Origin of the sequence: Pseudomonas sp. 2995-3, assembly GCF_002742565.1 — a bacterium.
In the GTDB taxonomy this organism is placed as follows: domain Bacteria; phylum Pseudomonadota; class Gammaproteobacteria; order Pseudomonadales; family Pseudomonadaceae; genus Aquipseudomonas; species Aquipseudomonas edaphica.
In genome coordinates, this window is record NZ_LJSB01000223.1 from 56118 (window position 1) to 169058 (window position 112941).

At 60.4% G+C, this 112941-nt stretch carries 104 protein-coding genes and 2 tRNA genes (2 of these 106 running past the window's edge); 43 read left to right on the plus strand and 63 right to left on the minus strand.

Going from position 1 to position 112941, the window contains the following annotated elements; all coding sequences use genetic code 11:
* Positions 1-797, minus strand: partial view of an MFS transporter gene (locus AOA62_RS21220; RefSeq protein WP_099549641.1) — the 5' portion only. Its footprint begins 391 nt before the window's first position; 797 of the gene's 1188 nt are visible here — the first part of the coding sequence; its start codon is at positions 795-797; its stop codon lies off the left edge, out of view.
* On the minus strand, positions 797-1819 hold the full coding sequence (locus AOA62_RS21225) for an alpha/beta hydrolase (protein WP_099549642.1): 1023 nt from the start codon (positions 1817-1819) through the stop codon (positions 797-799). The genes AOA62_RS21220 and AOA62_RS21225 overlap by 1 nt, the downstream gene beginning before the upstream one ends.
* Positions 1820-1985: 166 nt before the next feature.
* Between AOA62_RS21225 and AOA62_RS21230 the strand changes: the two genes are divergently transcribed.
* A complete protein-coding gene (locus AOA62_RS21230) occupies positions 1986-2903 on the plus strand; it encodes an AraC family transcriptional regulator (RefSeq protein WP_099549643.1) in 918 nt (305 codons plus the stop codon).
* Here the strand turns inward: AOA62_RS21230 and AOA62_RS21235 are convergent.
* A complete protein-coding gene (locus AOA62_RS21235) occupies positions 2878-3384 on the minus strand; it encodes a GAF domain-containing protein (RefSeq protein WP_017138954.1) in 507 nt (168 codons plus the stop codon). The two genes, AOA62_RS21230 and AOA62_RS21235, sit on opposite strands and share 26 nt — an antisense overlap.
* Before the next feature lie 52 nt (positions 3385-3436).
* Positions 3437-4939, minus strand: coding sequence for a glycine betaine/L-proline transporter ProP (gene proP / locus AOA62_RS21240; protein ID WP_017138953.1), 1503 nt, complete (start codon positions 4937-4939; stop codon positions 3437-3439).
* A gap of 153 nt (positions 4940-5092) precedes the next feature.
* On the opposite strand from proP, the gene AOA62_RS21245 reads away from it, so the two are divergent.
* Together AOA62_RS21245 and AOA62_RS21250 are read left to right on the plus strand one after the other, a co-directional pair.
* Positions 5093-5623 (plus strand): GNAT family N-acetyltransferase, encoded by a 531-nt coding sequence (locus tag AOA62_RS21245; protein ID WP_017138952.1) that lies wholly within the window; start codon positions 5093-5095, stop codon positions 5621-5623.
* Positions 5624-5766: 143 nt separating this feature from the next.
* Positions 5767-7170: an MFS transporter gene (locus AOA62_RS21250; protein ID WP_099549644.1), complete on the plus strand. Its 1404-nt coding sequence runs from the start codon at positions 5767-5769 to the stop codon at positions 7168-7170.
* Positions 7171-7307: 137 nt separating this feature from the next.
* Here AOA62_RS21250 and AOA62_RS21255 read toward each other — a convergent pair whose 3' ends face one another.
* From AOA62_RS21255 to AOA62_RS21265, 3 genes are all read right to left on the minus strand, one after another.
* The gene (locus AOA62_RS21255; RefSeq protein ID WP_017138951.1) at positions 7308-8600 is read right to left on the minus strand and encodes a sorbosone dehydrogenase family protein; all 1293 of its coding nucleotides are present in this window, start codon (positions 8598-8600) and stop codon (positions 7308-7310) included.
* Entirely contained in the window at positions 8597-9022 is a 426-nt protein-coding gene (locus AOA62_RS21260; protein WP_017138950.1) for a DUF2231 domain-containing protein, read from the minus strand. Before AOA62_RS21260 ends, AOA62_RS21255 begins: the two co-directional genes overlap by 4 nt.
* A 126-nt stretch (positions 9023-9148) precedes the next feature.
* Positions 9149-9661, minus strand: coding sequence for a GNAT family N-acetyltransferase (locus AOA62_RS21265; RefSeq protein ID WP_017138949.1), 513 nt, complete (start codon positions 9659-9661; stop codon positions 9149-9151).
* Positions 9662-9784: 123 nt separating this feature from the next.
* On the opposite strand from AOA62_RS21265, the gene AOA62_RS21270 reads away from it, so the two are divergent.
* Positions 9785-10264 carry an ATP-binding protein gene (locus AOA62_RS21270; protein WP_017138948.1) on the plus strand — a complete coding sequence of 160 codons (480 nt, stop codon included), beginning with the start codon at positions 9785-9787 and terminating at the stop codon, positions 10262-10264.
* Positions 10261-11022, plus strand: a complete 762-nt coding sequence (locus AOA62_RS21275) for a nucleotidyltransferase domain-containing protein (RefSeq protein WP_017138947.1) — start codon at positions 10261-10263, stop codon at positions 11020-11022. Before AOA62_RS21270 ends, AOA62_RS21275 begins: the two co-directional genes overlap by 4 nt.
* Positions 11023-11080: 58 nt before the next feature.
* Here AOA62_RS21275 and AOA62_RS21280 read toward each other — a convergent pair whose 3' ends face one another.
* Positions 11081-12940, minus strand: a complete 1860-nt coding sequence (locus AOA62_RS21280) for a methyl-accepting chemotaxis protein (RefSeq protein ID WP_225932994.1) — start codon at positions 12938-12940, stop codon at positions 11081-11083.
* Here AOA62_RS21280 and AOA62_RS32510 point away from each other — a divergent pair.
* The 3 genes from AOA62_RS32510 (at position 12824) to AOA62_RS21295 (ending at position 14202) form a co-directional block, all read left to right on the plus strand.
* Positions 12824-13093 carry a hypothetical protein gene (locus tag AOA62_RS32510; protein ID WP_236447661.1) on the plus strand — a complete coding sequence of 90 codons (270 nt, stop codon included), beginning with the start codon at positions 12824-12826 and terminating at the stop codon, positions 13091-13093. The two genes, AOA62_RS21280 and AOA62_RS32510, sit on opposite strands and share 117 nt — an antisense overlap.
* Positions 13094-13361: 268 nt before the next feature.
* Positions 13362-13760, plus strand: a complete 399-nt coding sequence (locus AOA62_RS21290) for a VOC family protein (protein ID WP_232626450.1) — start codon at positions 13362-13364, stop codon at positions 13758-13760.
* Positions 13753-14202, plus strand: a complete 450-nt coding sequence (locus AOA62_RS21295; protein WP_099549645.1) for an NUDIX hydrolase — start codon at positions 13753-13755, stop codon at positions 14200-14202. Before AOA62_RS21290 ends, AOA62_RS21295 begins: the two co-directional genes overlap by 8 nt.
* Here AOA62_RS21295 and AOA62_RS21300 read toward each other — a convergent pair.
* Complete coding sequence (locus tag AOA62_RS21300; protein ID WP_017138942.1) at positions 14199-14759, minus strand: cysteine hydrolase family protein; 561 nt, start codon at positions 14757-14759, stop codon at positions 14199-14201. The two genes, AOA62_RS21295 and AOA62_RS21300, sit on opposite strands and share 4 nt — an antisense overlap.
* Before the next feature lie 265 nt (positions 14760-15024).
* Positions 15025-15657 (minus strand): TetR family transcriptional regulator, encoded by a 633-nt coding sequence (locus tag AOA62_RS21305; protein ID WP_099549646.1) that lies wholly within the window; start codon positions 15655-15657, stop codon positions 15025-15027.
* A gap of 111 nt (positions 15658-15768) precedes the next feature.
* On the opposite strand from AOA62_RS21305, the gene AOA62_RS21310 reads away from it, so the two are divergent.
* The gene (locus tag AOA62_RS21310; protein ID WP_099549647.1) at positions 15769-16425 is read left to right on the plus strand and encodes an O-methyltransferase; all 657 of its coding nucleotides are present in this window, start codon (positions 15769-15771) and stop codon (positions 16423-16425) included.
* A 3-nt stretch (positions 16426-16428) separates the two neighbouring features.
* Here AOA62_RS21310 and AOA62_RS21315 read toward each other — a convergent pair whose 3' ends face one another.
* Positions 16429-17049, minus strand: coding sequence for a LysE family translocator (locus AOA62_RS21315; protein WP_017138939.1), 621 nt, complete (start codon positions 17047-17049; stop codon positions 16429-16431).
* 134 nt (positions 17050-17183) lie between these two features.
* Here AOA62_RS21315 and AOA62_RS21320 point away from each other — a divergent pair, with 134 nt between their 5' ends.
* Positions 17184-19382 carry an OsmC domain/YcaO domain-containing protein gene (locus AOA62_RS21320; RefSeq protein ID WP_099549648.1) on the plus strand — a complete coding sequence of 733 codons (2199 nt, stop codon included), beginning with the start codon at positions 17184-17186 and terminating at the stop codon, positions 19380-19382.
* A 120-nt stretch (positions 19383-19502) separates the two neighbouring features.
* Here AOA62_RS21320 and AOA62_RS21325 read toward each other — a convergent pair whose 3' ends face one another.
* The 10 genes from AOA62_RS21325 to AOA62_RS21370 form a co-directional block, all read right to left on the minus strand.
* Complete coding sequence (locus AOA62_RS21325) at positions 19503-20669, minus strand: cystathionine gamma-synthase (protein WP_099549649.1); 1167 nt, start codon at positions 20667-20669, stop codon at positions 19503-19505.
* Entirely contained in the window at positions 20666-22042 is a 1377-nt protein-coding gene (locus tag AOA62_RS21330; RefSeq protein ID WP_017138937.1) for a cystathionine beta-synthase, read from the minus strand. The genes AOA62_RS21325 and AOA62_RS21330 overlap by 4 nt, the downstream gene beginning before the upstream one ends.
* A gap of 139 nt (positions 22043-22181) precedes the next feature.
* A complete protein-coding gene (gene dapA, locus AOA62_RS21335; protein WP_099549650.1) occupies positions 22182-23033 on the minus strand; it encodes a 4-hydroxy-tetrahydrodipicolinate synthase in 852 nt (283 codons plus the stop codon).
* A gap of 284 nt (positions 23034-23317) precedes the next feature.
* The gene (locus AOA62_RS21340) at positions 23318-24292 is read right to left on the minus strand and encodes an alpha/beta hydrolase (RefSeq protein WP_099549651.1); all 975 of its coding nucleotides are present in this window, start codon (positions 24290-24292) and stop codon (positions 23318-23320) included.
* Between the two features lie 162 nt (positions 24293-24454).
* Positions 24455-24934, minus strand: coding sequence for a VOC family protein (locus AOA62_RS21345; protein WP_017138934.1), 480 nt, complete (start codon positions 24932-24934; stop codon positions 24455-24457).
* A gap of 35 nt (positions 24935-24969) precedes the next feature.
* Positions 24970-25383: an ester cyclase gene (locus tag AOA62_RS21350; RefSeq protein WP_099549652.1), complete on the minus strand. Its 414-nt coding sequence runs from the start codon at positions 25381-25383 to the stop codon at positions 24970-24972.
* 16 nt (positions 25384-25399) lie between these two features.
* Positions 25400-26119, minus strand: coding sequence for an SDR family oxidoreductase (locus tag AOA62_RS21355; RefSeq protein WP_099549653.1), 720 nt, complete (start codon positions 26117-26119; stop codon positions 25400-25402).
* A 244-nt stretch (positions 26120-26363) separates the two neighbouring features.
* Positions 26364-27020 (minus strand): hypothetical protein, encoded by a 657-nt coding sequence (locus AOA62_RS21360; RefSeq protein WP_099549654.1) that lies wholly within the window; start codon positions 27018-27020, stop codon positions 26364-26366.
* Between the two features lie 62 nt (positions 27021-27082).
* Complete coding sequence (locus AOA62_RS21365) at positions 27083-27910, minus strand: RES domain-containing protein (RefSeq protein WP_158235134.1); 828 nt, start codon at positions 27908-27910, stop codon at positions 27083-27085.
* Between the two features lie 346 nt (positions 27911-28256).
* Positions 28257-28877: a LysE family translocator gene (locus tag AOA62_RS21370; RefSeq protein ID WP_099549656.1), complete on the minus strand. Its 621-nt coding sequence runs from the start codon at positions 28875-28877 to the stop codon at positions 28257-28259.
* A 250-nt stretch (positions 28878-29127) separates the two neighbouring features.
* On the opposite strand from AOA62_RS21370, the gene AOA62_RS21375 reads away from it, so the two are divergent.
* Together AOA62_RS21375 and AOA62_RS21380 are read left to right on the plus strand one after the other, a co-directional pair.
* Positions 29128-29616 (plus strand): DUF2867 domain-containing protein, encoded by a 489-nt coding sequence (locus AOA62_RS21375; RefSeq protein ID WP_099549657.1) that lies wholly within the window; start codon positions 29128-29130, stop codon positions 29614-29616.
* Positions 29617-29862: 246 nt separating this feature from the next.
* Complete coding sequence (locus tag AOA62_RS21380; protein WP_099549658.1) at positions 29863-30843, plus strand: ketopantoate reductase family protein; 981 nt, start codon at positions 29863-29865, stop codon at positions 30841-30843.
* Positions 30844-30867: 24 nt separating this feature from the next.
* Here AOA62_RS21380 and AOA62_RS32600 read toward each other — a convergent pair whose 3' ends face one another.
* The 22 genes from AOA62_RS32600 to AOA62_RS21490 all read right to left on the minus strand — a co-directional run bounded on the left by AOA62_RS32600 (position 30868) and on the right by AOA62_RS21490 (position 59646).
* Positions 30868-32361 carry a methyl-accepting chemotaxis protein gene (locus tag AOA62_RS32600; RefSeq protein WP_099549659.1) on the minus strand — a complete coding sequence of 498 codons (1494 nt, stop codon included), beginning with the start codon at positions 32359-32361 and terminating at the stop codon, positions 30868-30870.
* 148 nt (positions 32362-32509) lie between these two features.
* Positions 32510-33529, minus strand: a complete 1020-nt coding sequence (locus AOA62_RS21390; RefSeq protein WP_017138924.1) for an alpha/beta fold hydrolase — start codon at positions 33527-33529, stop codon at positions 32510-32512.
* A 139-nt stretch (positions 33530-33668) separates the two neighbouring features.
* Positions 33669-36218 carry an autotransporter outer membrane beta-barrel domain-containing protein gene (locus AOA62_RS21395; protein ID WP_099549660.1) on the minus strand — a complete coding sequence of 850 codons (2550 nt, stop codon included), beginning with the start codon at positions 36216-36218 and terminating at the stop codon, positions 33669-33671.
* 244 nt (positions 36219-36462) lie between these two features.
* Positions 36463-37224: a PIG-L deacetylase family protein gene (locus AOA62_RS21400; protein ID WP_017138922.1), complete on the minus strand. Its 762-nt coding sequence runs from the start codon at positions 37222-37224 to the stop codon at positions 36463-36465.
* Between the two features lie 177 nt (positions 37225-37401).
* Positions 37402-38061, minus strand: coding sequence for a glycosyltransferase family 2 protein (locus AOA62_RS21405; RefSeq protein ID WP_099549661.1), 660 nt, complete (start codon positions 38059-38061; stop codon positions 37402-37404).
* Positions 38058-38657: an SAM-dependent methyltransferase gene (locus AOA62_RS21410; protein ID WP_099549662.1), complete on the minus strand. Its 600-nt coding sequence runs from the start codon at positions 38655-38657 to the stop codon at positions 38058-38060. The genes AOA62_RS21405 and AOA62_RS21410 overlap by 4 nt, the downstream gene beginning before the upstream one ends.
* Positions 38654-39412 carry a PIG-L deacetylase family protein gene (locus AOA62_RS21415; RefSeq protein ID WP_099549663.1) on the minus strand — a complete coding sequence of 253 codons (759 nt, stop codon included), beginning with the start codon at positions 39410-39412 and terminating at the stop codon, positions 38654-38656. Before AOA62_RS21415 ends, AOA62_RS21410 begins: the two co-directional genes overlap by 4 nt.
* Positions 39409-40407, minus strand: a complete 999-nt coding sequence (locus tag AOA62_RS21420; RefSeq protein WP_099549664.1) for an acyl-CoA dehydrogenase family protein — start codon at positions 40405-40407, stop codon at positions 39409-39411. The genes AOA62_RS21415 and AOA62_RS21420 overlap by 4 nt, the downstream gene beginning before the upstream one ends.
* A gap of 1 nt (position 40408) precedes the next feature.
* Positions 40409-42568 (minus strand): glycogen debranching protein GlgX, encoded by a 2160-nt coding sequence (gene glgX / locus AOA62_RS21425; protein WP_099549665.1) that lies wholly within the window; start codon positions 42566-42568, stop codon positions 40409-40411.
* Positions 42569-42691: 123 nt separating this feature from the next.
* Positions 42692-42961 (minus strand): DUF2934 domain-containing protein, encoded by a 270-nt coding sequence (locus AOA62_RS21430; RefSeq protein WP_017138916.1) that lies wholly within the window; start codon positions 42959-42961, stop codon positions 42692-42694.
* A gap of 24 nt (positions 42962-42985) precedes the next feature.
* The gene (locus tag AOA62_RS21435) at positions 42986-45742 is read right to left on the minus strand and encodes a malto-oligosyltrehalose synthase (RefSeq protein WP_099549666.1); all 2757 of its coding nucleotides are present in this window, start codon (positions 45740-45742) and stop codon (positions 42986-42988) included.
* Positions 45739-47823 carry a 4-alpha-glucanotransferase gene (gene malQ / locus AOA62_RS21440; RefSeq protein ID WP_099549667.1) on the minus strand — a complete coding sequence of 695 codons (2085 nt, stop codon included), beginning with the start codon at positions 47821-47823 and terminating at the stop codon, positions 45739-45741. Before malQ ends, AOA62_RS21435 begins: the two co-directional genes overlap by 4 nt.
* Positions 47820-49565, minus strand: a complete 1746-nt coding sequence (gene treZ / locus AOA62_RS21445; protein WP_099549668.1) for a malto-oligosyltrehalose trehalohydrolase — start codon at positions 49563-49565, stop codon at positions 47820-47822. Before treZ ends, malQ begins: the two co-directional genes overlap by 4 nt.
* Before the next feature lie 39 nt (positions 49566-49604).
* On the minus strand, positions 49605-51161 hold the full coding sequence (glgA, locus tag AOA62_RS21450; protein WP_026013833.1) for a glycogen synthase GlgA: 1557 nt from the start codon (positions 51159-51161) through the stop codon (positions 49605-49607).
* A 603-nt stretch (positions 51162-51764) separates the two neighbouring features.
* Complete coding sequence (locus tag AOA62_RS21455) at positions 51765-52715, minus strand: D-2-hydroxyacid dehydrogenase family protein (RefSeq protein WP_099549669.1); 951 nt, start codon at positions 52713-52715, stop codon at positions 51765-51767.
* A gap of 26 nt (positions 52716-52741) precedes the next feature.
* Complete coding sequence (locus tag AOA62_RS21460; RefSeq protein ID WP_099549670.1) at positions 52742-53758, minus strand: alpha/beta fold hydrolase; 1017 nt, start codon at positions 53756-53758, stop codon at positions 52742-52744.
* A 44-nt stretch (positions 53759-53802) separates the two neighbouring features.
* A complete protein-coding gene (locus AOA62_RS21465) occupies positions 53803-54246 on the minus strand; it encodes a YqaA family protein (protein WP_099549671.1) in 444 nt (147 codons plus the stop codon).
* Between the two features lie 3 nt (positions 54247-54249).
* Complete coding sequence (locus tag AOA62_RS21470; protein ID WP_099549672.1) at positions 54250-54696, minus strand: DUF411 domain-containing protein; 447 nt, start codon at positions 54694-54696, stop codon at positions 54250-54252.
* A gap of 112 nt (positions 54697-54808) precedes the next feature.
* A complete protein-coding gene (locus tag AOA62_RS21475) occupies positions 54809-55267 on the minus strand; it encodes an SRPBCC family protein (RefSeq protein WP_017138908.1) in 459 nt (152 codons plus the stop codon).
* Between the two features lie 90 nt (positions 55268-55357).
* Positions 55358-57352: a methyl-accepting chemotaxis protein gene (locus AOA62_RS21480; protein ID WP_099549673.1), complete on the minus strand. Its 1995-nt coding sequence runs from the start codon at positions 57350-57352 to the stop codon at positions 55358-55360.
* Between the two features lie 161 nt (positions 57353-57513).
* Positions 57514-58434 (minus strand): calcium-binding protein, encoded by a 921-nt coding sequence (locus tag AOA62_RS21485; protein ID WP_256592463.1) that lies wholly within the window; start codon positions 58432-58434, stop codon positions 57514-57516.
* A gap of 300 nt (positions 58435-58734) precedes the next feature.
* Positions 58735-59646, minus strand: coding sequence for an AraC family transcriptional regulator (locus AOA62_RS21490; RefSeq protein ID WP_099549675.1), 912 nt, complete (start codon positions 59644-59646; stop codon positions 58735-58737).
* Between the two features lie 102 nt (positions 59647-59748).
* Here AOA62_RS21490 and AOA62_RS21495 point away from each other — a divergent pair, with 102 nt between their 5' ends.
* The 5 genes from AOA62_RS21495 to AOA62_RS21515 are packed head-to-tail and all read left to right on the plus strand — an operon-like array spanning position 59749 to position 64153.
* A complete protein-coding gene (locus tag AOA62_RS21495; RefSeq protein ID WP_099549676.1) occupies positions 59749-60309 on the plus strand; it encodes a carboxymuconolactone decarboxylase family protein in 561 nt (186 codons plus the stop codon).
* Positions 60310-60347: 38 nt separating this feature from the next.
* Positions 60348-61409, plus strand: a complete 1062-nt coding sequence (locus tag AOA62_RS21500) for an acyl-CoA dehydrogenase family protein (RefSeq protein WP_099549677.1) — start codon at positions 60348-60350, stop codon at positions 61407-61409.
* Positions 61406-62209, plus strand: a complete 804-nt coding sequence (locus AOA62_RS21505) for an ABC transporter ATP-binding protein (protein WP_099549678.1) — start codon at positions 61406-61408, stop codon at positions 62207-62209. Before AOA62_RS21500 ends, AOA62_RS21505 begins: the two co-directional genes overlap by 4 nt.
* Positions 62196-63395 carry an ABC transporter substrate-binding protein gene (locus AOA62_RS21510; RefSeq protein ID WP_099549679.1) on the plus strand — a complete coding sequence of 400 codons (1200 nt, stop codon included), beginning with the start codon at positions 62196-62198 and terminating at the stop codon, positions 63393-63395. The genes AOA62_RS21505 and AOA62_RS21510 overlap by 14 nt, the downstream gene beginning before the upstream one ends.
* Positions 63392-64153 (plus strand): ABC transporter permease, encoded by a 762-nt coding sequence (locus AOA62_RS21515; RefSeq protein WP_099549680.1) that lies wholly within the window; start codon positions 63392-63394, stop codon positions 64151-64153. The genes AOA62_RS21510 and AOA62_RS21515 overlap by 4 nt, the downstream gene beginning before the upstream one ends.
* A gap of 47 nt (positions 64154-64200) precedes the next feature.
* On the opposite strand, the gene AOA62_RS32060 is transcribed toward AOA62_RS21515, so the two are convergent.
* Positions 64201-64344 carry a hypothetical protein gene (locus tag AOA62_RS32060; RefSeq protein ID WP_169986206.1) on the minus strand — a complete coding sequence of 48 codons (144 nt, stop codon included), beginning with the start codon at positions 64342-64344 and terminating at the stop codon, positions 64201-64203.
* A 172-nt stretch (positions 64345-64516) separates the two neighbouring features.
* On the opposite strand from AOA62_RS32060, the gene AOA62_RS21520 reads away from it, so the two are divergent.
* Positions 64517-64711: a hypothetical protein gene (locus AOA62_RS21520; RefSeq protein ID WP_017138898.1), complete on the plus strand. Its 195-nt coding sequence runs from the start codon at positions 64517-64519 to the stop codon at positions 64709-64711.
* 27 nt (positions 64712-64738) lie between these two features.
* Here AOA62_RS21520 and AOA62_RS21525 read toward each other — a convergent pair whose 3' ends face one another.
* Entirely contained in the window at positions 64739-65116 is a 378-nt protein-coding gene (locus AOA62_RS21525) for a fe2+ zn2+ uptake regulation protein (protein ID WP_099549681.1), read from the minus strand.
* A 239-nt stretch (positions 65117-65355) separates the two neighbouring features.
* Here AOA62_RS21525 and AOA62_RS21530 point away from each other — a divergent pair, with 239 nt between their 5' ends.
* Both AOA62_RS21530 and AOA62_RS21535 read left to right on the plus strand, forming a co-directional pair.
* Positions 65356-67635: an acylase gene (locus tag AOA62_RS21530; RefSeq protein ID WP_099549682.1), complete on the plus strand. Its 2280-nt coding sequence runs from the start codon at positions 65356-65358 to the stop codon at positions 67633-67635.
* Between the two features lie 212 nt (positions 67636-67847).
* Positions 67848-67921: transfer RNA gene (locus AOA62_RS21535), tRNA-Cys, on the plus strand.
* Positions 67922-68076: 155 nt separating this feature from the next.
* Here the strand turns inward: AOA62_RS21535 and AOA62_RS21540 are convergent.
* The 8 genes from AOA62_RS21540 to AOA62_RS21575 form a co-directional block, all read right to left on the minus strand.
* Complete coding sequence (locus AOA62_RS21540) at positions 68077-68460, minus strand: cytochrome c oxidase subunit 6B family protein (RefSeq protein WP_158235135.1); 384 nt, start codon at positions 68458-68460, stop codon at positions 68077-68079.
* 291 nt (positions 68461-68751) lie between these two features.
* The gene (locus tag AOA62_RS21545) at positions 68752-69006 is read right to left on the minus strand and encodes a DUF3077 domain-containing protein (protein ID WP_099549684.1); all 255 of its coding nucleotides are present in this window, start codon (positions 69004-69006) and stop codon (positions 68752-68754) included.
* A 677-nt stretch (positions 69007-69683) separates the two neighbouring features.
* On the minus strand, positions 69684-69917 hold the full coding sequence (locus AOA62_RS21550; protein ID WP_017138885.1) for a Pathogenicity locus: 234 nt from the start codon (positions 69915-69917) through the stop codon (positions 69684-69686).
* Positions 69918-69943: 26 nt separating this feature from the next.
* Positions 69944-70195 carry a hypothetical protein gene (locus AOA62_RS21555; protein WP_099549685.1) on the minus strand — a complete coding sequence of 84 codons (252 nt, stop codon included), beginning with the start codon at positions 70193-70195 and terminating at the stop codon, positions 69944-69946.
* Positions 70196-70729 carry a GNAT family N-acetyltransferase gene (locus AOA62_RS21560; RefSeq protein WP_099549686.1) on the minus strand — a complete coding sequence of 178 codons (534 nt, stop codon included), beginning with the start codon at positions 70727-70729 and terminating at the stop codon, positions 70196-70198.
* Positions 70730-70760: 31 nt separating this feature from the next.
* Entirely contained in the window at positions 70761-72182 is a 1422-nt protein-coding gene (locus AOA62_RS21565) for an efflux transporter outer membrane subunit (RefSeq protein WP_099549687.1), read from the minus strand.
* Positions 72179-73747, minus strand: a complete 1569-nt coding sequence (locus AOA62_RS21570) for a DHA2 family efflux MFS transporter permease subunit (RefSeq protein WP_099549688.1) — start codon at positions 73745-73747, stop codon at positions 72179-72181. The genes AOA62_RS21565 and AOA62_RS21570 overlap by 4 nt, the downstream gene beginning before the upstream one ends.
* Positions 73740-74849 (minus strand): HlyD family secretion protein, encoded by a 1110-nt coding sequence (locus AOA62_RS21575; protein ID WP_099549689.1) that lies wholly within the window; start codon positions 74847-74849, stop codon positions 73740-73742. Before AOA62_RS21575 ends, AOA62_RS21570 begins: the two co-directional genes overlap by 8 nt.
* Before the next feature lie 112 nt (positions 74850-74961).
* Between AOA62_RS21575 and AOA62_RS21580 the strand changes: the two genes are divergently transcribed.
* From AOA62_RS21580 to AOA62_RS21595, 4 genes are all read left to right on the plus strand, one after another.
* The gene (locus AOA62_RS21580; RefSeq protein WP_099549690.1) at positions 74962-75672 is read left to right on the plus strand and encodes a CerR family C-terminal domain-containing protein; all 711 of its coding nucleotides are present in this window, start codon (positions 74962-74964) and stop codon (positions 75670-75672) included.
* 425 nt (positions 75673-76097) lie between these two features.
* Positions 76098-76562 carry a hypothetical protein gene (locus AOA62_RS21585; protein ID WP_017138878.1) on the plus strand — a complete coding sequence of 155 codons (465 nt, stop codon included), beginning with the start codon at positions 76098-76100 and terminating at the stop codon, positions 76560-76562.
* Between the two features lie 235 nt (positions 76563-76797).
* Positions 76798-77403, plus strand: a complete 606-nt coding sequence (locus AOA62_RS21590; RefSeq protein WP_017138877.1) for a LysE family translocator — start codon at positions 76798-76800, stop codon at positions 77401-77403.
* Positions 77404-77850: 447 nt separating this feature from the next.
* On the plus strand, positions 77851-78834 hold the full coding sequence (locus AOA62_RS21595; protein WP_050547755.1) for a GlxA family transcriptional regulator: 984 nt from the start codon (positions 77851-77853) through the stop codon (positions 78832-78834).
* A 70-nt stretch (positions 78835-78904) separates the two neighbouring features.
* On the opposite strand, the gene AOA62_RS21600 is transcribed toward AOA62_RS21595, so the two are convergent.
* The 5 genes from AOA62_RS21600 to AOA62_RS21620 are packed head-to-tail and all read right to left on the minus strand — an operon-like array spanning position 78905 to position 85346.
* A complete protein-coding gene (locus AOA62_RS21600; protein WP_099549691.1) occupies positions 78905-80161 on the minus strand; it encodes an FAD-binding oxidoreductase in 1257 nt (418 codons plus the stop codon).
* A gap of 3 nt (positions 80162-80164) precedes the next feature.
* Positions 80165-81736 (minus strand): aldehyde dehydrogenase (NADP(+)), encoded by a 1572-nt coding sequence (locus tag AOA62_RS21605; protein ID WP_099549692.1) that lies wholly within the window; start codon positions 81734-81736, stop codon positions 80165-80167.
* Between the two features lie 60 nt (positions 81737-81796).
* Positions 81797-82744, minus strand: a complete 948-nt coding sequence (locus AOA62_RS21610) for a dihydrodipicolinate synthase family protein (RefSeq protein WP_099549693.1) — start codon at positions 82742-82744, stop codon at positions 81797-81799.
* Positions 82745-82782: 38 nt separating this feature from the next.
* Positions 82783-83709: a 4-hydroxyproline epimerase gene (locus AOA62_RS21615; RefSeq protein ID WP_099549694.1), complete on the minus strand. Its 927-nt coding sequence runs from the start codon at positions 83707-83709 to the stop codon at positions 82783-82785.
* A gap of 11 nt (positions 83710-83720) precedes the next feature.
* Complete coding sequence (locus AOA62_RS21620; protein ID WP_017138871.1) at positions 83721-85346, minus strand: APC family permease; 1626 nt, start codon at positions 85344-85346, stop codon at positions 83721-83723.
* 321 nt (positions 85347-85667) lie between these two features.
* On the opposite strand from AOA62_RS21620, the gene AOA62_RS21630 reads away from it, so the two are divergent.
* From AOA62_RS21630 to AOA62_RS21640, 3 genes are all read left to right on the plus strand, one after another.
* A complete protein-coding gene (locus AOA62_RS21630; RefSeq protein ID WP_099549696.1) occupies positions 85668-86426 on the plus strand; it encodes an AraC family transcriptional regulator in 759 nt (252 codons plus the stop codon).
* A gap of 72 nt (positions 86427-86498) precedes the next feature.
* Positions 86499-88565: a maltose alpha-D-glucosyltransferase gene (gene treS / locus AOA62_RS21635; protein WP_099549697.1), complete on the plus strand. Its 2067-nt coding sequence runs from the start codon at positions 86499-86501 to the stop codon at positions 88563-88565.
* Positions 88566-88750: 185 nt separating this feature from the next.
* A complete protein-coding gene (locus AOA62_RS21640; protein ID WP_099549698.1) occupies positions 88751-89143 on the plus strand; it encodes a tautomerase family protein in 393 nt (130 codons plus the stop codon).
* A 48-nt stretch (positions 89144-89191) separates the two neighbouring features.
* Here the strand turns inward: AOA62_RS21640 and AOA62_RS21645 are convergent, their stop codons facing one another.
* Complete coding sequence (locus AOA62_RS21645) at positions 89192-89797, minus strand: cysteine hydrolase family protein (protein WP_017138867.1); 606 nt, start codon at positions 89795-89797, stop codon at positions 89192-89194.
* 228 nt (positions 89798-90025) lie between these two features.
* Between AOA62_RS21645 and AOA62_RS21650 the strand changes: the two genes are divergently transcribed.
* Positions 90026-90895, plus strand: a complete 870-nt coding sequence (locus AOA62_RS21650; protein WP_099549699.1) for a S9 family peptidase — start codon at positions 90026-90028, stop codon at positions 90893-90895.
* Between the two features lie 6 nt (positions 90896-90901).
* On the opposite strand, the gene AOA62_RS21655 is transcribed toward AOA62_RS21650, so the two are convergent.
* The 3 genes from AOA62_RS21655 to AOA62_RS21665 are packed head-to-tail and all read right to left on the minus strand — an operon-like array spanning position 90902 to position 92476.
* The gene (locus tag AOA62_RS21655) at positions 90902-91603 is read right to left on the minus strand and encodes a 2OG-Fe(II) oxygenase (protein WP_099549700.1); all 702 of its coding nucleotides are present in this window, start codon (positions 91601-91603) and stop codon (positions 90902-90904) included.
* Positions 91600-91869 (minus strand): metal-binding protein, encoded by a 270-nt coding sequence (locus AOA62_RS21660; RefSeq protein ID WP_099549701.1) that lies wholly within the window; start codon positions 91867-91869, stop codon positions 91600-91602. Before AOA62_RS21660 ends, AOA62_RS21655 begins: the two co-directional genes overlap by 4 nt.
* Positions 91862-92476: a 2OG-Fe(II) oxygenase gene (locus AOA62_RS21665; protein ID WP_099549702.1), complete on the minus strand. Its 615-nt coding sequence runs from the start codon at positions 92474-92476 to the stop codon at positions 91862-91864. Before AOA62_RS21665 ends, AOA62_RS21660 begins: the two co-directional genes overlap by 8 nt.
* 212 nt (positions 92477-92688) lie before the next feature.
* Between AOA62_RS21665 and AOA62_RS21670 the strand changes: the two genes are divergently transcribed.
* The 13 genes from AOA62_RS21670 to AOA62_RS21730 all read left to right on the plus strand — a co-directional run bounded on the left by AOA62_RS21670 (position 92689) and on the right by AOA62_RS21730 (position 109188).
* Positions 92689-94407 (plus strand): hydrogenase maturation protein, encoded by a 1719-nt coding sequence (locus AOA62_RS21670; protein ID WP_099549703.1) that lies wholly within the window; start codon positions 92689-92691, stop codon positions 94405-94407.
* Between the two features lie 90 nt (positions 94408-94497).
* The gene (locus AOA62_RS21675) at positions 94498-95835 is read left to right on the plus strand and encodes an EAL domain-containing protein (RefSeq protein WP_099549704.1); all 1338 of its coding nucleotides are present in this window, start codon (positions 94498-94500) and stop codon (positions 95833-95835) included.
* A 234-nt stretch (positions 95836-96069) separates the two neighbouring features.
* Positions 96070-96735, plus strand: coding sequence for a response regulator transcription factor (locus AOA62_RS21680; RefSeq protein WP_017138860.1), 666 nt, complete (start codon positions 96070-96072; stop codon positions 96733-96735).
* A 134-nt stretch (positions 96736-96869) separates the two neighbouring features.
* Entirely contained in the window at positions 96870-97535 is a 666-nt protein-coding gene (locus AOA62_RS21685) for a response regulator transcription factor (RefSeq protein ID WP_017138859.1), read from the plus strand.
* Between the two features lie 20 nt (positions 97536-97555).
* Positions 97556-99922 (plus strand): ATP-binding protein, encoded by a 2367-nt coding sequence (locus AOA62_RS21690; RefSeq protein WP_256592464.1) that lies wholly within the window; start codon positions 97556-97558, stop codon positions 99920-99922.
* Positions 99922-102213, plus strand: a complete 2292-nt coding sequence (locus AOA62_RS21695; protein WP_099549706.1) for a transporter substrate-binding domain-containing protein — start codon at positions 99922-99924, stop codon at positions 102211-102213. The genes AOA62_RS21690 and AOA62_RS21695 overlap by 1 nt, the downstream gene beginning before the upstream one ends.
* Positions 102214-102498: 285 nt before the next feature.
* Complete coding sequence (locus AOA62_RS21700; protein ID WP_017138856.1) at positions 102499-103047, plus strand: fimbrial protein; 549 nt, start codon at positions 102499-102501, stop codon at positions 103045-103047.
* A 74-nt stretch (positions 103048-103121) separates the two neighbouring features.
* Positions 103122-103868, plus strand: coding sequence for a molecular chaperone (locus AOA62_RS21705; protein WP_017138855.1), 747 nt, complete (start codon positions 103122-103124; stop codon positions 103866-103868).
* Positions 103869-103901: 33 nt separating this feature from the next.
* The gene (locus tag AOA62_RS21710; RefSeq protein ID WP_236448066.1) at positions 103902-106487 is read left to right on the plus strand and encodes a fimbria/pilus outer membrane usher protein; all 2586 of its coding nucleotides are present in this window, start codon (positions 103902-103904) and stop codon (positions 106485-106487) included.
* Positions 106484-107608, plus strand: a complete 1125-nt coding sequence (locus AOA62_RS21715) for a fimbrial protein (protein ID WP_099549708.1) — start codon at positions 106484-106486, stop codon at positions 107606-107608. The genes AOA62_RS21710 and AOA62_RS21715 overlap by 4 nt, the downstream gene beginning before the upstream one ends.
* A gap of 35 nt (positions 107609-107643) precedes the next feature.
* Complete coding sequence (locus tag AOA62_RS21720) at positions 107644-108063, plus strand: chemotaxis protein CheY (protein ID WP_099549709.1); 420 nt, start codon at positions 107644-107646, stop codon at positions 108061-108063.
* 81 nt (positions 108064-108144) lie between these two features.
* Positions 108145-108696, plus strand: a complete 552-nt coding sequence (locus AOA62_RS21725) for a GNAT family N-acetyltransferase (RefSeq protein WP_099549710.1) — start codon at positions 108145-108147, stop codon at positions 108694-108696.
* Positions 108697-108750: 54 nt separating this feature from the next.
* Positions 108751-109188: an anti-virulence regulator CigR family protein gene (locus tag AOA62_RS21730; RefSeq protein ID WP_099549898.1), complete on the plus strand. Its 438-nt coding sequence runs from the start codon at positions 108751-108753 to the stop codon at positions 109186-109188.
* Positions 109189-109246: 58 nt separating this feature from the next.
* On the opposite strand, the gene AOA62_RS21735 is transcribed toward AOA62_RS21730, so the two are convergent.
* Entirely contained in the window at positions 109247-109657 is a 411-nt protein-coding gene (locus AOA62_RS21735; RefSeq protein ID WP_017138850.1) for a VOC family protein, read from the minus strand.
* A gap of 263 nt (positions 109658-109920) precedes the next feature.
* Between AOA62_RS21735 and AOA62_RS21740 the strand changes: the two genes are divergently transcribed.
* Both AOA62_RS21740 and AOA62_RS21745 read left to right on the plus strand, forming a co-directional pair.
* Positions 109921-110007, plus strand: a tRNA-Leu gene (locus tag AOA62_RS21740).
* A gap of 376 nt (positions 110008-110383) precedes the next feature.
* Positions 110384-112941, plus strand: partial view of a xanthine dehydrogenase family protein molybdopterin-binding subunit gene (locus tag AOA62_RS21745; protein ID WP_099549711.1) — the 5' portion only. It continues 274 nt past the right edge of the window; 2558 of the gene's 2832 nt are visible here — the first part of the coding sequence; the start codon lies at positions 110384-110386; its stop codon lies off the right edge, out of view.

A 112941-nucleotide genomic window follows, 5' to 3' on the forward strand; every position in this document is an offset into this window, starting at 1 on the left:
ACGCGCTCTATCAGCACAGTGCCCGCCAGCCCGGCCAGGCCGAGCACCAACAACAGCAACGAGAGTGTGGAGGTGCTGACCCGCGTGGCGCTTTCCAGAAACGGACGCAGGTAAGTGAACAGCATGAACTGGCCCATGAAAAAGCCGCTGATGGCGAGCATGCCCAGGGCCACAGGCGTCTGTTTGAACAAGCGCAGCACGTTGCCAGTCTTGGCCTGGCCTTGCACCTTGATCGCGGGCAAGCTGAACAGCAGCCATAGGCCAGCCGCTACCGCCACCGGCACGACGCAGAAAAATGCGCCACGCCAACCGATCAGTGCGCCGAGAAAACTGCCCAAGGGCGCCGCGATCACCGTCGCCAGTGCGTTGCCGCCATTCACGATCGCCAACGCGCGCGGTACTTGGGCCGTGGGCACCAGGCGCATGGCGGTCGCCGCCGACAGCGACCAGAAACCGCCGATGGCCACGCCGATCAGCGCGCGACCGAGCATGAACGTCAGGTAGTTCGGCGCCAGCGCCACCACGGTTCCAGACAGGATCATCAGGACGGTCAACGCCAACAGCAGACGCTTGCGCTCAACCCGCGCAGCGACGGCAGCGATGACCAGGCTGGTGAGCAAGGCGAGCAGACCGGACACCGAGATGCCTTGGCCGGCCTGGCCTTCGGAAATCTGCAGGTCGGCGGCCAACGGCGTCAGCAGGCTTACCGGCATGAACTCAGAGGCCACCAGTGCGAACGCCGCCAACGACATCGCAAACACCGCAGCCCAGCTATGCATCTGTGATTTATCGGGCATTATTTCAAGTGGCCTTTGAAGAAAGTGGCGAGTCTGTCGAAAGGGATCAGATCGACCCGGTCGTAAAGATCGACATGGCCTGCGCCCGGGATAATCAGCAGTTCCTTGGGCTCGGCCGCGCGTTGGTAGGCGTCTTCACTGAATTCACGTGAGTGCGCGTCGGCGCCGGCGATCAATAACAGCGGGCGAGGGGATAGCGTCTCGATATCGTTGAAGGGGTAGAAGTTCAGGAACTTCACATTACTGGTCAGGGTCGGCCGCGTGGTGGTTTGCGGTGAGCCGCCGACGGGTGTGAATTCGCCGCGCGCCGTACGGTAGAAATCGTAAAACTCATCACCCACCGCATCGCCGGTGAGGGTGGCTGGCGTGCCGCCGGTGTAGACGGTCTCGCCGCCCTGGAATTCCACATAGCGCTGGTTGGCGGCCTGGCGCAGCAGTTGCTGACGTTGCGCCAGCGTCACGCTATGTTTGAGGCCATTGCGGTTGGCCGCACCCATGTCGTACATGCTCACGGTAGCGATTGCCTTAAAGCGTGGGTCAATCTTCGCGGCGGCAATGGCGAAGCTGCCACTGCCGCAAATACCGATCACACCGATGCGCTCGCGATCAACTTGCGGGCGGGTACCGAGGAAATCCACGGCAGCGCTGAAGTCCTCGACGTAGAGGTCGGGCAGCACCGCATTGCGTGGTGAGCCTGCGCTATCGCCCCAGAATGACAAGTCCAGAGACAAGGTGACGAAGCCTTGTTCGGCCATTTTGGTGGCGTAGAGATCTGCGCTCTGCTCTTTGACGGCGCCCATCGGGTGCCCAACCACAAGGGCTGGGTTTTTTGCGCCGGGGGCGAGGTTTTTCGGCATGAACAAATGGCCCGCCACCGCCATGCCGTACTGGTTGTTGAAGGTGACGTTTTGCACCGTCACTTTGTCGCTTTTGTAGAAGTTGTCAGCACCGTTGGACATATCGGCTCCCAATGAAGAAAAAGACGTCAGCAGCACGCTCAGGGCGAGCAAAAGGCTTTTCATGGCGTGATCCCGGATAAGGTTGGTCCGCGCATTTTCCCGGCATGGACCGGCGTTCTGTAGTGCGTTCCAGTGGATTACTTGCCTGATCCTCTGAGTCTTGTGGGTTGTCGGTGACACTTGCTTGGTGTGCGCGGTACAGTTCGGTCACGCCTTAAAAGAGCCTTTTATGACGATTAATCCATTGCCCCTGGACGCCTTGATCCAGGCGATCAACGCGCAGGTCACGGCGCCCGGCGATTACCCCATGCCAGTCCCGGGCCTGGGCTTTTATCGGCGTGAGCAGCCGGCAGCGCCGGTGGTGTGCATGGTCGAGCCGTGCGTCGTGCTGGTCGCCCAGGGTGAAAAACAACTGTGGGTCGGCGGTGAAGGCTACCCCTATGACCCGACGCGGTTTCTGCTGACGTCTTTGGATATCCCGGCCAACTCCGAAGTGCTGGTTGCCAGCCCGGCCCGGCCCTGCCTGGGCCTGACCTACAAACTGGACCTGCGCATCCTCGCCGAGCTGATCGCCCAGAGTGAGTTGCCGCCCACTCGGGAGCGGGCAGTGATGAAAGGGGTGGGAATCGGCACGGTCACCGAAGGCATGCTGGCAGCGTTCGCACGCTTGGTCGCTTTGCTGGACGAACCCGAGGCGATCCCGGTACTCGCGCCGTTGATTCAGCGTGAAATCCACTACCGGCTGTTAAACACCGACCAGGCCGGGCGCCTGCGCAGGATCTGCGCCGTTGACGGGCAGGGCTATCGGATCGCCAAGGCGATCGATTGGCTGAAGCTCAACTACACCGCACCGTTGCGGGTGGAGGAGTTGGCGGCGCGGGTGCAGATGAGCGCTGCCACCTTTCATCATCACTTTCGTCACCTGACCGCGATGAGCCCTTTGCAGTATCAGAAATGGCTGCGCTTGAATGAAGCGCGGCGCTTGATGCTCAACGAACATCAAGACGTGTCCAGTGCGGCGTTCAAGGTGGGTTATGAAAGCCCGTCACAGTTCAGTCGCGAGTACAGCCGGCTGTTCGGTGTGCCGCCCAAGCGCGACATGGCCGCCTTGCGCGGCAAGCTCACTGATCAACCGAGCTCAAGTTAGCGAAAAAAATACAGCCAATCAGCCGCGCAAACAGGCTCAGGGTTTCCGGCAGGTTGGGGTCTTCAAACAGCATCGCGCGCGAATCCAGCGCGCACAATGCGCCGAACAGGCGCCCATCAGGCAGGAAGATCGGCGCACCGGCGTAGCTTTCGATGGCGAACTGCTTGACCACCGGGCGCGCGGCGAAGCGGCCGTTGTGGCTGATCTGCGGGATGAACAGGGTCTGCGGGTTGATGCAGAACTCACTGCACAGTGTGGTTTCGAGGTCGAGCACGTCGTCGACATGAATGCCCATGTCGGCCGTGTCGTGCACCGAGCAGACGACCCACTCAAGGTCAGTGAATTTGGCGATGCCGGCAAAGCGCATGCCGGTCAGGCGGGTAACCAGTTGCAGGATGCTGGTAGTGGCTTCTATTTCGGCGATGGCAGCGCGTTCGTCGGCGCTGAGTAGCGAGTGTGCTGCGGTGACGCTTGGAACCATGTTCAGGCACTCCAAAGGCATGGCGGCAGGGGCCGCCACACCAGGTCAGTAGTCAGTTGATGCGTGGGTGCTGCTGCACCAGGTTCTGGCGCTTGGCTTCCAGTTCGGCAATCTGAGTGTCGATGTCTTCGATCTTCTGCTCGATATTGTCGTGGTGCTCTTGCAGTATTTCCTTGGCTTCTGCCATGTCCGAGGCCGCAGGCGCGGCGCCGCGCAGTGGCTTGTTGGCGGTTTCCTTCATGGTCAGGCCCGTGATCAAGCCGACCACGGCAAACACCATCAGGTAGTAGGCGGGCATGAACAGGTCGTTGGTGCTTTCCACCAGCCACGCCACGGCGGTGGGGGTGACACCGGCGATCAATACCGAGACGTTGAACGCACTGGCCAGCGCGCTGTAGCGCAGGTGCGTGGGGAACATCGCCGGCAGGGTCGAGGCCATCACGCCGATAAAGAAGTTGAGGACCACCGCCAGGATCAGCAGGCCGGCGAAGATCAGGCCGATCTTGCCGCTGGTGATCAGCATGAACGCCGGAATGGACAGGAACAGCAGGCCCACGCTGCCGGCGATGATGAAGGGTTTTCGGCCGATCTTGTCACTGACAAAGCCGATAAATGGCTGCACGAACAGCATGCCGACCATGATCGCGATGATGATCAGTACGCCGCTGTTTTCTTTGTAATGCAGGTTGTGCGACAGGTAGCTGGGCATATACGTGAGCAGCATGTAGTACGTCACGTTGGTGGCCGCGACGATACCGATGCAGGTCAGCAGGCTGCGCCAATGCTGGGTCGCGACTTCCTTGAACGAGACTTTGGGGCCGTGGGTCAGGCCCTGGCGGTCGCCTTGTTCGAGCTTGTCCATGTGCTGCTGGAAGGCCGGGGTTTCTTCCAGCGCGTGACGCAGGTACAGGCCGATGATGCCCAGGGGCAGGGCGAGGAAGAACGGCAGGCGCCAGCCCCAGGCCTCGAAGTCAGCTTCACCGAGGATCGTCGAGATCAGTACCACGACGCCGGCACCGAGCACAAAACCGGCGATGGAGCCGAAGTCCAGCCAACTGCCAAGGAACCCGCGTTTACGGTCCGGCGCATATTCGGCGACAAAGATCGAGGCGCCGGTGTATTCACCGCCCACCGAGAAGCCCTGGGCCATTTTGCACAACAGCAGCAGGATCGGCGCCCAGATGCCTATCGAGGCGTAGCCGGGGATCAGGCCGATGGCGAAGGTGCTCAGGGACATGATCACGATGGTGGCGGCCAATACTTTCTGCCGCCCGTATTTGTCACCCAGGGCACCGAAGAACAGGCCGCCCAGCGGGCGAATCAGGAAGGGCACGGAGAAGGTACCCAAGGCAGCGATCATTTGTACGCTGGGCGAGGCGTCGGGGAAGAACACCTTGCCGAGCACATAGGCGACGAACCCGTAGACACCAAAGTCGAACCACTCCATGGCGTTACCCAGTGCGGCGGCGGTGATCGCCTTGCGCACCTTGGTATCGTCGACGATGGTGATGTCTTTCAAACCGATGGGTTTGACGCTTTTCTTACGTAATTTCATGCGGGTCACTCTAAAACTGAACAGGGGAGGTGCCATCGTTGCGATGGCACCGCTCTGTCAGTTCAGATACAAGCCGACATGAAATAATTCACCTCTATTTGCGTTTTTTTGCTGATGCGTTGAACTTCATGGCATCAACAAGGAATTATGCGCATGCCTGACACCCTCTCACGGCTGATCTACCGCAAGCCCGAAGCCAACGATGTGCAGCGATTGTTCGCGATCTTCGGTGACCCGCAGACAAATATGTTCAACCCTGCAGGGCCGATGGCCAGCCTGGAGCACGCCCAGCGTGTGCTCAACCATTGGCTCGAACAGTGGGCCGCCCAGGGTTATGGCTGGTGGGCGATCGCCCGTAAGGAGCAGCCTGGGCACCTCATTGGCTTTGGCGGCATAGCGCCGCTTAATTACCTGACCGAGCGGCGCATCAACCTGGGTTATCGCTTCGCCGTGGAGGCGTGGGGGCAGGGCTACGCCACCGAGCTGGGTCGGGATGCGCTGGCGCTGGCCTTCCAAACACTGAATCTGCCGGAGGTTTTCGGTCTGGTGCGACCCGATCATGCGGCTTCGATCCGTGTGTTGGAAAAGCTAGGCATGCAGCCCTACGGCCTGCTCGACGATGTACCGGGCAAGGCGCCTAGCCGGGTGTTTCGCGTTTGTCATCCTACAACCGCTTTGAACTGATTGTTTATACGCCCAAGTAATACCTGAAGAAACGGCAATCTTTCAGATTGACACCGCCAAGGCGCCCGGCTATAAAAGTCGCAGTTGTACGACGACATATGACGTTACATATGTCCTATCTAACAAAAATAAAAAGTGATGCCATGAATTTGAATGAGCCCATCAACGCCCACCGCGTCGGCCAGGCAGTCGGCAACTATCGCTGGACCATCTGCGCGATGTTGTTCTTTGCCACCACCGTCAATTACCTCGACCGCCAGGTGCTCAGCCTCTTGGCGCCGCAACTGTCGACGCAATTTGGCTGGAGCAACACCGATTACGCCAACATCGCTGCGGTGTTCCAGTTCGTTTATGCGATTGCCATGCTGTTTGCCGGGCGGTTTGTCGACAAGATCGGCACCAAGGCGGCCTATGTGGTGGCGATTGCCATCTGGTCCACCGGCGCGATCATGCATGCGTTCTCGGTGCCGATGGGCGCGGGGATTGCCTCGCTCAGCGCCGCCATCGGCCTGGCGGTGATTCCGGTATCGATTGCTGGCTTTATGCTCTCCCGCGCCGTGCTGGCGATTGGCGAGGCGGGCAACTTCCCCATCGCGATCAAGGCTACTGCGGAATATTTCCCGAAAAAAGAACGCTCCCTGGCCACCGGCATCTTCAACTCCGGCGCCAACGTGGGTGCAATCCTCGCGCCGATCTGTGTGCCGCTGATTGCCGGCATGTGGGGCTGGGAAGCCGCGTTTATCGTGATCGGCATGCTCGGGTTTGTGTGGGTGGCGGTGTGGTCGATGCTCTATGAGAAACCGGAGCAGCAAAAGCGCTTGTCCGCCGAAGAACTGGCCTACATCCGCAGTGACCAGACCGTACAGCCTTTCGCGCCTGAGCCTGTGGGGGCGACGCCGAAAAAAGTCTCGTGGTTCAAGCTGCTGACCTACCGCCAGACCTGGGCGTTCGCCTTCGGCAAGTTCATGACCGACGGCGTGTGGTGGTTTTTCCTGTTCTGGCTGCCCACGTACCTGTCGGCGCAATACAACATGAAAGGCGCGGATATCGTGATGCCGTTGGCCGTGCTGTACAGCATGACCATGGTCGGCAGTATCGGCGGCGGCTGGTTCCCCAGCTACTTTATGGCGCGCGGTGATGCCCCGTATGACGGCCGCATGAAAGCCATGCTGGTGATCGCGCTGTTCCCTCTGGTGGTGCTGTTGGCGCAACCGTTCGGTTACCTGAGCTTCTGGGTGCCGGTGTTGTTGATCGGCGTGGGCGCCTCGGCGCACCAGGCGTGGTCGTGCAACATTTTCACTACCGTGTCGGATATGTTCCCGCAAAAAACCGTGGCATCGGTGGTCGGCATCGGCGGTATGGCGGGGGGCCTGGGCGGTGTAGTGATGACCAAGATCGGTGGCTGGGTGTTCGACTACTACAAGTCCATCAACGACATTCACACCGGCTATATGATCATGTTTGCGATCTGTGCCCTGGCCTACCTCGTGGCGTGGAGCGTGATGAAAGCGCTGGTGCCGCGGCATAAGGAAATCACTGACCTGTAAACCCGTCCCCTGTGGCGAGGGCGCTTGCTCCCGTTGGACTGCGTAGCAGTCCCATGCTCTTGAAGCAAAGAGCAGGGGCCGCTTCGCAGCCCAGCGGGAGCAAGCTCCCTCGCCACAGTGGCAAGGTTCAACGGCGGTTACCGATTGCGCGTCACCCGCCAAACGGTGTTGGCCAAGTCGTCAGCAATGATCAGCGCCCCTTTGGGGTCGACCGTCACGCCCACCGGGCGGCCACGGGTCTTGCCGTCGTCGCCACGGAAACCGGTGGCGAAATCAATCGGTTCGCCAGCCGGCTTGCCGTTGCTGAACGGTACGAAGATCACCTTGTAGCCCACCGGGTTGTCGCGGTTCCAGCTGCCGTGTTCGCCGACAAACACGCCGTCGGCGAATTGTTCACCCATGGCCGGTATCGAAAAATCCACGCCCAGTGCCGCAACGTGCGAGCCCAGGCTGTAATCCGGCTTGATCGCGGCCGCCACTTTCAGTGGGTTCTGCGGTTGCGCGCGGGGGTCGACGTTCTGGCCCCAGTAGCTGTAGGGCCAGCCGTAGAAGGCGCCTTCGCGCACTGAGGTGAGGTAGTCCGGCACCAGGTCGGGGCCGAGTTCATCGCGTTCGTTGACCACCGTCCACAATTGCCCCGAGCCCGGCTGAATGGTCAGTGCGGTCGGGTTGCGCAGGCCGGTGGCGTAGGGCTTGTGCGCGCCGCTGGCTGCGTCGATCTGCCAGACCATGGCGCGGTCGATCTCCACTTCCATGCCGCGCTCGGTGATGTTGCTGTTGGAGCCAATGCCCACATAGAGCTGGCGCCCGTCTTCGCTGATGGCCAGGGATTTGGTCCAGTGATGGTTGATCTGCGCCGGCAGGTCGATGATTTTGGTTGGCGCGCCGCTGGCTTTGGTCTGGCCGTCGGTATAGTCGAAGCGCACCAGGGCATCCTGGTTGGCCACGTACAGCTTGCCGTCGGCGAAAGCCAGGCCATAGGGCGCGTTGAGGTTGTCGGCAAACACGGTCTTGAGCTCGTAGTTGCCGTCACCGTCGGCATCGCGCAGCAACGTGAGGCGGTTACCACCCTTGACCTTGGTGTTGCCCTGGGCCTTGATCACGCTGGCGATTACATCCTTGGGCTTGAGCTTGGCCGCACTGCCGCCACGGCCTTCGGCGACGATGATATCGCCATTGGGCAGCACCAGGGTTTGCCGAGGAATGGCCAGGTCGGTGGCGATGGCCGTGACGCTGTAGCCTTGCGGCACCGTGGGTTTTTGCTCGCCCCAGGGTGTCGGCTCGGCAATCTTCATGCTCGGCAGCAGGCTGCTTTGTTGCTCGGGCAGTTTGGGATCGGGACCGCGTGCCTGGGTTTTGTCGCCGGCGTCGCCACACGCGCTCAGCAACAGCGCTGCGCTCAGCAAGGTCAGCGTATTGAGTGGGTTCATTTGGCAGCTCCCGAGCGCAGGTTGGTCAGGCCGACCCATGTGGCAACAATCGCCAGAACCGTCACGATCACCGACAGTACCAGGCCAACAGGCATCATGGCGTAGGCGTCCTTGGCATGTTGGAAGGCGTTGACCAGCCCGAGTCCCCAGGTGATCAGTAACAGCAGGAAGTACGCGGCGGGGCGTCCGCCTTTATGCTCGGCGCGCACCAGGTTGACCAGCGCGAACAACAATGCAAAGCCACAAAACACTAAGGCACCGGCGATCAGCCAGGACGCGAAGTTGGCCCATTGGATCTGATAGGTCTGGCCGTAGGCGATGTCACTGAGCAACGTGCCCAGAAACAACGGCACGGTGCCGGCCAACAGGGTCGAGTGCAGCGGGCCAGGCCTGACGAGTGGGTAGGCGGGAAGGGTGGTCATGGGGTCGCGGCTCCTTGTTTTATCCAACGCCCCGGGGCGGGGCAGCGCATAGGGAAGGAGCGTAGAGCCTGGCGGATAGTTCAGCGCAATTCGTGTCGAAATATTATTTCAGGGTTTGACAGCGCCTCAACGGGTCCACACATAGCGCACCTCTTCCAGCGTCACGCCACCGCGCACCAGCGTGCGACGGCTACCCGGGTCTTCAGTGCCGCCAAAGCGTGTATAGAAACGTACGGCTCTTTGGTTGGCGGCTAAAACCCATAAGGAAATGCGTTTATAACCCTGTTCAACCAAACGTTGGAAACCCGCCTGCCACAATTGCGCGCCGATGCCGTGACCCCAGTAGTCCGCCAACACGTAGATAGCCATGACCTCTCCCGATGCGACCTCAGGCGTGTCCGTATCCCGGCAAAGGCCCAGCGACAGCCAGCCGATAACGTTGCCATCCACTTCGGCGACTAATACGCCAGCGTCTTGGCTTTCAATCAAGCGCGCCCAGTTAGCCTCTTTCTGCGGCAGTGTTGTGCTCAGCGAGGCCAGAAAATCTGCTGGCATCAGGTCTACATAAGCCTGTTGCCAACTGCTCACATGCACCTGAGCGATGTGCTTGGCGTCCTTGGGCAATGCATCGCGAATCATAACCATCCCTTGTCGTTAATTTGTCGAAACCAGGGTGCCCATTCACTGTTACAGAATAGGTTCTCATTATGCAGAACCCTGAAAACTGGCATGCTTCAGGGCCTGACAAAAGGAACCCTGTCCATGCCAACCCTGCACCTGCTGTGCGGCAAGATCGCCTCCGGCAAATCCACCCTGGCCAACACTTTGGCCGCTGAACACGCCGCCATCCTGTTGAGCGAAGACCATTGGCTCGCCACACTTTACCCAGGCGAAGTCCTCTCGATTGCCGATTACGTGAGCTGCGCCCAGCGTATTCGAGGTGTGCTCGGGCCGTTGGTGATCAACGTGCTGCAATCGGGCATCAACGTGGTGTTGGACTTCCCAGCCAATACGCTGGCTAATCGCGAGTGGCTGCTGAGCTTGGCTCAGGCTGCGCAAGCGCCGCACTGCCTGCACTATCTGGAGCTGGATGACGCCACCTGCCGCAGCCGTTTACAGGCGCGCAATGCCCAGGGCGAGCATGATTTCGCCGCCACCGACGCCGAGTTTGACCTGATCACCCGCCATTTCTGTGTGCCGAGTGAGGCGGAAGGCCTGGTGATCGAGGTGCATCACCCATGAGTACGGTGACCGGTGTGGATGCCCAGGGCTGTGTGCTGACGCTGGGCAATGCCGCCTTCCAGCCTGAGTTTGAGCCGCTGCTGGCGGATGTCATCGCCAGCCTCTCCCAGTCCGGGCTGGACGGCATTTATGTGTATGGCAGTGTCGCCAGGGGCGAAGCAAGCCCAGGCGAATCGGACCTGGACCTTAGCCTGATTCTGCTCGAACCGCCGGATGCACAGGTATTGGCACACTTGGAAACGCTGCGCCAGGCGCTGGAGCAACGCCACCCGGTGGTCACCAAGATTGACTTCGATATCGGCCACCGCGCCGAAGTACTGGCGCCCGAAAACGCAAATAAATGGGGTTTCTGGCTCAAGCATCATTGCCGTTGTGTGTGGGGCGAGGATCTTTCGCTGCGCTTTGAACGCTTCCAGCCTTCGCGCGAAATCGCCCTGGCGTTGAATGGTGATTTTGAATCCGTGTTGAGCGGCTATCTCAACCTCATCCATCAGGCCAATACCCCAACCGAGCGCCTGCGGCTGCAACGCGAAGCGGCTCGCAAGCTGATTCGAGCGACCAACATATTGCGCGGCCCCGACGCGCCCTGGCCGTACACCCTCGAAGAGCACGTTGCCTTGTTCGTACAGCATCACCCCGCGATGCGCATCCAGATCGCGTATTTCCTGTTCGAGGCGCGAAACCCGAGTGCCGTGGGCGAGCCCTTCAGCGTGCGACTGCAAACCTTTATCGACTGGATGGTTTCACAGCAGGTATAGACAGCAGGTATAGATAGGTAATTTGGCACTCAGGCTCACTTTACCTACGCTGCGCACATCAGGATTTAAAACGCCCGACCAAGCCATTCAGCTCCTGCGACAGGCTCGATAACCGCCCCGAATCATCCTGCGCAGCATTGGCCAGGCTCTCCACCAACCTTGCCTCGTCATAGATCTGCTGGATATGGCGGTTGATTTCTTCGGCCACGCTGTGTTGTTCCTCGGCGGCGGCGGAAATCTGCAGGTTCTGGTCGCGGATCTCGTTTACCGACAACTGGATGCCCTCGAAACTGTCCCGCGCGTTTTCGATGGACGACACGCTGGCGCGGGACAGGTCCAGGCAACTGCTCATCTTCTGGGTGACTTCTTCGGTCTTGCTGCCGAGGGTGCCGAGCAACTGCTCGATCTCGCCGGTGGAGTCGGAGGTGCGCTTGGCCAGCGCGCGCACTTCATCGGCCACCACGGCAAAACCACGGCCCTGATCACCGGCGCGGGCGGCTTCGATGGCGGCGTTGAGGGCCAGCAGGTTGGTCTGCTCGGCGATGGCGCGAATAGTGCCGAGGATCTGGTTGATGCTGCGGCTGCCGGCTTCCAGCTCGACCATGGCCTGGGATGACTCGGTCAGGCGGCGGCCCAGGCGGTTGACGTTATCGGTGGTGACTTCGATCTGCTGTTTGCCTTCGGCCACACGGCGATGGCCGTTCTCGGCCGACTCCGCCGCGCCGCTGCACGAGCGTGCGACTTCGTTGGCGGTGGCGACCATTTCATTGAACGCGGTAGACACCAATTCCACCGCTTCACGCTGGCGCCCGGCGGCTTCGTTCATGTTATGTGCCACTTCACTGTTGACCCGTGACGCGTCCTGAAGATTGGTGGAGGCCGCGCCAATATGCTGGATCAGTTGACGGATTGCGGCGAGGAATTTATTGAACCAGCCCGCCAGCTCGGCAGTTTCATCCTTGCCCTGTACTTGCAGCTCATGGCGCAAATCGCCTTCACCCTGGGCGATGGACTGCAAGCCGGTGCTGACCTGGCCGATCGGTTTGACGATCACCTTGGAAAACGCCGCGGCGATCAGCCCGAAGATCAGCACCAGCACGGCCACGATTGCCGTGGTCAGGTAGGTCATGCGCGTCGCCGCCGCCATGACTTCGTTGTATTCGATCAGCCCCACATACCGCCAGCCCAGGCCCGGTGAGGTCCACACGTTGGCCATGTAGCGCACGCCGTCGATGACCACCTCGGTTGAGCCCTGGGGCGTCTCGGCCAAGTGCGCATACGGCGCGCCGAGGTCCTTGAGCGGCTTGAAGTTGTGCGCGGCGTTGCGCGGGTCGACCAGCACCACGCCGTCTTCGATCAACATCACGTAGCCGCTTTCACCCAGCTTGATGCTTTTGAGCAATTCGGTGAGGTTCTTCAGCGACACGCTGACCACGAACACCCCCTTGGCCTTGCCGCTGCTGTCGAGCAGAGCACGTGCGGTGCCCACCAGCGCCACATCATCCTTGTCATAGTAGTAAGCGGGTGTGCGCACGGTCTTGTTGGGGCTGGCCATGGCAGCCTTGTACCAGGGACGGGTGCGCGGGTCGTATTTGGCCAGTTGTGGGTCATCGGGCCATTTGGCGTAGGTGCCGTCTTCGAGGCCAATGGACAGAATCGCAGCGGAAGGGTGGGTGGCGCCAAAACGGGCAAACTGGTCGATTACCTGCTGCGCCTGGGCGGGCATTGGCTGACTCGCGGCGTTTGCAGGCTGATAATCTTTTAGAGTGTTCACTGAAGTGTATACAGGATCAGCGGACATTTGATCGACGTTCTGCAAGGTGCCGTCGAAGAATTGCCGGATATTGCCATCGATCTGACGTATTTCGCGGGTGCTGCCATCAATAAACTGATCGACCGCCTGAGTCCGCGTGTTCATGACGGAGATAACTGCAACCAGGCTAACCGGGATAAAGGCGACAGAGACGAACGCGAGAACGAGCTTGTTTTTTATTTTCATCGAGACGACCACTGGGCGAAGAGGCGATTTGATATCACTGACTGTCTCGGCCCGAGGGTTATAAATCTTTAGCTTTATTTTGTGTACAACAAAAAATGTTTTTGTCCTGAAAATTTAACCATGCCGAAGCATGGGGCCCGCCAGGTTGAAAGTGTTGAGCCCCGAGGTGTTTTCACCGTTAAGATGCCATCGATATTTTTTCATTAAGGATGATGCATGCCACTGATCACGGAACGTGTCGCACTGGCCCGCAGCGGTGCCAACGATAAAGTCATCTGCCGCATGGCCTCAGGTTGGGCGGTGATGGGCGATGCATAGAAATAATCTGGTCCCGGAATTGATGGTGACCGACCTGAACCGCAGCCTTGAGTTCTGGGTCGGTTGTCTGGGGTTCACGGTGGCTTATCAGCGCCTGGAAGACGGCTTCGCGTATCTTGACCTGGACGGAGCCCAGGTGATGCTTGAACAAGTCGACCCACTCGCCAGTCAATGGCTCACGGGGGCGTTGGAACGGCCGTTCGGGCGCGGCATGAACCTGCAAATTGATGTCGTGGCGGTACATCCGGTTATTCAACGGCTGGAGAGGGCGGCCTATCCCGTGTTCAAGGCCTGCAAAGACGTGTGGTACCGGGCAGGCGAGGTCGAGGTTGGGCAGCGCGAGTTTCTGGTACAGGACCCGGATGGTTATCTGGTAAGACTGGTAGAGCGGCTTGGTGAAAGGAAGAGAGACAATGCGTGAGCGCAAGGCGGCACGCCTTTTGGTGATCAGCCCGGCTCGAAAAGTGCTGCTGTTCCGGTTCGTCCACAAGGACGGGGCACTGGCCGGCAGGAATTACTGGGCGACGCCCGGCGGCGGTGTTGAAGCCGGGGAAACCTTTCCCACCGCTGCGATCCGTGAGCTGCGTGAAGAGACCGGCATTGTGGTCAGTGACGTACAAGCGCCGGTAGCAGATCGCCGATTTGAGCTGATGCTACCCAGTGGTGAAACGGTGTTGGCCATTGAGCAGTACTTTGTTGTGCAGGCGCAAAACGAGCACCTGTCGCGAGACGAATGGACTGTGCAAGAAGCCCAAGTCATGGCGGATCACCATTGGTGGTCCACCGAGGCGCTGCATTCGACGGCAGACACGGTATGGCCAGAAGGGCTTATCGACATGCTCGCGCAGGCAGGCGTTTTTTAAAGCATGGCCAGGATATCGGCAGTGGCTGTGACCCTGGCGTAATCCATCGCCAGGTTGCTGAGCGACAGTGCATGCACATCCTCGGCAGGCCAGAGGCGGCCCGATAAATCGGCTTGATCAAAGGTGTAGCAGGCGTCCGCCGCCACTGTTACCTCAAAACCCAGGTTGCCGCCGGAGCGCGCCGTAGACTCGACAGAGTTGTTGGTGATCACCCCAACGATCACCAATTGCCGGATCCCACGCACATGCAGCCAACGCTCCAGGCCGGTGGCGGCGAACGCATCCGGGACGTTTTTTTCCACCACATGCTCATGCTTGAGCGGTGCCAGTGCCGGCTGGAACTCACAGCCCGGTTGGCCCGGCCAAAACACCGAGCCTTCGCTGCGGGACATGTGCCGCACATGCACCACGGGGCGATTGGACTGCCGCCATGCACGCTGCAGGTGCTGTATCTGCACCTCGGCGTCGGGGTTATTGCGGCGCCCCAGCGTGGGGTCATTCATGCCTTGCTGCATGTCGATGATCAACAACGCGGCGTTTGTGGCTAGCGGTTCCATGGCACATCCTTTGGCTGGATCAGGCGCGAAACATAGCAGCGATTGGGCGTGCTTAAACAGGTCTATTGTTCGAAGCTCATTTGCACGATGCACATCGATCCAAAGTGGGAGCTGGCTTGCCTGCGATAGCGGTCTATCCGTGCATACATCGGTGACTGACCCATCGCCATCGCAGGCAAGCCAGCTCCCACAGTCGCCGATACTCCCATCGAGCGCTGGTGCCTTCAATCGCCGTGTGAACCTTCCGCTACGGCTTCGTAAGCAATCAGGGCCGATTGAGTGTATTCACATAAGCACTGAACATAGCGGCCATGCCATCGGCATACACCTCGATTTCGGCAGCGGTGCGCGGGCTGAAGGAAAAGTCCTTGCCCACGCAACCCAGCGTGCTGCGGATCAGGTCACACGCCAGTGCGCGGGTTGCGTCGGGCACCTCGGGCAGCAACTCATGCATGAATGTCTCAAAGGCTTGCCGGCCGGCCGCGCGCACTTGCTCCGCTTCCGGCGCATCGCGGTACAGCGGCGCCGCGTCGTGCAGCGCACCGCGCATCAGCGCCTCTTCGCACTCGGAATGGATAAATGCATGCACCAGTGTGCGCAGGCGGGTCAGCGGCGCTACGGCGGTTTTTTCGAGGATGTCGCGCAGCATTTGGGTGGTCTGCTGCCACTCATCGCTCTGCAATCGAAACAGGATCGCGGCCTTGTTGGGGAAGTATTGGTAGACCGAGCCGACACTCACGCCGGCTTTTTCCGCGACCCGCGCGGTGGTGAAACGCGTAGCGCCTTCCTTGGCCAAAACCTGAATAGCGGCTTCGAGAATCGCCGCCACCAACTCGGTCGAGCGTGCCTGTTGTGGCTGTTTGCGCGAGGCAATACGGGGCGTCTGGCGGGTGGTCATTTGGGGTTCCGAGCGCTGGGCGAACGCGAATAGCGAAGGCGATGAATCACTCGCATACTTTTAATGCGACGAATTACTCGCATCTTAGTCCCCATTCGACGGAAATCAATCATGACCACCCTGACCACTGCGCCTCTTGCAGCCCTGATCGAACGCCTCTACGCCCAAGCCAATGCGGCGACCAGCCCGCTCATCGATACTGTGTCGCCGCGAGAGCGCAACCGCCTGATGCACAGCAAAACCGAGTACCTTGAGCTTTACACGATGCTCAAGGATCTGTGGCTGCCCGTCTCGCGTGACACCGGCAACCTGCTCTATATGCTGGCCCGCAGCAGCCATGCAAAAGCTATTGTCGAGTTCGGCACCTCGTTCGGGTTGTCCACCTTGTTCCTGGCTGCCGCACTGCGCGACAACGGCGGCGGCGTGTTGATCGGCAGCGAATTCGAACCGTCAAAGATTGCCCTGGCGCGCGAACATTTCATCGAAGGCGGCGTCAGCGACCTGATCGAGGTACGTGAAGGCGACGCGCTGGTCTCATTGGCTGCAAACCTGCCGCAAACGGTCGACCTGCTGCTGCTCGATGGCGCCAAGTCGCTGTATGGCGATGTGTTGAACCTGTTAGAGAAGCACCTGCGGCCGGGCGCGCTGGTGGTGGCTGACAACACCAACTACTGCCCTGAATACCTGGCGCACGTGCGCGAACCTGGGAACGGCTATCTGTCGGTGCCGTTTGCCGATGATATCGAACTGTCGATCCGCCTCGGCTAAGGTTCAGCGCTTGCTCAATGCCAAGCGCGCGGCGAACAACACGAAGATCATGCCGGTGGTGCGGTCCATCCACCGGATCACCTTTTCCCTGCGCAGGAAACCGGACAGCGGCCGGGTGGCGCCAATCAGCAGCAGTGACCACAGCAGGCCCAGCAGCACATGAATGCTGACCAGGCCAAAGGTCCAGGCAATCAGCGGCTGGCCTTGGGGGATGAATTGCGGCAGGAAGGACACGTAGAAGATGCCCACTTTGGGGTTCAGCACATTGCCCAGCATGCCCTTGAGGAACCAGTTGCCGCCCGGTTTGCCCTCGGCTTTGGCGGGTGACAGTGAGCGGCGTGGGCGCACCAACATGTTCAGGCCCAGCCACGCGAGATAAGCCGCGCCGCAATATTTGAGCAGGTTGTACGCCAGCTCCGACACTGCAATCAAAGCGCCCAGGCCAAACGCCACGGCCGCGCCCCACAGCAAGCAACCGGCGTTGATGCCGAAGGTGGCGTGCAGCGCCTGGCGTTTGCCTTCGACTGTGGCGGTGCGTAGCACCAGCGCGGTATCCAGCCCCGGCGTGAGCGTGAGCAGGGTGGCGGCGAAGGTAAAGGCGAGGAGGTTATCGGTAATGGACATGGGCCGATGGCTCAAAGTGTGGTGGGTGGACGTTAGCACCGATCGGCAGCCGATTCGCAAAACCCTGAGACTTCCCGGCGAAAATCTTCATAATGGCGGCCAATTTGTTTAGCTCGTTATTCTGGTGTGCCCGCATGGAAATTAAGGTCAACTTTCTCGACAACCTTCGGCTTGAAGCCAAGTTCGATGACTTCACGGTGATTGCCGACCAGCCGATTCGCTACAAAGGCGACGGTTCGGCCCCGGGTCCGTTCGATTACTTCCTGGCTTCGTCGGCGTTGTGCGCGGCGTACTTTGTGAAGCTGTACTGCGCAACACGCAATATTCCCACCGAGAATATTCGCCTGTCACAGAACAACATCGTTGATCCGGAAAACCGCTACAACCAGATCTTCAAGATCCAGGTCGAGTTGCCAGCGGACATCTCCGACAAGGACCGCCAGGGCATCCTGCGTTCCATCGACCGCTGCACCGTGAAGAAAGTCGTGCAGGCCGGGCCGGAATTTGTGATCGAGGAAGTGGAAAACCTCGACGCGGATGCGCAGGCATTGTTGATGCCCAATTCCACCTCCGAGGCGGGCACCTACATCGCCGGCAAGGACCTGCCGCTGGAGCAGACCATCGCCAACATGTCCGGCATTCTCGCCGGCCTGGGCATGAAGATTGAAATCGCCTCGTGGCGCAATATCGTGCCCAACGTGTGGTCGTTGCATATCCGCGACGCACACTCGCCGATGTGTTTCACCAACGGCAAGGGCGCAACCAAGGAAGGCGCATTGGCGTCTGCCCTGGGCGAGTTTATCGAGCGGCTGAACTGCAACTTCTTCTACAACGACCAGTTCTGGGGTGAGGAGCTGGCCAATGCGCCGTTCGTGCATTACCCGGACGAACGCTGGTTCCAGCCTGGGCCCAAGGACGAGCTGCCGAGTGAAATTCTCGATGCCTACTGCCTGAAGGTCTACAACCGTGAGGGCGAGCTGCGTGGCTCGCACCTGTTCGACACCAACTCGGGCAATGAAGAACGCGGGATTGTTGCGCTGCCGTTCGTGCGCCAGTCCGACGGCGAAGTGGTGTATTTCCCGTCCAACCTGATCGAAAACCTCTACCTCAGCAACGGCATGAGCGCGGGCAATACCTTGGCTGAAGCCCAGGTGCAGTGCCTGTCGGAGATCTTCGAGCGCGCCGTGAAGCGCGAAATCATCGAAGGCGAGTTCGCCTTGCCGGACGTGCCCGCAGAAGTGCTGGCCAAATACCCTGGCATTGTCGCGGGTATCGAAGGCCTGGAAGCCCAGGGCTTCCCGGTGCTGGTCAAGGACGCATCCCTGGGCGGCGAGTTCCCAGTGATGTGCGTCACCCTGATGAACCCGCGCACCGGCGGCGTATTCGCCTCGTTCGGCGCACACCCAAGCATGGAAGTGGCGCTGGAACGCAGCCTCACCGAACTGCTCCAGGGCCGCAGTTTTGAAGGTTTGAATGACCTGCCGCAGCCGACCTTTGAAGGCCAGGCGGTGACCGAGCCGAACAACTTTGTCGAGCACTTTATTGACTCAAGCGGCGTGGTGTCGTGGCGCTTCTTCAGTGCGCAGTCGGACTATGAGTTCGTCGAGTGGGACTTCTCGGGCGAAGGTGAAAATTCCAACGCCGAAGAAGCCGCCACCCTGTTCGGCATTCTCGAAGGCATGGGCAAAGAGTCCTATATGGCGGTGTACGAACACCTCGGCGCCACGGCTTGCCGGATCCTGGTGCCGGACTACTCGGAAATCTACCCGGTGGACGACCTGATCTGGGACAACACCAACAAGGCGCTGTTTTTCCGCGCCGATATCCTCAACCTGCACAGCCTTGACGAGGAGGCGCTGCAGGCGTTGGTCGAGCGACTGATCGAAAGCGAGCTGGACGATTACACCGACATCACCACCTTGATCGGCATTGAGTTCGACGACAACACGGCGTGGGGTCAGTTGACCATCCTGGAGTTGAAACTGCTGATCTTCCTGGCCTTGCAGCAATATGAGGAGGCCAAGGAGTGCGTGGAGATGTTCCTGCAATACAACGACAACACCGCTGAACGCGGCCTGTTCTACCAGGCCGTGAACGCAGTGTTGGAGATGCAGTTGGACGACGACCTGGACCTCGCCGATTACGAGGCCAACTTCCGCCGAATGTTCGGTAACGAGCGGATGGATGCGGTGATTGGTTCGGTGGACGGCTGTGTGCGGTTTTATGGCTTGACCCCGACCAGCATGAAGCTGGAAGGCCTGGATCGGCATTTGCGCTTGATCGAGAGCTATAAAAAACTGCACTCGGCGCGGGCCAACGTCACTTCAGCCTGACACAATCCCCCTTGTGAAAGCTGGCTTGTGTGGGAGCTGGCTTGCCTGCGATAGCATCACCGCGGTGCAACTGATACACCGAGGTGTCTGTATCGCAGGCAAGCCAGCTCCCACAGGCGTCTAGATCAGGGCCAGCGCCTGAGCCAGATCGGCTCTCAAATCTTCCACATCCTCAACCCCCACCGACAACCGCACCAACCCATCGCCGATCCCCAACTGCGCCCGCGTCGCCGCAGGAATGCTTGCATGGGTCATGATCGCCGGGTGTTCGATCAGGCTTTCCACGCCGCCGAGGCTTTCGGCCAACGCGAAAATTTTCACGTTTTCCAGAAAACGTGTGGCACCCGCCAGGTCACTGTTCAAATCCACCGAAATCATCCCGCCAAACCCGCGCATCTGCTTGCGCGCCAGTGCGTGCTGCGGGTGCGAGGCCAGGCCTGGGTAGTACACCCGCGACACTTGCGGCTGCTGTTCCAGCCAGGTGGCCAGGTCCAGTGCGTTGCTGCAATGGCGCTCCATGCGCAGTGCCAGGGTTTTTACCCCGCGCAGGGTCAGGAACGCATCGAACGGGCCGGCAATCGCGCCGACCGAGTTTTGCAAAAAGCCCAGGCGCTCGGCGAGTTCCGGGTTGTGGCCGACGATGGCGATACCGCCGATCACGTCGGAGTGGCCGTTGAGGTATTTGGTGGTGGAGTGCACCACGATGTCGAAGCCCAGCTCCAGTGGGCGCTGGATCCATGGGCTGGCGAAGGTGTTATCGGCCACGCAGATGATGCCGCGATCGCGACAGATACGCGCAATGGCGCTGAGGTCGGTGAGGCTCAGCAGCGGGTTGCTCGGGGTCTCGACCCAGACCATGCGTGTGTCGCTCTGCAGTGAGGCTTCAAAGGCCGACAGGTCGCTTAAATCGACAAAGCTGAAACGGTGCCCGGCACTGCGTTGACGCACCTTGTCGAACAGCCGGAACGTGCCGCCATACAGGTCGTTGCCGGAGACAATATGCGCACCGGCATCCAGCAGTTCCAGCACAGTGGAAATCGCCGCCAACCCCGAAGCAAACGCAAACGCCGCACTGCCGCCCTCCAGGTCGGCCACGCAACGCTCCAGGGCAAACCGCGTGGGGTTGTGGGAGCGCCCGTAATCAAACCCCTTGTGCACGCCGGGGCTGTCCTGCAAATAGGTGGAGTTGGCGTAGATCGGCGGCATCAGCGCGCCCGTGGTTGGGTCGGGGGATTGCCCGGCGTGGATCACACGGGTGGCAAACGCGCTTTTATCGGGCAGGCTCATGCAAGGGATCTCCGTAGGTGGTTAAGCAGGTCGACGCGGGTGATCAGGCCATGGAAGCCGGATGTGTCGGCAATAATCGCGACCAGGCCGCGATCCAGTTCCGCCTGCAATTGGGCCAGGCTGGCGCTGGGGGCCAGGGTTTGCAAGGTTTTGCTCATGGCGTCTGCCACCACCATGGAAAAGTGTGTGGCGTCCTGATGCAGGCCCAGCAGGATGTCGGATTCGTCGATGACGCCGACCAATTCACGGCCGTCCACCAGCACCGGTAGCTGCGAGACATCCGCCAGGCGCATGCGCTGGAAGGCGGTGAGCAAGCTGTCGTCGGGGCTCACGCTGATCACCCGGCCGTCTTCGAAGCGCCGCGCGATCAGGTCGCGCAGGTCGCCGTAGTGTTTGTATTGCAACAGGCCCGCGTCGTTCATCCATTGGTCGTTGTAGACCTTGGACAAGTAGCGCGTACCGGTGTCGCAGACGAAGGTGACCACACGTTTTGGCTCGGTTTGTTCGCGGCAGTAACGCAGTGCGGCGGCAAGCAGGGTGCCGGTGGATGAGCCGCCGAGGATGCCTTCGGCCTTGAGTAACTGACGGGCGTGGTCGAAGCTTTCTTCATCGCTGATGGAGTAGGCATGGCGCACACTGGAGAGGTCGGCAATCGAGGGGATAAAGTCTTCGCCGATGCCTTCCACGGCCCAGGAGCCGGGCGTTTCCATTTTCCCGCTGCGGCTGTATTCGGCCATCACCGAGCCCACGGGGTCGGCCAGCACCATTTCCAGTTCGGGCTGCACGCGTTTGAAGAAGCGCGTAAGCCCGGTGAGGGTGCCGGCCGAGCCGACACCGACCACAATCGCGTCCAGATCATGCTGGGTTTGCGCCCAGATTTCCGGGGCGGTGCTGGTTTCGTGGGCCAGCGGGTTGGCGGGGTTGTTGAACTGGTCGGCGAAGAATGAACCGGGAATGTCTTTGGCCAGGCGAGCGGCCACATCCTGGTAGTACTCGGGATGGCCCTTGCCGACATCGGAACGGGTGATGTGTACTTCGGCGCCCATGGCCTTGAGGTGCAAGACCTTTTCAGTCGACATCTTGTCGGGCACCACCAGCACCACACGGTAGCCTTTGGCCCGGCCGACCAGCGCCAGGCCCAGGCCGGTGTTGCCGGCGGTGGCTTCGATAATGGTGCCGCCCGGTTGCAGGCGGCCGTCACGTTCGGCGGCGTCGATCATGGCCAGGCCGATACGGTCCTTGATCGAGCCACCGGGGTTTTGCGATTCCAACTTGAGAAACAGCGTGCAAGGGCCAGTATCGAAACGGCTGACCTTGACCAGCGGCGTGTTGCCGATCAGTTCGAGCACGGCGGGACGTGGGAGGCTGGGCATGAATTCACCTTGGTTGCGAGCAGACAGAGGTGGAGCAGCAAAGTAAAGGCGTGCCTTGGAACATAGGCCGGGATCGCGCCGGTCGCAACCGGGCGGTCCGTTGGATGTCTTTTTTTGGCGCATGAACCCGACAGGGCGTTTACAGCAGCTCGCCCAACGCCTGCTGTACGCGCGCACTGGCAGCTTGCATTGGCGCGCGCAGTTCGCTGCCGATCAAGCCCTGCAACGCCAACCCAGCCTTCACCGGCGCCGGGTTGGGCTCTATGAACATCGTGTTGATCAGCGGCAATAACGTGAAAAACGTCGCCCTGGCCTCGGCCAATTGGTTATCGCGCACTTGCTGGCACAGCGCCACAAAGGCCTCGGTGTGCAGATGCGCCGAGGCCGCAATCGCGCCACTGGCGCCCAGGCACAGCGCGTTAAAAATCTGGACGTCTTCGCCGCACAACACATTCACGTCACCACTGGCCAGCAACGCCAGGGTATTGGCCAGGTTGCCGCCACAATCTTTAATCGCGCTGATTCGCGGGTGTTTGACGATGCTCAACAACGTGGCCTGCTCAAAGGTCACGCCGGTGCGGTAGGGAATGTCGTAGAGCACAATCGGCACGCTGGAGGCATCCGCCACCGTGCGGAAAAACGCCTGGAGGCCAGCCTGGGAAGGGCGGATATAGCTGGGCGCGGGCACCAGCAGACCGGCTACCGGGCGCTGGAGAATTTCGCTTTGAAAGTGCAGCAGTTCTATCTGGTTGTTGCCCGCCAGGCCCATCACCACCTGCTGCGCGGGCACCCATTGCAGCACGGCATCGAGCACGGCGAGCTGCTCCTGACGGCTCAACGACGCGGCTTCGCCCGTGGTGGTGCAGACCATGATCCCGGCGACGTGTTTTTCCAGCAGGTGACCGACCAGCCGGTGCAGGCCGATAAAGTCGATGGCGCCATCCTGAAACGGCGTGACTATGGGAACCCAGATACCTTGAAACGATGACATGCACTTTCTCCTGATGGTTGACCGCTAAAGTCACCGTCAGAAGGGCAGAGGGATTGTGCAGAAGGAGGAGGGGGCCGCCGCGCTCAATGTCCTGTCAGCTCATCTGACGGGACAGCGCGCCCCGGTCACATGAGCGACTGTTTCTTCGATTTAAGGGCGTGCGCCACGCAACCTTGCGCCTTGGCAATCAAGCCACTGGCACAAAGGTTAACGAAAGACGTTGCTGACATGCGCTGGCACACCCTGAATAAGATCTGCATCTTCAGGGGATGTGACTGAATATGTCAACTCCGCCGAAGGTGCTCGCGCACAAATGCGGCGACCTCGGCTGCCAGTTCCGCATCTTCCGGTGCGCCCATGAAGCCGCCATGGGGCATGGCCTCGAACACATGCAGCAGCGCCGGCACCTGCGCCTGGCGCAAGGCGCGGTGCATGCGCACGGTGTTGGACAGGAACAGATCCCGTGTACCGCTTTGCAGGAAGGTCGGCGGGAAGCCGGCCAAATCACCAAACAGGGGCGACAGGTACGGGTGGGACAAATCCGCGCCATTGGCATACAGCAGGTTGGTGCTCATCAGCGGCATGGGCAGAACCACGTCGACGCCTCGGTTGACGTGGAAACTGTCGCCGGATTCGGTCAGGTCGACCTCCGGCGAGAGCAGCACCAGCGCCGCTGGCATTGGCAACCCTTCGTCACGGGCGCGCAAGACCATTGCCGCCGCCAGGTTACCGCCTGCCGAACGGCCGCCAATCACGATGTGCTCAGGCGCATGGTGCTTGAGTACATGGCGGTAGGTGGCCACGCAGTCATCCAGCGCCGCCGGGTACGGGTGATCAGGCGGCATGCGGTAATCAATGCCGTAGCACATCAGGTTGTGCAGGTCGGCCTGCTTGCCGGCAGCAATACGGCAGTTTTCGCCGCCACCGAACACCAGTGCGCCGCCGTGCAGATCAATGTAGGCAAAGGGCGTGTAGCCCGGCGGTGTGGCCACGTGCACGGTGGCGCTTTCTACTGTGATGGTGTGCAGGCTGGCGCGCAGGGCGTCCGCCTGTCCGGCATTGGCGCTGGTGTAGTTCTGGTCGACGACGGCTTGCAGCTGGCGCCAGCCATCGTGGTCGTGCGGCTCGGGCATGCTGTGCAGTGCGTTCAACGGCACGCCATCAGCCCCGACCAGGCGCTGGAGTGTCGCCTGGGCTGGGGCGCTGATCGAGCTTGGGACCGGGATGGTGCGCGGTTCAAGTTTTACGCCATGGTTCATGGGCCTGAGACTCGTGTTCGACGACTGAGGCCGCAAGAATGCCAGACTGCGGGCGGGTGTGGGAGCGGGCTTGCTCGCGAAAGCGGTGGGTCAGTCAATATCTGCCTGTCTGAAAGATTGCATTCGCGAGCAAGCCCGCTCCCACACGGGTCTGTGTTGCGTTCAACGCCCAGCTATCGCAGCTTCGATGGCGGCCACGTCGATCTTGGTCATGGTCATCATCGCATCGAACGCACGCTTGGCGATGGCCGGGTCGGCATGCGTCACCGCCGCAGACAAGACGCGCGGGGTGATCTGCCAGGACACGCCCCATTTGTCCTTGCACCAGCCGCAAGCGCTGGCCTGGCCGCCGTTGTCGATAATGGCATTCCAATAGCGGTCGGTTTCGGCCTGGTCGTCCGTCGCCACCTGAAACGAAAACGCCTCGCTGTGCGGGAACGCCGGGCCACCATTCAGGCCCAGGCAGGGAATGCCCAGCACGCTGAAGTCGACGGTTAACACATCGCCTTGCTTGCCCGCCGGAAAGTCGCCAGGGGCGTGATGCACGGCCGTCACAGCGCTGTTCGGAAACGTCCGGGCGTAGAAAGTGGCCGCCTCCAGGGCGGTGCCGTTGTACCAGAGGCAGAGGGTGTTTTTGTTCATCTTGGGTCTCCACGGGGTGGTTGGGTGTAGAGAGTCTAGACGGTCGAGCAAGGTTTATCGGGTGTCAGCTGTTGGGCTATCGCGGCTTTGTCGATGACCGACCAGACCTGCGCAATTTTCCCGTCGCAGCACTCGTAGAATACGTTTTCATCGAAGGCCACGGTCCTGCCGTTGATCGGCAGCCCGAAGAACTCGCCTCTGGGGCTGACGTTGAAATTCAACCGGCTGGCGATGGTAGGCGGGTCGGCTACCAGCAGCTGGATGCGAAACACCAGGTCCGGGATCTCACGAAAGTCGCGTTCCAGCATCGCGCGGTAGCCTGCCAGGCCGACGGTGGTGGCGTTGTAGGTCACCTGCGGGTGGACGAAGTGGCCCAGGTGCTCCCAGTCCTGGCGGTTGAGGCAGTCGATGTAGCCTTGGTAAAAGTCGGCGAGTTCGGCTCGGGTCATGCTGCGTTCTCCTGGTTCAAAAGCGCTCGTCAAGGATGGCTGGCAAGGTGATGTCCTTGACGAAACTGGCGGAAGACAAACTCAAGGTCATACGCACCACCTGCACTACATCGTGCACGGGAATCGAGTGGCCTTCATCGCGTTGCGCGGCCTCGGCACGTGGTGTGCTCAGCGGGTCTTCGGTGTTCAGGTAGCCCAGGTTCAGGCAGGTCACCGCCAGGTGCTGTTGTCGGTAGCCTTCGCGCAATGCATCGGCGATTCCGCGCAGGGCGAATTTGGAGGCACCAAAGGCGACTTCCGGGCGGCCACTTTGCGGCAGGCCGGAGGTGGAGCCGGTGAGGATAATCCTCGGGTTAGTGCTTTTGAGTAACACCGGTAGCAGCCGTTTGATCAGCAGGATCGTTGAGGTGATGTTGCAACTGACGATGGCCTCCAATTGGTCGTCGCTGTCTGCCGTGAAGCGGTAGGCCGGGTCGAAGGCCAATTCTTCCCAAATGCCGAGGTTGTAGATCAGCGTGTCCAACCCGTGTTCTGCGACTGCGTCGACGATGACCTGCGCAGACTTGGCGGGCTCGGCCAGGTTGGCCTCGACCCAATGCAGGTGTACACCGGCAAGCGGCGCGAGGTTTTCAGGACGGCTGCGGGACACACCGATCAGCGTGTCCCCAGGCTCGCCAAGGCCTTCCATCAAGGCTTTACCAAGGCCTTTGCTTGCACCGACTACCAGGGTTTTCATCGACTTTTTCCTTGTCTTGGGAGGTGGTAAAGCACTACAGAATACAGTTTACTTGAGCCTGTTGTGCCGGTTCGAACTGATGAGAATGGCCACAGAAGGGTGAAATCCAACCTGTGTTGACGAACGCCAAGGACATCTTGAATTACAGGTTGCTCGATTAAAATCGGGAGTTTGGTGTCGGTTAATTCACCGTTGTTTGGGATGGTGGGGTTCTGTGTGTTGAAGCCTCAGGAGGATTGATTTCTTAGGGCTTATTGCAATCCTGCGCGCATTCAATTGTAGACGCTTGCAGTTTCCCGGCTTCGGTAGGTGTGCGCATTTGCAGATTCGCCAAGGCCACTTTTTTAAAGCTTGAAGATAGCCGGCTTAGTCGTCTGTGCATCATATAGGAGTATACGCAGGCGATGCTGCAGATAATCGTCACCAGAAACTTGTGCTCAGGAGGCGCGTAACATAAAGCAGTGACTGCCCCAGCAAAAGAATTTAAGGTCGCGCCGCGGGCAATTCGATCTCTGCTGATATAAGCCTCCATCGTCCTAATTGCATCGGAAGGGGAAAATGCGAGGATCGCGGCGCCTTTTTTGTAAGGGTCTTCTTTTGGTTTTCCTGCGACAGTACGATACATTGCTAACGTTGTGTCACGGATTGAAGGCGGAAGTATTATTGCTTTGCTTGCCAACTTGGTTATTTCTCCCGATCGTCGTATGAAAAACGACGACGTGGTGTCCACATAGATTCCCAGGATATAGGCAATGGGTAGATAGATGATGATAATGAATTCTTTATAGTCATGAATAGTGTGCAGCAGAAGTGGGTAGTAGTTGGCAAATACCGCAGTTAGCCAAGCCGACGCCACGACGCCAGAAATCAAATACTCTATAAGTGCTACTGCAAATTGCATCATTCCTCCAGTTATAAGTATTCAAAGCTGTGCTAGTTGGTTTGGTTTGTTGTTTTGCGCGGTCATAAACTCCACTCTTGAGTGAGCAGTTTCAGCGGGGCGGCATTGACGCCTTCATGGTCTTTTCGTTTGATGAGTGTTTTTGTCCTTTTGCTGAGTTGATAGATCTGCCTCATTGCCTTGCGATGTTCAGTCATGAATCTTGATTTATTTTTATGATAATCCTGCGATGTGAATATTCTTTTTTCGTTTTTTACGTCGTGTGACAGAATTTTTATATAGTAAGGGCGATAATGCTCGTCGCATCGGGCAAGCCAGCCGACTTGTAGCTCGGCGGCGGAAAGTTTTTCCTCGGTCATGGCGAGATTTGTAATAGAGTCTATTTCTCCCCACGTTGTGTGGCAGTATTTTTCTGGGATCTTTACGGAGTTGTAAGCAATTCCATGATGGGTTTGATAGTTCAGGAGGTTGTTATAGGTGCGTGTGATGACTTCGTAGAAGTTTTTATCTTTAGTTGTGAGTAGTGAGTTTAAAAGCTTGGTGTATTTGGATTTGCTAGCACTGGCGCTTACAAATTGTGTATCAGTTTTGAATACAAAGTAACTGAGTAGGAAATGATCGCCTGGCTCAACTTCACATTCTTTTAAAGCAACGAAAGGATGGTCGGCCAGATAAAGTGTGCGTTCTCCTTGTGCATTGAAACGACCCGCACGGGTTTTTTCAATTTCTGGAGCGCAGAAGTCGCTATTCTTTAAGGGCGAGCTTAGGAACTCATCAAGTTTTTCATTTCTTATTCTCCGGACCCTTGAGAAAATCGATCCTTTGCAGTATAGGCGAGACTCAAAGGGTAGCTGCGCGACACTGAACGTTTCGGGCGTTGAGTCGGGCATCAAGTACTTTCGTATCGCTGCGCAGTATCCCGCGACGCCTATATTGGCATCGAATTTTTCGAAGTTGGGTGGTGGAGGGTACCCAAATTTAAGTTGGAAATATAGGGAGGGGGCTTTTCTTAAATCCATTTAGTAATTGACCTGCTGTCCTGGGTTTACGTTGGTAGGTGGGATAGATGATGCTCATGATAATTTTAATAAATATTATGTCTTGGTGTACCCGTCTGCAATATATTAAATCAAATATTCTTTCATTTTAGTGCTGCCATGAAGAACAGCACTCGGTGCTGACTTTGTTGGCTCAAATTTTTTGATTTGCATGGTGGTTGAGTGCGCGGGGCCGCCCTCAGGCCCTGCGCGCCATCAACAACACCGTCGCCGCCGCCGATAACAGCCCGGCGCAGCAGCGATTGAATAAGCGCTTGCCGCTGGGTTCGGCAAACCAGCGGCGCATGTGCGTGCCCATGTAGGCGTAGGCGCTGATCGCTATCCATTCTAAACCCAGGAACATCCCACCCAGCAGCGCGAATTGGGGGGTGATCGGTTGGCCGGGTACCACGAATTGCGGGAGGAACGCGGTGAAGATCAGGATGGCTTTCGGGTTGCCGGCTGCCACCAGGAACTCCTGACGTGCCAAGGCCCACAATCCCACCTTGTCTGTCGCTGATTCAGCTTCTTTCTGCGGGTTAGCCCGCCAAATCTGAAATGCCAGATAAAACAGATACGCCGCACCGAGAATCTTGATCCCGTAGAACAGCAGCTCCGAAGTCTGCAGCACCACCGCCAAGCCGGCAGAGGCGAGGGCGATCATGCCGGCAAAGGCCAGCAAACGGCCAATACCCGCAAGGCAAGAAGTGCGATAGCCATAGCGCGTGGAGTTGCTTACGGACAGCAGGTTATTGGGGCCCGGCGCCATGTTCAGGGCGAAGCAGGCGGGCAAGAATAGGGCGAGGGTGGCGAGGTCCATGGCGGCTCTGGGTGGGGGCGGATGGAAGCGTTGAGGATAAATGCAGTTGAGGCGCTTGAGCAATTAGCACGTGAACCCCAACGCGCGTGGGGCACAATCAAGAAGGCAGCCCGTGAGGTCAGGTTTATTTTGGCTTACCACGATACCCAGCCTGTCCCGCGCTTTACTTGAGTTGCGGTGCAAAATAACCTGCGCCCTGCAGGCATCGCCCTGTTTCATCACAAACCGCGTTTTTCAGGGAGAAAATCAGTTGGTTACCACGAACATTGTTCACACGCTGGGTGCACCGACAGCGCTTGATTACTACGACCGCAGGTCGGTTGTGTTGCCCGTTGATATCACTGCACTGGCGGCGTGGAACATCATGACCGCCGAACCTGGCATGTTCATGCGGTTGGCCTTTCGAATCCGCGACCGGATTTCTTCGTTGTTCGGTGTGAAACGCATCGGTGGGTTCTCGGGCTCACCGCGAATCAGCGTGCAGGTGGGCGAGCGGCTGGATTTTTTCCTGGTAGAACACAGCGCCCCGGACGTGTTGGTGCTGACCGAGCGCGATCGGCACCTGGATGTGATGATTTGTCTGTCGATCACTGATCGGGTGTTTACGATTACCTCATCGGTGCTTACCCATAACACCTTTGGGCGTCTGTACATGTTGCCGGTGGGGCCGGCGCACAAGCTGATCGTCAACAGCAACCTGAGGCGACTGAAACGCACGCTGGATGCGCTGCAAAAGTAACCTGTGGCGAGCAGGCTTGCCCTGCGTTGGGCTGCGTAGCAGCCCTCAGCCTTGCTAACTGACTAACCGCGTTGGCTGAAGTGGGGCGGCTTCGCCACCCAGTGCGGGGCAAGCCCGCTTGCCACAGTGGTAGTGTTTGCCTTGGCTGATGGGTGTGAGCCAAGTGCGGCTGCTTTTTCAATGAGACGGGCTTGTTCCGGCCTGTTTAGCCAGTATTCTGTTCCACTCCCTCAGTGAGGTTTACCCATGCGCGTCACGGTCGTAGGTGCTGGAGCAATCGGTGGTTTCCTGGCGTGCAAATTGTTCGCCGCCGGCCACGACGTCAGCGTGATCGCGCGTGGCGAAACACTCGCCGCCATTGGCGAGCATGGGCTGAAGCTGCACACGGGCGATGAGGTGTTGGTTGCCCCACTGAAAGCGACCTGCGCACCTGAAGAGCTTGGCATTCAGGAGATGGTCATATTTGCCGTCAAGGCGCCGGCATTGCCCAGTGTGGTGGAACAGGCCAAGGCATTGATTGGCCCGCAAACCCTGGTTATTCCTGCACTCAACGGCTTACCCTGGTGGTATTTCCTGCAGTCGGCAGGCGCTTTGGCGGGTATGCGTCTTGAGGCTGTCGACCCCGGTGGCGTGATAGAAAAGGCTGTGCCCGTTGCAGCCGTTGTCGGTTGCGTTGTATTTGCCTCATGTACCGTGCTGAGTCCCGGTGTGATCAAGCACATGTCCGGAAGCCGAATGGTGTTCGGTGAGCCGGCCGGTGGTAATAGCGCGCGCGTAGATGCAACCACCGAGGCTTTTCGTGAGGCAGGTTTTGATGCCCACGCCCACGCCAATGTGCGCGAAGAAATATGGTTGAAGCTGCTGGGCAATGCCTGCTTCAACCCGGTCAGCCTGTTGGTGGGCTGCGCAACCGATGAGTTGATCGACGACCCATTCCTGCACGCACTGTTCATCGGCATGATGGATGAGTTGCTGGATTTGGGACGCACACTGGGCATCGCGCCCCAGATTGATTCCGCGCAACGCATTGCGATCACCCGCAAGCTCGGCAAGGTGAAAACCTCGATGCTGCAAGACGTTGAGGGGCACAAACCGGTGGAGATCGAGGCCATCCTTGGCACGCTTGTTTCAGTGGCTGATCGCATCGGGGCACCGATACCTCGCACGCGCACCGTGTATGCCTTGGCGCGCATGCGGGCTAAAAACCTGGGGATTTTGCCAGGCTGAGCCATCCTCACGTTGAGGCGTTTTTCAGGGGTGAAACCTGCGCCCCAACGCATCCAGCCGCACTGCTATCGGCGGCAACTGCTCACTGCTGCGCGCGAGGGTTTCCACATCATCCGCGGTGTTTTGTGCAATGTTCTGCACGGACTGCAGGCGCCCGACGATCTCCAGGTTGGCCGAGGTTTGTTCGCGGGTGGTCATCACGATTCGCCCGTTCAGCTCGTCGATATGCGCGATGTCGGCGCCCACGGCCTGCAACATGTCCACCGCCAGTTGGCTGTCCTCCACACAACGCGCTACACCTGCCTGGCTGTCGTGCATGGCCTCGACGGCCTGGCGGCTGCCGTGTTGCAGGCCTTCGATGATCTGTTTGATTTCCTGGGTGGAGACGGCGGTGCGTTGCGCCAGGCTGCGGACCTCATCGGCGACCACCGCAAAACCCCGGCCTTGCTCGCCGGCGCGGGCGGCTTCGATGGCGGCGTTGAGCGCCAGCAGGTTGGTCTGGTTGGCGATGCTGCTGATCACTTCGAGTACCGAGCCGATCTGCTCGGCCTGGGTGGCCAGGCCTTGTACGGTGTGGTTGGTGCCGTCGATGCGTGAGGCCAGTTGGGTGATTTCATGTTGGGCACGGCCGACGCTTTGCTGGCCGCGCACAATCTGTTCGCGGGCCTGGCCTGCATGCTCCACCGCGTGTTCGACGTGTTGCGTGATGTGGGCGGTGGCGTCTTCCATACGCTGCATGGAGCCGGTCATCTGGTTGATTTCCGCCAACTGATGGCGTGCGCCGGTTTCCAGGGTACCGCTGGCGCTGGCCAATGCCTGGCCGAGTTGGCCGAGACCGTGGGAGTCACGGGTCACGCCATCGATCAGGTGGGTGATCTGCTGCAGGAAGTGGTCGAAACGCTTGGCCAGGGACACATGCACCTTGCCTTCACCCTGGGCGGTTTCTACCGTGAGCTGGGAGGTCACGGCGAGCATTTTTTCCAGCATCTCCTGGCTTTCGACCGCCTCGGCCTGGCTATGAATGGCGAGGTAGAGCAGGGCGACCGTCTCCATCACAACGTAGAAGGCGTGCACGAACACCATGTTCCAGCCGCCATGATGGTCCATCACAAATACCGGGAAACCCTGATGTTGCAACGCGTGAAACACCACGTGGTGGACGGCGATGGTCAGCGCCGCGACGAGGATCGGCAGCCAGTCGCGGTAAAACGTCAGCACCGCCAGCAGCGCGAAGATACCGAAGTGCGCTTCGATCAAGCCCTGCGCCTGGTTAATCTGCAGCGCCGCCATGACCATCAGGCCGGCGCCCAGCAAACAACGCATCAAACGGGTGCCACCGAGGGCGCGATAGAGCAAGGTGAGCACCACGCTGGCGCCGCCGCCGACGATCACCGCTTGCAACCAGGTGTCGTGCCAGAAGGCCAGGCCCAGGGAGAATAAAAACATCAGCCAGATCAACGCCAGCATGATGCGGTCGGCTTTGCGGTAGTGCTCCAGGAAGCGGGCGCGTGCGGGCATTCACTCATACTCCATGTGGTCGAGCCAGGAACAAAGCATGCGGCGTGCCATGACGGCTCGCAAAAGGAACGCCAAAGGGCGGCGCCAGAAGCGTATCGGCATTCCTTTGGGCGACTTTAGGCACGGCTGCTACGCAGTTCATGTCGCTTCACAGGCGATCGGCGTCCACTATGGCCTTGGCAAACGCCGCCGGCGCTTCTTGCGGCAGGTTATGGCCGATGCCGCCGCTCACCAGACGAAACTGGTACTTGCCGGTAAAGCGTTTGGCGTAGTCCTCAGGTAACGGGTGCGGCGCACCGTTGGCGTCGCCTTCAAGCGTGATAGTCGGCACGCCAATGCTCGGTGACTGCGCGAGTGTTTGCTCCAGGGCAGCGTATTGCGGTTCGCCCTGTACCAGGCCCAGGCGCCAGCGGTAGTTGAAGACGGTGATTGCCACGTGATCGGGGTTGTCCAGGCCTTTGGCGCTGCGTTCGAAGGTGGCCTCGTCAAAGGCCCACTTCGGCGAGGCGGTCTGCCAGATCAGCTTGGCGAAATCGTGGGTGTTTTTCTGGTAGCCGGCGGCGCCGCGTTCGGTGGCGAAGTAGAACTGGTACCACCACTGCAACTCAGCTTTGGGTGGCAGCGGGTTCTTACCGGCGGCCTGGTTGCCGATCAGGTAGCCACTGACTGACACCAATGCCTTGACCCGTTCCGGCCACAGCGCCGAGACGATATCTGCTGAGCGCGCGCCCCAGTCGTAACCGCCCAGTACCGCTTGCTGGACCTTCAGCGCGTCCATGAAATCGATCACGTCCTGGGCCAGCGCCGCCGGTTCACCATTGCGTAAGGTTTTATCCGACAGAAAACGCGTATCGCCATACCCACGCGCATACGGGATCAACACGCGGTAGCCCTTGGCGGCCAACAGCGGTGCGACGTTAGCGTAGCTGTCGATATCGTAGGGCCAGCCATGCAACAGGATCACCACTTGGCCATTGGCCGGGCCGATCTCGGCGTAGGCCACATCCAGCAGGCCGGCCTTGATGTGCTTGAGCGTCCCGAACGCCGATTGATGCTGCGGTGCCGGGGTTTGCGGTTCGGGCATCTCGGCATGGGCCATGCCCATGGCCGCGAATGGCAACAGGGCAAAAGCCAGGAAAAGTGGGTGGCGTTTCAACTGAGCGTGCATGGCGAGCCTCCTGGGGCTTGATGTGTGCCGGGTGCTCAGTTGAACGTCGTGCTGTATCGGCTGTGTTTCAGCAAGTGCCATGGGTTAAACGTTGTGTATCGCAACGGGCCCTGGATACAGTGCGATACACATACGCGGATCAGAAATCCATTCGAAGCCCCAGCGTGCCTTGGCGGCCGTTGAGGGCATTGCTGTCCAGGTTGCGGTTGTAGCCCAGTTGGCCGTACAGGCTGATGCCTTGGGCAACGGTCAAGGTGGCGCCGACGTTGAGGTCCAGCGTGGTCGACTTTTGCTCAGTGTTTATGTCGGTAGCATCATCGAACCTTACGGTGTTGGTGCCGGCGCGGGCATGCCAGACGTTGGCACGCACGTATGGCTGCAGGGGCATACCACTCACCTCATAGCTGCCACGCAAGCGGGCACCCAGGCGGGTGGTGACATGCGTGTCAGCGTCGTAGGAGACGGCGGAGATTCGGTCGTTCTGGCTGTCCAGCCGCGTGCGGTCGACGATGAGCTGGGCTTGTGGCTCCAGTTTCCATTGGGCACTCACAGTAAAAGGCCAGCCCGCTTCGGCGGACGCCAATGCATTGCTGCCTTTGGTTTTCATCTTGATGCCCCGGTCGGACTCGTTGTTGCCGGTGAAGCGGGTGCCCATTACCACCAGGTCCAGATAGGCGCGGTTGGCGCCGATCAGTGTCCAGTAGGCGCCCAGGCTGTCGCCGCGCAAGGTCAGGCGGCCTGCGTCCTTGTCTTGGAAGCCACCGTTGAAACCCTTGACGTCGCCTTGCAGGCGGCTGTGGCCCACAAAGAAGCCAAGCCGGTGAGTCTGGCCGCTGTCCGTGCTGGTGGCGTACAGGTCGCTGCCCACCTGGAAGGCCGACAGCGAACTGTCCAGTGTCGGGCTGACCGTTCCCGCGAAACTCTGGCGACTGTTGCCGCCGTACACCCTGGCCCAACCCGTGGGGAATACCCCGGTTTGTTGCTGCTGGCGCTGATCGCCCACGCGTTCGTGGTAAGTCCCCAGCATGCCTTGCACGATTTGCTCGGCAGCTTGAAACAGCACGGCGTACACCGGCACTTCGGCGCGGTAAAGGGGGATTGCGGTGTTGCCTGGATTGGGCGGCAATGCCGGGGTGCCAGGCGCTGGGGTGGGCGGGGTAATCACCGCATCCGGCGTGGGTTGCGCCGGCACGGTGGAGCGCAGGTAGTAATTCTGTTCCGTACCCGCGGTCACGCCCCCTCTGAACAAGTGATAGTCAAACGCACCAGCAGACACGGGGCCAGCCAGCGAGAACGCACCGACGCTGCTGGTGGCGCCCTGGGTTGCCTGTACCACCTCTATGCCATCCTTCACGGTCAGCGCACCTGCACCGCCCAGGTTGGTGATGCTGATCGCCGTGGCGCCCTGCAGGGTGCCTTGGCTGACCACCAGTTTGTCGCTGGGTGAGTTATCCGCGCCCAACACCGTTTGCAGCGCCAACCGACCGCCCGTGCCGATGTAATTGCCGTTGACCGTCAAGCTGTCGGTCGTGCTGGAACTGTAGGTACTCATATCGATCAGACCGGCGTTGTTCAAGGTTGCCAATTGCCCGGACGTGAAGGGCGCGAGAGTGCCCGTTGTGACGATCAATCTGCTCGTTGCATCGATGCTCATTGCGCCGGTACCGGTATCGCTGCCTCCCAATACGAATGTGCCACCCAGTGTCAGGGCTGACCCATTGATCATAGACACCTGCTCCCAGCCGGTGTAGCGGCTCGGGACGCTGGTTTGCGTTGCGTCAAAGGTGAGGGTGTCGTTACCCACGCCGCCGTCCAGTTGGGGGGTGGCGGCCAGCAAGGTTTCGCGGAGGTTTTTCAGCAGGGCAGAATCATCATCGGCACCCATGAGAATTGCCCCGTTGATTGTTCCCCCGTCGGTCCAAATGAACTGATCGGCGCCGAAGCTCGTGAGGATTTGGCCGTTGACCCTGCCACCGCTGACCTGGATCAAATCCACGCCGGCGCTGGTGCTGATGTTGCCGCCGATGGTGCTGGTGCCCGAGACGAGAATGGTGTCCCTGCCCAGCCCTGTGACAAGGTTGCCGACGATGGTGCCGCCGCGCATATCGAAGACGTTGTTATCGAGTTTCATGTCGACCCGGCCGATGGTGCCGCCGGTCATCAATGCTTGATCGCCGTCTTCAAAGGCGCCCTTGATGGTGCCACCACTCATAACGAATGTGTCATGGCCGTCGCCTTGGGCCAGTGACTCGACAGTGCCATCGCGCATGACAAAACTGTCAATGCCCCCGCCCTGGATGATCGCCCCCGCGTGCCCACCGTTGATCTGCACCAGATCCACACCATCGCCCTGGGTAATGGACCCCGTGACCGCGCCCAGCGTCAGACGAAACGTATTCGCACCGTCGCCCTGGTGCAGCATCCCATTGATTGCCGCTGTCGCACCGTTGATGTCAACCAGATCGTTGCCGGCCCCCAAGGTGACATCACCGTTGAGGGAGCCGCTGCCGCTGAGGTTCAGCGTGTTGTTGCCGGCGGTGTCGGTAAAGCCCGGCGCGGCGCCGCTGTCGCAGGTCGAGGTGTCATTGCCGGCGGTAATGTTGATCGTGCAGGCGCCAAGCGACGGCAGCGGCCACACCGCCATCAACGTGATACCCAGGTAAGTCAGAAAAACTGGCAGTGTGCGCATGACGGCTCCTTGTCCGAAGGACGTTCCCGCACCTGAGCAATCAGGTGCGGTTCAAGCCATGGCAAGGTAGAGCGCGATACGGAGCAGGGACGACGGGTTGCCTGTTCTACGAAAACACCGGCGAATGCAAGGGGTTGGCATGGCTTTCTCGACTGCACATCAAGCTGTGCAGGCTTTTTGCACCTTAGTCGCAGAGTGAGCCGGGTGCTACTGTGAGAACTGACAGGTACAGGCGAGTGCTGGCCTAGGCAAACACGATCTCATAGGGCTCACGCATCCGCTCCAGCAACTCCTGGGCAAGCATTGGCGCCAGGCCGATCTCCGGGTCGCCGACCAATTGGCTGGCATACGCATGGGCGGCGTGAAGCTTGCGCGCAACGCTCCAGCTGTCCAGGCGCACCTTGCGCGCGCGATGCCAGGGGATCACCGAGCCTTCACGCAGCGGCCAATGCCAGGCCCATATCGGCAGTTCATACAGGCGCGCGCCGGTGAGCTGGCAGGCTTTGGCGCTGGCTCGGCCGACGGCGTCATGGTCGTCCTTGCCGTCGTGGCGCCAAGTGGTAAACACCACGTCGCCCGGTTGCAGATAGCGCGCAATGAACTGGCTCATGGGCTGTTCGCGGGCGGCCAGGGCGTCGTCGCAAAAGCCGCCGCGAATCCACTTAAGGCTGTGCAGCGGCATCCCCAGGCGCCGCAGCGCTTCAGCGCTTTCCTGCGGGCGGATCACACTCAGGCGGCTTGCCGGCCAGGCATTCGAGCCTGGGTGGCTGGCGCTGCCATCGGTGATCGAGATCAGTTGCAGTGGGTGGTCGAGGGTGCTGAGCAGTTGCAATAATCCGCCACACGCCAACACCTCATCGCCGGGGTGAGGCGCGATGACCACCACGCGCGCGCCGCGTGGCACCAGGGAGGAGGGCTTGATAAAGGGGATTTGCGCCAACTGTGGCGCACTGTTCCAGATTTGCGCAGGGCCGCGACGGCCCTCACTTAATGAGGCAGATTTCATCGGTGTCACGTCCTTGTCGAATGATGCCGGGTCGTACCCCGTTGACGGGACGACGCTCTTGTACTCAGCACAGGCTCCGCTGCGATGAACTGCGGCCATCCAACCCTGGATGACCAGTAAGGCGATTTCAGCATAGTCAAGGATTCGGCGTTTTTACATCGTGCAGGGTCGAAATATTCAGGTGGCCTGCATCAAACTCTTCAAGTAATCACCAAAACCGCCTTGGGCACGGCAGTCCAGGCGTGCGCTGGTAATTACCTGTGGCGTATGACTCCAGGCGATTGAAGCGCCGCAGCGCTCCAGGTTGCGCACCAATTGCACATCTTCGTGGCAGGCCAACGGTTCGAATCCGCCGGACTGTACATAAGCCCCGGCACTCACGCCCAGGTTGGCACCGTGAATATGGCGATGGCCGTCGCGAGCCTCATAGGCTTGGGTGTAGCGGATTTGGGCTGCCACGCCGAAGCCTTCGCTCCAGTCGTCCACCGTCACTGTGCCGCACACAGCATCGGCGCCCAAGGCCAGTTGCGCCACCAACCAGTCGGGGGCGACACGGCTGTCGGCGTCGGTGCACGAAATCCAGCGTGCGCCCTGGTTTAACAAGTGCCGCGCACCCACTCCGCGCACCTGCCCGACGTTACGTGCCTGCACGTGTAAACACTGCACCGGATACGCCTGGGCAATCGCCGCACTGCCATCGCTGCAGCTGTCGAGCACGGCCAGGATCTGCACAGGCTCACCCAGCAAATCAGGGTGGCTGGCGGCAATCATCGCGGCTTTGAGGCACTCGCCCAACAGCGCTTCTTCGTTATGCACCGGGATTAGAATGCCGATCATCGCAAGCCCTCATGGGTGGCGACCGAGGTGCCGTCACGGCTCCACAGGTCGAGTAGAAAGTCACTGTCGTGATGCTGGACGAGGTGGGCCATGCCCAGGCGTTGCGCGAGCATTTCGTGCACCTGTTCAGCCGTTTGCGGGCAGCCATCGATGCGCGGGCGCCAGTGGCAGGCGAGCAGTTGGCCGTTGTCGGTCAGTGCGTTGAGGGCACAGTCGATCAAGCGCTGTAGATCCTCGGCATCGAGGTAGTAGCAGAGTTCGCTCAACACAATCAGTTCGAACTGGCCGGGCGGCCATTCCTCAGGCAAACGGCTTTGATGAACCTGGGCGTGGCTGAACCCCCGCAATCGGGTTTGCGCCAGCGCCACGGCAGCGGCGGCCGTGTCGCAACACACCAGGCGCTCGCAGCGCGGCGCCAATTCGGCACTCAGCTCGCCGTTGGCGCAGCCGGGTTCAAAAATCGAGCGATAGCGGGGCCGCGTCAGCACCGCCAGGGTGAGTGCGCGTTTACGCTGTTCGTACCAGCGCTGGCGAAAGGCCCAAGGGTCGTCATTACCGGCGAACAGTTGATCAAAATAGGGTGTGGCCACACTCATACAAACACCACTTCAAAAGGTTGCAGCAAACGCTCCACCACATAGGGTGCCAGCACCGGTGCCAGACCCACTTGCGGGTCGCCTTCAAGTTGGCTGGCAAAGGCGTGAATGGCATGCCGTTTGCGCGCCACCGCTTCAGGTGTCAGCACGATTTTGCGCGCACGTTGCCATGGCACCTGGCTGTCTTCGGGCGTTGCCCAATGCCAGGTCCAAACGGGCAGTTCGTACAGGGTCGCACCTACCGCCTGCGCCGCTTTGGCGCTGGCGCGGCCAACGGCTTCATGGTCGCAATGCCCGTCTTCGCGCCAGGTGGTGAACACCACATCGGTGGGCTTGAGATACCGCTCTATGAACGCGCTCAACTCATCTTCACGGGCCGCCACCTGGCTGTCGGCAAAGCCTGCGCGCAGCCACTGCAAACTGTGCAATGGCAGGCCGAGACGGTGCAGGGCCTGGGCCGACTCCTGCGGGCGCACGATGCTCAAGCGCTCGACCGGCCAGCGCCTGGAGCCTGGGTGGCTGGCGCTGCCGTCGGTGACGGAAATCAGTTGGATCTGCCGGTCCAGCAAGGCCAGGCCTTGCAGCAGGCCGCCGCAGCCCAGCACTTCGTCGTCCGGGTGCGGAGCAATAATAACGGCGCGATGTCCCGCGGGCACCAACTGCTCGACACTTATTTGCGGCAATTGGGCCATATGGGCTGAACCCTGCCATTGATGCAACGGCGTGCCCTGGCCAACGATCGGGTTGAGTTTCATAACAGCCACCTACCTGTGGGGTCGTCCGCAACCAGCTTTCCCAGCGCCGCCAGGTCACGCTCGGCGTGGCTTTGACGTACATATACGGGTAAGTCCGCCATCAATTGGGCGAAATGCGGATCTTTGCAGTAAGGCCCGGCACCCACCGCGCGCCCGACGTGATGAATGACCTGCTCGACGGTATCCTCGACGCACGCCCGTGCCTGTTGGGCCAGTTGCCGCGCATTGGCGCGAGGGTGGCGGTCAATCTGCTCAGCACCGTCGCGCAGTACACAGGCGGCGCTGTTGAGCACGCTGTCGACCGCGCCCAAGTGCGCCAGCGCATGCTGTTCGGGACGCTGGCTGCAGTGCACACGCAGCACCTCAGCCAGACGTTGCGCACCGCCATACCAGCACGCGGCGATACCGACGCCGCCGTGCCAGAAGCCAGGCCGTGACAAGTAGTCGCCCGGCTCGCCAACCGCGATGCCGCGGGCCTCATCAAAGATGATTTCGACACTGCCGGTGGCCGCCATGCCCACGGCTTTCCAGCCTTCGTGGGTGACGGTGACGCCGGGCTGGTCCATCTCGACCGCCACCAACTGTTGGCGGTCGTCTTCGTCCCAGGCGGTCAGCAAGCCATGGCTGACCACCGCTGCACCGGAACACCAGGCTTTACGCCCATCGACGATCAAGCGCTGGCCGTCGCGGCGTACGCGTACCTTGGCCGTCGGCGGTTCGGCGGCCCACATGCCCCAAACACTGCCCACGGGCGGCAAGGGGCTGTCGAGCTCGGCGATGATCGCCAGGGCGTCGGTGTGACCTTCGAACAGCTTGCACAGGCGCAGGTCATGACCTGCCACCTGCGCCAACCGGCTGAAGCGTTCCAACGTCTGGCCGCTGCCAGGTAATGGCAGTTGGTCCAGGCCTTCTTCCTGAAGCGCCTTCAGTGCAACGCCCAGCGCCTGCGTGTCGGCGTAGCTGCGGTTGCCTTGAAGGAATCCATGCAGAGCCATCTCACACCTCGTCGTCGCGTTGCAATTCGAACAGCAGCAGTGAGCGTCCGGTCACCGCGTACTCGTGCTCGAAGTCAAAACGCTCCTGACCGCGCACTGCGGGGGCGTTGGTATCGAGCATGCAGGTCCAGAATTCACCCTGGGGCACCGGCGGCAGGCGGAAATTCACCATGTCGTGGTGGGCATTGACCACCAGCAACAGGGTCGCATCACCCCCAGCGCGACGAATCCCGGTTTCCTGGGCGCGGCCATCCATCAGCATGCCCAGGCAGCGGCCATGGCTGTCTTGCCACTGTTCGGTGCTCATCTCGTTGCCATCCGGCGCCAGCCAGGTGACGTCTTTTACGCCGAGGTCTTCGTTGTAGTCGCCCACCAGGAAACGCCCACGGCGCAGAATCGGGTAGGCCAGGCGCAATTTGATCAGGCGTTTGACGAACTTGAGCAGTGCCTTGCCGTCGTCGTCCAGGTCCCAGTTGACCCAGCCGATCTCGCTGTCCTGGCAATAGGCATTGTTGTTGCCGTGCTGGGTGCGCGCGAACTCGTCACCGGCCACGATCATCGGTGTGCCTTGGGCCAGCAGCAGCGTGGCGAAGAAATTGCGCATCTGGCGCAGGCGCAGGGCGTTGATTTCCGGGTCTTCGGTGGGGCCTTCGACGCCGTGGTTCCAGGACAGGTTGTTGTTGCTGCCGTCCTGGTTGTTTTCGTCGTTGGCCTCGTTGTGCTTGTCGTTGTACGACACCAGGTCGTGCAGGGTGAAACCATCGTGGGCAGTGATGAAGTTCACCGAACTGTAAGGCCTGCGCCCACGGTGGTTGAACATCTCGCCCGAGGCAGTCATGCGCCCGGCAAAGTCCGCCAACTGGCCGTCATCGCCTTTCCAGAAGGCGCGCACGGTGTCGCGGAAGCGGTCGTTCCATTCCACCCAGCCGGGTGGAAAGTTGCCCACTTGGTAGCCGCCCGGGCCACAGTCCCAGGGTTCGGCAATCATTTTCAGCTGGCGCAGCACCGGGTCCTGGCGGCAGGCCACAAGGAAGCTGTGGCGCTCGTCGAAACCGTCGCGGTAGCGCCCCAGAATGGTCGCCAGGTCAAAGCGGAAGCCGTCCACGTGCATTTCGGTGGCCCAGTAGCGCAGGGAGTCGGTGACCATTTGCAGCACGCAGGGGTGGCTCAAGTCCAGGGTATTGCCGGTGCCGGAGTCGTTGATGTAGAAACGCTTGTCGTCGGGCATCAGCCGATAGTAGGAGGCGTTATCGATGCCGCGCATCGACAGGGTAGGGCCGCGCTCGTTGCCCTCGGCAGTGTGGTTGTAAACCACATCGAGGATCACCTCGAGCTTCTGCTCATGCAGGTGCGCGACCATCTCCTTGAACTCGGCGATCTTGCCGCTGGCCAGGTAACGCGGGTCAGGCGCAAAGAACGCGATGCTGTTGTAGCCCCAATAGTTGGTCATGCCTTTTTGCAGCAGGTGCTGGTCGTTAACGAAGGCATGCACCGGCAGCAGCTCGACGGATGACACGCCGAGCTGGCGAATATGCTTGAGCACGTCATCTTCCATCAGCCCGGCACAGGTGCCGCGCACTGACTCGCCCACCGAAGGGTGGCGCATGCTGATGCCGCGCAGGTGGGTTTCGTAGATGATCGTGCGGTCCCATGGCACCCGTACCGGCTGGTCGTTGCCCCAGGTGTGCGCAGGGTCGATGACCTTGCACTTGGGCACAAAGGGCGCGCTGTCGCGTTCGTCAAAACTGAGGTCGTCATCCGGGTGGCCGATGGTGTAGCCGAACAGTGCCTCGGACCATTTGAGTTCACCCACCAGCTGTTTGGCATACGGGTCGATCAGCAATTTGTTGTGGTTGAAGCGGTGACCATTGGCCGGGTCATACGCACCGTACACGCGGTAGCCGTAAATCAGCCCGGGGTGGGCGTCGGGCAGGTAGCCGTGGAAGGTTTCGTCGGTGTATTCGGGCAGTTCGATACGTTCAAGCTCGACCTCGCCGGTATCATCGAACAGGCACAGCTCGACCTTGGTGGCATTGGCTGAGAACAGCGCAAAGTTGACACCCAGGCCATCCCAGGTGGCGCCTAGAGGGAAGGGCAAACCTTCACGAATCCGCGACGGCTCGTTTTCCGGCGTGGCTGGGTTGTTATCGGGTTTGCTCATTAAATTGCTCCTGCAAGGGTCTTTTTCGGGCCGAGCGCTACCGTGCCGACGGTTGCTCAGCTGGCGCACTGAAAAGTAAAAAAGGCCTCCTGGCGACAGTGTCGGCAGGAGGCGCGTGGGCTGTTAAGGCTTGGGCTTTTTCGGCGCCGCAGGCTTTTTGGCCGCTGGCGGTGCGGGCTTGCTGGCCGCCGGGGCCGGCGGCTTGGCTTTTGGCGCAGGCTTGGGAGCGGTCTTGGGTTTGGCCGCAGCTTTGGGTTTGCTTGGGGTCAGCGCTTCGGCTTCGGCTAATTTGCGCGCCATCTCCCAGTGGCGTGCATCTTCACCGTGGGGCTTGCCTTCGGATTCCCAGATCTGATGCGCCAACTCGCGTATGCGTTTGTCTTCAGTACTCATCGCAATACTCCTCACAGAAAATTTTCAGCTTTCTTGATCATCGGGATTGATAAAGACATTGACCGGGAAATCCCCCAGGGCAGCGCTGATCAACAGCTCCTTGTTTGGTGTGACTGCGCCTGTATGAAAAAGTCCCTTCCAGTTTTGTGTTGTGGTGGCGAACGGTAATTTCACCCGCGTATCGCCCCAAACCTGCGCATTGATATGGGGTTGTTCACCGTTTTCCAGCAGGCGATGGGGCCAGCGTGGCACCACCACCAGCAGGTGTTTGCCTTGATACGTGCGGCAAAATGCGACGACGTGATCGGCGTGCTTGCCTACCACTTCCAGCGGCGTGTAGCTGCCGCGTTGGAAGCGTTCGGTGTTGGCCTTGCGCACGGCCAGCACCTGGGCAATCAGCGCCTGTTTGATACGCCCGTCGCGCCAATGGGACAACAGCTCGCCGACGTCCGGCGGTGTGTTCAACGCCTGTTGCCGTGCGTTGAAATCCACCGGGCGGCGGTTGTCCGGGTCTACCAGGCTGAAGTCCCAGAACTCATCGCCCTGGTACAAATCCGGTACACCCGGCACGGTGATACGAAGCAAGGATTGCGCCAGGCCGTTCAGTGCGCCCGCCGGGGCGATGGCCTGGGCGGCGCTGCCGATGGCGTTGCGTAACGGGGTGCCGGCATCGCTGAGCAACAGGCGTGACAGGAAGGCATCGACCGCCTGTTCATAGGCTTCGTTGGGCGCGCTCCAACTGCTTTGCAACTTGGCTTCGCGCAGGGCTTTTTGCTGCCATTGCCACAGGCGTTGCTGGTAACCCTGCATGTCCGGGTTGCTATCCAGCGGCCAACTGCCGAGCAGCACTTGGTAAAGGATCAGTTCATCGCCCGCCGACGGGCTGTGTGCATCGTCGCGCAACGGTGCGGCGAGGCGGCGCCAATGCTCGACTTGTTCGACGTACCAAGGTGCGCATTCACTCAGTACCGCCAGGCGCGCTCGCGTGTCTTCGCCGCGCTTGTGGTCGTGAGTGGCGGTGGCCAGCAGGTTGTCGGGGAAGGTCTGCAGGCGCTGTTGATTGGCCGCATGAAAGTCCGCCAGCGGTGCACTGAACTGTTCGGTGCTGAAGCCCACATCGTTACGCGACAGCAGCACCGCCGAGCGGTAGAAGGCGGTGTCTTCCACGGCCTTGGCCGCCGCCGGCGACGTGAGCTGCTGGAAGCGCACGCAGGCATGCTTGAGCATCTTGCGTTCACGCCCGACCGGGCGGTTGCGCCACGGCTGGCCGCCCAGCCATTTTTCCAGGTGGTCGAGCACCGGCCAGTCGCCTTCGCCCAAGGTGCTGCGAGCACCGGCCAAGGCTTGCAGGAAAAACACATCATCATGGGCGCTGCGCCCACGGGCACTGATGTAGGTGCGGTACACCGGGAAGTGCACGATCAGCTCCTGCAAGGCACGGCGGATTGCGCCCAGGGTCAGGTCGCGGGTCATCACGTCGTCGCGGGCCACTTGCAGCAGGGCCTGGGCCACACTCTCGAAGTCACCGGCCAGGGAACCGTTGAGAATCTGCTGGCGGGCCAGCCGGGCTTCTTCGATAAAGGCAGCAGGCCGTTCGCTGTAGCGCGTCCACAGCTCCGCCAACGGCGCAAAGCCTGTTGGGTCGTGCTGCAACAGCGACAGCTGGTTCATGAATTCATAGCCGGTGGTGCCGTCTACCTGCCAGTCTTCGCGCAGGGTTTCGCCTTCACCGAGGATTTTTTCTACGAAGATCGGCAAATGCCGGTTGGGCGAAAGGGAATCCACGCGCCTGCGCAACTTGCGGCAATACCCGCGTGGGTCAGCCAACCCGTCGATATGGTCGATGCGCAAGCCGTCCACCAGCCCTTGGCTGATCAGCTCGAAAATCTTGCCGTGGGTGGCTTCGAACACGGCGCTGCGTTCTACGCGCAGGCCGCCGAGTTCGTTGACGTCGAAGAAGCGCCGCCAGTTGATATCGTCCGCTGCGGTGCGCCAACTGGCCAGCCGATAAACCTGTTGTTCCAGCAAGGCGTGCAAGTGATTGAAGCCGTCCGGCTGGCGCCCATCAAATTCGGCCAGCTGGCGTTCGATGGCGTGCAGCACCGAGGCTTCGGTGGCCCGTTCGGCCAGCACGTGTTTGAGCCAGCCGGCTTCGGTGTAGGCGTCATCCTGGTAGGCAAGGGCGCTGAAACGCTCGGCCAGGGGCTTCAACAATTCATCGCCGCCCAGAATCATGGCGTAGTCACGCGGGCAAATCGGGAAGCGGTGCTCGTAATGCTCGACGTAAAAACCGCCCTGCACGGCATCGAACTTGAGCGCCAGGTTGCCGCTTTGCAGCGCTTCACCGTAGTCGCTGCCCAGAAACGGCATCAGCAATTGGCCCTTGAGCAGCGGGTCCGGCGAGTGCCACTGGATATCGAAAAACTCACTGTAGGGACTCAGGCGGCCCCATTCCAAGAGGTCCAGCCACCACGGGTTGTCTGCACCGCCGACGGCCATATGGTTGGAGACGATATCGAGGATCAGCCCCATCCGGTGCTCACGCAGCGCCGCAACCAACCTGTGCAAGGCGGGCTCGCCTCCAAGCTCGGGGTTGACGCGGGTCGGGTCAACCACATCGTAGCCGTGCATGGAACCGGCGCGGGCGGCCAGCAGCGGCGAGGCATACAGGTGGCTGATGCCCAGTTGGGCGAAGTAGGGCACCAGGGGCACGGCATCATCCAGGGTGAAGCCTTTGTGAAATTGCAGGCGCTGGGTCGCGCGCAGGGGTAATGCGTTCATCGGTCACGCTCATGGGCCTGGTTGCGCGCCACGGCCAGCAGCTCCAGGCGGCGGGCGGCGCTGTCGTTGTCGAGCAGGCTGGCGGCTTCACCCGGCAGGCGGCGGCGCCAATTGGGGTGGGTGTCGGTGGTGCCGGGCAGGTTGGCTTGTTCCTCGATGCCCAGCGCGTCTTCCAGCGGCAACAGCACCAACGGCGCGCGGGTGTGGCCCAGGTAGCGCACGCTGGCGTCGAGCATATGGTCGGTGTCATTGCGGATTTCATCGACGAAGTTCTGCGGGTCCTGGCTCAAGGCCTGGCGCAGCGCCTGGCGTTCGCGCAGGCGGTGTTCGCTCCATTGCTCCACGGTCGGCGCATCGATCAGGCCCAGCTGGATATTCCATTCGATATCGCGGCTGTGCCACCAGCCGTTGAGGGTTGGCAAGTCGTGGGTGCTGGTGGTAGCCAGGGCGTTGTCCGGCCAGTCGAGGATCGGCTTGAAGTGGCCGTCGTGGTTTTGTTCAAAGAGTAAGACGCGCATGCCCAGGATCGAGCGGCCGCTGAGTTTTTCGCGCAGGCCATCGGGCACGGTGCCCAGGTCTTCACCGAGCACGATGGCCTGGTGGCGGTGGGATTCCAGCGCCAGCAGGCGCAGCAGGTCATCCACCGGGTAGTACAAATACGCGCCTTCGCGCGGCGTAGCGTCCATGGGGATGACCCACAGGCGTTGCAGGCCCATCACATGGTCAATGCGCAGGCCGCCGGCGTGGGCGAAGTTGGCCCGCAGCATCTCGATAAAGGCGCGAAAGCCGTTGCGCTTGAGACCTTCAGGGGAAAACGCCGAGATGCCCCAGCCTTGACCCGCGCGGTTGAGAATGTCCGGTGGCGCGCCGACGGTAAGGTTGGCGAGTAGCTCGTCCTGCCGGCTCCACGCCTGGCTGCCGCCGCCATCGGCACCGACCGCCAGGTCTGCGATCAGGCCGATGCCCATGCCGCTGCCACGCGCGGCTTGTTGCGCGCGCTCCAGGCTGCGTGCGATCAGCCATTGGCAGAAGGCAAAATAGCCGATCTCATTCGTATGGTCGGCGGCAAATTGCGTCAGCGCCGGGCTCTGAGGCGAGCGCCATGCTTCGGGCCAGTGGCGCCAGTCGAGGTCTTCACCGGCGGCGGCACGCAAGGCTTGCACGGCTTCAAAGCGACAGTGGTTCTCCAGGGCTTCGCCGCCGGCCTGGCGAAAGCTCAGGAAGTCGGCGTGTTGCGGGTGCTGGCCGTGGCGGAAATCTTCATACAAGGCACGCAACAGGCGCTGCTTGGCGCGGGCGGCGGTGGGCCAGTCGATCAAGGTGAGCTGTTCCAGGGCGTGCAGCTCATCCGTAAGGTCCAGTGCCTCGATGGCGTTGCGCACTTCGCGCTCGCCAAGGATGCAGGCGGGCGAGGCATACAGGCTGTTGAGGAACAGGCGGCTGGAAGGTGAGTAGGGGCTGTAGCGCTCGGTGTCGGCGCTGAACATCGCATGCATCGGGCTGATGGCCAAGGCATCGGCGCCGCGTTCGGCGGCGCTGCGGGCCAGGTGCTCCAATGCCAGGGTGTCACCGAAGCCGCCGTCACCCAGGCGGCGCAGTGCATACAGCTGCGCACTCAGGCCCCAGGCGCGGGCCGGTTGGCTGTCGACCGCTTCAGCGACGCTGTAGCAATGGGTAGGGGCCACGGCCAGGGTGAAGGTTTGGTCGTCGATATGCACCTGGTGATAACCCAGCGCGATTACGCCGGGCAGTTCGGCATTGCCGTCCAGGCGCAATTCCAGGGTTTCGCCCTGTTCCAGGCTGACGCGGCACGGTGTGTCCGGGGCGAAGTAATGCGCGAGGTCCAGACCCACGCCGGTGTCCACGGTCATCAGCGGTGGCAGGTGCTTGTCTTGTTGCACCCGTTCCATTTCGAGCAGGCTGGCATTGATCTCGGCGTCAGTATCGGCCGGGTGGCCCAGGCCTTTGAGGACGGCACGCAAGGCGGCGGGTTCGACATGTTGCGGGCGGCCGTTTGCGTCGATCCAATCGACGGCCAGGCCCGCGCGGCTGGCGAGTATTTCCAGGTTCGCTTCGCTCAAGGGTGATCTCCAACAGGGGATAAGGCGACGCGTGCGCTGAACGGCGCCAGTTGCGCGCCTTCATGGGCAGACGTCTCGAATAGCAGGTGCGGCGGCGCCGGGTGATCCAGCGGCGTGGCACCCAGGTTCAGGTCAATCTGCAACAGGCTGCCGTTGCCCAGGCGCCAGCGCGCGGTGACGGCGCCGTCGGCCAGTACCTGCGCGCCCAGGGCCACGCTGCCGGGCAAGTGCGGCACGATATGTCGATGGCGCAGGCTCAGCAGCTGACGGTAAAGCTGCGCGTGTTCGTTCTCAGTGAAGAGGGGCGCCGACTGTAGGAAAGTCGGCAGCGCATTCGGGTCGGGGATATGTTCGCGCCGCTCAGGGTCTTTAAACGCGGCGAAATCGGCAAATTCGTTACGTCGGCCTTCGCGCACGGCTTCGGCCAGCTCACCGTGATGATCGGTGAAAAACAGGAACGGCTGCTCGGCGTTGACTTCATCGCCCATAAACATCAGCGGAATCATCGGCGACATCAGCAGTAAGGTGGTGGCCGCCTTCAGCGCCTGGGGCGAGCACAGTTGGTGCAGGCGCTCGCCCAGGGCGCGGTTGCCGACCTGGTCGTGGTTTTGCAAAAACGCCACGAAGGCGCTGGGTGGCAGATCACCACTGGGTTCGCCGCGCGCATGGCCGTGACGGGTGGTGTGGCCTTGGTAGATAAAACCTTCGCCCAGGCAGCGCGCGAGTTTCTCGGTGGGGTCTTGTGCGAAGTCGCTGTAATACGCATCCGTTTCGCCCGTGAGCAGTACGTGCAGTACGTTATGGAAGTCGTCATTCCACTGCGCATCAAAGTCGTGCTTGAGCAGGCGAGCCTGGTTGAGTTCGTTTTCCAGCACCAGCCACACGTGCCGGCCGGTGTCCACCTGCTGACGTACCCGTTGCGCAAGTTCCTTGAGGAAACCGGGGTTGTCGATGGCGTGTACCGCGTCCAGGCGCAGGCCGTCGAAGCGGTACTCGAGCAACCACATCAGTGCGTTGTCGAGGAAAAAGTCGCGCACCTCACGGCGATCAAAATCAATCCCGGCGCCCCACGGCGTGTGCACGTCTTCTTCAAAGAAGCCTTGGGCGTACTGGCCCAGGTAATTGCCATCGGGGCCGAAGTGGTTGTAGACCACATCCAGGATCACCGCCAAACCGTGTTCGTGGGCACTGTCGATCAGGGCCTTGAGTTGTTCGGGGGAGCCATAGGAGGCTTGCGGGGCGTAGGGCAGCACCCCGTCGTAGCCCCAATTGCGCTCGCCGGGAAATTGCGCCAGCGGCATCAGTTCAATGGCGGTCACGCCCAGTTCGGCCAGGCGTGGCAGGTGCTTTTGCACGCCGGCATAGCCACCCAGTGCGCCCACATGCAGTTCGTAGATCACCGCCTCATGCCAAGGGCGACCTTGCCACTGGCTGTGTCGCCATTCGTAGGCGAGGGGGTCGACGACCACGCTCCAGCCGTGCACGTCGAGTGCCTGGGCCCGGGATGCCGGGTCTGGCACGTTCTGTTCGCCATCAATGTTGTAGCGGTAACAAGTGCCCGCCGGGCACTCGGTTTCTACCTCGAACCAGCCATCTGCCTGGGGCAGCATGGCGATGGACTTGCCGTCTTGCAATTCAACGCTGACATAAAACGCGTCTGGCGCCCACAAGGCAAAACGCGTGTGTTGCGCGTCCAGCATGATTGCGCCGTGGGGCCAGGTTTCCAGAGTCCGTGACGGCATCTATGAAGACCTCCCTTTTTTGAAACAACAACCAAAAAATTACTTCGTGGGTTTCCCCAGGGCCTTGGCCACCAGTTGCTCGTAAAGCTCGGCGTAGGGTTCCACCGCCTGGCACCAGTTGAACGGTTGGGTCATGGAGCGGCTGCGCATGGCGTTAAGCAGGCCTTTATTGGCAAACACCCTGAACGCGCGGCTCAGTGCTTCTTTATAGCTCTCGACAGTGGACTCATTGAACAGGAAGCCGGTGACGCCATTTTCGATGGTGTCCGCCAAGCCGCCGGTATTGCGCGCCACCGGCAGCGAGCCGAAACGCTGAGCGTACATCTGGCTCAAGCCACACGGCTCATAGCGCGAGGGCATCAGCAGGAAATCGCTGCCGGCAAACATGCGCCGTGCATCGGTTTCGTTGAAGCCGATGCGCACCCCGACCTGGCCAGGAAAGCGCAGGGCCAGTTCGCGCATGGCGTGTTCTTCTTCCGGCTCGCCACGGCCGATGATGGCGATCTGGCCACCGTTCTCGACAATAAAGCTGCTGACCGCTTCGGTCAGGTCCAGGCCTTTTTGGTACACCAGCCGTGATACCACCGCGAACAGCGGGCCTGTGGACTCGTGCAGGCCGAACAGTTCGCGCACATGGGCGGCATTCACGGCTTTGCCTTCCCAGTCGCCAATATTGAAGTTATGGGTCAGATGCGTGTCGGTGGAGGTTTCCCAGCTTTCGTCGATGCCATTGGGAATCCCGCTGAGCAGGCCTTGCTGGGTCTTGCTGGCGAGGAAGCCGTCGAGGCCACAGCCGAATTCCGGGGTGGTGATTTCCTGGGCGTAGGTCGCGCTCACGGTGGTGATATGGCTGGAATACGCCATGCCCGCTTTGAGGAACGACATCTTGCCGTAGAACTCCATGCCTTCCTGTTGCAGGGCATGGGGTGGAATGCCCAATTCCGGGGTCGACGCCAGGCTGACCACCCCCTGGTAGGCGAGGTTATGAATGGTGAACAGCGTGGGGGTGCGCGACCCACGCCAGTGCATATAAGCCGGCGCCAGGCCAGCCGGCCAATCATGGGCGTGCACCAGGTCCGGGCACCAGTGGATCTGCGCCAGGTTGGCGGCCATGTCGGCGGCGGCCAGGCCCAGACGAGCGAAGCGGATATGGTTGTCCGGCCAGTCGCGGCCGTTGTTGGCGCCGTAGGGCGTGCCTTCACGCTCGTAGAGCTCGGGGCAGATCAGCACATAGATGACCAGGCCATCCTTGAGGTCCATGCGCCCGATCTTGCACGGCGGCAGCGCTGCGTGCCCGCCCAGCTCGCCAATGATATGGATCGGGTTGTCACTTTCCATTACCTGCGGGTAGCCCGGGATCAACACGCGCACATCATGCAGGTGCGCCATGGCGCGGGGCAGGGCAGCGGAGACGTCGCCCAGGCCGCCGGTTTTCACTAGGTCGGCGAATTCGGACGTCACAAACAGGACTTTCTTACGATTAGGGTTCTGACTCACGATCGGCCGCACAGTGTTGGGCAGGTCGGCCAACGAAGTCGGTCCCCCTGCCGGCTGACTAAAACGCTCTCCCTGAGTATCGACTGCAGCACTGATCATAGTTCTCTCCTACATGTTTGGTCGGCTGATGGCCCGCTGCCATCGGCTCCGATTGGCCACATCCTGCGGCCAGGCGCACAAGCACAGTACAAGCTGGCAAGGCGTATGCCAGTTGCACCCATTGCGAAAAAAGAGTGGATGGACGGGCGTTCGGCTGAAGCGCCTGCGCTCGTCTCCCTTAAAAACTTGACCTGCGGCAGAGTTGTAAAGTTTCGATTTTTTGCGGGGTTTTTGTTTTGAAACGGACCCATCGGTCATCAGTCTAGGACAGATCCCAGAGACTGTACGGTTTCTAGGGGTTTTTTGTAGGACAAAAAACTTGTAACGATATGCACCGTTCGGAACTTGCGGTGATTCTGGGAGAACGGCGGGTAATTGAAGTGAAAAGAGCTGGTGTGGCGAGCAGGCTTGTTGTGGCGAGCAGGCTTGCCCTGCGTTGGAGCGCGCAGCGCTCCCAAATCGCTCAATCGGTGCATCAGATAGACCGGGTGTGCTCATTATGGGGCTGCTGCGCAGCCCAACGCAGGGCAAGCCTGCTCGCCACAACAAGCTTGCATGCCACAACAAGCCTGCATGCCAAGACAAGCTCGCTTGCGATACCGCTTATAGGCTGCGAATCGGCGTGCCGCTGGCCCAGGCCTGAATGTCCTCGATCATCTGCTGATAAAACTGCCGATAATTCTGTTCACTCACATACCCGACATGGGGCGTGGCCAACACATTCGGCAAGCGCCGGAAGGGATGATCAACCGGTAGTGGCTCTTCGCTATACACATCCAATGCGGCCCCCGCCAGTCGCCCGGCCGATAACGCCTCGATCAGCGCCTGTTCATCCACAATCGGCCCACGTGAGGTATTGACCAGGCGCGCACTCGGTTTCATCCAGCTCAGCGCCTGCGCATCTACCAGACTGCGACTGCGCTCGCTGAGCACCAGATGCACGCTCAGAATATCCGCCTGTTCGAACAACTCACGCTTGCTGACCCAGCTCACACCCGCCTCTGCGGCCCGCTCCGGCGTAAGGTTCTCGCTCCAGGCAATCACGCGCATGCCAAATGCCTGGCCAAACTGCGCAACCTTCTGGCCGATGCTGCCCAGTCCGAGAACCCCCAGGGTTTTGCCATACAGATCGCCACCCAGCCCGACCTGCCAGCCGCCGGCGCGCAGTGAGTTGGCTTCGGCCAGCAGGTTGCGGGTCGAGGCCATGATCAGCGCCCAGGTTAACTCCGGCGCCGCCTGCTTGTAGCTGTCGGTGCCGCACACCTGGATGCCCAGGGCTTTAGCCGCGGCAATGTCGATGGCCGCGTTGCGCATGCCGCCGGTCACCAGCAGTTTCAGCTTGGGCAGGCCTTGCAACAGGGCCTGATCGAAGGTCGAGCGCTCGCGCATCAGGCAAATCACGTCGAACCCCTGCAAACGTTCAACCATCGTGGCGGTATCGGCGGGGTAATCGTGCAGAAAATGCACCTGGCCCACCGCCGCCAATGCCGACCAATCCACCACACCACTGGCCACATTCTGCCAATCATCAATGACTGCGATCTGTACCGACATTCAGAAGTGCCTCGAAAAAGGTTGGATTAAAGGGCGTTTAACCCCTGTAACAGTGCCTTATGAAACTGCGCCGGTTCTTCCATCTGCGGTGCGTGGCCCAGGCCCGGGAACTCCACCAGGGTCGCATGGGGGATCAGCTTGGCCACCTGCTTGCCCAGCACGTCGTAGTGACCGAGCCTGGCCTTGACCGCCGGCGGCGCGATATCACTGCCAATGGCGGTGGTGTCGGACGTGCCGATCAACAGCAGCGTGGGCATCTGCAAATCCTTGAACTCGTAGTACACCGGCTGGGTGAAGATCATGTCGTAAATCAGCGCCGAGTTCCATGCGACCTGGGTATGGCCCGGTCCATTATTGAGGCCGGCAAGCATGTCGACCCAACGTTCGTATTCCGGCTTCCAGCGCCCGACGTAGTAAGTGTTGAGTTCATACTGGCGAATGCCTTCGGCGCTGAGTTTCAACTCGCGCTCATACCACTGGTCGACGCTGCGATACGGTACGCCCAAGGCTTTCCAGTCTTCCAGGCCGATGGGATTGACCAGTGCCAACTGCTCGGTTTGTTGCGGATACAGCAGTGCATAACGGGTGGCGAGCATGCCGCCGGTGGAATGGCCGATGAGGGTGGCCTTCTGAATGCCGAGTTTCTCCAGCAGTTGGTGGGTGTTGATCGCCAGTTGCTGGAAGCTGTACTGGTAGTGGTCCGGTTTGCTGGAGGTGCAAAACCCGATCTGGTCCGGCGCGATCACACGGTAACCCGCTTCGCTCAAGGCCTTGATCGAATCTTCCCAAGTGGCGCCGCAAAAGTTCTTGCCGTGCATCAACACCACGCTGCGGCCATTGGCACGGCCCTTGGCGGGCACGTCCATATAACCCATGTGCAGGGTTTTGCCTTGGGACTGGAAACTGAAATGTTCGACCGGGTGAGGGTATTGAAAGCCTTGCAGCTCGGGGCCATAGGTAGTGGCAAGGGGAGCAGCGGCGAGGGCGGGAGCGGCGCTCGCCGTGAGCAGGCCGGTGATGCAAAAGGCGCGGATTAGCGACATGAACAGGGCTCCGGAAGGAATGCCCGGATGCTGTTGCGAGGGGATTAAGTGGGGATTAACACCCAGTGCAGGGTCAGCGCCGCCAGCACGCCATAACGCAGGCTCTTGGCCAGCGTGACCAACAGAAAAAACCGCCACAGCGGTTCGCGCATTACCCCAGCGACCAAGGTCAGCGGGTCACCGATGATCGGCACCCAACTGAGCAATAACGTCCAGTGCCCCCAGCGTTCGTAATGGCGACTGGCCTTGTCGAGTTGCTTTGCGCTGACCGGAAACCAGCGGCGATCCTTGAAGTGTTCAACCCAGCGGCCCAGCCACCAATTGACCACCGACCCCAGGACATTGCCCACCGTCGCAATACCCAGCAGCAGCCACAGGCTGTAGTGGCCGCTGAGCAATAAGCCAACCAGCACGGCTTCCGATTGCAGTGGTAACAAGGTTGCTGCGCCAAAGGCGGCAAAAAACAGCCCCAGGTAACCGGCGAGCATTAATCAGTGGGCCGGGTAGTCAGCCACCACCACATCCTGACCGTCGCGCGTCAGGCCGATGACCTGGTAGGCCTCGCGGCGGTCACCCATTTCCATACCGGGCGAGCCCATGGGCATGCCGGGCGCGGCAATGCCTAGCAGATCATCACGTTTGCGCAGTGCCAGCACCTGCTCGGCGGGCACATGGCCTTCGACGAACTTGCCGTCGATCACGGCGGTATGGCACGAGCCCAGGCGCGGCGCTACGCCCAGACGCTGCTTGACGGCGCTCATATCGGCTTCGACATGGTCATTAACCTTGAAACCGTTGGTTTCAAGGTGACTGATCCATTTTTTGCAGCAACCGCAGTTGGCATCGCGGTGCACGTCGATTGGGATCAGGTCGGCCGCCTGGGCCAGTGTGGTGGTGAACAGGGCGCAAAGTAGGGCCAGTCGCAGGGGGTTTTTCATGTGGGGCTCGTGGGCAAGAGGACGGCGTCGGGATTTTGCGGCGATCATGACGACGTCATCGCAGGCAAGCCAGCTCCCACAGGGTGAGCGGGGTGCCAGTAATGTTTCTAAATTATACGAAAGCCGCGTTTTCAAGGCGGTGCTTGAGTTGGTCCAGCGCAATGGTCGACAGGTCGATCATGCGCGCGTGCAAGGTGGCCAGTTGCAATTCGGTCTCGTAGGTGAGCACCCGTTTGAACAGCGTGCCGCCACGGTGGGGTTGCAGGAAGTAGTGAATCGAACCGTCTACCGCGAGGGAGGTGAACACGGTCTTGAATTCACTGGGGCGGCGGGCGATTTGTACGCGATAGCTCATGGGGACGCGCACGCCCAGCAGGTCGATGATTTCGGTAAAGCGCGTGCCGGCCGGCAGTGAGCCGGTGGTGCCGGTGTCGGCACTCAGGGAGGTGGGGTGCCACTCGTGCCAGCGATCCGGCTGGGTCACATAGTCGTAGATGACCTCGATTGGCGCCTGGATAAAGCGTTCCTGACTGATCCGCTCCAAGCGGGCCGAATGCTCAGCTGCATGCATGACACACCTCCTGTGTGGCGAGAGTTTGTCCTGAGAGCTGTCAGAATAGTCCCACTCCCGCGCATTGCACGGGAGTGTCTCAGTCTTTTATCAGCGCACCTTGAAGCGGCCCATCAATGCAATGACCCGGCCATTGGCATCCAACAGGCTCTGAGTGTTGGTTTGGGTGGCGTGGCCACTTTCTACCAACTCATCGACCATCTGTCGGATCTGCACCATGCTGCGGTTGATCTCCTCGGTCACTGCGCTTTGCTGCTCGGCCGCCGTGGCGATCTGGGTGCTGAGGTTATTGATATGGCTGACGGAACCGGCCATCTCATCCAGCCCGGTGTTCACCCGCGCCGTGGCATCCGCCGCCGACTGGCAACTGGCCTGGGTGTTTTCCATGGCCGCCACCGACGAACTCACGCCGGTGGTCAGGCGCGCGAGCATCTCGTTGATCTGCGAGGTGCTGGCCTGGGTGCGTGCCGCCAGCGCCCGGACTTCATCGGCCACCACCGCAAAACCACGGCCTTGCTCGCCAGCCCGCGCTGCTTCAATGGCTGCGTTAAGTGCCAGCAGGTTGGTCTGGCCGGCAATCGCGCCGATCACACCGAGGGTTTCGGTGATGCGTGCCGCGTCCTGGCGCATGGCCTCCACGGTGTGGGTGGCGCTGGCGACTTCGCCGATCAAGGCGCTGACACTGGTGGACGCTTCGCCCACCACCACGCGGGAGCGGTCGGCATGCTCGTTGGCGCGCTGGGTGAACGAGGCGGTTTCCGCCGCGTTTTGCGCGACGGTGTCGGCAGTCGAACTCATTTGCGTGATGGCGGTGACGGTCTGGTCGGTCTCCGAGGCGTGGCGCACCAGGATCTGGTTGGTGTGGGCCGATGTCTGCTGCAGTTGCGCCAGGCTCGACGACATGGCGCCCGTGGCCTGGGTCACTTCACCAATCATGTTCTGCAGGTAGACGATAAAGTGGTTGACCGAATGGCCGATCGCGCCCAGTTCGTCTTCGGCGCGAATGGTGATGCGCCGCGTCAGATCGGCGTCGCCGGCTGACAAGGCATCGATATTGGTCTTCAACGACTTCATGCGCTGCACCAGTTGGCGGATCGCAAAAGCGGCCAGCAGCACCAGCAGCAACACCATGGGGATTTGTATCAGGGCCAGGCTGCCGAGCACGTCATCGCGTTGGGCGGTGATCAACGAGGTGGGCAGGGCGGTGGCGAGGAACCACGGCGTGCCCTCGATCGGGCGCAGGTAGAAGGTGCTGGCCACGCCCTGGTTGTCGAACTCGTTACGCACAAGCCCTTGGTCACGATGGGCCAGGGCTTGACTCACCTGGGCGGCAAACGCCGAGGTGCCAGCCAGTTCGCTGATGTTCTTCAACACCACCGGGCCGCTGATGCGCGAACTGTTGCTGATGATCTTGCCGTCGCCTTCAACGATCAGCATCTGGCCGCCGATGTCTTTTTCCTTGCTGGCCACCAGCTCATTGAAGAACCCCAGGGTTACGTCAATGGTGGCCACGCCATAGGCTGCGCCATCGCGCTGAATGGCCATGGCACAGTTGGTGCGTGGCTCCTGGCTGGCGTCGTCCTTGTAGGCGGCGGCCCAGGCGCACTGGCCGCGCGGCGAGGCGAGGCCGCCTTTGTACCAGCTCTGGTCGTAGTAGTTGGGCGCAGCGTCGCTGTTCCAGAACGTGTTGACCGCCAGTTTGCCCGACGCATCACGGTGCCAGAAGGTGCTGAACTTGTTGCGCCCTGGGGCGCGCTGGTTGGGCAGTGGCCAGATACCGCCGCCGAAGACTTTCAGCTCGCCATACTGGTCCACCAGGCCGGGCAGCACCTTGTCGATGGCATCGCTGTCGAGCAGGGGAATGGTTTGGGTGATGCTGCGTTGTTGGGCTTGAACCTTGTTCAGTTCGCCCTGGATGCGCTCAGCCACTTCGGCGACGCGGTTGAGCACCACCTGTTCTTCGGTATGGCGCAGCGTGGGGGCCACCAACTGGCCGATACCGACGACGGTCAACACCAATATCAGCAGGACGAACAGCACCAGAAACAAGGTGTAGCGGGTTTGGATGGAGCGCAGAGGGGGCATGGGATCGTCCTTACGAAGCGTTATTATCGACGCGGCTTTGTTAGAGCTTCGTAGGGCTATCGGCTTGGAGAGAAGGAGCTTTAGGTACGATGGTGCAAAGTGAGTGGGCAACGGTGACCTTGCAGGTGTTCGCCATTGCAAGGTCACCCCTTGAGCTGACCTTATTGGCCAGTGGTGCTCGGTTTCACCTCAGTGAAAGCCGAGCCTTGCGTGGTGTCGAAGTGATCATTGGCGCCAGCGAAAATACGGTCCTTGCTCCGATTATTCCGAATGCGGTCATTACCTTCGCCGGTGAAGAACGACGTACGGTCATGCCCCACCAATTGGTCGTCGCCGCCTTCTCCGTGCAGGTAGTTGTCCCCACTCCCACCCAAGAGCGTGTCGTCGCCGGGGCCACCATTGAGAAGGTTCCATTTATGCGCGCTGCTGAACCCGGCCTGGAGGTGGTCGTCGCCAGCCTCGCCGAACAGAATGGTAGGGCCGCTGCCGCCGTACAGCTTGTCGTTGCCGTCGCCACCTTGTGCAACGCCAAAGCCACTGCCCAAGCGCAGCGTATCGTTGCCGTCTTGCCCAAGGAGTCCGGTCGGGCCTGCGCCGGCCTGGAGTCTGTCGTCGCCATCACCCCCCTCGATTAACACGTAATGCTTGACGTCATCCTCGACGATAACTGTGTCATTACCGCCATTGGTCTTGATCAACAGGTTGTTGTTCAAGCTTTGTTGGGGTGGGATATCGACCACATACGACTGTCCGTTGACGATGAACTGCAACTTGTCACCTGGCCAGCTGCGCACGCGAATGATGTCGTCGTCGTTACCGGTTTCCACCTTAAGTTGATTGGCAACAATCTTAGGTTTACCGGGGTACGCCGTGCTCCAGGTGATTTCGCGGCTAAAGGTCACATCGCCTTTTTGGAGCAGTATGTGTGTCCTGACGTCGCGCGCGCCCGGTGACAGGTCGGCGGGTGGATCATAGGGTGAAGGTTTGGGCTTGACCGGCTCGACGCTTGGCACAAGGTGACGCGCGGTTGCTGGGGCGTGAGCGTAGGGAGAGAGCATGGTGATGTCCTTCTCGATAACCAAGGTATAAACCTGACAGCAGGTCAGGGCTCCTCTTACGTGGGCGATCGATGCAAGAGCGTTCCTGGCAACCGCGCAGAGCTTGCGACTGGATATGTCGTTCGTCCGGTGATGATCGGCCGTAGAGGGTCAGACCAGGTAGCGCTTGCGCAAAGGCCGGTCCATTTCACGACTGGAGGTATAAACAGGAAGCCTCTCTCATCGCCTAAAACGGTCGGATCGCAATACACCACTGCCGCGTCGGCACGTGAGCCGGGCCTGTTGTGTGGTGCGTTTTCACGCAATTTCCGGCTTTCCTGGTTGCTAATTCCGCCATTGACCTTTGCGATAAGCCCCAGGCTGCTGGCCGGTGGTCTTGTAGAACGCCCGAGTAAACGCTGCCACCGACTGATAACCCACCGCCAGTGACACATCGGCCACGGTCATGTCTTCTTTGAACAGGCGGCAGGCATGGCGCATGCGCATCATCAACAGCACCTGCCCCGGCGATTGCCCGCACAGCTCGCTGAAACGCTTGAAAAATGCCGAGCGCGACAAACCGGTGCAGGCTGCCATGCTTTCCAGGGTCCATGGGTCTGCCGGTCGGGCGATCAATTGCTCGAGCAACTCGGCGAACGCCGGTTGTCGGCCCAGTGCCGCCAGACCGCCCAGTTCGCTGTTATCGATGACTTGCTGACGCAGCACATACAGAAACAATAAATGGCACAAACGCTCGAGCAATGCCGAGGAGGGCGCCGGGACGCGCTCGCACTCTTGCAGGATCAATTCGAACAAATTACGCGCAGCAGTAAGCGATGGGTCGCCGGCGCGCAGGATGATCCAGGCGGGCAAGCCGTCGACGATCATCGCCGACAAACCGGAATGGAAATGAAAAAAACCGCAGACCAGGCCGACGCCATCGTCGGCGTTGCTGTCCAGCGCCAGCATCGGTCGGCGCGGGCATTCCTGCGCTGCCGCGGCCGTGGCCTCGCCAGACAGCCGATACTCGAGGTCACGCAGCAGAAACACCGCATCACCATTATTCAGGTGATGGGGAAGGGGTTCGCCGTCAATATGCAACCAGCATTGGCCCTGCACAATCAGGTGGAAACTCGCGCTGGCCAGCCCATGGGTGCTGGCATGCCACGCGCCGCAATAGCGGCCGACATGGAACAGGCTGGTGTTGAGTTCGAGGCTGTCTAATAACCAATCAACGAGCGCACTGGACGAATTCATCTAACGGAAAGACTCTAGAGCAAGTAATCGCTACTTTAGCCTATTGAGGCGTTTTTTTATAACCAACAGACTTAGGCGATGAACCCATCAGGAGACCACTCCATGTCCCGTGTACCGTTGCTCACCCCCGAAACCGCTCCGGAAGCGGCCAAGCCCTTCCTGGAAAATGCCCTCAAAGGCTCGGGTTTCATTCCCAACCTGCTCGCCGTGTTGGCCAATGCACCGGCGGCGTTGGAAACCTACATCACCGTGTCCGGGCTCAACGCCAAGTCTGAGCTGAGCCTGGCCGACCGCGAAGTGGTGCAGCTGATTGCCGCCACCACCCACGGCTGCGATTTCTGCGTGGCCGGCCATACCGCCGTGGCGCGCAATAAAGCCAAGCTGCCCGAAGACGTGATTGACGCCCTGCGCCAGCGCGGTGAATTGCCCAACGCCCGTTATGAGACACTCGCCGCGTTCACCCGCGAAGTGATCGCCACCCGTGGCGATGTCAGCGACGCGGGTTTTGAAGCGTTCCGCGCCGCCGGTTATACCGAGGGCCAGGCGCTGGAAGTTATTTTGGGCGTCAGCCTGGCAACCCTGTGCAACTTCGCTAACGTGTTTGCCCGTACCCCGCTGAACCCGGAGCTGGCGCAATACCGTTGGGAAAAACCGGCAAGCTGAATCGGCGATGGTCCACCTGCTGTAAAAAGGAGAAACGAATGCTTGACCCTATCTTGAGCCGTTGGCTCGATGTTCAAGCGCAGGCCCTGGATGTGGGCAGTTGCGATCCACAGGAAGTGCTGCCAAGGCTGGCAGAGTCGAATGTATTAAGTATCGGCGTGCCCAAGGCGCTGGGCGGCCTGGGCGGTGATGTGACCGGCGCGGTGGAAGCCATTGCCAACGTGGCCAGCCATTCCCTGGCGGCGGCGTTTGTGTGCTGGGGCCAGCGCTCTTTTATCGAATATTTGTTGCAGAGCCCGAATGAGCGGCTGCGCGAACACCTGTTGCCGGACCTGCTCAGCGGCAAGCTGGCCGGGGCGACCGGGCTGTCGAACGCGATGAAATTTTTGTCCGGCATCGAGACCCTGCAAATCAGCGCGGAGCCGACCGAAGACGGTTGGACCCTTAACGGCCGCCTGCACTGGGTGACCAACCTGCGCAAGAACGGTTTTGTTGCGGCGGCGGCGATTGAGCATGCCGGCGGCGGCGCGCCGTTTATTCTGGCCATCCCGGATTCGGTCGCAGGGCTGCAGCGTTCGCGTGACCTGGAACTGATGGGCCTGCAATCGAGCAATACCGCGGCCCTGGGCCTGGAAGGCGTGGAGCTGAGCCGCGACTGGTTGCTGCATGAAGATGCACGCAAGTTTCTGCCGGCGGTGCGCCCGGCGTTCCTGGGTTTGCAGTGCGGCATGTCCATTGGCCTGGCGAGGCGCTCACTGGCGGAAGTGGCCAACCATTTGGGCTCCTCACGCACGGTGTTGCGTGACGAGCTGGAAGCCTTGCGAGCGACCCTCGATCACCTGGTCACAGAACTTAAAGGCGGCCTGTTGGCCGGTCGTTTTGCCGTCGAGCCGGTGCCCTTGTTCAAACTGCGCATCGCCCTGGCCGAAACCGCCGCCAGCGCGGTGCAGCTGGAACTGCAAGCCAGTGGTGGCAAGGCCTACCTCACAGCCCATGGCAGTGGCTTTGCACGGCGCTGGCGCGAGTCGGCCTTTGTGCCGATCGTGACGCCAAGCCTGGTGCAACTGCGCACCGAGCTGCACCGTCAGGCCAACCTATGAGTCAGGCGGTACTGAGCGCCGAGGGTATTTGCCTGGGCTATGCCAGTGGGCCGGTGTTGCAAGGGTTTGATTTGCAGCTGCAGCCGGGCGAAGTGGTGTCGATTCTCGGCCCCAGCGGCGTGGGTAAATCCAGCCTGTTGCGCGTGCTGGCCGGTTTGCAGGCGCCCCAGGGCGGTAGCGTGCAGGTGCTGGGCGAGCCGCTGGCCGGGCCGCATCCACGGGTGGCAGTGGCGTTTCAAGACCCTAGCCTGTTGCCCTGGCTGAACCTGGAAAAGAACGTCGCCTTTGGCCTGGATTTCGCCCGTCAGCCGCACTTGAGCCCTGAGCAGCGCCGCCAGCGCGTCGACCACGCCATTGCGGCGGTCGGCCTGGAACATGCGCGCCAGCAGTTTCCAGCGCAGTTGTCCGGCGGCATGGCCCAGCGCACCGCGTTGGCCCGTTGCCTGGCCCGCCAGCCGCAGGTGTTGCTGCTGGATGAGCCGTTCGGCGCGCTGGATGAAGTTACCCGCGCCGACATGCAGCACCTGCTGCTCAAGGTCAACCGCGAGCAGGGTTCGGCCGCGGTATTGATCACCCACGACATCGACGAAGCGCTGCTGTTGTCCGACCGCATCCTGCTACTGGGCAACCGCCCGGCGCGGACCTTGGGCGAATGGCACATCGATTTGCCGCAACCGCGCGAAGAGCAGGTTGAAGCCATCGGCGCGTTGCGTATCGAGATTCTGAAAACCTTACGGCAGGCGAGCCGCCCTCAACCCAACCCCATTGATCAACAGGAGTTTTCACATGTGTCTGGATGACCTTACGCACTCGCGCCGTGACTTTCTCAAACTCTCGGCGGTGCTCAGTGCCGCCGGTGCCTTGCCGCTGCTCAGCAGCCTGCAAGCCCGCGCCGCCAGCGAGCCGGACGCGCCGGTACGCATCGGCTATTTGCCGATCACCGACGCCACGCCCTTGCTGGTGGCGCATAACAACGGTTTGTTCGAGGCCGAAGGCATCAAGGCCGAGCGCCCGGTGCTGTTGCGCAGTTGGGCGCAGGTGATCGAGGCGTTTATTTCCGGGCAGGTCAACGTGATTCACTTGCTGTCGCCGATGACGGTATGGGCGCGCTACGGTAGCAAGGTGCCGGCCAAAGTCGTGGCCTGGAACCATGTCGGCGGTTCGGGCCTGACGGTTTCGCCGGGCATTACCGAGGTGAAGCAATTGGGCGGCAAGTCGGTGGCGATTCCGTTCTGGTACTCGATCCACAACGTAGTGGTGCAGCAACTGTTCCGCGACAACGGCCTCACGCCAGTAGCGCGTGCCGCCGGCGCTGCGATTGCGGCCAATGAGGTCAACCTGATCGTGTTGCCGCCTTCGGATATGCCGCCGGCATTGGCGAGTAAACGCATTGACGGCTACATCGTCGCCGAGCCGTTCAACGCCCTGGCGGAAAACCTCAAGGTCGGCCGCGTGCAGCGCTTTACCGGCGATGTGTGGCGCAACCACGCCTGCTGCGTGGTGTTCATGCACGAGCATGACCTGACCAACCGCCCGGAGTGGTCGCAGAAGGTGGTCAATGCCATCGTCAAGGCGCAGGTGTGGACTCGCGAGAACCGCGAAGAGGCGGTGAAGCTGCTGTCCAAGGACGGCCCGAACCGCTATACACCGCACGCCGAGCCGGTGTTGAGCAAGGTGCTGGCCCCGGCCGCCGCCGACCGTGCCGCGTACCTGGCTGACGGCGCGATCCAGCATGCCAACTGGGACGAGCATCGCATCGACTTCCAGCCGTACCCATTTCCCAGCTACACCGAGGAATTGGTACGGCGCTTGAAGGAGACTTTGATCGAAGGCGACAAGAAATTCCTCGCTGACCTGGACCCAACGTTCGTGGCCAAGGACCTGGTGGACGACCGCTTCGTGCGCAATGCCATCGAGTCCGTGGGCGGCATGAAAACCTTCGGCTTGCCCGACGGTTACGAACGGCACGAGGAGATCGGCGTTTGAACAACGGCAGAATCCCTGGCTGGTGGCTGGGGCTGAGTGGTTTGGCCGGCTTGCTGTTGCTGTGGTGGTTGGGTGTGAAAGTGTTTGGCGATACCGGTGGCTTGTCGGCGCGCTTTTCGCTGGCGGCAACGGCAAGCAGCTTGTGGGAATTGCTCGGGCGCAGCGAGCTGTACCTGCACATCGCGGTGAGCCTGAAGCGCATATTCGTTGGGCTGTTTCTGGCGTTGTTGGTCGGTGTGCCGTTGGGGCTGCTGGTGGGCAGTTCGCGCAACCTGGAGGCCGCCACCACACCGGCGTTCCAGTTTCTGCGGATGATCTCGCCACTGTCCTGGATGCCCATTGTGGTGATGTTGATGGGGGTGGGTGACCAGCCGATTTACTTCCTGCTGGCGTTTGCGGCAGTGTGGCCGATCATGCTCAATACCGCCGCTGGCGTACGCCAGTTGGACCCGCGCTGGTTGCAACTGAGTAAAAGCCTCAGCGCCACGCGCTGGGAAACCCTGCGACGGGTGATCATTCCCGGCGTAGTCGGGCATGTGTTGACCGGCGTGCGCCTGGCCATTGGCATTTTGTGGATCGTGCTGGTGCCGTGCGAAATGCTTGGGGTGAGCGCGGGGCTGGGGTATTACATCCTCGACACGCGTGACCGCCTGGCGTATTCGGAGTTGATGGCGATGGTGGTGGTGATCGGCTTGCTGGGGTTTGCGCTGGATGCCTTTGCGCGCTGGCTATATCAACGTTGGGTGCACGCAGGCTGACTGCAGGCGTCTCGCTTTGCTCACTGCAAAGCGAGACGCGCGTGGTGTCAGCGGTGCTCGTAGCCACGGCCGCCATCGTAGCGATGGTCGTGGTCGTGCCAGCCGCCACCGCCGCCACGTGGGAAAAAGAAGCAGCCGCTCATGGTCAACATGATCAGCAATGGAATCAACAGTGTGATTCGACGGAGCATTTTCAAATCCTCTAAAGTACCGACAGGTTCAATCAGGTGCGGAACAAGCCAAAATTTCTCAGCGCCTGTAACATATGACCCTGCCGAACCGGTGCCATCCCCGTAACCGGGTATGTGCTTGGCATGCTCGGCGATACAAAGTGGATACATTCTTAAGCTTCAGGAACCCGTCATGACCCAAAAGCAACGTTTGAAATATTCGATTCTGATCGCCCTGACAGTACTGGCGTCGATGTTTGGCCTGTCTTATCTGCAAAACACCGGCGTGATCAGCGAAAAAACGTTCCAGTACCTGGCGATTGCGATTGCCGTCGTGGTAGTGGTGATCAACGGCATCATGCGTCGCAAGGTCAAGCCTCACTTCTGATGCCTGCTGGAGCGCCGGGCGAAAGCGTCAGGCGCGACTGTCGAGCACTTTGGCAGCCTCTGCATGGAGGCTGTAGCTTTTATCGGCATTGAGGGTGATCACGCCCTCGCTGCACAGGCGCTTGAGCACCTCGCGCACACTGAGAAACGACAACGGAATGCCCAGTTCCAGCAAATGGCTGTGCACGCCGCGCACGCCCAATGTGCGCTGGTTGTCGGCAGCAGTGAGGAGGGCGTCAATGACCTTCAGCCGGATCAGGCTGGTGCGCAAACCGAAGCACTTGAGCAAATGGCGGATACGCTGGTTGCCGTGCTCCGGCGCTTTGCCGAACGCTTGTGCGCCGCCGCCGTAATTGGCGTCGGCAGCCGGTGAATGTCCATCCATGGGCGGTTGCGGGTTGTACATGCAAAAAACTCCTTATCAGAGCCTGATCAGGAAAATGATGGCGCTCTTATTTGAATAAGACGAACGAGCGAGCGAAATCATGAAGTCCTGGATGTAGAAATTTTGTCGGTATCCGCTTTGTCACACGTCGACCGCCCTTAAAAAACACCCGCTGCGGCTAAATTATTCCCGGTTGCCTGCGTTCTTACGGTGGGGTCGTTGCCCCCTGTAAGGGTGTCCAAATTGACTGTGGAGCTTGCGTGATTATTTCCAACCGGTTGTCCAAGGCGTGCGTGGCAGGGCTGTTGCTGGGGCTGAGCCTGAATGCTTCAGCGCGTGAACAGGTGACACAGGCTTCAGCCGATATTCGCCGCACCACCTTCGGCGTGCCGCACATCCGCGCCAACGATGAGCGTGGCTTGGGTTACGGTATTGGTTACGCGTATGCGCAAGACAACCTGTGCCTGCTGGCCAATGAAGTGGTCACGGTGAACGGCGAGCGTGCGCGGTTTTTCGGCCCGGACCAGGCGACACTCGAAGAGCGCAACAACCTGGCCAGTGATGTGTTTTTCAACTGGCTGAATACGCCCCAGGCGGTTGCCGCATTCTGGAAGGCGCAAACCCCACAGATGCAGCAGCGCATCGAAGGCTATGTCGCCGGCTACAACCGTTATCTGAAAGAGCAGGGCGCACCGACCCAGTGCCACGCCACGTGGGTGCGCCCGTTGGTCGTGGACGACCTGGTCAAGCTGACCCGCAGGCTGCTGGTGGAAGGCGGTGTCGGCCAATTCGCCGAAGCCCTGGTCGGCGCCACGCCGCCTAACGCGACTGCCGCTGTGCCGTCGAGCATGAAGGCCTTTGAACTGGCAGCAGCCAATCAACAACGTTTCAGCCTCGACCGTGGCAGCAACGCCGTGGCCGTGGGCCGTGATCGTTCATTTAATGGCCGTGGCATGCTGCTGGCCAACCCGCATTTTCCGTGGGTCGGTGGCATGCGTTTTTATGAGATGCACCTGACCATCCCGGGCCAACTGGACGTGATGGGCGCAGCACTGCCGGGTTTGCCGGTGATCAATATCGGCTTTAACCAGCACGTGGCCTGGACCCACACGGTGGACACGTCCAAGCATTTCACGCTGTATCGACTGACCCTCGATCCCAAGGATTCCACGCGTTATCTGCTGGATGGGAAATCCATCGCTATGGAGCATCGTGTGGTGAAGGTCCAAGTCAAACAACCCGATGGCAGCCTCAAAGAGGTCACTCATACGGTCTACAGTTCGCAATTCGGCCCCGTGGTGCAATGGCCCGGCAAGCTCGACTGGGACAGCCACTACGCCTTCAGCCTGCGCGACGCCAACCTGGGTAACGACCGCGTGCTGCAACAGTGGTACGCGATGAACCGCGCCACCAGCCTTAAAGACCTGCAAACCTCGGTGCACACCCTGCAAGGCATACCGTGGGTCAATACCGTGGCCGCCGACGACCAGGGCCAGAGCCTCTACATGAACCTGTCGGTGGTGCCCAACGTCAGCGCCGCCAAACTGGCGCAATGCAGCGACCCTCGCGCGGGCCTGCAAATGATCATGCTCGACGGCGCCCACAGCGCCTGCGCCTGGGACGTTGACCCGCGTGCAGCGCAACCTGGCATCTTCGCTGCCGACCAGTTGCCGCAACTGCAACGCACCGACTACGTGCAACACTCCAACGACTCGGCGTGGCTGGCCAACCCCAAGGCGCCACTCACCGGCTTCTCCCCGGTGATCAGCCAGGACCACATCGGCCTCGGCCCGCGCGCACGCTTCGCCGTGCAACGCCTGCAATCCCTGGAGAAGCAACCGATCAGCGTGGCCGACCTGCAAAACATGGTCATGGACAACGAGGTGTACCTCGCCGGACAAGTCATGCCAGACCTGCTCGAATATTGCGCCAAACATCTGGGCACTGACGCCGCCGCGCTGCAACCGTTGTGTACCAGCCTGAAAGCCTGGGACCAGCACGCCAACCTCGACAGCGGCATCGGCCTGGTGCATTTCATTAACCTGGTCGAACACCTGCAACAAATCCCCGACGCCTGGCGCGTGCCTTTCGATTCGTCACAACCGTTGACCACCCCCCGTGGCCTGGCCATCGACCACATCGAGGTGGCCAAAGCCCTGCGCGAAGCCATGCTGGCCTCCAGTGAAGAGGTCAGTAAACTCAAGGCCACCCGCTGGGGCGACATCCAGGTCAGCGGCCAAACCCCCATGCACGGCGGCCCGCAACAGCTGGGCATCTACAACGCCATGCAAACCGTGCCCCGCGCCGACGGCAAACGCGAAGTCGTCAGCGGCACCAGCTACCTGCAAATCGTCACCTTCGACGACAAAGGCCCCCAGGCACTGGGCGTGCTGGCCTTCTCCGAATCCAGCAACCCCGCATCCAAACACGCCAAGGACCAGACCCAAGCCTTCTCCGAGAAAAAGCTGCGCGCGCTGCCCTTCACCGAAGCCCAGATCAAGGCCGACCCGCACTATCAGCAGCAGCGCATCCAGGAGTAGGGCAGGCCCGCAACCCCTTGATGGCTATACGAAATATTTTTGAAATCAAGGGGTTGCAGGTAAAAGCAAATACGTACATAATGGCGCCCATCGAACGCAACGAAGCATTTAAAACTTCAATGCATTCAATGAGTTAGAGTAGAGGCAGGGTTTTACAGCCCACTCAAGTTTTTATGCGGTGAATGTCAGCAGTCAGGGCATTCATCGTTTGAGGCCGAGTAGCAAAATGGTTATGCAGCGGATTGCAAATCCGCCTACGCCGGTTCGATTCCGACCTCGGCCTCCACTCTTAAAGCCCCGTAGATTAACGTCTACGGGGTTTTTTATTGGGCGCGGGAAAGTAAAGGCTAGTGGGAGTGAGTGGGCCTCAGCTTACTCGGCCTCGAATTTCACGGCGTATCCAATCTCTGTGTTTGTATCCGGTTTCACTTCAGAGAGAATTCAGGGCTGCTCTTGGTTATGATAGGTGCCGTTTTCGCGTTCTTCGTCCCACTTTTTTACCCATCCAGCTGGGCACAATGATGCAAAGTTTTTTTTAAACTGTGTGCAAGGAGGATAATCTTCACCTTTAGCTTTAATGCACCTGTAGTAGTCCTCATAATTTTGCCGGCAGTGTTTGGATGGGTTTGAATTAGGAAAACGCGCATCAACCCCTGGGGTTATAAGCTGGTTCTCCGTGAGCTCGGAACTTTCATCTGAATACACTGCTGTCATGATGAGGAGCCCTCCTACAACATACAGCCCTTTTAACGCTGTAAATATCAATGATCTTATAATCCGAATGTTGCTGAATGATTTGTCATGGCTCGTATTAGGACTGTTCATACTTATCTCCTGATCAGAGAACAGGGCAGGGCTGAATTGAGAGCGCGTCTCAGCCATAGAAGTCGATAAACCTTATTCCAATCGACCGTTGTTGCGGCCTCGCCATTTTGCTGGATGTCTCGGCCTTGCCAATGAACCTACACCTTCGTGTGCGTGCTCCGCTACTGTCAAACCTGACAGGTAACGAACGAAAGAATGAAGGCTGGCAGTAATTGCCGAGTTCACATGGGGAAGACCACCATTTTTGAATGTTAAAAATGGTGATCTTCTCCATGTTCAATTGCTAGGCGGTCAATGGTCAGCGGCTGTTGGACTCAATTTATCCAGCGCATCATCCACGAGCAGTTGCGCGTTCTCAATCAATTGCGCCAACCCAAAGATTTGAAGTCGCCGCGATCCGGTTAAACTGAATGCTTGCTCATTAGCCATAATTGATGCCGAAGCCAAAATCTCACTTGCATTGACCAAAACATCTTCTGAAGTCACATCAGTCCTTACTTTGAAAACACTGGTGGAGAGTTCTTTATCCTGTTTGCTGGCGTTCATGAATGATCCCCCACCGTGCAATGCATTGAGTGAACATTCAGGTTTATCACTTCGACTTCAATAACTGGGCAGCTGCGACTTGTAGAAAACATCCTCTTGACCCTCAGAAAATTAAGAGGCCACCACCGTCGTTGCGACACGAGTGGGTGGTGGACCGTGCAAGGGTCGCAAACCAGTTTCTGAGGAAACCAGCCGGGCAAGAGCCCGCCTCACACGGTCCACCATAGATGCGGTAAGCAGGCATAAAAAAAGCGCCTGCTACAGAGCTATGGCGCTACCGCGCCTCAGATTACTTCAGGTTGCGACACCCGGCCACAGGATTTACTGCGACGGTGGATCCTAGCTAAGTTGCTTCCTATGGCTCAACCTCGTTAGGTTGTGGGAAATGTCCGAGGCTAGATTGCGCAGGGGGAGAACAGCAAATAAATTCTCTTTTATTAAAACCACGGCTGAAGTTTGCCGTTAGCGTGTAGCCGCATAGAGGGACGGTTCTATTTAAGCCTATTCAGGCGGCGTGACACGTCAGTTAGAGTGAACTGGGGCTGCTTCGCAGCCCAACGCAGGCGGTGCGACGATTCGACAAGCCTGCTCGCCACAGTAACGGTGTTCGCCTTTAAGTGATGGGTAACGGCCATTAACCAACGTGCAGGATTCCGGCAGTGGTTTAGACCTTCTTGTCAGGCTTTTTGCGCCAGCGCCACAGCTGCAGTAATGGCCGCCCGCGCTTGAGGGCTGTTTTTCCAGCAGGTCGACCCGACTGCTGCCGATGCTTGCGCCAGAATGTCGCTCACGTTCGACTTTCCAAGCACTTCCAATGAGTCAATGCCCAACTGCTCCAGCCGTGTAATCACGGTGGGGCCTACGCCCTTGAGAGCGAGCAAGGCGGTTCTTTCTTCCAATGAAAACGGCATGTATATATTCCTTTTTTTATTACTCGCTAGGCCTCAGCGCGGACAATACGCTGTGCCTTCACCTCTTCGGCGTACACGCCAAGCTTTTCCTGCTGCGCAGCCAGCAATGCACACATTTTCATTAGCGCCACCGCTTCGTCGGGTGTTCGGCCGTTCGCGGCCATCGCCGTCAGCTCCACCACCGACCAGCCGATAACTGCGCGTGCATCGTCAAGGTCGTAAAACAGTTCTTGTTGTGCGGTTCTGGGCCCGTCGAGCCCCTCTATCAGTTCGGCCATTTAGCACTGCGCCTGCTGTTTCAATTGAAGTCCCATGACGACCATCCCGATGTCGGCAAGGTCCGTGCTGAAGGGGATTTCGCCCATGCGCCGAAACCCGAATGCCTCATAAAAGCCCTGTGCACTGACGTTGGTTTTGAGCACGTCCAGCCACAGTAAATGCTCACCACGTTGCGCCACTTCATCGCGAACACACTGCAACAGTTGTTTGCCGTAACCCCTGCCGGCGGCGGATTTGAGCAGGTAGATTTTCTGCAGCTCCGCGCCCACTTCAGCGGTTAACGGCGCCGGCACCGACCAATTCACTTTGGCAAACCCGACGGCGTTGCCTTGTTCATCGAAAGCAGTGAACCACGCATGCTTGCCTGGCAACTCGAGTGACTGGCGCAGCGCACTGGATGAAAAATCCTGCTCAAGAAAACCGTGCATACCGGCAGGCGACCATAATGTCGAAAAATGCTCGCGATAGGTCTGGCAACCAACCTCGCGCAGCGTATCGATATCGGCCGTTGTCGCTTTACGAAGGGTGATCATGTTGTTCCTTGGTTTATGTGCGTAGAACCCTTTACAGCGTCCAGCCTAACCCAAGCGCCTTGTGCAGCGAGGCAAAATCCTTCAGCAGTTCAGCGTCGCCGGATATCCGGCTCTCTTGCGCCTGGTAGCGCGTGCGCTCGGCATCCAGCCAATCGAGGGTGCTGGCCGTGCCCGCGCGATAACGCTGGCGGGTCAGGTCGGCGGCGCGTATTGCCGAAGATTCCACGTTACGCAGCAGCACCACATTCTGACGCTGATGCCCATAGCGTGCCAAGGCCACATCCGCATCGCGCAATGCACTCAATACCACGCTCTTGTACTGCGCCAAGGCTTCATCGCGTCCGGCCTCGGCGCCTTTGACGCTGGCGGCGACGCGGCCGAAGTCGAGGGCGTTCCAGGTGATGCGCGGCAGGACCAGCCAGGTGCCGCTGTCTTTACGCGCAAGGTGGCCGGGGTCGCTGGCCGAGAAGGACAGGTCGCCGGTGAGGCTGAGCTTGGGGAACCAGTCGGCGGTTTTTTCGCCGATCTGTGCGTTGCTGGAGGCCAGTTTACGCTCGGCCATGCGGATATCCGGGCGCGCCCTCAGCAGCGCCGCCGGGTCGGCCAACGGCACGGCGCTGGGTAAGGCGGGCAGGGCGCGGGCAGTGGCGAGTTGGCCATCCAGTTCGCCGGGTTCCAGGCCGCAAAGCAGGCCGAGTTGGTCGAGGGATTCGACGATGGCGGCTTGCAGTGGCAGGCGCTGGGCCTGGGTGTTTTCGGCTTGGGTGATGACTTGTTCAAGTTGCAGTTGCGAGGCCACGCCGCGCTCGCGGCGCTGCTGGGTGAGGTCCAGGGCCTGGTTTTCGATGTCGACGCTGGAGTCCACCAGTGCCAGGCGTGTTTGCTGGTCGCGCAGGTCGGTGTAGGCCTGGACGATTTCGGCGGCCAGTTGCACCTGGGCATCGGCCAATTGCGCCTGGGACGCGTCGGCTTCGGCCTGCGCAGCCTCGACGGCGCGACGGGTGCCGCCGAACAGGTCGGCTTCCCAGCTGGCATCGAAGCCGGCGAGGTAGAGGTTCAGCGGGCCGCGGCCGCCGCCACTGTTGCCACCCAGCGCGGAGGTGTCGGGCGAGCGCAGTTTGAGCATCGCAGCATCACCGCTGACCTTGGGCATCGCGTTGGCCTGTGCGCCGCTAAGGCTGGCGCGCGATTGCTGCAAACGGGCCTGGGCGGTGGCGATGTCGGGGCTGTTGCGCAGGGCTTTGTCCACCAGTTCGTTGAGCTGCGCGTCGCCCAGCGTGCGCCACCACTGCGCGACAGCGGGTGCGCCAGCGGAGGTGTTATCGGCATGCGGCAGGCGCCCGGCCGCCAGGGTTTTTGGCGCAACGTTGGGGGCACCCTGGTAGTCGGGGCCGACCGTGCAGGCGGACAGCAGCGCAACGCTGAACAGAAGAGCAAGCTTGCGAGGGATCATCGGGTTACCGTGCGCTTTTTCAGAATAAAGATCAGGGGCAGGCACGCCAGCATCGCCAGTCCCAGTAGATAAAACGAGTCGTTGTAGGCCATGACCGAAGCTTGCCGCGCGATATCATTGGCCAGTTGCGCAAAGGCTTGCAGCTGTGAGGTGGACGCATCACCGGTTTGTGCCAGGTAGCTGGCGGTGCTGCTTGCCATGTGGTCCTGGGCCAATTGGCTGTTGGCCTGGACGCCTTCGCGCAGCATGTCGTCGTGAAAGTGGCTGCGCCGGTCCATCAACACGCCGAGCAGGGCCAGGCCGATGGTGCCGCCCAGGTTGCGCGACATGTTGTACAGCCCGGCAGCGTCCCCGGCTTCGTGGGTTTGCACCGAGCGCATGGATAATTGGCTTAGAGGCATCATCACCAGGATCTGCCCGAACCCGCGCAGCAGTTGCGACCAGATAAAGTCATGGCCAACGCTGTCAGTGGTGAGCGTGGTGTCGACGTAGCAACTGGCCCAGTACAGCAACAGCCCGGCGCCGACCATCCAGCGCAGGTCGTAGCGGCCCAGCATTCTTGGCAGAATCGGCATCAACACAAACGCCGGAATCCCCGATAACAGCATGATCGCGCCCGACTGCTGCGCGTTGTAGCCCGACAAAATGCCCAGGAATTGCGGCACCAGGTACGCCGTGCCATAGATGCCGGCGCCGACCGCTGTGCCGATCAACAGCACGCTGCCAAAGCTTTTGTTGAGCACCAGTTGCAGGCGCAGGATCGGGGTTGTTGAGCGCAGTTGCCCCACGGCAATCAGGAAGAACCCGGTGACGGTGGCGATGCTCAGCCAGATGATCAGCAGCGAATCAAACCAGTGTTCGCGCTGGCCTTCTTCGAGCACCACGGTCAGCGAACTCAAACCCATGGCCAGGCCGAGGATGCCCAACCAGTCAGCGCTGATAAAGCGTTGCAGGTTCATGCGCTCGGTCGGCAGGCCGGTGATCAGCAAGGTGATCAGCGCAATGCTGATGGGCAGGTTGAGAAAGAAACACCAGCGCCAGTTGATGTTTTCCGTGAGCCAGCCGCCGATCACCGGGCCCAGCAACGGGCCGAGAATCACGGTCATGCCGAACATGGTGGTGCCGATCGCCAGTTGGTGCGGGGGCAGGCGCGTGCGCACGATGGTCTGCGCGGTGGGGATCATCGCACCGCCGGCGAAGCCCTGGCCGATGCGCCCGGCGATCATCGCACCGAGGCTGGAGGACAAGCCGCAGAACATCGAAAACGCGGTGAACATCAGCGCGGTGCCGATCAGAAAGCGGCGCAGGCCGAATACCCGCGTCAGCCATGCGGCGAGCGGGATCATGACGATTTCCGACATCAGGTAGCCGGTGGCGATCCACGTACCTTCGGTGCCGGTCGCGCCGATCTGGCCCTGGATCTGCGGCAGCGCCGAGTTGGTGATCGACACGTCCAGCGTCGCCAGCAAGGCGCCCAATGCCCCGGCAGCCACGGCGATCCAGTCGGTCAACGAGGCGTTGCGCGGTTTTTCGGCGACGGCCTCGGCCATCAGCGCCTCAGCCATGGTTGGCATCCGCCGCGTGGCTACGCGTGTCGACTTCGACGGTGGCCGACAGGCCGGGCATCAACGACGCGCGAATATCATCGGGTACATCAAGGGCAATCCTCACCGGCACACGCTGCACGATTTTGGTGAAGTTGCCGGTGGCATTCGAGGGCGGCAGCAAGGCGAACTGCGCGCCAGTACCGGGCGACAGGCTGTCGATATGCCCCTGCAGGTTGCGGCCGGGCAGTGCATCCACGTGTACCGTCACAGCCTGGCCGGGGCGCATGGCGCCGATCTGGGTTTCCTTGTAGTTGGCGGTCAGGTAAATCGCGCTGATCGGCACCACCGTCAGTAAACGCGTGCCGGGCTGCACATACTGGCCGACGCGCACGCCACGGTCGGCGACCCGACCATCGAGCGGGCTGCGGATCACCGCATCATCCACATCCAGCTGGCTCTGCGCTTCGCTGGCCTTGGCCACGCCGAGTTGCGCCTGGGCCTGCTTGAGTTGGGCTTGCAGGGTGCCGTAGCGGGTTTCGCTGGAGCGCAGTGCAGCCTGTTTGGCCGCCACGGTGCTGCGTGCCTGCGCCAGTTGGTTGTTGAGTTGCGCCAGGCGTTCTTCTGGCTCGGCGCCGGAGCGGGCCAGCGGTGCATAACGGGCCACTTCGGTTTGTGCGTGTTGTGCGTCGGCCTGGGCGCCTTGCAATTGGGCGCGGGCTTCGGCAATGGTGGAATCTTGCTGTACCAGGTCGGCCTGGGCTTTGGCGTAGTCGGCATTGCGCGCAGCTATCGTCGCCGAGGCTTCGTCGCTCACCGCCTGGTATTTGCGCGCATCCAGGCGCACCAGCACGTCGCCACGCTTGACGTTCTGGTTGTCGCTGACCAGCACCTCGGCCACATAGCCGTTGATCTTGGGCGCTACGCTGATGCTGTCGGCCTGCAGGTAGGCATCGTCGGTGGTTTCGACAAAGCGCCCGTTCAGCCACCACCACCCGGCCCAGCCAAGGCCGCCCAGCAGCGCGAGGGTGGCGATGCTCAGGAGAATGCGGCGCGCTTTGCTGCGCTGGCCATTAACGGTGTCTTCAGGAATGACCTGAGGGGAGGGGGTTGCAGCGGACATCGAGTCATTCCTGTTTGTGAGAGCCGGTTTTATATCGGATGGAATAAATTCTATTTTTCGCGAATTTTTGTCAACTGGTATATTTTGGTCCGGTATTCGAGAGGAGCTGCACATGGCACGACATAAACCTGCTGCCGAAGGTGGTTACCAGCGCGGTGAAGAAACCCGCGCACGTATCGTCGAAGCGGCGGTCGAGGTGTTTGGCGAACGCGGCTATGACCGCGCGTCCACCCGTGACATCGCCACGGCTGCCGGGGTTAATGCGCCCGCGATCCAGTACTACTTCGATGGCAAGGAAGGCGTGTACCTGGAGTGTGTCGAGCATTTGATCACGCTGCTGTGGCGCAAGATGTCGCCGTGCGTGGAAGCGGCCGAGGCCGCGTTGGCGGATGCCAAGGCGAGCGATAAAACCTTGATCGACGTCTCGCTGGGCATTCTGGGTACGGTGGTGTCCACCATCCAGGACAGCCCCCAGACCACGATCTGGCGCGCATTTATGGATCGTCATCAGGCGGGCCTGTGCCCGCAAAGCGCAACTACCGCCTTTGAAGACCGCTTCAAGGCACGCATTGGTCGGGTCATACGCCAACTGATCGCGCGCCTTTCCGGCTTTGCCGTGGAAGACGAGCGCACGGTGATTCACTCCATGGCGCTGTTCACCCAGGGCTTGGCGTTTCGGGTGCAGAAGCCCAAGTTGCTGGAAGCGCTGAAGTGGACCGAGGTGAATCAGAAGGAGATGGAGGCGGTGCGCGATGTGGTGCTGATGCAGGCACGGTTTACGCTGGAAGGGTTGGCCAGGCAGCGGGATGTGCGCACGGCCTGATGATTTTTTCGAATTGCTTGTATGTGGGAGCTGGCTTGCCTGCGATGGCCCTAGGTACCTACACAACTTTTCAAGGCAGCCAATTTCTCCTGTGGCGAGCAGGCTTGTCGAATCGTCGCACCGCCTGCGTTGGGCTGCGAAGCAGCGCCAAACCCAGTCGCTGAGTTCTTTCAGGAACATTGCAGTGCCTTTATTGGGGCTGCTTCGCACCCCAGCGCAAGCAAGCTTGCTCGCCACAACAGCCCACTCATACTAGAGGTTGTCAGCTAGCACAGGGTAACGGCGCTTCGAAAACACCGGCAAAACCCGCCTGGCGTTGTGAAATGTTGTGAAGCGTGCGGAATGGCCCTTTGCCCATGCTAACGTCCGCGTCGGGGTATCGTCAGCTTGACGATTTCATTCGTTCCATTGAAGGAGCAGCGCCGATGTCTACTACCGTAACGCCCGCGTCTGGCGGGTCGAATACGCCAAAGTCTTCGCCTTCCACGTTCGACGACAAGTTGAACATTGCCAAGTCCAGCAAGGTCATTGCCGACTACATGCGCCAAACGGGCAAGTCAGCGATCACCAAGCAGGAGCTCACGCAACTGGCCAACAACGCTTCGGGCAAAGTGCCCACGGATGTGTCCGACGCTGCCAAGTACATGGAGCGCCACCCGGACGTGTTCACCGCGATTGAAACCCACGACGTGGCGGGGGCCGACAACCTCTCCGGCGTGTGGAACTTTGATTGGGCGGCCAAGGGTGGGCTCGATGGCACCTCGACCGACGCCATCGCCAAAATGCAGGACACCTTCGACTTTGCCATCGCCAAGTCCGCGCAGATCACCGAGATCTCCACGGGCAAAAAGGCTGAGCTGGACTCGACCAAGCAACGGCCCCAAAACTGAGACGCGTGGGTTGTCTGCCAACACCAACGGTTCCCGGCGGGCTCAGCGGGAACCGTAGTCGGCGCGGTAAGCCGTTGTGATGTGTTCAGCGCAGACTCAAGCAAGGCGCGCAACTCTACCGATCAGCTCGATAACGCCAAAGTGTATGCCTCGATCCGCCCCTAGCTGTACGGGGCGGCAAGGGCTGTAACCCACTACTGTCGCAGGCATACCACTACCGCCTGGATGCCGCGCCATGTTCATGTCCACCAGCCTCTTGTCCGCCTTTGTCCTGTTTGCCTTCGTGTCCTCGATCACGCCCGGCCCGAACAACACCATGTTGCTCGCCTCGGGGGTGAATTTTGGCTTTCGCCGCTCGATGCCCCACGCGCTGGGGATCAGCATCGGCTTCATGCTGTTGGTGATGTCGGTAGGCCTGGGCCTGGGCGAAGTGTTCAAGGTATTCCCGTGGGCCTACACGGTGTTGCGCTATGTGGGAGCGGCCTATTTGCTCTACCTGGCGTGGAAGATTGCCACCGCTGGCGGCATGTCCGAGAACCCTGACGAGCGTGGCAAACCCATGACCTTTCTTGGCGCGGCCGCGTTTCAGTGGGTCAACCCCAAGGCATGGATCATGGCGCTGGGAGCAATCACCACCTATACGCCGGCCGAAGGTTATGTGACCAATGTACTGGTGATTGCGCTGGTATTTGCGGTGGTCAACCTGCCCAGTGTGTGCGTGTGGGTGGGCTGCGGCAGTGGATTGCGCAACGTGCTGCGCGAGCCGCGTTGGTTGCGGGTATTCAACGGGTCGATGGCGGCGCTGTTGGTGCTGTCGTTGTACCCGATGCTTTTTGCGTGAAGCAGTGCCTCACACCGGCGAGATGGTTGCCAGCAAGCCGATACCGATGGTCAGCACCAGAAAACCGAACAGGAAAATTGCCATCTTGGTCATAAGGCCTCCGAAGGGAAGGGAGTCGACAGGAGTGTCGGAATGGCGCCCATTGTCCGCTTCACTGGCGTTTCGATACAGACGCAGATAGCAAAGAAAAAACCGTATCAGATGGTCCCGCAGCTGCCAGGCTGCGGGCCTGGGATGCGGTTGCTTTTGTAAAGATCAGGCTTAAAGGTCGTGTTGACTATCAACAGGCAAGCGTCCTCCATCGTGGCGGCGGCCACGCAGCATAGTCATTATTCTTCGTGGGAATGCGGCACGACAGCCGGCGCATTTGCCCCTAAGATAGCGCCCATTGCATAAACAAAAAGAGTGGGCCAACCCTCGATGGAAAGACGCCAGTTCAGCGGTGGCATGAAAGGCAAGAACCTGCGCTACCTGAATGAAAACTTCCAGCAGCCGTCGCCGGTCACCCGCGTTGGTTTTTTGCTGCTCGAACACTTTTCCCTGCCGGCATTCACCCAGACCCTCGACACCCTGATCACCGCCAACCTGTTGCGCCCCGAGCTGTTTGCCACGCGTACCTTCGGGTGTGACGAGGGCGAAGTTATCAGCGACCTGGGCCTAGTGATCCGCCCGGATGCCCGCCTGCAAGCGTCGGCATTGCCCGACCTGGATTTGCTGGTGATCTGCGGCGGTTTTCGCACCGAACTCAAAGCCGGCGAGGATTTCATCCAGCTGTTGCGCAGCGCCGCCGAACAGGGTGTGAGCCTCGCCGGCCTATGGAACGGCGCCTGGTTCCTTGGTCGCGCCGGGCTGTTGCAGGGTTACCGCTGCGCGATCCACCCGGAACATCGCCCGGCGCTGTCGGAAGTGTCCAAAGCTGCGCAGGTCACCAGCGAACCCTACGTGATTGACCGCGATCGCCTCACCGCCTCCAGCCCATCGGGCGCGTTCCATATGGCCCTGGACTGGATCAAAAGCCTGCATGGCAAGGCCTTGGTCGAAGGTATCGAAGACATCCTGGCGTTTGAAGAGTCACGCTACCGGCGTATCAAACCCACAGAGAACATCAGCGTCAGCGCGCCACTGCGTGAAGTGGTGAAACTGATGGACGCCAACCTCGAAGAACCCTTGGAACTGGATCAATTGGCAGTCTACGCCGGCCGCTCGCGGCGCCAGCTCGAACGCCTGTTCAAGGAGCAACTGGGCACTACGCCGCAACGCTATTACATGGAGTTACGTGTCACCGAGGCGCGGCGTTTGTTGCAGCACACCGAACTGTCACAGGTGGATGTGCTGGTGGCGTGCGGGTTTGTGTCGCCGAGCCATTTCAGTAAGTGCTACAGCGCGTATTTCGGCTATCGGCCGTCCAAAGAGAAGCGCTTGGTCAAGTAGCGTTGAGGGCGAGCACTGCCACTGTGATTGTCACTGTGGCAAGCCTGCTCGCCACAAAAACGCCAAAGACTTAAAAGCGCGCCAATCGGTAAGGGGCCAGGTCCGGCAGCGCCATGCGCTTACCTGGCGTGGCCAGTTGCACGACCATCTCCGCCGTCACCGCCGCCTGCGTCAACCCCAAATGCTGATGCCCAAACGCGAGCAGTACCTTGCCTTCCGCCACCCGATCAATGATCGGCAGCGAGTCCGGCAGCGACGGGCGAAAGCCCATCCATGGGGTTGCGTCCCGGGTACTCAAGTCCTGGCGAAACAAGCCCTGGCTCAACCGGTGTAACTGCCAGGCGCGTTGCATATTGGCGGGGCGCTCCAGGCCTGCGAATTCGACCGTGCCGGCCAGGCGCAAGCCATCGTTCATGGGGGTCATGATAAATTTGCGCTCGAACGAGGTCACGGCAAAGGGCAAGCGCTGGTGTTCGTGGGGCAGCATCAGGTGATAGCCGCGCTCGGTGTCCAGCGGGACCTGCTTGCCGGTGAGTGCAGCGGTGAGTTTGGCCGAATGGGCGCCGCAGGCGATCAGCACCTGGCGGGCAGTCAGGCTGCCTTGATCGGTCAGCAGCGATACGCCGTCCGATGCCAGGCGCCCATCGAGCACGCGTTGCTGCACAAACTGCACACCGCAAGCCTTGGCCGCGCTCACCAGTGCGCACACCACGCTGTACGGATCAATAAAATGCCCGGTGCCTGGGAAGAACAGGCCGCCCTGGATCGCTTCGTTCAGTTGCGGCGCGGCCTTGCGTATTGTCTCGCCCGACCAGAAATCCACCGGCACATTCTGCTGCTGCATGCGTTGGCGCAATGCGTCGATGGCTTCCCCGGACGCGGCACGCTCAAATACCAGCAACGAACCCTCGGCGCGCAACAGCTGCGGCTGCTCAATGGCCTGCAGCAGACGCTGCCAAGCGCCCAGGCTGGCCTCATTGAGCGCACGAATGCCCGCCACCGTGCGCCGGTAGTTCGCCGGGCGCAGGTTGAGCAACAGGCGCACGAACCAGGGCAGGGCACGTGGCAGGTACTTCCAGTCCAGGCGTAACGGACCCATAGGGTCCATCAGCATGGCGGGCAGGCGCTTGAGGATCGATGCGTCGGCAATCGGGAACACTTGCTCGGTGGCTAAATGCCCGGCGTTGCCATAGGACGCGCCCATGCCCGGCGCCTGTGGGTCGATGACCACCACGCGTTGGCCTTGACGGGCCAATTGCAGGGCGCAGGCGACGCCAATGATGCCGGCGCCAATCACAGCGATATCAGCACGGTTGCTGTCGCTCATCGTTCAGGCCTCTCTCTGGCCGTCGAGCAAGCGTCGCAACAGCAGCGGGTTGGCGTGTTGCAGCGCAGCGGGCAGCAAGCTGTCCGGGAAGTCCTGGTAACACACCGGGCGCAGAAAACGCAGGATCGCTGCGGTACCGACCGAGGTGCTGCGCGAGTCGCTGGTGGCCGGGAACGGGCCGCCGTGGACCATGGCGTCGCACACTTCCACGCCGGTCGGCCAGCCGTTGACCAGCAGGCGCCCGGCCTTGCGCTCCAATACCGGCAGCAGGGCTTGGGCGCGTACCAAGTCGGCGTCGTCCAGGTGCAGTGTGGTGGTCAACTGGCCTTCCAACTGCTCGGAAACCTGGCGCACTTGCTCGTCGTCGGCACACACCACCACCAGGGAGGCCGCGCCGAAGACTTCCGCCTGTAGATGCTCATTGCTTAAAAACGCGCTGGCCTGGGTCACAAACAGCTGTGCCTGCCCTTGGTTCGGGCCTTGCGCCGCCATGCCTTTGGCGGCGATTTGTGCGTGTTCGGTCAAGCTGCCGACGCCCGCTTCATAGGCCTGGAAAATACCTGGCGTCAGCATGGTCTGGGCGGCGCACGCCGGGAGCAACTCACTCGCCGTGGCGACAAAGCGCTCGAGTGCCGGGCCTGCGACCGCAATCACCAAGCCAGGGTTGGTGCAAAACTGCCCGGCGCCTTGGGTCAACGAGGCGACAAAACCTTGGGCCAACGCCTCTGCACGCGTGTGCAACGCCGCAGGAAACAGATACACCGGGTTGATCGAGCTCATTTCCGCATACACCGGAATCGGCTCCGGCCGCGCTTGCGCCGCCTGGGTCAGGGCGATACCGCCGCTGCGTGAGCCGGTAAACCCCACGGCCTTGATACGCGGGTCGGTGACCAATGCGATGCCGACTTCGCGACCCGATCCATACAGCAGCGAAAACACACCGTCGGGCAAACCGCAGTCTTTAACGGCCTTGGCCAGCGCACGGCCGACCAGTTCGCTGGTGCCGGGATGCGCGCCATGGGCCTTGACGATCACCGGGCAACCGGCGGCGAGTGCAGAGGCGGTATCGCCGCCCGCTACTGAGAACGCCAAGGGGAAATTGCTCGCACCAAACACCGCCACCGGCCCCAGTGCGATGTGCCGCTGGCGCAGGTCTGCACGTGGCAATGGCTGACGCGCCGGTTGCGCGGTGTCGACGCGCACGTCCAGCCATTCACCGGCGCGCACCGTGCGGGCGAATGTGCGCAATTGCCCGCAGGTGCGGCCGCGTTCGCCCTGGATACGCGGGCGTGGCAGGCCGGTTTCGGCCATGGCGCGTTCGATCAACTCATCGCCGAGAGCTTCAATGTTGTCGGCGATGGTTTCAAGAAAGGCCGCACGTGCTGCCAGCGAGGTGTCGCGATAGCTGTCAAACGCCGCCCAAGCCAAGGCACAGGCCTGTTCGACATGCTCGCCAGCGCCGCCTGGGTAGGCAGGCGCCAGGGGCAGGTCGGTGGCGGGATTAATCGCCTGGATTGCTTCTCGATGGCCGAGGATTGCGTGCTGACCGATCAGCATCTTGCCCGTCAGAGTCATGGGGTGTCCTTGAAAAATGAGGGTTGGCCGCTGTGAGAACCACAGCGGCGCGCGAGGGTGTCAGGCGACGTTCTGTTCAGCCGACCAATTGGCGTACCACTGGCGGAACAGTGCGTACTGGTTTTCGGCGTAACGCTGTTGGGCGGTGCTGAGTGCGTCGGTTTCGTTGAAGTGCAGGGCGTAGCCCTGGTCGCCGTTGAGCACCATCAAATGCTTGTAATACAGCACCAGGTCGCAACCCTCGTCGAAGGACGACAGCACGGCCAGCGCGGCTTCCAGCTCACGTGCCAGGCGCCGGGCCTTGGCGTCGCCTTTGGCGGCTTTTTTGCTCAGGGCGACCAGTTGCAGCACTTCGCGCGGCAGTGCGTTGCCAATACCGGTGATGGCGCCGGTGGCGTTGCAGTTGACGAAGCCGTGTACCACTTGGGTGTCGACGCCGACCATCAGGGTCACGGCATCGTCCTGGGAGGTGATGTTTTCTGCCGCGTAGCGCAGGTCGGCGCCGCCGCCGAATTCCTTGAAGCCGATCAGGTTGGGGTGTTCACGGCGCAGTTCAAAGAACAGGTCTGCGCGGGTGGCGAAGCCGTAATACGGGCTGTTGTAGATCACTGCCGGCAGGTTCGGCGCGGCCTTGAGGATCGCCGAGAAGTGCGCCTTTTGCGCGGTGGCCGAAGCGCCACGGGACAGCACGCGCGGGATTACCATCAAGCCATGGGCGCCGACCTTGGCCGCGTGGGCGGCGTGGGCCACCGCTTCACGGCTGTTGACCGCGCCGGTGCCGACGATGGTCGGCACGCCAGCGGCAACCAAACGGGCCACGCCTTCCTGGCGTTCGGCTTCGGTCAGCAGCGGCCAGTCACCCATGGAACCGCAATACACCACGGCGCTCATGCCGATATCGATCAGTTCACGGCCCTTGGCGACCAGGGCGTCGAAGTCCGGTTTGCGTTCAGGCGTGCACGGGGTCATCAGTGCGGGGATGCAACCGGTGAAGATGTTGTCGCTCATTGTTCTAACTCCAGCGTTCAGTTAAATAAGGCCCGGGCTCAGATGCCCCAGGCAAAAGGGTCCTGTTCGTCGATCAGCAAGGTGCTGTCGGCGGTCATGAAGGCGCGGCCGGTGATGAACGGGCGAATGCGTTCGCCATCCCATTCATAACAGCCTTCGAATTGGCTGCCGGTGATGCTGGCTTGCACCCAGGTGGCGCCGGGAGCGAGTTTGTCGTCAGCCGCCAGGCACGCGAGTTTGGCGCTGGTGCCGGTGCCACACGGTGAGCGGTCGTAGGCTTTGCCGGGGCACATCACGAAGTTGCGGCTGTCGGCGTGGGCGTCGTCGGCGAACAGTTCGATATGGTCGATCACTGCATCGTCCGCACCGTGGATGCCTTGGGTTTCGAGGGCCTTGAGCATCGCCCAGGTGTAGTCGGTGAGGGTGTCGACGTTGTCCATCGCCAGCCTGTGGCCGTGCTGCGACACCAGGAAAAACCAGTTGCCGCCCCAGGCAACATCGCCATGCACCACGCCATAGCCCGGCACGTCCACCGGCACCTGCCGCTGATGACGGTAGGCGGGTACGTTGCGCAAGGTCACCGCGCCGTCGTCGTGCAAGGTGGCGGCTACCGGGCCGACCGGCGTGTCGATGGTGTGCACGCCGGGCGTTATGCGGCCCAAGTGGTGCAAGGAGGCGACCAGGCCGATGGTGCCGTGGCCACACATGCCCAGATACCCGGCATTGTTGAAAAAGATCACCCCGCAGGTGGCGCCTGGCGTGACCGGCGCGCAGTACAGCGCGCCGACCAGCACGTCATTGCCACGTGGCTCCAGCAGGCAGGCGCGGCGCCATTGATCGTGTTCGCTGCGCAAGGTGTGCAACTGGTCGGCGATGGTAGCGCCGGCGAGCGCAGGGAAGCCGTCCATGACCAGGCGCGTCGGTTCGCCGCCGGTGTGGGAGTCGATAACATGCAGGCGCTTCATAACAGGCTCCATCAGTGAGTGGCTGGCGACAGTGGCGCGCTGTAATGCGCGTCGCTGACCGCTTCGCTTTCGTCGTCTTCGTGTTCCAGGCGCACCAGGTGCGCGGGCACGCCGGTGGCGGCGCCCCAGTAGTAGATGCCCAGGGCGCAGAGGGCGACGACCAGCGTGTCAAACGGGTGGCTGATCGCGCCGATACCGCCGAAACTGCCGAGCTTGGACAGCAGGATAGTCACCGCGTAGAAGCCGATCAGCCAGGCCGACGAGCGCACTTGTTGCTTGAGATTCAGGTGCGCGGTCGGCACCCAGCGTGCGCACAGCAGGTACACCACAAACATCAGGATTTGCAGGCCAAGCAGCCACGACACGGTGCTCCAGCCGGACCAGTACACAATCAGCGCGGCGATGATGAACGACAGCGGGCCGAGCACCGCCATGCCCTTGACCCGGAACGGCCGGGCCATGCCGGGCGCATTGCGGCGCAGCGCGGCGACGGTCACCGGGGCCACGGCGTAGCTTAAGATCAGCGCCGCCGACACCACATTGATCAGTGCTTCCCAGGACGGAAACGGCAGGGTCCAGAACACCGACAAACCAAAGGTCAACCAAAGCGCCGGGCGCGGGATGCCGGACTTCTCATCAATGCGCGTAAAGATCTTGAAAAACGTGCCGGTCTGCGCCCAGCCGTACACCACACGCGGCGTGGCATTCATGTAGATATTGCCGCAGCCGCTGGGTGAGATCACCGCATCGGCCACCACCAGGTAGGCCAGCCAACCCACGCCCAACGCCAGGGCAATATCACGATAAGGCAGCGCCAGTTGCTTGCTGATACCCGCCCAGCCATCGGCCAGCATCTCGGTCGGCACGCCACCGAGGAAGGCGGTTTGCAGCAGCACATAGATGGCAGTCGACAGCAGCACGGAGAGGATCAAGGCAATCGGAATCGTGCGTTGCGGGTTCTTTACTTCACTGGCCACCGAGATGATCGGCGTGAGGCCCAGGTAGGCAAAAATCACTCCGCCGGCCGACACCGCCATCTCGATGCCCGACAGGCCAAACGGGGCAAAACCCTGGGTCTGGAAATTCGCCGGTTTGAAGAAGGTGAACAGCACACCAATCACAAGCAGCGGCACGATGAACTTGAATACGCTCACCAGGTTATTGGCGATGGCGAAGGTCTTCACACTGCGGTAATTGAGCACAAAGAACAGGCACAGCAGTGCAAATTGCACCAACCAGCCCAGGGTGGTCGGATCGCTGGAACCGACCTTGGTCAGCTCGGGAAACCAGGCCGCGGCGTATTGGCGCGAGGCGACCACTTCGATCGCCACCAGGCTGGAGAACGCGATCAGCGTGATAAAGCCCATCAGGTAGCCCAGCAGCGGGCCATGGGAATACACCGGGTAACGCACCACGCCACCGGCGCGGGGCAGGGCGGCGCCGAGTTCGCAGTACACGATGCCCAGCAGCAGCACGGCGAAACCGCCGATCAGCCAGGAAATAATTCCCGCCGGGCCGGCGATGGCGGACACGTGGCTGGCCGCAAACAACCAGCCCGAACCGAAGATGGCGCCTAACCCGATAAAGGTCAGGTCCATCAGTGAAAGTTGTTTCTTGAACTTGCCTTGAGCAGACATGGCGGCGCCTTCTTGTGAGTTATTGGATAGGCATGCAGTGGCGATATCCTGAACCGATCAAGGGCGCTGCGATTGATGTTTTGCGTTGATGTGAATGACGAATTCGGCACAGTTTGAATGCGTAGATCCAGGCTTTTTTGTGGGAGCTGGCTTGCCTGCGATTGCATCACCTCGGTTTGCCTGAATGACCGAGGCGTCTGCATCGCAGGCAAGCCAGCTCCCACATTTTTGATCGAGTGTGGCCTCCAAGGCTGCCACAACCTTGTGTGGATACTCAGGCTGGCATAGGGCAATCTGCTTAAAAAAAATGGAGTGCAGGCCATGCTGCCCAGTGCATTTGCGAGCTTTCTACAGGCCAACCGCCCCAACAGCATCGAGCAACTATTGGCCGGGGTCGCGCAGTTGTTGCCCTTGCTCGATGTGATCCCCAATGCCGCGATTTTCATCAAGGATATCGACGCCCGCTACGTCCTCGCCAACCACACCCTGGTGCAACGCTGCGGCCTCAAACAGTTGCAGCCGCTGCTGGGTAAGACCAGCGCCGAAGTGTTCCCCGCACAATTGGGGCCGGGCTATACCGAGCAGGACCGGCGCGTGCTGGAGCAGGGTTTTGTGCTCGAAGACCAGCTAGAGCTGCACCTGTATGGCAGCCGCGAACCGGGCTGGTGCCTGACGCACAAATGGCCGCTGTACAACGACAAGGGCGCGATCATCGGCCTGGCGGGTATTTCGGTGGACCTGCAATCGGCCAGCGAAAAGCATCCGGCCTACCAGCGCCTGGCCGCTGTTGATGAGCACATACGCCAACATTTCAACCGCCGTGTCACCCTCGGCGAGCTGACCCGCATTGCCGGGATTTCCGTGGCGCAACTGGAGCGCTACTGCAAACGTGTATTCCACCTCACACCCCGGCAGATGATCCAGAAGGTGCGCCTGGAGCATGCGCACCGGCTGTTGCACACCGACCTGCCGATCACCGAGGTGGCGTTGCAATGCGGCTACACCGACCACAGCGCATTTACCCGCCAGTTCAAGGCATTGACCGGCTTTACGCCCAGGCAGTACCGGCAATTGGAGTAAATGCAACGAATCAAGGCCTCCGCCGCTCCTATGCTTACCAATAACCTTTTCACGGCAATAGGAAACAGGCTTATGACGGCGGCGGATAACGATCATGTGAACTGGCTGGTGCAACAATCCATGCTCAATGCGGCGCGTCAGCGGGCAAGGCTGTACAGCGGGCAAGGGCGTTTGTGGCAGCAGCCGTATGCGCAGACCCGGCCGCGTGATGCCTCAGCGTTGTCGTCGGTATGGTTCACCGCTTATCCGGCCTCGATTGTGACCCGTGAGAACGGCACGGTGCTCGAAGCCCTGGGCGATGAAAGCCTGTGGCAGGCGTTGTCGAAGATCGGCATCCAGGGCATTCACAACGGCCCGTTGAAAAAGTCCGGCGGGCTCGACGGCACACGGCATACGCCGACCATCGATGGCAATTTCGACCGCATCAGCTTCGAGATTGACCCACAGCTGGGCACCGAAGCGCAGTTGCAGGCCCTGACGCGCATGGCCGCCGCGCACAACGCGGTGATCATCGACGATGTGATCCCCTCCCACACGGGCAAGGGCGCGGACTTCCGCCTGGCAGAGATGGCGTACGAGGATTATCCGGGGCTCTACCACATGGTCGAGATCCGCGAGGAAGACTGGCCGCTGTTACCTGACGTCGCCGAAGGGCGTGATGCGCAGAACCTCAGCCCCGCGCAGGTGGATGCGCTGCGCGACAAGCATTACATCGTTGGCCAGTTGCAGCGGGTGATCTTCTTCGAACCCGGCGTCAAGGAAACTGACTGGAGTGCAACCCCGGTAGTCATCGGTGTGGATGACAAGCCGCGCCGCTGGGTGTACCTGCATTACTTCAAGGAAGGCCAGCCGTCGCTGAACTGGCTGGACCCTTCGTTTGCCGCGCAGCAGATGATTATCGGCGACGCCCTGCATGCCATTGATGTGATGGGCGCCAAGATCCTGCGCCTGGACGCCAACGGCTTCCTCGGCGTGGAACGCAAGCTGGACGGCACTGCCTGGTCGGAAAGCCATCCGTTGTCGATCACCGGCAACCAGTTGCTGGGCGGGGCGATTCGCAAGGCGGGCGGGTTCAGCTTTCAGGAGTTGAACCTCACTGTCGACGATATTGCCGCCATGTCCCACGGCGGCGCCGACCTGTCCTATGACTTCATCACGCGCCCGGCGTATCAGCATGCCTTGCTGCTGGGCGACACCGAATTTCTGCGCCTGATGCTGCGTGAGATGCACAGCCAGGGCATTGACCCAGGCTCCTTGATCCATGCGCTGCAAAACCACGATGAGCTGACCCTGGAGCTGGTGCATTTCTGGACCCTGCACGCCCACGACAGTTACCTCTACCAAGGCCAGACGTTCCCCGGCAACAGCCTGCGCGAGCATATTCGCGAGCAGATGTACGAGCGCCTGGCCGGCGAGCATGCGCCGTATAACCTCAAGTTCGTCACCAATGGGGTTTCCTGCACCACCGCCAGCATTATCACGGCGGCCCTGGGCATCCGTGACCTGGAGGCGATCACGCCGGCCGATATCGAGCAGATCCGCCGGATCCATGTGCTGCTGGTGATGTACAACGCCATGCAGCCTGGGGTGTTTGCCCTGTCTGGCTGGGACCTGGTCGGCGCGTTGCCGTTGGCGGCCGATGCGGTAGCCCATTTGATGGGCGATGGCGACACGCGCTGGATTCATCGCGGCGCCTATGACCTGGTGGATTTGAACCCGGATGCTGAGCTGTCCGCCGGCCAGATGCCAAGGGCGAAAACCCTCTACGGCAGCCTCAACAGCCAGTTGCAGGACCCGGATTCGTTCGCGTCACAGCTGCAGAAAATTCTCGCGGTGCGCAACGCCTATGGAATCGCCGCCAGCCGCCAGATCCTGGTGCCGGATGTGGAGCACCCGGGGCTGCTGATCATGGTTCACGAGTTGCCGGCCGGGAAGGGCACGCAAATCACTGCGCTTAACTTCGGCAGTACGGCGCTGACCGAAACCCTGCACCTGCCTGACATTGCGCCGGGGCCGGTGGTGGACATCATCAATGAGCGGGTCGAGGGCGATCTCACCGCTGAAGGTGAGTTCACCATCACGTTGGACGCATATGAGGGGCTGGCGCTGCGGGTGGTCAGTCTGTCGCCGATGCTTTAGGGGCCGAAGGCGCTGATCGACTCGTCGATCAGCGCTGATTATGCATTTGCCGGGAGAATGAATAACATGCAATTAACGCATTATTAAATAAATGAATATGCGCTTGATGAATTTTGTTGTTCGGGCTAGCGTAGTGCCAATGGCCACTTTCGAGCACCGGCCACTGACCTGCCGAGGAATTTCCCATGCCTTTAGTTCGAATCGACCTGGCCGCCGACCCCCCCACTAAACCCGCCGCTGCAATTGGTGACGTGATCTACGCCGCCATGACCAGCGTGGCCAATGTGCCTGAGCACGACAAATTCCAGATCATCAATCGTCACGCCAAGGATGAGTTGGTGTATCCGGCGGCGGGTTATCTGGGGATTACCTACACGCCGAACATCGTGTTTATCCAGGTGACCTGGAGCGCCGGGCGTAGCATCGCAGTGAAAAAGGCTTTTTATAAATGTATCGCTGAGGGCATCCACGCCAAAACCGGGCTGCGCAAAGAAGATGTGTGGATCAACCTGGTGGATGTGAAACGCGAGGATTGGTCGTTTGGCAACGGAGAGATGCAGTACGTGCCCGACGAGTGAGGCAGGCCCGCAAGCAGGCGGCGACTCAGTGATGAGTCGCCGCCGTTTTTATTGGGCGTTCAACGCTTGTAGAAACTGGGTGTGTTTCAGCGTTTGCGAGAACATGGGCAAGGTGAAGTTCTCGGCGGCGTGTTGTTGCTCATCACTGAATGTCGCGGTGCAGTCGGTCAACGTCACCACGTCGTAGCCTTTCTCATAGCCCGAACGAACCGTGCCTTCAACGCAGCAATTGGTCAAAAAGCCTGCGACGACCAGGTTCTGGATGCCGTTGTTGCGCAGCACCAGGTCCAGGCCGGTGGTGGCAAACGCATCCAGGCCGCGTTTGCCTTCTATGAGGATGTCTGCCGGCTCACGGCTCAGTGCCTCGCTGATGTCCGCGCCCCAGCTGCCGGCCCGGAAGGCGCTGCCGTCTGCCACACCCTTGAGAATGCCGTAGGAGCGGTGCGTCAGCTCGGGGTAGCCGTCGGCAAATTGAATCGGCATATGGATGATCTTCACACCGAGTTTTCGGGCTTGCTCAACGGTGGTTGCAGTGTTCGCCAGCATGTCGGTGCTGTGCATGACGCCTTTGACCGCGTCGTGAAACACCCCACCCGCAGTGGTGAAGTCATTTTGGAATTCAATCAGGACCAATGCGGTTTTCGTCGGGTTCATAGTGATGCTCCGTCAGGTGGTTTTTTCACTACAGCAGTTATAGGCGCCAAATCCAAGGGCCGCACTCTTCGTGTGGGAGCGGGCTTGCCCGCGAATGCGGTGGGTCAGTCAAAACCCAGGTGTCTGACACAGCGTATCCCCCATAAAAGCCGCCAGTCATAAGACAGTAACGCTGCCCAGGCACAGTGGCGCACCGGTACTCGGACGTCCCTTTGTGCGGATTGAATCATGCTGCGAAACATCGGCTTTTGGCTGGGCCTTTTCATGTTGACGCCTGGGTTGGCCCTGGCTGCCCCCGCCACTTTTGTGACGCGGGACATTACATTTGCCAACGCTGATGTTGCACTGGCCGGCACGGTTTACCTGCCCGAGCATCCAGTAGCCGGCGTGGTGCTGGTACACGGTTCCGGCCAGGTGCCGCGTATGAGCAGTTTTGCCACAACCCTGGCCCAACGTGGCATCGCGGTGTTGACCTACGACAAACGCGGCGTCGGGCAATCTGGCGGTGTGTACGCTGGCCCGGAAGTCGGCGGCAATAACCTCGACGCTTCCAATCTGGCGGCGCTGGCGGGTGATGCGAATGCGGCGCTCGTGGTGTTATCCACCACGCTTGCGGCCAACCCAGTGCCCGTTGGGCTGGTGGGTTTCAGCCAGGCGGGCTGGATCATTCCCCTTGCCGCCGAGCGTAATCGGAGCATCAACTTCATGGTGCTATTCAGCGGCCCACTGCTGACGACACTTGAGCAGCTACGGTTCCAGTTTCTGACCCAGGGCAAGGCAGATTTCTGGCATACCCACAGCGAGGCCGATGCCCGCCAACATATCGCGCAAGACCCGGACCGCTATGATTTTGCCGCTACCGACCCACGCGCCGCACTCGCCAGCATCTCGGTGCCGGGGCTATGGTTGCTGGGCGGCCAGGACCTGCAAACCCCGGCGTTCATGGCCATCGAACGGCTGGGTGCGCTTAAAGCCCAGGGCAAACCCTTTGAATACCGGCTGTATCCCGAGTTGGGGCACAACGTCTCGCCCGGCGGTGCAGGCCAGTCGGTTGATGATGCGGTTAAGTGGATCAAGGGCGTGAAGCTAACCCGTTGACAGCATTCATTTGGCATCGTGAAAGATGATGCCCAGCGTGTGGCGCTCTCCGCGATGCAGGCGGCTCACCCCATGACGCACGCTGACTGTGCAAAAACCACGCGCGGAACGTGCCGGGCGGCTGTTGACGGCAAAGATCAGTGCCTGGCCTTGTTCAAGGGGCACTACCTCAGCCCGTGCGGGTTTGCTGGAGCCGGTGTGAGTGAGCACGAACTCACCCCCTTCGAAGTCCAGGCCTGGCTGGTCCAGCAGGAACACCGCCTGAAACGGAAACACCTGCTCGCCATACAAGTCCTGATGCAGGCAGGTGTAGTCATTTTGCCGATAGCGCAGCATCAGCGGCGTGGGCCTGCATTGGCCGGCCTGGTGACATAGCGCTTTGAATTCCACATGGGTGTCGGGGAATCGTTGATTCATCTTCAGCGCCGCGTGCCAGCGGTTGGCGACTGGTGCGAGGCGCGCGTAAAGATGCGAGCGCAGGCTGTCGACGAGTGCCGGCAGCGGGTAGCGAAAGTACTGGTATTCACCTCGCCCGAAGGCGTAGCGCTCCATGACGATGCGGCTGCGAAAGTGACTTTCATCAGCATAGAGTGCCGCGAGTTGCCGGCAAGTTTGCCGAGTCAACAGTCGTGGCAGCAGGGCGAAGCCGTCGTTCATCAAGGCCGCTTCGATCATTGGCCAATCGAGATTTTCCAGGTGAGTGTTCATAAAGGCTGCTGAAGTTTCCATTGGCGATACTCGGCCGGCATGCACACGGCGCAAGGGCGATAGCCCGCTGCGATGGCGCTGGATTGATTGAGGAAAAACACCCGGTGCTGCACATAGCAGCCACGGGCGATGGCGTGCAGTGCCGCACGGCAATCCAGCGTGCCGTAGCGTTTACCGCGTCGATGACCAGCCAATGTGCCCGGTTCGGCGCTTGAGTAGGCTTGGCCATCGCTGCCCAATAGCCGCCACATGCGCTCGTCAGTCATGCGGCGCCCCAGGGCATAAGTGAAAACTGAGCAAAAAACCGCGCCGTTCGCCGCTTCGGACGCTGCTGATCGCGTGTTTCATATTCACCCGGTAGTAACCCTTGCTGCCCTTGAACGGGCGGTGTGCCGTGGTGATCACGGCCAGATCGCCGCGCTGCAACGGCACCACCATCGGCCGTGATTGCATTCTGGGGCGTTGCTCGGTAAGGACACATTCGCCGCCGGTGAAATCCTCGCCGGGCGCAGACAGCACGCCGGCCAACTGAAATGGGAATACGTGCTCGCCCTCGGCGTCCTGCCCCAGCGCCTGGTGCTCGTCTTTGCGCAGGCATGTCAGTTGGGGCAGTGCTTGCTGCTGGCCGACGGCGCGGCACTGGGCATGAAAGTCGGTGAGTTGGGGAGGGTAGCGGTAGGGCAGTTGCAGGATGTCGTTCCACCGGTTGGAAAGCTGTGCCAATGGCGGATAAAGGTCGTTTAGAAGGTTGGCGAACAAGCCTGGGACCTCAAGCCCGAACATGCCGGGCAGCACGACGAAACCTTCGCGGTCGAGTTCCAGGCCGATGGTTTGCCAATCCAGGCGTTCCAGGGTGGCGGCAAGGGGAGTCATGAAAGCCTCGGTCACTGTGCATTTGCGCCAGTGTAGGCAGGCGCCAAACTACTGAAACTCCGGTTCTTGCGACGCAATTCCCCAAAGGCTGACCGAAGATTGATCTCGGTCAGGTGCCCCGCCTGACAGGCCTTTTAACCTTGTGCTTCCATCAAAGGCCAGGGACGGCTCAATGCGAGCCTGTGGCCGTGCACCTCAAGGAAGAGTCTGCCATGCGATCACTGAAGATCATCTTGTTGTCCTCTGCATTCAACGGTTTGACCCAACGGGCCTGGCTGGATTTGCGCCAGTCTGGGTTTGACCCCAGCGTGGTGCTGTTCACCGATGAAGCCACGGTGTGCCGGCAAATCGAGGCGGCGGACGCCGACCTGGTGATCTGCCCGTTTCTCAAGGACCGCGTGCCGCAGCAGTTGTGGAGCAACCTCGACCGCCCGGTGGTGATCATTCATCCGGGTATTGTCGGTGACCGTGGCGCCAGCGCGCTGGACTGGGCCATCACCCAGCAGGCCCGTCGCTGGGGCGTCACCGCATTGCAGGCGGTGGAGGAGATGGACGCAGGGCCGGTCTGGTCGACCTGTGAGTTCGACATGCCCGCCGAGGTGCGAAAGTCCGAGTTGTACAACGGCCTGGTGAGTGATGCTGCGATCACCTGTATTCGCGACGTGGTGGAAAAATTCACCCGTGGTGTGCTCCCCGCGCCACTGGATTACACGCAGCCCAACGTTATCGGGCGCTTGCAGCCGAACATGAAGCAGGTAGACCGTGCTTTCAGCTGGCACGACTGCGCGCGCTTCATAAAACGCAGCATCGACGCCGCCGACGGCCAGCCGGGTGTGTTGGCCAGTATCCACGGCGAGCAGTATTACCTGTACGACGCGCACCTGGATGCACGCCGGGGCCTGCCGGGTGAAATGCTCGCGGTACAGGATGATGCGGTATTGGTCGCAGCCGGCGATCAGAGCGTGTGGGTCGGCTCACTTAAACGCAAGGCCCAGCCAGGCGAGGAAACCTTCAAGTTGCCGGCCCGTCACGTGTTGGCCGGGCGCCTGGCGCGTGTGCCCGTGCTGGACAGCTCAATTGCCCACCAAGCCTTCAATGAACAGGCCTATCAACCGATTCGCTACCGTGAATGCGGCGATGTCGGCGAATTGACCTTCGAGTTCTACAACGGCGCCATGAGCACTGAACAATGCCAGCGGCTGGTCGCTGCACTGCGCTGGGCCAAGGCACGGAACACCCAGGTGCTGCTGATCAAAGGCGGGCGCGGCAGCTTTTCCAACGGCGTACACCTCAACGTCATCCAGGCCGCACCCGTGCCGGGGCTGGAGGCTTGGGCAAATATCCAGGCGATCGATGATGTGTGCCAGGAACTGCTGACCGCCCGGCAACTGGTGGTCAGCGGCCTGACCGGCAGTGCCGGTGCCGGCGGTGTAATGCTGGCCCTGGCGGCCGATATCGTCTTCGCCCGTGCCGGCGTAGTGCTCAACCCGCATTACAAGAGCATGGGCCTGTATGGCTCCGAATACTGGACCTACAGCCTGCCGCGTGCGGTGGGCAGTGAAATTGCCCATAAGCTCACTGAAGAGTGCCTGCCGATCAGCGCCATTCAGGCACAGCAGTGGGGCATGGTGCAGGACATTGGGCCACGTTGCCCGAGTGCGTTCAGTGCATGGTTGCTGCAAGCGGCCCAAGGCGCGCTGAGCGATGAGAAATACGCCGCGCAACGCATGCGCAAAGCCACTATCGACCTTGAGCCAATGGATCGCTGCCGCCAAAACGAGTTGGCCCAGATGGAACTGGACATGGTGCACAACCGCCAGCAGTTTGCCGAGAAGTGCCGCAACTTTGTGTTCAAGCGTAAAGCCTGCCAGACGCCGCAACGGTTGATTGCGCCGTGGGCGTTGGCGCGTAAGGGCGAACTGGTCGACTGAGCGGTACTGCGGTTTTAGTCCCAGTCCTATTTGTTTCTGTTTTGGCGCTGATAAGCTTTTTTCCTGAAACAATCTCGGGAAATTTTTGTCATGATCCAAAATGCCGTCGTGCCCAACGAGTTCAGCGCGCTACGTGTCGTCACGTTGGCATCCGATGCTGCCTGTGCGCATCGGCTCGCCTTCGCCTTGAGCAGCATGGGGGTAACTCCGATTGCCAATATTGGCACCTTGAGCGCCGTTGAGGCTTGGCTGCGCGAGTCCCCGATCGACGTCATTGTCTGCGAAATTCGCCCAGAGTGCGGTGATGGGCTGATGTTGCCGAGCCTGCTCAGGGGGCTGCACGAAGCAGGCACACTGGCCCGGTTGCCCTGCATCTTCTGGACCGGAGAGACGGCCTTGGACGCGCCCGCGGGCGAGGTCGACGTGACCCGTAAAACGCCTGCAAGCCCGCTCTGGATCAAGTACATGGGCGGGGTTGCGGTCAGTGCGCTGGAGTCCCATGCGCGGTTGGCGCGAACGGCGGGGGTCTCCGTGCAAATCCTGCGCGAAGGCGCAACCCTGGCGCTGGGCGACGCCTTGCGCGCGGTCGTGCTGACGCGCGCGCAGCCGGATGCAAGGCTGAATATGAACACTTTTGATGACTTGGCCGAAGATGAGGTGATCAACGCGCTGACCACAGGCGAGGGCTTGCGTTTTGTGTTCCAACCGCAATTTGAGCTGCTGAGCCGGCGTATCGTGGGGGCCGAAGCGCTGGTGCGTTGGAAGCATCCACGATTTGGGGAAATCCCCCCTTCGGTATTGATGCCCTTGGTCAACCGCTTGGGCCTGGACCTGCTGCTGTTCAGCCTGGTGGAGATGTGGACGATCAAGGCCATGCTCGCGCTCAAACGCGAACATATCGGGATTCCCATTGCTGTAAACGCGTCGGCTAAAACCATTTGCACCCCCGATTTCTCCGAGCGCCTGGCCGCGCGGATGCGCCAGGCCGGCCTGCCGAACCGGCTGCTGAAAATCGAGCTTACTGAAGATGTACCCGAACCGGATGAGCTCTACCTATCCGCCTCGTTGACGGCGATTCGGGCCAAGGGGTTCCAGGTATCGATGGACGACTTCGGCACGGGCGCTGCTACGTTGAACCTGTTGGCGAACCTGTCGTTTGATGAGATGAAAATCGACGGATCGTTTGTGCGTGGGGTTGAACAGCACTCGTCTTCACGCAAAGTCATTGCCGGTATTGTCAATTGGGCGCGACTGCTCAGTTTGAATTTGGTGGCTGAGGGCATCGAAGACGAGTCGACGATTGCGTTGCTCTATCGTTTGGGTTGCCGAGTGGGGCAGGGTTACGCGTTGGCTCGCCCAATGGAAATGGACGATTTCTTGAACTTTGTTATTCAGCGGGAAAATAGTGCTGGTGCTGAGCGCTTTTAGGAGTGATCTGATACCCGAATGAGTGCCCGTGCATTAACTTTCGCATCCGCTCACTGTTTAAGAACTATCGGTTGCTGAGTTGGTTTGGCTGTTGTTATGTGTGTTATGTGCGATTGTTCAATATCACGGATGCCGTTGATTTTATAGGTTCGTCTGCGATGACGAGAACTTACTAAAGATGAGAATGTTGCAGGCCTCATCCTTTTGCTCGTTATAAAGAGTGCCTTCCACGTTATGAAATGCTTAAGAATTGCTTTGCTCGATGATCATGCAATCGTGCGGCACGGGTTAATCAATCGATTGCAGCAGGAACCTGATTTTGAAGTGGTGGGTGTCTACGCCCGCAGCCGTGAAGCGATGGCTGGGCTCGCGTTGCTGCCCGCCGATGTGCTGTTGCTGGATTTCGTGCTCGGGCCCAGTGAACTGGACGGCATCTTGTTGATTCGTGCGTTGCGAGTGAAGTACCCGCAATGCCGCATTCTGATGTTCTCCACGCACCACGATGCCGCCACCGTGATCCTGGCCCTGCGTGTCGGCGCGCGCGGGTTTCTTGGCAAGGGTGAAGATATCAACCAGTTGATCAGTGCGGTTCGGTTGGTGGCATCCGGGGAGGTCTACCTGAGCCCGGACATGGCCTACCGGGTAGCCGAAGCGACGGCGGTGAACCATATCGGTGACGATCAGAACCGCGATGAAGCCTTGCGTTTTGTCAGCCTTTCCGCGCGTGAACAGGACGTGATTCGGTGTTACTTGACGGGTATGACCATTACCGATATCGCCGAAAAATTCAATCGCAGCATCAAGACCATCAGCTCACAAAAAGCCTCGGCGTTTCGCAAGTTGGGCGTGGTATCGAACAATGAGTTGTTCAGGATCAAACACATTATTGATGGTATTTGATCCTGGTTTCCGACACCCAGCAACGAGCGGGGTGTGATTTACCGATCCTTGCTTATACTCAAAGACGGGTTGAACGTTGTAGCGGTGGGGTATCCCCGTATTCCGACAGCGTTGTGCCGAGTGGGTCGATCACGATGAAACCAATACGTATTGCTTTGCTGGATGATCACGCAGTTGTTCGACACGGGCTAGCCGCCACGTTGGCGGCCGAGGCGAACTTTGAAGTGGTTGGCATTTATGCGCGCAGCCGCGACCTGATCGCCGGCCTCGCCTCGGCGCCAGCAGACCTGCTGCTGCTGGACTTCTCCCTGAACCCTGACGAGCTGGACGGGGTCTCACTGATCCGCGCCTTGCGGGTCAAATTTCCCAGCTGTCATATCCTTGTTTTGTCCACGCATCACGACCCGGCGACGGTCAGCCTGGCCATGCGTGTCGGTGCCCGTGGCTTTGTCGGCAAGGGTGAAGAAATGGCGCAGTTGGTCAAGGCCATCCGCAAGGTGGCGGCGGGTGCGGTGTACCTGAGTACCGACATGACCTACCGCCTGGCGGAGACGGTGACCAGCGATACTGGCCAAGGCCGTGGCGATGCGCCTGACGCGTTGGTCCAGGCAGAGTTGACCAGCCGTGAGCAGGAAGTCATTCGCTGTTACCTGGCGGGCATGACGGTGAGTGAGATTGCCGAGAAATTCAACCGCAGCATCAAAACCATCAGCACCCAGAAAACCGCGGCGTTTCGCAAGCTTGGGGTCACCTCGAACAATGAGCTGTTCAAGTTGAATAAACTTATCGGCACGCCATGACAATCGGGTTGTGGAGGGCAGTGCTATTGGCGCTGATTGTGCTGGGCTCGCCGCTCGTCTGTGCGGCTGCCGTCGCGCTGAGCGACGAGCAACTGCAGTGGATAGCACTGCAGCCGGTGTTGCGCGTCGGGGTGGTGGAGGGCTTGATTCCGTTCGAGTACATGAACGGTGGAGAACTGCGCGGGCGGTCCATGCAGTATTTGCAGTTCGTGACGGCCGCTACGGGCCTTCGTTTCAGCTACGTGCCCGGAAATACAATGGCCGCACGCGAAAACATGCTGCTGGCAGGGCAGGTGGACCTGCTGTCCTCATACTTGCGCTTTCGCTCTGAGCCTGCAACCAAGGGCATTGTTGCGCTGGTTTACCACACCACCTCGCCCATCATCGTCACGCGTGTCGACAGCCCGGGTGTCTTCGACCTTGAACAACTACAGGGCAAAAACGTGATGATTCCCGATGTGGAATATTACGAGACGATATTCCGGGACAAGGCGACCAAGTCCCATCTGATCAGAAGCACCTCGGCCCTGCAGATGCTGACCATGGTGAAGGAGGGCAAGGCCGATGCGGTAGTGGCCTCGGAAACCTTTTTAATGCCTTACCTGTATCGACAATTCCAGGGCGTGCTGGAAGTTTCCGGCGTGGTCGGCAGCCAGATGCTGGATGTGAGCATGGCCGTGCGCGCTGATGACCTCATGTTGCGCTCCATACTTGAAAAGGTACTGGGCTCCATAACGGCGGAGCAGCGCAATGATATCTATGAGAATTGGTATCACGACCTGGAAGTGGACGTGCCGTCCCTGTCAAACATCGTCAATCATTATGCGCATGTGTTCATCCTCGGCGTGTTGGCGTTGGCCAGCCTTTGCGCGCTGGTCTATCGCGGTCATCGGTTGCGCCGGCGGGCGTTGCGCAATGAACAAGAAAAATCCATGTTCCTGGCGGTCATGAACCATCAAATACGTTCGCCCATGAACGCAGTGCTGGCGGCGATGGAGTTACTGGGGCACACACGCCTCAATCAGCAACAACGCCACTTTGCCCAGCTGGCAAATAGTGGCGCCGACGCGATGCTGCATTTGCTGGACGATGTGCTTGAAACCTCCGGGTCGCAGGTCAAGCCGAAACGCCTGAAGGTCGAGTCGACCGATGTGACAGCGTTGGTGCAGGCAGTCGTCGGGCTGCATCGCCTGCGGGCCAGGGAAAAACGCCTGGAGCTCAATGCGCATATCCAAGAGGCGTTGCCCCTGTTGATGCTCGACAGTGCGCGCCTGACGCAAATCCTGCATAACCTGCTCTCGAATGCGATCAAGTTTACCGATGCGGGCAGTATTGATATCGACGTGCGCCAGGTTGGCCTGGACGCGAGCAACGGCCGCTTGCAGATCGAGGTCCGCGACACCGGCATCGGCATTTCGGCGGCGGTTCAGGCGTCGTTGTTTCGACCCTACGCGCAGCATAGCCAGTCATACAAACGCGCGGGCGGCTCAGGCTTGGGGCTGGTGATCTGCCAGCAGTTGGTCAACTTGATGCACGGGACGTTGACGCTCAAGAGCGCGCCGGGCGCGGGCACCACGGTGACGATCTGCTTGCCCGTGATAAACGCCCCGCAACCTCTTGCATCGCAACCGGCAGAGGCGCTATTAACGGCAAACGCTGGCAAAGCATTGCAGATCCTTGTGGTGGAGGACACCCGGGCGAACCAGCAGGTGTTGGGCGCGCAAATCAAAAGCTTCGGCAGCCTGCCGGTGATAGCCGGCGATGCCGCCCAAGCCCGCGCCTTGTTTGTGCACACCCGTTACGACCTGGTCCTGATGGACTGTGACCTGCCGGACCAGGATGGCTACAGCCTGACCCGCGAACTGCGCGGATTCGAACAGCAGGTGGGCCGACTGCGTTGCCCGATCATTGCCATCTCTGCCTTGACCGGTGAGCAACATCTTCAGCGCTGCCTGGCGGCGGGAATGGACGCGGTGTTGAGCAAGCCTATTCGCCTGGAGCCATTGCGCGGGGTGATTGAGCGTTGGTGCGACGTCACACTGGCAGACCCTCGGTTAAACCTGATGGCCCCTGTGCTGGACCAGGCCGGGATCAATCGCGAAGTGGCCGCTGACCTGGGCAGCCTGACCAAAGCGCTTGCGCTGTGTGATCGATCATCCGCTCTGCACGTGACCCACCGTTTGCACGGCGCAGCGCTGATCATGGAATGGTCGGCGATGGGTCAGGCTGCCGAAAACCTGCAGAACCTGCTGCGCGCGCAGTCGGGATGGGATGACCCGGCATATGCACAGGCTTTGCGGTTGCTGCTCCAGCAATGGCGTGACCTGGGCGGCGATCGGCAGGTTGATGCACTGCCTGCCACTCGTTCGCACCGGATGCTGCCTTGATGTGGCGCTTGTTGGCGGTGTTGGCGCTGATGGGCCAGATTGGTCTGTGTGTTGCCCAAGCCAACGCGCCGGCGTTGGCGTTGACACCACAGGAACTCGATTGGATTGCAGCCCACCCGGTATTGCGTGTGGGGGTGTTCGATAACCTGTTGCCCTTTGAGTACATCAGCGGTGGCGAACTGCGAGGGCTGTCGGCCAAGTACCTGGACTTGATCGCACGGCGTACGGGGCTGCGTTTCAAGTCTGTGCCGACTACCTCACGCAGTGCGCGCAAAGACATGCTGCTCAGTGGCGAGGTGGATATCTTGTCCACCCGGCGCCGGTCGGACGACCCTGCTGAAGATCGCGGCGTCCTCTATACCGCGCCTTACAACACCAGCTCGACCATCCTTATCAGCCGTTTTGACGATCAGCCGTTTGCCGAACTGGGCCAGCTCGCCGGCAAACGCCTGGTGATGCTGGGGCGTGAAGGCTATTCGGCGTTTTTGCGTGAGCGGGCGCCGGGCATCACGATCATTTCGGCCCAGAACGCGATCGACATGATGGCAATGGTCAAGGACGGCGATGCGGACGCCGCCATTGCTTCGGAGTGGTTGCTGATCCCGTATCTGTCTCGCCAGTACCAGGGCGTGCTGCAGGTTTCCGGTGTGGTGCCCGAGCAGCGTACTGGGGTAAGCATGGCGGTGCGCGACAACGACGTGATTTTGCTATCGATTCTGCAGAAGGTACTGGGGTCCATTTCGGGCGATGAGCGCCAGGCGATCTACGATGCCTGGTTCGCGGACATGAACCTCGATATCCCGCCCATCAAGGCCATCCTTGATCACTACAAAAGTGAGTTGTGGTTGCTGCTCAGCAGCGTGCTGATACTCATCACGCTGGTGTGGCAAAGCCGCGTGCAACGCCGGCGCGCCATCCATAACGAACGGGAGAAGGCGATGTTCCTGGCGGTTATGAGCCACGAAGTCCGTTCGCCCATGAACGCGATACTGGCCGCTGTTGAGTTGCTGGAGCACACCGCACTTGACGAACAGCAACATCACTTTGCGGCCCTTGCGAACAACGGCGCCAATACCCTGTTGCGGTTGGTGGACGATGTGCTGGATATCTCCAGGATGGAGGCCGGGCAATTGACGCTGAATGTGGAAGCCGTGGACCTGGGTGTGCTGGTCCAGCGTGTGGTGGACAGCCAGCGCGCGTCTGCCGAGGCAAAAGGCCTTGAACTGACGGTAACGGGTGAGCACCTGCACGCCCCGTTATTGCTGGATGAACTGCGCGTGGCGCAGGTCTTGCGCAATCTGATCGTCAATGCCATCAAGTTCTCCGGCAGGGGCCATGTAGAGATTCGGCTTCAGGTGCTTGAGGGCGATCACCACCTGATGATTGAGGTCATCGACAATGGGATCGGGTTGTCCGACCAGGCACACGCCTCATTGCTGAGTTCATCCGCGCGTGCCAGTGGCAGTAACGGGCTGGGGTTGGTGATCTGCCAGCGGTTAGTGCAGTTGATGGGGGGCGAGTTGACGCTCAGCAGCCTCCAGGGCAAAGGCACCCGCGTGGGTGTGAGGTTGCCGGTTGAATGGGCTGCGCCGCTTGATTCACCCGTGCAGGTGATGCCTTCGCCCGACGAACCTGTGGGCTTGACGGTGTTGGTGGTGGGGGGCACCAATGTCGACCAGCAAGGGCTGGTGACGCAGCTGCGCGCGTTAGGTTGCCATCCCTTACCAATGGACGATGCCAACCAGGGTTTAAGGTTTTTCAATGCACACCAGGTTGATTTGATACTTATTGACTGCGACCTGCCAGCAGGCGCTGGCTATAAACTGGCCGGTGAATTCAGGCAGGTGCAGAGCCAGCGACAGCGTACACACTGCCCGATCATCGCGGTCTCACAGCTCACCGGCAATGACATGCTGGAATGCTGCTTTGAAGCGGGTATGGATGGCGCGCTGAGCAAACCCATTGGCGAGGGCCTTCTACGCGAAACCATTGAACTGTGGTGCGAGGTCAACCTGCTGCAACCCCCATCGGCGCCGAGTACCTCCGGGCCTGAAATACTGCGCAAACAGCTTGGCGGCTTGCTTGAGGCGGCAGCCCTGCGTGATCGCAGCCTGGCGTTGCTCGCCGCGCATAACCTGCAGGCTGCCGCGCTAGTGGCGGGGTGGATAGACATCGCGACCACGGCTGACCTGATCGATGCGGCCTTGCAGGATAAAACAGCCTGGCCAACTGTCGTTATTGCCGGTCATCTCAGCCGTATGGTTGAACAGTGGGCAGCATTAAGCGCTTGAGTGTTGCCCTTGAATTATTGGGGTGACGGCGTTGTTTTTAGGAGCACTCCTATTGACCATAAAGTTGTCTGCAGAATAAAAACCCTCCTCGGTAGATTGAATTTTTTTTGCGCGGCCATCGCCAAGTTAATTAATTAAAATCTGCGGGGCTTAGTTGCTTTTTCGGAGCAGTCCTATTTGGACAGTTCGGTGACTTCCTTACACTTAACTCCGCAACAACACAGCAGTTCTCCTGCAACAGGGAACTCACTCTCTACTCAGCATCTTGCGCTCTTGGAGTTACTCATGGATTACAAAGCCCGCGTCCTCGCTGTACTGGTCGCCGCCACTGCCACCTCCGCCGCCATGGCGTCGGACGGTACTATCAACTTCAACGGTGAACTGAAAGCCGAAACTTGCCAAGTCGCAGTCAATGGCGCGGCAGGCTCAGCAGGCAGCACCGTCACGCTGCCGACGATTTCGACCGCTTCGCTGGCTGCACAGGGCCAAGTGGCGGGCCAGACCGGGTTCAGCATTCAACTGAGCAAGTGCTCTGCGGCGCTTAAAACCGCCTCTGCGTTCTTTGAAGCAGGTGGCTCGGTGGACCCGGCCAGCGGCAACTTGAAGAACTTGAGCGGCACCGCCACCAAGGCGCAACTGCAATTGGTTGACGCCTCAAATGGTAAAGCCATCAAAGCCGGTGACACCGGGCAAGTGGCGTCTACCAGCCGTATCAGCATCGATACAACAACACTGAGTGCCGACCTGCCTTACGCCGTCCAGTACTACGCCCAGGCCGCAACTACGCCGGGCACCGTTATCAGTAACGTGACGTACTCCATTAATTATCAGTAAGTCGCTCGCCAATGAACACACGCCCTGTGTGGTCGATAAAAGGGCGTGTTTTCTGGCGGCGATGGGACACTGTCATGCCTTGCAAACTTCCACTCAAACAGTTGCTGCTGGCAAGCCTTCTGGCCCTGGCAAGCGCCCAAGCCATTGCGGGCGTGGTGATTACCGGCACGCGGGTGATCTACCCGGCTGGCCAGAAGGAAGTCACCGTCAAACTCAATAACAACGGCACGCAGCCTGCACTGATGCAAGCCTGGATCGATACTGGCAGTGTCGAGTCCACGCCCACTAGTTCCAAGGCACCGTTTCTGCTTTCGCCGCCGGTGGCACGTATCGACCCGGCCAAAGGCCAAAGCCTGCGGGTATTGTTCACGGGGGCGGCGTTGGCCTCGGACAAGGAGTCGGTGTTCTGGCTGAACGTACTGGAAATTCCGCCCAAGCCCGAGGCGGGTGAGGACCTTAACACCCTTCAAATGGCATTTCGCTCGCGGATCAAGCTGTTCTATCGCCCCACCGAGTTGCCCGGAACCGCCACTGAAGCGATTGAACAGGTGCAATGGCAAGTGGTTTCCAGCCGTGATGGCTTGGGCCTGGCTTTGCAGGCGTTCAACCCGTCGGCCTTTTACGTATCGCTGGTTGAACTGGAACTGGTGTCGGGCTCAGTACGTGCTCGCAGTGAGGACGGCATGGTCGCTCCGGGTGAAACCCGACAGTTCCCGCTGCCGACTCTCAAGACTCGGCCTGCCGCCGATGCCCAAGTGGAGTTCAACGCCATCAACGATTACGGCGCGCTGATCCCGACTCGGAAAGCACTCAAGCCTTGATCAACTCCTGACGTCTTTACACGCGAGTTAATTATGCAAACCTCTTCCAGCTCCAGGCTTGCCCTGCGGGCGCAGCCTCGCTTTGCCTTGAATCCGCTTACAGCCTTGGTGCTCAAGGTGCTGGCCATCGCGCCTGGTGCATGGGGAATACAGGGCGCATTGGCGCAAGAGGTGCAGTTCAACGACGCATTCCTGCCTGAGGACTCGCGTAACCTCGACCTGGGTAAATACCAGACCGGCAACCCGGTGACGCCGGGGCAATACCGCGCCGATGTGTTGCTCAACGGCCAGTTGAACAGCCGCCAGGACATTCGCATTGAGGCCCAGCCCGACGGCAGCAAACCGGTGGTGTGCATGGACCATGGCTTGCTTGAACGTCAGGGCGTGGACATGTCCAAGCTGTCCGAACCGCTGGACACCACAGGCTGCGTGTCTTTGGGCAGTTTGATCCAAGGTGCCAGTGCGAGTTTTTCACCGGAGAACCAGGCGCTCGACCTCAGCATTCCTCAGGCCGCCTTGAAGCGTAATTCCCGGGGTTACGTCAGCCCTGAGCTATGGGACCGCGGTGTGACCGCCAGCATGCTCAGTTACACCTTCAACGCCAACCGTAATCGCACCCGCACGGGCGACTATGACTCGGCGTTCATGGGCCTTAATGCGGGCCTTAATCTGGGTGACTGGCGCCTGCGCCACAACGCGTCGATGAGCTGGCAGTCGCGCCAGGGCAACAAGTACCAGGCTCTGGACACCTACGCCCAACGTGATGTGACGGCGCTGAAAAGCCAGTTGACGGTGGGGGAGTCCAACACCAGTGGCGAGATCTTCGACACCTTGTCCTTTCGCGGCGTGCAGTTGGCCAGCGATGACCGCATGCTGCCTGATTCCATGCGCGGTTATGCCCCGGTCATCCGTGGCATTGCCCGCACCAACGCCCGCGTGACCATTCGCCAGGCCGGCAACGTCCTGCTGGAAACTACCGTAGCGCCGGGTGCTTTCGTGATCGATGACCTGTACTCCACCGGCTACGGCGGAGACCTTAACGTGAGCGTTGCCGAGGCAGACGGCACCGAGCAAAACTTTATCGTGCCCTATGCCTCGGTCAGCCAGTTGTTGCGCCCCGGTACCTCGCGGTTCAGCTTCACCGCCGGTGAAACCCGCAACAACTTTGTCGACCAACAGGCACGCGTGCTGCAAGGCACGCTGCAATATGGCCTGAACAACACGTTCACAGGCTTCGGTGGCCTGCAGTCGAGCGACCACTACACGGCGCTGCTCACGGGCCTGGCGTTTGGCACGCCCATCGGCGCCATGGCGGTGGACGTGACTCACGCACAGACCGAGCTGGCTGCCGGGACGGCCAAAGGGCAGAGCATGCGTGTGTCCTATAGCAAGAATGTACTCAGTACCGGCAGCAACTTCTCGGTGGCGGCTTACCGTTTTTCTACCGGTGACTACCTGGATTTCAGCAATGCCGTGCAACTGGTGGATGCCGAGAAAAATGGTTGGGACACCCGTATGTTCGGACGTCCGCGCAGCCGCCTGTCCATCACCGCAGACCAGACGTTGGGGCCTTGGGGCCAAGTGACTCTTAGCGGCTATGCGCAGAATTACTGGAACCAGCCGGGCAGTGATGTGCAGTACCAGTTCAGCTACAGCAAGCAATTCAATCGCGTGAGTTTCAGCGTGAACGCCAATCGCAGCCGCATGGGCCTGGGCGATATGGAGAACAGCTTCCTGCTGACCATGAGCATGCCCCTGGAGTTTGGTGGATCTGGTTATGGCCCACAGATGACGGCGCAGGTTGGCCGTGACACGCGCGGCAACTACAGCGAGCAGGCCGGCATCAGCGGCACCGCGGGCGACGATCGCCAGTACGGCTACGGCGCAACCTTCGGGCATGACGGTGGCAGCAATAGCAAAAGTGTAGCGCTCAACGGGCAGTACACCGGTGCCAGGGCGATGCTCAGTGCCGCACTGGGGCGTGGCGACGGCTACACCAGTGCTTCCGTGGGTGCCAGCGGCACGCTGGTGGCCCATGCCGACGGTATGACCATGACGCCTTATCGTGGCGAGACCATGGCGGTGATCAGCGCGCCGGGTGCGCAGGGTGCCAAGGTGTCGGGCTATCCAGGTCTGAGGCTTGATGCAAGCGGTAACGCCGTGGTGCCGTATTTGCGCCCCTATGAATTGAACGAGGTCGCCATCGACCCGATCGGCAGTTCCCTGGACGTTGAATTCAACGAAACCAGCCAGCAGGTCGCGCCGCGTGCCGGCGCCGTAGTGCACCTCAAATACACCACCAACCAGGGGCGGGCAGTACTGCTCAATGTGCGCCTGGACGATGGCAACAGTTTGCCGTTCGGTGCCGGCGTAACGGACGGCGAAGGCGCCACGGTGGGCGTGGTCGGGCAGGGCGGTCAGCTCTACGCACGCATCAAGCCGGACACCCGCCAGTTGCTGATCAATTGGGGCAGCAAAGCGCACCAGCAGTGTGCGTTGGTCATTCCACCGGGCCCGGGCGAGGGCCAGCAGTTGCAGCAGCTGGACGCCGTGTGTGCGGCAGGCAAACAGGTCGCTGACCGCGTGCGGCCCAACACTATGCAAAAGGTACCGTTATGAACATCAGGGCTTTGATCAACTCGGGATTGGCAGTTATGGCGTTGTGGGCTGCAGCCAACACGGCCATGGCGGTAACCTGCACCTACATGAATGGCATCCAGCCAGCGAATGGCTCCATGCCGTTGCAAATATCGGCGATCACCGTCGGGCGCGATGTGCCGGTAGGCGCCGAAGTTTATCGACAGAAGTTCAGCATGGCCGCGGGCCAGGCGGTAAAGCTGGAGTGCCTGTATGCCCCATATGAACAGTCGACCGAGTTTACGGTTGATTCGGGCTATGGCCTGGCCAACGTCACCAGCGGGGTGTATGCCAACAAAGTCTACAGAACCAGCATTCAAGGACTAGGGGTCGCCTTCACTAGCACGGGCGGCCCTCTGCCAAGGGCAACGAGCAAAATTTGGACCTCGTGTACGCCGGGCTGGCGGTGCCTGGTCCCGTTTGACGGACCTTCCAATTTTGAATTGATATTAATCAAACTGGGCGATGTGGCACCGGGTGTATTGGTGGGTAATACGTTGCCGACCGTGAGCCTATTTGGCAGTTTTGGCGACGCCAGAATGCTGGGCTTCAAAATGGGTATCTCCGGCACTATCCAGATTGTCTCGCGCACCTGCAGCACGCCGGATGTGAACGTCCCTATGGGTACACATCAGACCAAGACATTTACGGGAGTCAACACTGCCAGCGCCTGGGTCGATTTTGCCATTCGATTAAATGATTGCCCGGCGTTTACGGGTACCTTCAGGACCACAGGTCCCGGTTGGATTTCCCAGAGCGGCAATTCACCCTCCGGCAGCAGCACGCCTGGCACCGTGGTCAATAACACCCTGCAATATCGCGTCGACCCGTCGCGGACTGCGATCAACGGCGGCAATGGCGTGCTGAGCCTCGACTCTACAACGGGCGGCAGTGCACCTGCCGCCACAGGCGTAGGTGTGCAGGTCGCAACCCCTAACGGAATCGGCTTGCCTTTAGCGACGAATCAAAACAGTGGCCTGGCCCTGCGAGCGACCGAGGGCAGCTATTCAATCCCGTTGCGCGCACGTTATCTGCAAACCCAGTCCAAGGTCACGCCGGGGCCGGCCAACGCGTCGGCAACGTTTACGATTATTTATCAGTGATGGAGTACGTAAGACTAATCGCGAGGATGCGAAAGATGCCAAATAAAGCACTCAGGATTCTGATCGCAGATGACCAGCATTTCTCCCGGTTGAGGATCGAGCGTGCCCTGAACCATCTGGGTTACTACCGGATTGCGCCGATGCACCGGCTGGAGGAGGTATTAAGCGCGCTGGAGTATGACTGCGAACCCTTGGACCTGCTGATCATCACCGCTTCACTGGTGAAAGGCGTGAAATTTGATCTGTTTTCGTTCTGCATGGACAACCCGTACGTGCGTTACGCAATGATCTACGATGAAAGGCAATCGGGTATCCCGGCGTTTCTGGTGTGCCGTCAGGACAAGGTATTGATCAGTGCATTGCCGTTGCCGGACCTCGACACGCTCACCCAGCTCATGGCCAGGGTTGATCCCAGCCTTGTGGCCACTGCACGCAACAGAGAAGTGGGGGTGTAGCTTCACGGTGGCTCACCGGTTGTTGCGAATGCCATCGCCCATGCGCGATGATCTGGCACTGTCAGCGCCTGGAGTACAGTGATGCAATCGCTACCCATACCGCTCTCCATCAAGGGTGTGTTACTTGAGCTGCGCCCGCTGGAAACCGGGGATTTCGAGGCCCTGTATGGCGTCGCCTGCGACCCGTTGATCTGGGCCCAGCACCCCAGCCCCACGCGCTACCAGGAACCGGTGTTTCGCGAATGGTTCGAGCAGGCGCTGGCATCCCCCAGCGTACTGGTGGTGATCGACCTTGAGAGCAACAGGGTGGTGGGCAGCTCTCGTTACTACGACTTCAGTGAGCCGCAACGTGAGGTGGCCATCGGTTACACGTTTCTGGCCCGTGAAAAATGGGGCGGCGGGGCCAATGGCGAGCTTAAACAACTGATGCTCAAGCACGCCTTTCAGTGGGTCGATACCGTATGGTTCCACGTCGGCGCCGACAATATTCGCTCGCAGCGGGCGATGGAGAAAATCGGCGGGCAGCTTTCGCATACCTCAATAAAAACCTTCGCAGGGCGTTCGCAAGAGAATCGTTTTTATAAAGTTGAGCGGGCTGCATTTGAGCGCTCCGTAATGGGCGAGCGCTACTGATTTCGGCAATTCGATCTATATTCAAAAGGGCAGTCCCTTCTGGAGTGAATGATCATGTTCAAATCTCGCTCGTTGGTAGTCGTCATCACTTGCATTGCCCTGGTCGCGGGCTCGGCGACGGCGTTGGCTGATCCTGGTAACGGGAAGGGGCAAGGCCATGGCAACGGCAACGGCCATGGGGGGCAGGGCAAGAAGGGCAAAGGCGGCGATTCGCAATATGCTCCCAGCATTGATCGAGGCAGCGTGCTAGGCGTGCTGGGTGGCTATCGTGATTATTGGCGGCCTGGCCCATCACTGCCACCTGGCGTACAAAAGAACCTCGCTCGAGGAAAGCCGCTGCCTCCAGGGATCGCAAAAAAACTGGACGGCCGATTACTCGGCAGGCTGCCTCATTACGACGGCTACGAATGGCAGCAGGCAGGCACGGATTTGATCCTCGTGGCAATTGCTTCCGGGATCATCTACGAAGTGCTTAACGGCGCTTTTGACTAGTGCGCTGAAAGCCTGGCGCACGATAAACGTATCGTTCGCCGCCCTCTAAGCAACCAGACTAAATGGCAGGGCCCTTCAGCTCGATCCGGTTGTCATCTGGATCGTTGAAGTAAATCGACCAGCCTGTCCCGTCTGCGCCATAGCGCTTCTGCGCCTTTTCCGCAAACACACCCGCCTCAGCCAAGTGGTTGAGAATCGCGGACTCATCAAAAGGCTCAACCCTCAGGCAAACGTGATCGACGTTATGCCTCTGCTTGCCCGCCGGCTCCCCACCCTCACGGCCGATCGACCCGTTCACATCGACCAGGTCAATCAGGGACGTCCCGGCACTCAGGTGGATCATGCCGAGGTCGTCACGGCGTTTTTTGACCTCACAGCCCAGTACCGAGGTGTAAAACGCCAGGCTGCGGGTGATGTCTTTCACGCGTAAAACAACATGATCTATATGTTGGATTGAAAAGGTGCGCATTGCGATCATTCCTGTTTGATCATTGGTTTTGGTGTCGCCAAAGTCTTCAACTTAGCTGATTCTGGAAAACGAGTGCTGCATTTAACCCGTGGCATCGGCCCAGGACAGTCCGCCAACCCGCTTGGTGCAATGCCAGGTTGGCTGCGTAGATCACTGATCTGACAAGGTTTTTCAGCTCAGGATGAGCACGATAAAGGTGCGCCTCGACCTTGCATCCAAGCGCCGGGGTCTATATATTCCCAACCCTGCAACACCGCGCTACCGCCCGAATGGCGAAACTGGTAGACGCATGGGACTTAAAATCCCCCGCTCGTAAGGGCGTCCCGGTTCGATTCCGGGTTCGGGCACCATAGATATCAAGGGCTTGCATGATTTTTCATGCGAGCCCTTTTTCGTTTGTGCTCCCCCAAATTAGAAAACTCCACCGCTCGTTTTGTCGGCATGACCTGTTTGCCGATCCTTTTGCGTGTGTAGCCATCCTGACATTCCCCTGATCCTTCGCGACCTTTGCTTTTACTCAGAGCAAAGCGGCAACGCGTTGATTCTTTGTTCGGTTTTTGTAACAGATTGTTTGCGGCAGGCGCAGAAACCTATAAAGTTAACCTTTCGGTCAGCTTTGCACTGTCAACTCCAGCCTTTTGTTTCCAGCGAAAGCGCTCCTGCAAGGATCGAGACCCCCAGAACATAACTAAAAGGGCGGACCCATAACCGCCCAGAGGATGATCCATGTCCAACCGTGATATCTCCCGGCGCTCGTTCCTTCAGGGCGGGCTGGTGGCGGGTGTGAGCGTGACGCTTACACCGCTCAGCACCCAGGCGCTGGCTGCCTTGATGGAAAACAGCGTGACCGTGCCGTCCGAGCAATGGCTGGGCAACAACGGCAAGGCGCGCTCGCGTAACGACGCCTTGTCCAAGGTCTGCGGCAGCAAAGTCTTTGCCCGCGACATCCGCGCCAAGGACATGCCGGGCTGGCCGCAGCAGCAGGGCCACGCCATGTTGCTGAAAACAACCAAGGCCGATCGCATCTACGCCGGCTACGATCTGTCGTGGCTCGGTGCCGACTTGCAGCCTGACCGCATTGTGACCGCCGCCGACCTGGACAAGGACGGTATCGTCTTCCCGGAAGAACACGCGCCGGATCCGCTGCTGCCGGAAGGCAAGGTGCCGATGTTCATCGGTCACCCTGTGGCGATCCTGATCTGGAACGACTTCGAGCGTTTCCGTCAGGCCAAGGCCAAACTCAAATTCAATGACAAAGCCATCCGTTACGGCGCCCAGGTGCCGTACTACGAACGTGACCCATACGGCAGCTTCCGCTACGTGCGCGTCGGCGGTGCGACCTCGGCGGACGAGGATGAATTCGCCAGCCTCAAGGATTCGATCCTGTTCCCCATGCTGAAAAACCGTCGCCCGGTGTGGAATTCCCAGCCGGACCTGCACGGCAACCTGACCGAGCGCGGGCTGTTTTACGCCGACCGGATGCAGCAGCAAATCGACGCGCCGCCCGACAACTGGCTGGTGTTCGACGAGCGCTACAAAACCCCGTCAATCGAACCGGCGGCGATGGAGCCGGACAACGGCAACGGCTGGTACGACCCGGCCACCAAAACCTTGCACTTTGTCGTCGCGACTCAGTGCCCGCTGGAAGCCGCCACCGAAACCGCAAAAATGATCGCGCCATCGCGCTTCGGCCTGGCGAACCTGAACATGCACCCGGGCTACACCGTCGGTTACGGTTCCAAGGACCACAACATTTTTGTCTACTACGCAGCCCTCGCCGCGTTGTATGGCGCCGGTGTCCCGGTGCGCCTGGCCAACGACCGCTATGAGCAGTTCCAGAGTGGCATCAAGCGTCACCCGTTCGACATCCGCTACCAATTGGCGGTGGACAAGAACGATCACAGTTTCCAGATTTTTCGCGCCGAGATGAACGTCGATGGCGGCGGGCGGATCAACTACAGCCCTTCGGTGGCGGCGGTTGGCGCCACGGCAGCGCAGTCGATCTACTACATGCCGCAGAACGATTTGCAGGTCACGGCCTACCATTCCCGCGCGGTTGAAGCGGGTTCGATGCGCGGTTACGGCACCCTGCAGAGCATGGCCTCGACCGAGATGATGGTCGACGAAATCGCCGGGCGTCTGGGCATCGACGCCATCGACCTGCGCAAGAAAAACGCCATGCTCTCGGGCATGAAAAACACCCAGGGCGCGGTGCCGGCCGGGGCGTTGCGCTTACACGAGATTCTCGACAAAGCGGCTGCCCACGACGTCTGGAAAAACCGCGACCAAATCAAAAAGACGCGCGAAGCCGCTGACCCGGATAACTGGTATGGCGTGGGTTTTGCCATCTGCCAGAAAGACTTCGGCACCGGCTCCGAGGCGCCGATGGCCAGCATCGAATTCACCGCCGAAGGCCACGTGACGTTGCGCCATATCGGCATTGAAATCGGCACCGGTATGTCCACCTCGCAAGCGCTGGTGGTGGCGGATTTCATCGGCATTCCGGCCACGCAAGTGAAGACCGGCGAAACCGAATGGGAAGAGTTGCAACTGATCACTGGCGGCAACCCTTACGTCATGAGCCAGGCCGAGCAGGATGGTTTTTTGCGCAACCCACGTTGGGTCGGCAAACTGGCGTCGGCCTCGTCGGCGACCAATTCTGCGTATTACTTCAGCCACGCCACCCGTGAAGCCTCTCGGGTGCTGTTCAACCACGGCCTGTGGCCGGCGGCGTTGCAGATCTGGGGCCAAGGCCCTTACGGCGGCCAGGCCAATCCGTATGTGGTGCGCCGCGAAGACGCGCATTGGGTTGACGGCAAGCTCACCGCCAATGGCATGCAGCCGCTGAGTTTTGCGCAATTGGCCAAACATGCCCACGAAAAAGGCCTGGTGACCGGCGCTACCGTGCACGGCTTCAACCGCTGGAGCTGGGCCGAGGCCGATTACAGCATCGACGGCGTGCGTGAACGCCTGCCGCTCGACGGTCTGGCCGTGAAGTACGGCGACGGCGCGCCGAAGGCGAAACTGGCGCAAATGACCAGCAACGGTTTCCACCTGCTGGATCGCCAGAACGTCCACTACCCGGACACCCAGTTGAACAACGCGGCGGTGACTTACTACAGCCCGGTCGCGACGCTGGTGGAATTGAAAGTGAACAAGGGCTCCGCCGACGTGCAAGTGCTCAACCATCACTCGTGGGTCGAGTGCGGTCGGGTGCTGGTGGAGGAGCTGGTCAAGGGGCAGCTCGAAGGCGGGATCGCCATGGGCATTGGCCATGCGTTGAT

What these genes read in the sequence shown, in the direction of transcription:
- AOA62_RS21330 (WP_017138937.1), bottom strand. Translation starts at nt 22,042, where the DNA reads ATGCCCAGCCTCCCACGTCCCGCCGTGCTCGAACTGATCGGCAACACG.
- AOA62_RS21680 (WP_017138860.1), top strand. Translation starts at nt 96,070, where the DNA reads ATGAAATGCTTAAGAATTGCTTTGCTCGATGATCATGCAATCGTGCGG.
- glgX (WP_099549665.1), bottom strand. Translation starts at nt 42,568, where the DNA reads ATGAGCAAACCCGATAACAACCCAGCCACGCCGGAAAACGAGCCGTCG.
- AOA62_RS21390 (WP_017138924.1), bottom strand. Translation starts at nt 33,529, where the DNA reads ATGCACGCTCAGTTGAAACGCCACCCACTTTTCCTGGCTTTTGCCCTG.
- AOA62_RS21670 (WP_099549703.1), top strand. Translation starts at nt 92,689, where the DNA reads ATGCGATCACTGAAGATCATCTTGTTGTCCTCTGCATTCAACGGTTTG.
- AOA62_RS21650 (WP_099549699.1), top strand. Translation starts at nt 90,026, where the DNA reads ATGCTGCGAAACATCGGCTTTTGGCTGGGCCTTTTCATGTTGACGCCT.
- AOA62_RS21655 (WP_099549700.1), bottom strand. Translation starts at nt 91,603, where the DNA reads ATGAACACTCACCTGGAAAATCTCGATTGGCCAATGATCGAAGCGGCC.
- AOA62_RS21340 (WP_099549651.1), bottom strand. Translation starts at nt 24,292, where the DNA reads ATGAACCATGGCGTAAAACTTGAACCGCGCACCATCCCGGTCCCAAGC.
- AOA62_RS21345 (WP_017138934.1), bottom strand. Translation starts at nt 24,934, where the DNA reads ATGAACAAAAACACCCTCTGCCTCTGGTACAACGGCACCGCCCTGGAG.
- AOA62_RS21570 (WP_099549688.1), bottom strand. Translation starts at nt 73,747, where the DNA reads ATGGCTGAGGCGCTGATGGCCGAGGCCGTCGCCGAAAAACCGCGCAAC.
- AOA62_RS21310 (WP_099549647.1), top strand. Translation starts at nt 15,769, where the DNA reads ATGACCACCCTGACCACTGCGCCTCTTGCAGCCCTGATCGAACGCCTC.
- AOA62_RS21695 (WP_099549706.1), top strand. Translation starts at nt 99,922, where the DNA reads ATGTGGCGCTTGTTGGCGGTGTTGGCGCTGATGGGCCAGATTGGTCTG.
- AOA62_RS21405 (WP_099549661.1), bottom strand. Translation starts at nt 38,061, where the DNA reads ATGATCGGCATTCTAATCCCGGTGCATAACGAAGAAGCGCTGTTGGGC.
- AOA62_RS21665 (WP_099549702.1), bottom strand. Translation starts at nt 92,476, where the DNA reads ATGACTCCCCTTGCCGCCACCCTGGAACGCCTGGATTGGCAAACCATC.
- AOA62_RS21495 (WP_099549676.1), top strand. Translation starts at nt 59,749, where the DNA reads ATGTCCCGTGTACCGTTGCTCACCCCCGAAACCGCTCCGGAAGCGGCC.
- AOA62_RS21455 (WP_099549669.1), bottom strand. Translation starts at nt 52,715, where the DNA reads ATGTCGGTACAGATCGCAGTCATTGATGATTGGCAGAATGTGGCCAGT.
- AOA62_RS21605 (WP_099549692.1), bottom strand. Translation starts at nt 81,736, where the DNA reads ATGACTCTGACGGGCAAGATGCTGATCGGTCAGCACGCAATCCTCGGC.
- AOA62_RS21580 (WP_099549690.1), top strand. Translation starts at nt 74,962, where the DNA reads ATGGCACGACATAAACCTGCTGCCGAAGGTGGTTACCAGCGCGGTGAA.
- AOA62_RS21265 (WP_017138949.1), bottom strand. Translation starts at nt 9,661, where the DNA reads ATGATTCGCGATGCATTGCCCAAGGACGCCAAGCACATCGCTCAGGTG.
- AOA62_RS21400 (WP_017138922.1), bottom strand. Translation starts at nt 37,224, where the DNA reads ATGAAATCTGCCTCATTAAGTGAGGGCCGTCGCGGCCCTGCGCAAATC.
- glgA (WP_026013833.1), bottom strand. Translation starts at nt 51,161, where the DNA reads ATGATCAGTGCTGCAGTCGATACTCAGGGAGAGCGTTTTAGTCAGCCG.
- AOA62_RS21465 (WP_099549671.1), bottom strand. Translation starts at nt 54,246, where the DNA reads ATGCTCGCCGGTTACCTGGGGCTGTTTTTTGCCGCCTTTGGCGCAGCA.
- AOA62_RS21550 (WP_017138885.1), bottom strand. Translation starts at nt 69,917, where the DNA reads ATGCCGTTTTCATTGGAAGAAAGAACCGCCTTGCTCGCTCTCAAGGGC.
- AOA62_RS21360 (WP_099549654.1), bottom strand. Translation starts at nt 27,020, where the DNA reads ATGCAATTTGCAGTAGCACTTATAGAGTATTTGATTTCTGGCGTCGTG.
- AOA62_RS21275 (WP_017138947.1), top strand. Translation starts at nt 10,261, where the DNA reads ATGAGTACGGTGACCGGTGTGGATGCCCAGGGCTGTGTGCTGACGCTG.
- AOA62_RS21510 (WP_099549679.1), top strand. Translation starts at nt 62,196, where the DNA reads ATGTGTCTGGATGACCTTACGCACTCGCGCCGTGACTTTCTCAAACTC.
- AOA62_RS21560 (WP_099549686.1), bottom strand. Translation starts at nt 70,729, where the DNA reads ATGATCACCCTTCGTAAAGCGACAACGGCCGATATCGATACGCTGCGC.
- AOA62_RS21640 (WP_099549698.1), top strand. Translation starts at nt 88,751, where the DNA reads ATGCCTTTAGTTCGAATCGACCTGGCCGCCGACCCCCCCACTAAACCC.
- AOA62_RS21480 (WP_099549673.1), bottom strand. Translation starts at nt 57,352, where the DNA reads ATGCCCCCTCTGCGCTCCATCCAAACCCGCTACACCTTGTTTCTGGTG.
- AOA62_RS21620 (WP_017138871.1), bottom strand. Translation starts at nt 85,346, where the DNA reads ATGTCTGCTCAAGGCAAGTTCAAGAAACAACTTTCACTGATGGACCTG.
- AOA62_RS21325 (WP_099549649.1), bottom strand. Translation starts at nt 20,669, where the DNA reads ATGAGCCTGCCCGATAAAAGCGCGTTTGCCACCCGTGTGATCCACGCC.
- AOA62_RS21305 (WP_099549646.1), bottom strand. Translation starts at nt 15,657, where the DNA reads ATGACCACCCGCCAGACGCCCCGTATTGCCTCGCGCAAACAGCCACAA.
- AOA62_RS21355 (WP_099549653.1), bottom strand. Translation starts at nt 26,119, where the DNA reads ATGAAAACCCTGGTAGTCGGTGCAAGCAAAGGCCTTGGTAAAGCCTTG.
- AOA62_RS21365 (WP_158235134.1), bottom strand. Translation starts at nt 27,910, where the DNA reads ATGCCCGACTCAACGCCCGAAACGTTCAGTGTCGCGCAGCTACCCTTT.
- AOA62_RS21245 (WP_017138952.1), top strand. Translation starts at nt 5,093, where the DNA reads ATGCCTGACACCCTCTCACGGCTGATCTACCGCAAGCCCGAAGCCAAC.
- AOA62_RS21260 (WP_017138950.1), bottom strand. Translation starts at nt 9,022, where the DNA reads ATGACCACCCTTCCCGCCTACCCACTCGTCAGGCCTGGCCCGCTGCAC.
- AOA62_RS21715 (WP_099549708.1), top strand. Translation starts at nt 106,484, where the DNA reads ATGAACATCAGGGCTTTGATCAACTCGGGATTGGCAGTTATGGCGTTG.
- AOA62_RS21315 (WP_017138939.1), bottom strand. Translation starts at nt 17,049, where the DNA reads ATGTCCATTACCGATAACCTCCTCGCCTTTACCTTCGCCGCCACCCTG.
- AOA62_RS21490 (WP_099549675.1), bottom strand. Translation starts at nt 59,646, where the DNA reads ATGAATTCGTCCAGTGCGCTCGTTGATTGGTTATTAGACAGCCTCGAA.
- AOA62_RS21410 (WP_099549662.1), bottom strand. Translation starts at nt 38,657, where the DNA reads ATGAGTGTGGCCACACCCTATTTTGATCAACTGTTCGCCGGTAATGAC.
- AOA62_RS21630 (WP_099549696.1), top strand. Translation starts at nt 85,668, where the DNA reads ATGCTGCCCAGTGCATTTGCGAGCTTTCTACAGGCCAACCGCCCCAAC.
- AOA62_RS21395 (WP_099549660.1), bottom strand. Translation starts at nt 36,218, where the DNA reads ATGCGCACACTGCCAGTTTTTCTGACTTACCTGGGTATCACGTTGATG.
- AOA62_RS21280 (WP_225932994.1), bottom strand. Translation starts at nt 12,940, where the DNA reads ATGAACACGCGGACTCAGGCGGTCGATCAGTTTATTGATGGCAGCACC.
- AOA62_RS21545 (WP_099549684.1), bottom strand. Translation starts at nt 69,006, where the DNA reads ATGAACGCCAGCAAACAGGATAAAGAACTCTCCACCAGTGTTTTCAAA.
- dapA (WP_099549650.1), bottom strand. Translation starts at nt 23,033, where the DNA reads ATGTCATCGTTTCAAGGTATCTGGGTTCCCATAGTCACGCCGTTTCAG.
- AOA62_RS21660 (WP_099549701.1), bottom strand. Translation starts at nt 91,869, where the DNA reads ATGACTGACGAGCGCATGTGGCGGCTATTGGGCAGCGATGGCCAAGCC.
- AOA62_RS21270 (WP_017138948.1), top strand. Translation starts at nt 9,785, where the DNA reads ATGCCAACCCTGCACCTGCTGTGCGGCAAGATCGCCTCCGGCAAATCC.
- AOA62_RS21720 (WP_099549709.1), top strand. Translation starts at nt 107,644, where the DNA reads ATGCCAAATAAAGCACTCAGGATTCTGATCGCAGATGACCAGCATTTC.
- AOA62_RS21460 (WP_099549670.1), bottom strand. Translation starts at nt 53,758, where the DNA reads ATGTCGCTAATCCGCGCCTTTTGCATCACCGGCCTGCTCACGGCGAGC.
- AOA62_RS21710 (WP_236448066.1), top strand. Translation starts at nt 103,902, where the DNA reads ATGCAAACCTCTTCCAGCTCCAGGCTTGCCCTGCGGGCGCAGCCTCGC.
- AOA62_RS21230 (WP_099549643.1), top strand. Translation starts at nt 1,986, where the DNA reads ATGACGATTAATCCATTGCCCCTGGACGCCTTGATCCAGGCGATCAAC.
- AOA62_RS21725 (WP_099549710.1), top strand. Translation starts at nt 108,145, where the DNA reads ATGCAATCGCTACCCATACCGCTCTCCATCAAGGGTGTGTTACTTGAG.
- AOA62_RS21370 (WP_099549656.1), bottom strand. Translation starts at nt 28,877, where the DNA reads ATGGACCTCGCCACCCTCGCCCTATTCTTGCCCGCCTGCTTCGCCCTG.
- treS (WP_099549697.1), top strand. Translation starts at nt 86,499, where the DNA reads ATGACGGCGGCGGATAACGATCATGTGAACTGGCTGGTGCAACAATCC.
- AOA62_RS21645 (WP_017138867.1), bottom strand. Translation starts at nt 89,797, where the DNA reads ATGAACCCGACGAAAACCGCATTGGTCCTGATTGAATTCCAAAATGAC.
- AOA62_RS21255 (WP_017138951.1), bottom strand. Translation starts at nt 8,600, where the DNA reads ATGAACCCACTCAATACGCTGACCTTGCTGAGCGCAGCGCTGTTGCTG.
- AOA62_RS21565 (WP_099549687.1), bottom strand. Translation starts at nt 72,182, where the DNA reads ATGATCCCTCGCAAGCTTGCTCTTCTGTTCAGCGTTGCGCTGCTGTCC.
- AOA62_RS21500 (WP_099549677.1), top strand. Translation starts at nt 60,348, where the DNA reads ATGCTTGACCCTATCTTGAGCCGTTGGCTCGATGTTCAAGCGCAGGCC.
- AOA62_RS21585 (WP_017138878.1), top strand. Translation starts at nt 76,098, where the DNA reads ATGTCTACTACCGTAACGCCCGCGTCTGGCGGGTCGAATACGCCAAAG.
- AOA62_RS21290 (WP_232626450.1), top strand. Translation starts at nt 13,362, where the DNA reads ATGGTGACCGACCTGAACCGCAGCCTTGAGTTCTGGGTCGGTTGTCTG.
- AOA62_RS21470 (WP_099549672.1), bottom strand. Translation starts at nt 54,696, where the DNA reads ATGAAAAACCCCCTGCGACTGGCCCTACTTTGCGCCCTGTTCACCACC.
- AOA62_RS21705 (WP_017138855.1), top strand. Translation starts at nt 103,122, where the DNA reads ATGCCTTGCAAACTTCCACTCAAACAGTTGCTGCTGGCAAGCCTTCTG.
- AOA62_RS21235 (WP_017138954.1), bottom strand. Translation starts at nt 3,384, where the DNA reads ATGGTTCCAAGCGTCACCGCAGCACACTCGCTACTCAGCGCCGACGAA.
- AOA62_RS21250 (WP_099549644.1), top strand. Translation starts at nt 5,767, where the DNA reads ATGAATTTGAATGAGCCCATCAACGCCCACCGCGTCGGCCAGGCAGTC.
- proP (WP_017138953.1), bottom strand. Translation starts at nt 4,939, where the DNA reads ATGAAATTACGTAAGAAAAGCGTCAAACCCATCGGTTTGAAAGACATC.
- AOA62_RS21350 (WP_099549652.1), bottom strand. Translation starts at nt 25,383, where the DNA reads ATGACCCGAGCCGAACTCGCCGACTTTTACCAAGGCTACATCGACTGC.
- AOA62_RS21435 (WP_099549666.1), bottom strand. Translation starts at nt 45,742, where the DNA reads ATGAACGCATTACCCCTGCGCGCGACCCAGCGCCTGCAATTTCACAAA.
- AOA62_RS21320 (WP_099549648.1), top strand. Translation starts at nt 17,184, where the DNA reads ATGGAAATTAAGGTCAACTTTCTCGACAACCTTCGGCTTGAAGCCAAG.
- AOA62_RS21520 (WP_017138898.1), top strand. Translation starts at nt 64,517, where the DNA reads ATGACCCAAAAGCAACGTTTGAAATATTCGATTCTGATCGCCCTGACA.
- AOA62_RS21430 (WP_017138916.1), bottom strand. Translation starts at nt 42,961, where the DNA reads ATGAGTACTGAAGACAAACGCATACGCGAGTTGGCGCATCAGATCTGG.
- AOA62_RS21595 (WP_050547755.1), top strand. Translation starts at nt 77,851, where the DNA reads ATGAAAGGCAAGAACCTGCGCTACCTGAATGAAAACTTCCAGCAGCCG.
- AOA62_RS21300 (WP_017138942.1), bottom strand. Translation starts at nt 14,759, where the DNA reads ATGGAACCGCTAGCCACAAACGCCGCGTTGTTGATCATCGACATGCAG.
- AOA62_RS21475 (WP_017138908.1), bottom strand. Translation starts at nt 55,267, where the DNA reads ATGCATGCAGCTGAGCATTCGGCCCGCTTGGAGCGGATCAGTCAGGAA.
- AOA62_RS32060 (WP_169986206.1), bottom strand. Translation starts at nt 64,344, where the DNA reads ATGCTCCGTCGAATCACACTGTTGATTCCATTGCTGATCATGTTGACC.
- AOA62_RS21540 (WP_158235135.1), bottom strand. Translation starts at nt 68,460, where the DNA reads ATGAACAGTCCTAATACGAGCCATGACAAATCATTCAGCAACATTCGG.
- AOA62_RS21615 (WP_099549694.1), bottom strand. Translation starts at nt 83,709, where the DNA reads ATGAAGCGCCTGCATGTTATCGACTCCCACACCGGCGGCGAACCGACG.
- AOA62_RS21505 (WP_099549678.1), top strand. Translation starts at nt 61,406, where the DNA reads ATGAGTCAGGCGGTACTGAGCGCCGAGGGTATTTGCCTGGGCTATGCC.
- AOA62_RS21555 (WP_099549685.1), bottom strand. Translation starts at nt 70,195, where the DNA reads ATGGCCGAACTGATAGAGGGGCTCGACGGGCCCAGAACCGCACAACAA.
- treZ (WP_099549668.1), bottom strand. Translation starts at nt 49,565, where the DNA reads ATGCCGTCACGGACTCTGGAAACCTGGCCCCACGGCGCAATCATGCTG.
- AOA62_RS21590 (WP_017138877.1), top strand. Translation starts at nt 76,798, where the DNA reads ATGTTCATGTCCACCAGCCTCTTGTCCGCCTTTGTCCTGTTTGCCTTC.
- AOA62_RS21420 (WP_099549664.1), bottom strand. Translation starts at nt 40,407, where the DNA reads ATGGCTCTGCATGGATTCCTTCAAGGCAACCGCAGCTACGCCGACACG.
- AOA62_RS21225 (WP_099549642.1), bottom strand. Translation starts at nt 1,819, where the DNA reads ATGAAAAGCCTTTTGCTCGCCCTGAGCGTGCTGCTGACGTCTTTTTCT.
- AOA62_RS32600 (WP_099549659.1), bottom strand. Translation starts at nt 32,361, where the DNA reads ATGCCCGCACGCGCCCGCTTCCTGGAGCACTACCGCAAAGCCGACCGC.
- AOA62_RS21415 (WP_099549663.1), bottom strand. Translation starts at nt 39,412, where the DNA reads ATGAAACTCAACCCGATCGTTGGCCAGGGCACGCCGTTGCATCAATGG.
- AOA62_RS21380 (WP_099549658.1), top strand. Translation starts at nt 29,863, where the DNA reads ATGCGCGTCACGGTCGTAGGTGCTGGAGCAATCGGTGGTTTCCTGGCG.
- AOA62_RS21675 (WP_099549704.1), top strand. Translation starts at nt 94,498, where the DNA reads ATGATCCAAAATGCCGTCGTGCCCAACGAGTTCAGCGCGCTACGTGTC.
- AOA62_RS21575 (WP_099549689.1), bottom strand. Translation starts at nt 74,849, where the DNA reads ATGTCCGCTGCAACCCCCTCCCCTCAGGTCATTCCTGAAGACACCGTT.
- AOA62_RS21610 (WP_099549693.1), bottom strand. Translation starts at nt 82,744, where the DNA reads ATGAGCGACAACATCTTCACCGGTTGCATCCCCGCACTGATGACCCCG.
- AOA62_RS21730 (WP_099549898.1), top strand. Translation starts at nt 108,751, where the DNA reads ATGTTCAAATCTCGCTCGTTGGTAGTCGTCATCACTTGCATTGCCCTG.
- AOA62_RS21685 (WP_017138859.1), top strand. Translation starts at nt 96,870, where the DNA reads ATGAAACCAATACGTATTGCTTTGCTGGATGATCACGCAGTTGTTCGA.
- AOA62_RS21700 (WP_017138856.1), top strand. Translation starts at nt 102,499, where the DNA reads ATGGATTACAAAGCCCGCGTCCTCGCTGTACTGGTCGCCGCCACTGCC.
- AOA62_RS21735 (WP_017138850.1), bottom strand. Translation starts at nt 109,657, where the DNA reads ATGCGCACCTTTTCAATCCAACATATAGATCATGTTGTTTTACGCGTG.
- AOA62_RS21295 (WP_099549645.1), top strand. Translation starts at nt 13,753, where the DNA reads ATGCGTGAGCGCAAGGCGGCACGCCTTTTGGTGATCAGCCCGGCTCGA.
- AOA62_RS21525 (WP_099549681.1), bottom strand. Translation starts at nt 65,116, where the DNA reads ATGTACAACCCGCAACCGCCCATGGATGGACATTCACCGGCTGCCGAC.
- AOA62_RS21600 (WP_099549691.1), bottom strand. Translation starts at nt 80,161, where the DNA reads ATGAGCGACAGCAACCGTGCTGATATCGCTGTGATTGGCGCCGGCATC.